Annotated in this window: 119 protein-coding genes, 2 tRNA genes, 1 other RNA gene and 1 other annotated feature (1 of these 123 running past the window's edge); of the genes, 16 read left to right on the top strand and 106 right to left on the bottom strand. The window is 46.6% G+C overall.

What is annotated here, in order from left to right; genetic code table 11:
- On the top strand, positions 1–521 hold the 3' portion of the coding sequence (locus FC96_RS06740) for a 3'-5' exonuclease (protein ID WP_056942466.1). The gene continues 19 nt to the left of window position 1, outside the view; only the last 521 of its 540 coding nucleotides appear in the window; its start codon lies beyond the left edge, outside the window; it ends in the stop codon at positions 519–521.
- 110 nt (positions 522–631) lie between these two features.
- Here FC96_RS06740 and FC96_RS06735 read toward each other — a convergent pair whose 3' ends face one another.
- The 4 genes from FC96_RS06735 to FC96_RS06720 all read right to left on the bottom strand — a co-directional run bounded on the left by FC96_RS06735 (position 632) and on the right by FC96_RS06720 (position 3,420).
- Complete coding sequence (locus FC96_RS06735) at positions 632–1,135, bottom strand: GNAT family N-acetyltransferase (protein WP_056942465.1); 504 nt, start codon at positions 1,133–1,135, stop codon at positions 632–634.
- Complete coding sequence (gene tsaE / locus FC96_RS06730; RefSeq protein WP_054660659.1) at positions 1,125–1,610, bottom strand: tRNA (adenosine(37)-N6)-threonylcarbamoyltransferase complex ATPase subunit type 1 TsaE; 486 nt, start codon at positions 1,608–1,610, stop codon at positions 1,125–1,127. The genes FC96_RS06735 and tsaE overlap by 11 nt, the downstream gene beginning before the upstream one ends.
- 66 nt (positions 1,611–1,676) lie before the next feature.
- On the bottom strand, positions 1,677–2,660 hold the full coding sequence (pta, locus tag FC96_RS06725; RefSeq protein ID WP_056942464.1) for a phosphate acetyltransferase: 984 nt from the start codon (positions 2,658–2,660) through the stop codon (positions 1,677–1,679).
- A gap of 55 nt (positions 2,661–2,715) precedes the next feature.
- A complete protein-coding gene (locus FC96_RS06720) occupies positions 2,716–3,420 on the bottom strand; it encodes a uracil-DNA glycosylase (RefSeq protein ID WP_054660657.1) in 705 nt (234 codons plus the stop codon).
- Between the two features lie 133 nt (positions 3,421–3,553).
- On the opposite strand from FC96_RS06720, the gene FC96_RS06715 reads away from it, so the two are divergent.
- On the top strand, positions 3,554–4,132 hold the full coding sequence (locus FC96_RS06715) for an LURP-one-related/scramblase family protein (protein WP_056942463.1): 579 nt from the start codon (positions 3,554–3,556) through the stop codon (positions 4,130–4,132).
- 61 nt (positions 4,133–4,193) lie between these two features.
- On the opposite strand, the gene smpB is transcribed toward FC96_RS06715, so the two are convergent.
- From smpB to FC96_RS06660, 11 genes are all read right to left on the bottom strand, one after another.
- Positions 4,194–4,664, bottom strand: a complete 471-nt coding sequence (smpB, locus tag FC96_RS06710) for an SsrA-binding protein SmpB (protein WP_056942462.1) — start codon at positions 4,662–4,664, stop codon at positions 4,194–4,196.
- A gap of 17 nt (positions 4,665–4,681) precedes the next feature.
- Positions 4,682–7,045 carry a ribonuclease R gene (gene rnr, locus FC96_RS06705; protein WP_056942461.1) on the bottom strand — a complete coding sequence of 788 codons (2,364 nt, stop codon included), beginning with the start codon at positions 7,043–7,045 and terminating at the stop codon, positions 4,682–4,684.
- An 18-nt stretch (positions 7,046–7,063) separates the two neighbouring features.
- Positions 7,064–7,810 (bottom strand): alpha/beta hydrolase, encoded by a 747-nt coding sequence (locus tag FC96_RS06700; RefSeq protein WP_054660653.1) that lies wholly within the window; start codon positions 7,808–7,810, stop codon positions 7,064–7,066.
- 73 nt (positions 7,811–7,883) lie between these two features.
- Positions 7,884–8,120, bottom strand: coding sequence for a preprotein translocase subunit SecG (secG, locus tag FC96_RS06695; RefSeq protein WP_054660651.1), 237 nt, complete (start codon positions 8,118–8,120; stop codon positions 7,884–7,886).
- A gap of 89 nt (positions 8,121–8,209) precedes the next feature.
- Positions 8,210–9,754 (bottom strand): ClC family H(+)/Cl(-) exchange transporter, encoded by a 1,545-nt coding sequence (locus FC96_RS06690; RefSeq protein WP_056942460.1) that lies wholly within the window; start codon positions 9,752–9,754, stop codon positions 8,210–8,212.
- Between the two features lie 48 nt (positions 9,755–9,802).
- The gene (locus FC96_RS13000) at positions 9,803–10,939 is read right to left on the bottom strand and encodes an LPXTG cell wall anchor domain-containing protein (RefSeq protein ID WP_056942459.1); all 1,137 of its coding nucleotides are present in this window, start codon (positions 10,937–10,939) and stop codon (positions 9,803–9,805) included.
- A 144-nt stretch (positions 10,940–11,083) separates the two neighbouring features.
- Positions 11,084–12,403, bottom strand: a complete 1,320-nt coding sequence (eno, locus tag FC96_RS06680) for a phosphopyruvate hydratase (RefSeq protein WP_054660645.1) — start codon at positions 12,401–12,403, stop codon at positions 11,084–11,086.
- An 88-nt stretch (positions 12,404–12,491) separates the two neighbouring features.
- Positions 12,492–13,250, bottom strand: coding sequence for a triose-phosphate isomerase (tpiA, locus tag FC96_RS06675; protein WP_056942458.1), 759 nt, complete (start codon positions 13,248–13,250; stop codon positions 12,492–12,494).
- 144 nt (positions 13,251–13,394) lie between these two features.
- Positions 13,395–14,597 (bottom strand): phosphoglycerate kinase, encoded by a 1,203-nt coding sequence (locus FC96_RS06670; protein WP_056942457.1) that lies wholly within the window; start codon positions 14,595–14,597, stop codon positions 13,395–13,397.
- A 157-nt stretch (positions 14,598–14,754) separates the two neighbouring features.
- Entirely contained in the window at positions 14,755–15,765 is a 1,011-nt protein-coding gene (gene gap, locus FC96_RS06665) for a type I glyceraldehyde-3-phosphate dehydrogenase (RefSeq protein ID WP_056942456.1), read from the bottom strand.
- A gap of 63 nt (positions 15,766–15,828) precedes the next feature.
- Complete coding sequence (locus FC96_RS06660) at positions 15,829–16,836, bottom strand: sugar-binding transcriptional regulator (protein WP_235804734.1); 1,008 nt, start codon at positions 16,834–16,836, stop codon at positions 15,829–15,831.
- Positions 16,837–17,126: 290 nt separating this feature from the next.
- On the opposite strand from FC96_RS06660, the gene FC96_RS06655 reads away from it, so the two are divergent.
- Positions 17,127–17,198 (top strand) — tRNA-Arg (locus tag FC96_RS06655).
- Between the two features lie 147 nt (positions 17,199–17,345).
- Here the strand turns inward: FC96_RS06655 and FC96_RS06650 are convergent.
- Positions 17,346–18,230 (bottom strand): serine hydrolase, encoded by an 885-nt coding sequence (locus tag FC96_RS06650; RefSeq protein ID WP_054660637.1) that lies wholly within the window; start codon positions 18,228–18,230, stop codon positions 17,346–17,348.
- 206 nt (positions 18,231–18,436) lie between these two features.
- Positions 18,437–18,919 (bottom strand): hypothetical protein, encoded by a 483-nt coding sequence (locus FC96_RS06645; RefSeq protein WP_056942454.1) that lies wholly within the window; start codon positions 18,917–18,919, stop codon positions 18,437–18,439.
- 254 nt (positions 18,920–19,173) lie between these two features.
- On the opposite strand from FC96_RS06645, the gene clpP reads away from it, so the two are divergent.
- Positions 19,174–19,767, top strand: coding sequence for an ATP-dependent Clp endopeptidase proteolytic subunit ClpP (gene clpP / locus FC96_RS06640; protein ID WP_054660633.1), 594 nt, complete (start codon positions 19,174–19,176; stop codon positions 19,765–19,767).
- Between the two features lie 37 nt (positions 19,768–19,804).
- Here clpP and whiA read toward each other — a convergent pair whose 3' ends face one another.
- From whiA to FC96_RS06615, 5 genes are all read right to left on the bottom strand, one after another.
- Positions 19,805–20,743, bottom strand: a complete 939-nt coding sequence (whiA, locus tag FC96_RS06635) for a DNA-binding protein WhiA (protein WP_056942453.1) — start codon at positions 20,741–20,743, stop codon at positions 19,805–19,807.
- A gap of 11 nt (positions 20,744–20,754) precedes the next feature.
- Positions 20,755–21,762 carry a gluconeogenesis factor YvcK family protein gene (locus FC96_RS06630; protein ID WP_054660631.1) on the bottom strand — a complete coding sequence of 336 codons (1,008 nt, stop codon included), beginning with the start codon at positions 21,760–21,762 and terminating at the stop codon, positions 20,755–20,757.
- Positions 21,759–22,646, bottom strand: coding sequence for an RNase adapter RapZ (gene rapZ, locus FC96_RS06625; protein ID WP_056942452.1), 888 nt, complete (start codon positions 22,644–22,646; stop codon positions 21,759–21,761). Before rapZ ends, FC96_RS06630 begins: the two co-directional genes overlap by 4 nt.
- A gap of 117 nt (positions 22,647–22,763) precedes the next feature.
- Positions 22,764–23,300 (bottom strand): HdeD family acid-resistance protein, encoded by a 537-nt coding sequence (locus tag FC96_RS06620; protein ID WP_054660629.1) that lies wholly within the window; start codon positions 23,298–23,300, stop codon positions 22,764–22,766.
- A 71-nt stretch (positions 23,301–23,371) separates the two neighbouring features.
- Complete coding sequence (locus FC96_RS06615; protein ID WP_056942451.1) at positions 23,372–24,196, bottom strand: LysR family transcriptional regulator; 825 nt, start codon at positions 24,194–24,196, stop codon at positions 23,372–23,374.
- 135 nt (positions 24,197–24,331) lie between these two features.
- On the opposite strand from FC96_RS06615, the gene FC96_RS06610 reads away from it, so the two are divergent.
- Positions 24,332–25,357 (top strand): YeiH family protein, encoded by a 1,026-nt coding sequence (locus FC96_RS06610; RefSeq protein WP_056942450.1) that lies wholly within the window; start codon positions 24,332–24,334, stop codon positions 25,355–25,357.
- A 79-nt stretch (positions 25,358–25,436) separates the two neighbouring features.
- Here the strand turns inward: FC96_RS06610 and uvrA are convergent, their stop codons facing one another.
- From uvrA to FC96_RS06485, 25 genes are all read right to left on the bottom strand, one after another.
- Positions 25,437–28,292, bottom strand: coding sequence for an excinuclease ABC subunit UvrA (gene uvrA / locus FC96_RS06605; protein ID WP_056942449.1), 2,856 nt, complete (start codon positions 28,290–28,292; stop codon positions 25,437–25,439).
- An 18-nt stretch (positions 28,293–28,310) separates the two neighbouring features.
- Positions 28,311–30,317, bottom strand: a complete 2,007-nt coding sequence (gene uvrB, locus FC96_RS06600; RefSeq protein ID WP_056942448.1) for an excinuclease ABC subunit UvrB — start codon at positions 30,315–30,317, stop codon at positions 28,311–28,313.
- A 95-nt stretch (positions 30,318–30,412) separates the two neighbouring features.
- Positions 30,413–30,946, bottom strand: a complete 534-nt coding sequence (locus FC96_RS06595; RefSeq protein WP_056942447.1) for a GNAT family protein — start codon at positions 30,944–30,946, stop codon at positions 30,413–30,415.
- Complete coding sequence (locus FC96_RS06590) at positions 30,930–31,586, bottom strand: HD domain-containing protein (protein WP_054660619.1); 657 nt, start codon at positions 31,584–31,586, stop codon at positions 30,930–30,932. The genes FC96_RS06595 and FC96_RS06590 overlap by 17 nt, the downstream gene beginning before the upstream one ends.
- A gap of 112 nt (positions 31,587–31,698) precedes the next feature.
- Positions 31,699–32,643 (bottom strand): thioredoxin-disulfide reductase, encoded by a 945-nt coding sequence (gene trxB, locus FC96_RS06585; protein WP_054660617.1) that lies wholly within the window; start codon positions 32,641–32,643, stop codon positions 31,699–31,701.
- Between the two features lie 95 nt (positions 32,644–32,738).
- Positions 32,739–33,635 (bottom strand): UTP--glucose-1-phosphate uridylyltransferase GalU, encoded by an 897-nt coding sequence (gene galU / locus FC96_RS06580; RefSeq protein WP_056942446.1) that lies wholly within the window; start codon positions 33,633–33,635, stop codon positions 32,739–32,741.
- Positions 33,636–33,654: 19 nt separating this feature from the next.
- Positions 33,655–34,668, bottom strand: a complete 1,014-nt coding sequence (locus FC96_RS06575; protein ID WP_056942445.1) for an NAD(P)H-dependent glycerol-3-phosphate dehydrogenase — start codon at positions 34,666–34,668, stop codon at positions 33,655–33,657.
- A gap of 12 nt (positions 34,669–34,680) precedes the next feature.
- The gene (gene lgt / locus FC96_RS06570) at positions 34,681–35,535 is read right to left on the bottom strand and encodes a prolipoprotein diacylglyceryl transferase (protein ID WP_056942444.1); all 855 of its coding nucleotides are present in this window, start codon (positions 35,533–35,535) and stop codon (positions 34,681–34,683) included.
- A gap of 29 nt (positions 35,536–35,564) precedes the next feature.
- Positions 35,565–36,518 (bottom strand): HPr(Ser) kinase/phosphatase, encoded by a 954-nt coding sequence (gene hprK / locus FC96_RS06565; protein WP_056942443.1) that lies wholly within the window; start codon positions 36,516–36,518, stop codon positions 35,565–35,567.
- 76 nt (positions 36,519–36,594) lie between these two features.
- The gene (locus tag FC96_RS06560; RefSeq protein ID WP_056942442.1) at positions 36,595–36,954 is read right to left on the bottom strand and encodes a phage holin family protein; all 360 of its coding nucleotides are present in this window, start codon (positions 36,952–36,954) and stop codon (positions 36,595–36,597) included.
- Between the two features lie 3 nt (positions 36,955–36,957).
- Complete coding sequence (locus FC96_RS06555; RefSeq protein ID WP_054660615.1) at positions 36,958–37,251, bottom strand: PspC domain-containing protein; 294 nt, start codon at positions 37,249–37,251, stop codon at positions 36,958–36,960.
- Between the two features lie 91 nt (positions 37,252–37,342).
- Positions 37,343–38,005 (bottom strand): phosphate signaling complex protein PhoU, encoded by a 663-nt coding sequence (gene phoU, locus FC96_RS06550; RefSeq protein ID WP_054660613.1) that lies wholly within the window; start codon positions 38,003–38,005, stop codon positions 37,343–37,345.
- A gap of 14 nt (positions 38,006–38,019) precedes the next feature.
- Entirely contained in the window at positions 38,020–38,775 is a 756-nt protein-coding gene (gene pstB, locus FC96_RS06545; protein ID WP_056942441.1) for a phosphate ABC transporter ATP-binding protein PstB, read from the bottom strand.
- A 12-nt stretch (positions 38,776–38,787) separates the two neighbouring features.
- Positions 38,788–39,615, bottom strand: coding sequence for a phosphate ABC transporter ATP-binding protein PstB (gene pstB / locus FC96_RS06540; RefSeq protein WP_056942440.1), 828 nt, complete (start codon positions 39,613–39,615; stop codon positions 38,788–38,790).
- A gap of 10 nt (positions 39,616–39,625) precedes the next feature.
- Complete coding sequence (gene pstA, locus FC96_RS06535; protein WP_054660611.1) at positions 39,626–40,513, bottom strand: phosphate ABC transporter permease PstA; 888 nt, start codon at positions 40,511–40,513, stop codon at positions 39,626–39,628.
- Positions 40,510–41,436: a phosphate ABC transporter permease subunit PstC gene (gene pstC / locus FC96_RS06530; RefSeq protein ID WP_056942439.1), complete on the bottom strand. Its 927-nt coding sequence runs from the start codon at positions 41,434–41,436 to the stop codon at positions 40,510–40,512. Before pstC ends, pstA begins: the two co-directional genes overlap by 4 nt.
- Entirely contained in the window at positions 41,436–42,308 is an 873-nt protein-coding gene (locus tag FC96_RS06525) for a phosphate ABC transporter substrate-binding protein PstS family protein (protein WP_054660609.1), read from the bottom strand. The genes pstC and FC96_RS06525 overlap by 1 nt, the downstream gene beginning before the upstream one ends.
- Positions 42,309–42,574: 266 nt before the next feature.
- Positions 42,575–43,969: a sensor histidine kinase gene (locus tag FC96_RS06520; RefSeq protein WP_056942438.1), complete on the bottom strand. Its 1,395-nt coding sequence runs from the start codon at positions 43,967–43,969 to the stop codon at positions 42,575–42,577.
- The gene (locus tag FC96_RS06515) at positions 43,962–44,678 is read right to left on the bottom strand and encodes a response regulator transcription factor (RefSeq protein ID WP_056942437.1); all 717 of its coding nucleotides are present in this window, start codon (positions 44,676–44,678) and stop codon (positions 43,962–43,964) included. The genes FC96_RS06520 and FC96_RS06515 overlap by 8 nt, the downstream gene beginning before the upstream one ends.
- A gap of 9 nt (positions 44,679–44,687) precedes the next feature.
- Positions 44,688–45,839 carry a PDZ domain-containing protein gene (locus FC96_RS06510; protein ID WP_054660603.1) on the bottom strand — a complete coding sequence of 384 codons (1,152 nt, stop codon included), beginning with the start codon at positions 45,837–45,839 and terminating at the stop codon, positions 44,688–44,690.
- A gap of 135 nt (positions 45,840–45,974) precedes the next feature.
- Positions 45,975–47,094, bottom strand: a protein-coding gene (prfB, locus tag FC96_RS06505) for a peptide chain release factor 2 (RefSeq protein ID WP_156403175.1) whose coding sequence is annotated in 2 segments (ribosomal slippage) — positions 45,975–47,021 and positions 47,023–47,094 — 1,119 coding nt in all. Because the reading frame shifts where the segments join, the coding sequence is not laid out codon by codon here.
- 89 nt (positions 47,095–47,183) lie between these two features.
- Positions 47,184–49,547, bottom strand: a complete 2,364-nt coding sequence (secA, locus tag FC96_RS06500; RefSeq protein ID WP_056942435.1) for a preprotein translocase subunit SecA — start codon at positions 49,545–49,547, stop codon at positions 47,184–47,186.
- A gap of 204 nt (positions 49,548–49,751) precedes the next feature.
- On the bottom strand, positions 49,752–50,318 hold the full coding sequence (gene hpf, locus FC96_RS06495; protein ID WP_054660601.1) for a ribosome hibernation-promoting factor, HPF/YfiA family: 567 nt from the start codon (positions 50,316–50,318) through the stop codon (positions 49,752–49,754).
- 141 nt (positions 50,319–50,459) lie between these two features.
- Positions 50,460–51,146 (bottom strand): ComF family protein, encoded by a 687-nt coding sequence (locus FC96_RS12735; RefSeq protein WP_082593402.1) that lies wholly within the window; start codon positions 51,144–51,146, stop codon positions 50,460–50,462.
- Positions 51,124–52,461 carry an ATP-dependent helicase ComFA gene (locus FC96_RS06485; RefSeq protein ID WP_056942572.1) on the bottom strand — a complete coding sequence of 446 codons (1,338 nt, stop codon included), beginning with the start codon at positions 52,459–52,461 and terminating at the stop codon, positions 51,124–51,126. Before FC96_RS06485 ends, FC96_RS12735 begins: the two co-directional genes overlap by 23 nt.
- A gap of 41 nt (positions 52,462–52,502) precedes the next feature.
- On the opposite strand from FC96_RS06485, the gene FC96_RS06480 reads away from it, so the two are divergent.
- The gene (locus FC96_RS06480; RefSeq protein ID WP_056942433.1) at positions 52,503–53,171 is read left to right on the top strand and encodes a YigZ family protein; all 669 of its coding nucleotides are present in this window, start codon (positions 52,503–52,505) and stop codon (positions 53,169–53,171) included.
- A 74-nt stretch (positions 53,172–53,245) separates the two neighbouring features.
- Here the strand turns inward: FC96_RS06480 and FC96_RS06475 are convergent, their stop codons facing one another.
- Positions 53,246–54,340, bottom strand: coding sequence for a glycosyltransferase family 4 protein (locus FC96_RS06475; protein ID WP_056942432.1), 1,095 nt, complete (start codon positions 54,338–54,340; stop codon positions 53,246–53,248).
- Between the two features lie 274 nt (positions 54,341–54,614).
- Between FC96_RS06475 and FC96_RS06470 the strand changes: the two genes are divergently transcribed.
- The gene (locus FC96_RS06470) at positions 54,615–55,061 is read left to right on the top strand and encodes a CidA/LrgA family protein (RefSeq protein ID WP_054660595.1); all 447 of its coding nucleotides are present in this window, start codon (positions 54,615–54,617) and stop codon (positions 55,059–55,061) included.
- A 38-nt stretch (positions 55,062–55,099) separates the two neighbouring features.
- Positions 55,100–55,864, top strand: coding sequence for an antiholin-like protein LrgB (gene lrgB / locus FC96_RS06465; RefSeq protein ID WP_056942431.1), 765 nt, complete (start codon positions 55,100–55,102; stop codon positions 55,862–55,864).
- Positions 55,865–56,116: 252 nt separating this feature from the next.
- On the opposite strand, the gene FC96_RS06460 is transcribed toward lrgB, so the two are convergent.
- The 4 genes from FC96_RS06460 to FC96_RS06445 all read right to left on the bottom strand — a co-directional run bounded on the left by FC96_RS06460 (position 56,117) and on the right by FC96_RS06445 (position 60,962).
- Positions 56,117–57,955 carry an APC family permease gene (locus tag FC96_RS06460; protein ID WP_054660593.1) on the bottom strand — a complete coding sequence of 613 codons (1,839 nt, stop codon included), beginning with the start codon at positions 57,953–57,955 and terminating at the stop codon, positions 56,117–56,119.
- 234 nt (positions 57,956–58,189) lie between these two features.
- Entirely contained in the window at positions 58,190–59,812 is a 1,623-nt protein-coding gene (gene groL, locus FC96_RS06455) for a chaperonin GroEL (protein WP_054660591.1), read from the bottom strand.
- A 58-nt stretch (positions 59,813–59,870) separates the two neighbouring features.
- Complete coding sequence (gene groES / locus FC96_RS06450; protein WP_054660589.1) at positions 59,871–60,155, bottom strand: co-chaperone GroES; 285 nt, start codon at positions 60,153–60,155, stop codon at positions 59,871–59,873.
- A gap of 165 nt (positions 60,156–60,320) precedes the next feature.
- A complete protein-coding gene (locus FC96_RS06445; protein ID WP_054660587.1) occupies positions 60,321–60,962 on the bottom strand; it encodes a redox-sensing transcriptional repressor Rex in 642 nt (213 codons plus the stop codon).
- A gap of 229 nt (positions 60,963–61,191) precedes the next feature.
- Here FC96_RS06445 and FC96_RS06440 point away from each other — a divergent pair, with 229 nt between their 5' ends.
- Positions 61,192–63,141 carry an ABC-F family ATP-binding cassette domain-containing protein gene (locus tag FC96_RS06440; RefSeq protein ID WP_056942430.1) on the top strand — a complete coding sequence of 650 codons (1,950 nt, stop codon included), beginning with the start codon at positions 61,192–61,194 and terminating at the stop codon, positions 63,139–63,141.
- Positions 63,142–63,281: 140 nt separating this feature from the next.
- Here the strand turns inward: FC96_RS06440 and tsaD are convergent, their stop codons facing one another.
- From tsaD to tadA, 16 genes are all read right to left on the bottom strand, one after another.
- A complete protein-coding gene (gene tsaD / locus FC96_RS06435) occupies positions 63,282–64,304 on the bottom strand; it encodes a tRNA (adenosine(37)-N6)-threonylcarbamoyltransferase complex transferase subunit TsaD (RefSeq protein ID WP_056942429.1) in 1,023 nt (340 codons plus the stop codon).
- A gap of 15 nt (positions 64,305–64,319) precedes the next feature.
- On the bottom strand, positions 64,320–64,784 hold the full coding sequence (gene rimI, locus FC96_RS06430) for a ribosomal protein S18-alanine N-acetyltransferase (RefSeq protein ID WP_056942428.1): 465 nt from the start codon (positions 64,782–64,784) through the stop codon (positions 64,320–64,322).
- Between the two features lie 2 nt (positions 64,785–64,786).
- On the bottom strand, positions 64,787–65,359 hold the full coding sequence (rimI, locus tag FC96_RS06425; protein ID WP_056942427.1) for a ribosomal protein S18-alanine N-acetyltransferase: 573 nt from the start codon (positions 65,357–65,359) through the stop codon (positions 64,787–64,789).
- The gene (tsaB, locus tag FC96_RS06420; RefSeq protein WP_056942426.1) at positions 65,343–66,065 is read right to left on the bottom strand and encodes a tRNA (adenosine(37)-N6)-threonylcarbamoyltransferase complex dimerization subunit type 1 TsaB; all 723 of its coding nucleotides are present in this window, start codon (positions 66,063–66,065) and stop codon (positions 65,343–65,345) included. The genes rimI (FC96_RS06425) and tsaB overlap by 17 nt, the downstream gene beginning before the upstream one ends.
- An 87-nt stretch (positions 66,066–66,152) precedes the next feature.
- Complete coding sequence (locus tag FC96_RS06415; RefSeq protein WP_056942425.1) at positions 66,153–66,920, bottom strand: acyl-[acyl-carrier-protein] thioesterase; 768 nt, start codon at positions 66,918–66,920, stop codon at positions 66,153–66,155.
- A gap of 11 nt (positions 66,921–66,931) precedes the next feature.
- Positions 66,932–67,813: a 16S rRNA (cytidine(1402)-2'-O)-methyltransferase gene (gene rsmI, locus FC96_RS06410; RefSeq protein WP_056942424.1), complete on the bottom strand. Its 882-nt coding sequence runs from the start codon at positions 67,811–67,813 to the stop codon at positions 66,932–66,934.
- A 16-nt stretch (positions 67,814–67,829) separates the two neighbouring features.
- Entirely contained in the window at positions 67,830–68,153 is a 324-nt protein-coding gene (locus tag FC96_RS06405) for a DNA replication initiation control protein YabA (protein ID WP_056942423.1), read from the bottom strand.
- 27 nt (positions 68,154–68,180) lie between these two features.
- Positions 68,181–69,188, bottom strand: coding sequence for a DNA polymerase III subunit delta' (gene holB, locus FC96_RS06400; RefSeq protein WP_056942422.1), 1,008 nt, complete (start codon positions 69,186–69,188; stop codon positions 68,181–68,183).
- An 11-nt stretch (positions 69,189–69,199) separates the two neighbouring features.
- Positions 69,200–69,529, bottom strand: coding sequence for a cyclic-di-AMP receptor (locus FC96_RS06395; protein ID WP_054660577.1), 330 nt, complete (start codon positions 69,527–69,529; stop codon positions 69,200–69,202).
- Between the two features lie 13 nt (positions 69,530–69,542).
- Entirely contained in the window at positions 69,543–70,172 is a 630-nt protein-coding gene (gene tmk / locus FC96_RS06390) for a dTMP kinase (protein ID WP_056942421.1), read from the bottom strand.
- Between the two features lie 195 nt (positions 70,173–70,367).
- Positions 70,368–70,610, bottom strand: a complete 243-nt coding sequence (locus FC96_RS06385) for a YaaL family protein (protein ID WP_056942420.1) — start codon at positions 70,608–70,610, stop codon at positions 70,368–70,370.
- 12 nt (positions 70,611–70,622) lie between these two features.
- Positions 70,623–71,222, bottom strand: a complete 600-nt coding sequence (gene recR, locus FC96_RS06380; protein WP_056942419.1) for a recombination mediator RecR — start codon at positions 71,220–71,222, stop codon at positions 70,623–70,625.
- A 24-nt stretch (positions 71,223–71,246) separates the two neighbouring features.
- Positions 71,247–71,579 carry a YbaB/EbfC family nucleoid-associated protein gene (locus tag FC96_RS06375; RefSeq protein ID WP_054660575.1) on the bottom strand — a complete coding sequence of 111 codons (333 nt, stop codon included), beginning with the start codon at positions 71,577–71,579 and terminating at the stop codon, positions 71,247–71,249.
- Positions 71,580–71,591: 12 nt separating this feature from the next.
- Positions 71,592–73,334 carry a DNA polymerase III subunit gamma/tau gene (gene dnaX / locus FC96_RS06370; RefSeq protein ID WP_056942418.1) on the bottom strand — a complete coding sequence of 581 codons (1,743 nt, stop codon included), beginning with the start codon at positions 73,332–73,334 and terminating at the stop codon, positions 71,592–71,594.
- 138 nt (positions 73,335–73,472) lie between these two features.
- Positions 73,473–73,559: signal recognition particle sRNA small type (gene ffs, locus FC96_RS12730), an RNA gene on the bottom strand.
- A 41-nt stretch (positions 73,560–73,600) separates the two neighbouring features.
- Complete coding sequence (gene tadA, locus FC96_RS06365; RefSeq protein WP_056942417.1) at positions 73,601–74,095, bottom strand: tRNA adenosine(34) deaminase TadA; 495 nt, start codon at positions 74,093–74,095, stop codon at positions 73,601–73,603.
- 264 nt (positions 74,096–74,359) lie between these two features.
- Here tadA and nrdH point away from each other — a divergent pair, with 264 nt between their 5' ends.
- The 4 genes from nrdH (at position 74,360) to FC96_RS06345 (ending at position 78,628) form a co-directional block, all read left to right on the top strand.
- Positions 74,360–74,587: a glutaredoxin-like protein NrdH gene (gene nrdH, locus FC96_RS06360; protein ID WP_056942416.1), complete on the top strand. Its 228-nt coding sequence runs from the start codon at positions 74,360–74,362 to the stop codon at positions 74,585–74,587.
- A gap of 99 nt (positions 74,588–74,686) precedes the next feature.
- On the top strand, positions 74,687–76,858 hold the full coding sequence (gene nrdE, locus FC96_RS06355) for a class 1b ribonucleoside-diphosphate reductase subunit alpha (protein ID WP_056942415.1): 2,172 nt from the start codon (positions 74,687–74,689) through the stop codon (positions 76,856–76,858).
- A gap of 93 nt (positions 76,859–76,951) precedes the next feature.
- Positions 76,952–77,911, top strand: coding sequence for a class 1b ribonucleoside-diphosphate reductase subunit beta (gene nrdF / locus FC96_RS06350; protein WP_056942414.1), 960 nt, complete (start codon positions 76,952–76,954; stop codon positions 77,909–77,911).
- 141 nt (positions 77,912–78,052) lie between these two features.
- Positions 78,053–78,628 (top strand): LOG family protein, encoded by a 576-nt coding sequence (locus FC96_RS06345; protein ID WP_056942413.1) that lies wholly within the window; start codon positions 78,053–78,055, stop codon positions 78,626–78,628.
- 9 nt (positions 78,629–78,637) lie between these two features.
- Here the strand turns inward: FC96_RS06345 and FC96_RS06340 are convergent, their stop codons facing one another.
- The 17 genes from FC96_RS06340 to FC96_RS06265 form a co-directional block, all read right to left on the bottom strand.
- Positions 78,638–79,630, bottom strand: a complete 993-nt coding sequence (locus tag FC96_RS06340; RefSeq protein ID WP_056942412.1) for an NAD(P)-dependent oxidoreductase — start codon at positions 79,628–79,630, stop codon at positions 78,638–78,640.
- 131 nt (positions 79,631–79,761) lie between these two features.
- Complete coding sequence (rplL, locus tag FC96_RS06335; RefSeq protein WP_054660571.1) at positions 79,762–80,127, bottom strand: 50S ribosomal protein L7/L12; 366 nt, start codon at positions 80,125–80,127, stop codon at positions 79,762–79,764.
- A 43-nt stretch (positions 80,128–80,170) separates the two neighbouring features.
- Entirely contained in the window at positions 80,171–80,674 is a 504-nt protein-coding gene (gene rplJ, locus FC96_RS06330) for a 50S ribosomal protein L10 (protein ID WP_054660569.1), read from the bottom strand.
- Between the two features lie 23 nt (positions 80,675–80,697).
- Positions 80,698–80,823: a sequence feature (ribosomal protein L10 leader region), on the bottom strand.
- 54 nt (positions 80,824–80,877) lie between these two features.
- Positions 80,878–81,570 carry a 50S ribosomal protein L1 gene (gene rplA, locus FC96_RS06325; protein WP_054660567.1) on the bottom strand — a complete coding sequence of 231 codons (693 nt, stop codon included), beginning with the start codon at positions 81,568–81,570 and terminating at the stop codon, positions 80,878–80,880.
- 93 nt (positions 81,571–81,663) lie between these two features.
- Positions 81,664–82,089 (bottom strand): 50S ribosomal protein L11, encoded by a 426-nt coding sequence (gene rplK / locus FC96_RS06320; RefSeq protein WP_056942411.1) that lies wholly within the window; start codon positions 82,087–82,089, stop codon positions 81,664–81,666.
- Positions 82,090–82,226: 137 nt separating this feature from the next.
- The gene (gene nusG, locus FC96_RS06315; RefSeq protein WP_054660565.1) at positions 82,227–82,775 is read right to left on the bottom strand and encodes a transcription termination/antitermination protein NusG; all 549 of its coding nucleotides are present in this window, start codon (positions 82,773–82,775) and stop codon (positions 82,227–82,229) included.
- Between the two features lie 103 nt (positions 82,776–82,878).
- Positions 82,879–83,061, bottom strand: a complete 183-nt coding sequence (secE, locus tag FC96_RS06310) for a preprotein translocase subunit SecE (protein WP_056942410.1) — start codon at positions 83,059–83,061, stop codon at positions 82,879–82,881.
- 27 nt (positions 83,062–83,088) lie between these two features.
- Positions 83,089–83,238: a 50S ribosomal protein L33 gene (gene rpmG / locus FC96_RS12725; RefSeq protein ID WP_082593399.1), complete on the bottom strand. Its 150-nt coding sequence runs from the start codon at positions 83,236–83,238 to the stop codon at positions 83,089–83,091.
- Between the two features lie 72 nt (positions 83,239–83,310).
- Positions 83,311–83,883, bottom strand: a complete 573-nt coding sequence (locus FC96_RS06305; RefSeq protein ID WP_054660561.1) for a sigma-70 family RNA polymerase sigma factor — start codon at positions 83,881–83,883, stop codon at positions 83,311–83,313.
- Positions 83,884–84,088: 205 nt separating this feature from the next.
- On the bottom strand, positions 84,089–84,619 hold the full coding sequence (locus FC96_RS06300) for an NYN domain-containing protein (protein ID WP_056942409.1): 531 nt from the start codon (positions 84,617–84,619) through the stop codon (positions 84,089–84,091).
- Positions 84,620–84,638: 19 nt separating this feature from the next.
- Positions 84,639–85,412 carry a 23S rRNA (guanosine(2251)-2'-O)-methyltransferase RlmB gene (rlmB, locus tag FC96_RS06295; RefSeq protein ID WP_054660559.1) on the bottom strand — a complete coding sequence of 258 codons (774 nt, stop codon included), beginning with the start codon at positions 85,410–85,412 and terminating at the stop codon, positions 84,639–84,641.
- A complete protein-coding gene (locus tag FC96_RS06290) occupies positions 85,402–85,818 on the bottom strand; it encodes a Mini-ribonuclease 3 (RefSeq protein WP_056942408.1) in 417 nt (138 codons plus the stop codon). Before FC96_RS06290 ends, rlmB begins: the two co-directional genes overlap by 11 nt.
- A gap of 11 nt (positions 85,819–85,829) precedes the next feature.
- Positions 85,830–87,239, bottom strand: a complete 1,410-nt coding sequence (gene cysS, locus FC96_RS06285; protein WP_056942407.1) for a cysteine--tRNA ligase — start codon at positions 87,237–87,239, stop codon at positions 85,830–85,832.
- A 157-nt stretch (positions 87,240–87,396) separates the two neighbouring features.
- Positions 87,397–88,890: a glutamate--tRNA ligase gene (gene gltX, locus FC96_RS06280; protein WP_056942406.1), complete on the bottom strand. Its 1,494-nt coding sequence runs from the start codon at positions 88,888–88,890 to the stop codon at positions 87,397–87,399.
- Positions 88,891–88,990: 100 nt separating this feature from the next.
- Complete coding sequence (locus FC96_RS06275) at positions 88,991–90,148, bottom strand: PIN/TRAM domain-containing protein (RefSeq protein ID WP_054660557.1); 1,158 nt, start codon at positions 90,146–90,148, stop codon at positions 88,991–88,993.
- Positions 90,149–90,170: 22 nt separating this feature from the next.
- Positions 90,171–91,541: a DNA repair protein RadA gene (radA, locus tag FC96_RS06270; protein WP_054660555.1), complete on the bottom strand. Its 1,371-nt coding sequence runs from the start codon at positions 91,539–91,541 to the stop codon at positions 90,171–90,173.
- Between the two features lie 114 nt (positions 91,542–91,655).
- Positions 91,656–92,192, bottom strand: coding sequence for a dCTP deaminase/dUTPase family protein (locus FC96_RS06265; protein ID WP_056942405.1), 537 nt, complete (start codon positions 92,190–92,192; stop codon positions 91,656–91,658).
- A 160-nt stretch (positions 92,193–92,352) separates the two neighbouring features.
- Between FC96_RS06265 and FC96_RS06260 the strand changes: the two genes are divergently transcribed.
- Positions 92,353–93,678, top strand: coding sequence for a C1 family peptidase (locus FC96_RS06260; protein WP_235804736.1), 1,326 nt, complete (start codon positions 92,353–92,355; stop codon positions 93,676–93,678).
- 84 nt (positions 93,679–93,762) lie between these two features.
- On the opposite strand, the gene FC96_RS06255 is transcribed toward FC96_RS06260, so the two are convergent.
- On the bottom strand, positions 93,763–94,434 hold the full coding sequence (locus FC96_RS06255) for a 2,3-bisphosphoglycerate-dependent phosphoglycerate mutase (protein ID WP_054660553.1): 672 nt from the start codon (positions 94,432–94,434) through the stop codon (positions 93,763–93,765).
- A gap of 94 nt (positions 94,435–94,528) precedes the next feature.
- Complete coding sequence (locus tag FC96_RS06250) at positions 94,529–95,482, bottom strand: AEC family transporter (protein ID WP_056942403.1); 954 nt, start codon at positions 95,480–95,482, stop codon at positions 94,529–94,531.
- A gap of 257 nt (positions 95,483–95,739) precedes the next feature.
- Between FC96_RS06250 and FC96_RS06245 the strand changes: the two genes are divergently transcribed.
- On the top strand, positions 95,740–96,816 hold the full coding sequence (locus tag FC96_RS06245; RefSeq protein WP_056942402.1) for an LCP family protein: 1,077 nt from the start codon (positions 95,740–95,742) through the stop codon (positions 96,814–96,816).
- 39 nt (positions 96,817–96,855) lie between these two features.
- Here the strand turns inward: FC96_RS06245 and FC96_RS06240 are convergent, their stop codons facing one another.
- From FC96_RS06240 to FC96_RS06165, 16 genes are all read right to left on the bottom strand, one after another.
- A complete protein-coding gene (locus FC96_RS06240; RefSeq protein WP_054660551.1) occupies positions 96,856–97,203 on the bottom strand; it encodes a DUF956 family protein in 348 nt (115 codons plus the stop codon).
- 9 nt (positions 97,204–97,212) lie between these two features.
- Positions 97,213–97,593, bottom strand: coding sequence for a DUF956 family protein (locus FC96_RS06235; protein ID WP_056942401.1), 381 nt, complete (start codon positions 97,591–97,593; stop codon positions 97,213–97,215).
- Positions 97,594–97,719: 126 nt separating this feature from the next.
- The gene (locus tag FC96_RS06230; RefSeq protein ID WP_054660549.1) at positions 97,720–98,637 is read right to left on the bottom strand and encodes a PTS system mannose/fructose/sorbose family transporter subunit IID; all 918 of its coding nucleotides are present in this window, start codon (positions 98,635–98,637) and stop codon (positions 97,720–97,722) included.
- An 18-nt stretch (positions 98,638–98,655) separates the two neighbouring features.
- Complete coding sequence (locus FC96_RS06225; RefSeq protein ID WP_054660547.1) at positions 98,656–99,471, bottom strand: PTS mannose/fructose/sorbose transporter subunit IIC; 816 nt, start codon at positions 99,469–99,471, stop codon at positions 98,656–98,658.
- 29 nt (positions 99,472–99,500) lie between these two features.
- Positions 99,501–100,496: a PTS sugar transporter subunit IIB gene (locus FC96_RS06220; RefSeq protein ID WP_056942400.1), complete on the bottom strand. Its 996-nt coding sequence runs from the start codon at positions 100,494–100,496 to the stop codon at positions 99,501–99,503.
- 445 nt (positions 100,497–100,941) lie between these two features.
- Positions 100,942–101,583, bottom strand: coding sequence for an HAD family hydrolase (locus tag FC96_RS06210; RefSeq protein WP_054660545.1), 642 nt, complete (start codon positions 101,581–101,583; stop codon positions 100,942–100,944).
- A 122-nt stretch (positions 101,584–101,705) separates the two neighbouring features.
- A tRNA-Leu gene (locus FC96_RS06205) sits at positions 101,706–101,790 on the bottom strand.
- Between the two features lie 84 nt (positions 101,791–101,874).
- Entirely contained in the window at positions 101,875–102,753 is an 879-nt protein-coding gene (gene thrB / locus FC96_RS06200) for a homoserine kinase (RefSeq protein ID WP_056942398.1), read from the bottom strand.
- Positions 102,746–103,003, bottom strand: a complete 258-nt coding sequence (locus FC96_RS06195) for a hypothetical protein (protein WP_054660543.1) — start codon at positions 103,001–103,003, stop codon at positions 102,746–102,748. Before FC96_RS06195 ends, thrB begins: the two co-directional genes overlap by 8 nt.
- A gap of 86 nt (positions 103,004–103,089) precedes the next feature.
- Positions 103,090–103,236: a hypothetical protein gene (locus FC96_RS12870; RefSeq protein WP_156403173.1), complete on the bottom strand. Its 147-nt coding sequence runs from the start codon at positions 103,234–103,236 to the stop codon at positions 103,090–103,092.
- Positions 103,237–103,713: a SprT family protein gene (locus FC96_RS06190; RefSeq protein WP_054660541.1), complete on the bottom strand. Its 477-nt coding sequence runs from the start codon at positions 103,711–103,713 to the stop codon at positions 103,237–103,239.
- Positions 103,706–105,871 carry a Tex family protein gene (locus FC96_RS06185; RefSeq protein ID WP_056942397.1) on the bottom strand — a complete coding sequence of 722 codons (2,166 nt, stop codon included), beginning with the start codon at positions 105,869–105,871 and terminating at the stop codon, positions 103,706–103,708. Before FC96_RS06185 ends, FC96_RS06190 begins: the two co-directional genes overlap by 8 nt.
- 164 nt (positions 105,872–106,035) lie before the next feature.
- The gene (locus FC96_RS06180) at positions 106,036–106,470 is read right to left on the bottom strand and encodes a hypothetical protein (RefSeq protein ID WP_056942396.1); all 435 of its coding nucleotides are present in this window, start codon (positions 106,468–106,470) and stop codon (positions 106,036–106,038) included.
- A 12-nt stretch (positions 106,471–106,482) separates the two neighbouring features.
- Positions 106,483–109,140, bottom strand: coding sequence for a cation-translocating P-type ATPase (locus FC96_RS06175; protein WP_056942395.1), 2,658 nt, complete (start codon positions 109,138–109,140; stop codon positions 106,483–106,485).
- Positions 109,141–109,280: 140 nt separating this feature from the next.
- A complete protein-coding gene (gene nadE, locus FC96_RS06170) occupies positions 109,281–110,105 on the bottom strand; it encodes an ammonia-dependent NAD(+) synthetase (RefSeq protein WP_056942394.1) in 825 nt (274 codons plus the stop codon).
- Positions 110,106–110,118: 13 nt separating this feature from the next.
- Positions 110,119–111,588 carry a nicotinate phosphoribosyltransferase gene (locus tag FC96_RS06165; RefSeq protein ID WP_056942393.1) on the bottom strand — a complete coding sequence of 490 codons (1,470 nt, stop codon included), beginning with the start codon at positions 111,586–111,588 and terminating at the stop codon, positions 110,119–110,121.
- A gap of 113 nt (positions 111,589–111,701) precedes the next feature.
- Between FC96_RS06165 and FC96_RS06160 the strand changes: the two genes are divergently transcribed.
- Positions 111,702–112,424: a WecB/TagA/CpsF family glycosyltransferase gene (locus tag FC96_RS06160; protein ID WP_056942392.1), complete on the top strand. Its 723-nt coding sequence runs from the start codon at positions 111,702–111,704 to the stop codon at positions 112,422–112,424.
- Positions 112,425–112,482: 58 nt separating this feature from the next.
- Here FC96_RS06160 and FC96_RS06155 read toward each other — a convergent pair whose 3' ends face one another.
- From FC96_RS06155 to proC, 3 genes are all read right to left on the bottom strand, one after another.
- Complete coding sequence (locus tag FC96_RS06155; protein ID WP_056942391.1) at positions 112,483–113,184, bottom strand: GntR family transcriptional regulator; 702 nt, start codon at positions 113,182–113,184, stop codon at positions 112,483–112,485.
- Between the two features lie 34 nt (positions 113,185–113,218).
- Positions 113,219–114,346, bottom strand: coding sequence for an N-acetylglucosamine-6-phosphate deacetylase (nagA, locus tag FC96_RS06150; RefSeq protein WP_056942390.1), 1,128 nt, complete (start codon positions 114,344–114,346; stop codon positions 113,219–113,221).
- Positions 114,347–114,423: 77 nt separating this feature from the next.
- Positions 114,424–115,221 (bottom strand): pyrroline-5-carboxylate reductase, encoded by a 798-nt coding sequence (gene proC / locus FC96_RS06145; RefSeq protein WP_056942389.1) that lies wholly within the window; start codon positions 115,219–115,221, stop codon positions 114,424–114,426.
- Between the last annotated feature and the right edge of the window lie 122 nt (positions 115,222–115,343).

The raw sequence follows: 115,343 nt of genomic DNA, 5'->3' as shown, positions 1-115,343 counted from the left end.
ATTTTGAAACAGCAAGCGGCAAGCGGTATTCTGCTTGTTCACTTGCCCTAACAATCGTTCGTAACAACCAAGTGGCCGACGAATTTTACACGTTGATCAATCCCCAGACACCCTTTTTCTGGCGAAACGTTGAAATTCATGGTATCCACGAGCGCGATGTTGCTGACGCCCCGACCTTTCCAGAAGTCTGGCCGCACATCCGGTCGTTTTTCACGGACAACCAACTTGTTGTGGCTCACAATGCGACGTTTGATAATAGCGTGTTAAAAAATACGCTGACTCATTATGATATTGTGGCGCCTAACTATCTCACGTTGGACACGCTTAAAACAAGCCGCCAATTTTTCCCAACATTACCAAATCACAAACTAAACACGCTCTGTGATTCGCTTGGCATTCCGCTTGAGCACCATCATAACGCAATGGACGACGCCCTGGCATGTGCAAATATTTTACTCGCTGAGGCGACGACGTTTGGTCCTGATTCGCTGAAACCATTCGTCAAAACAATCGCATCATAATGGCAAAAATCGGCAAGTTCTGACTCTCCTCAGAGGTCAGAACTTGCCGATTTTTATTTTCAGCTAAGGTGCTTTGTTAAACATCCCAACTGATTGCGATCCGTTCTCGTTCACTTCACTCGAATCTGCATTTCCATCGCTGGAACTGAGCGGCCAGACGCATCGGTCACTTGACTGTGAGCCACCGTTGTAAACCCAATTTTTTCGTAAATGTGAATTGCCGCTTTATTTTTTAATTGGACTGTCAGCGTCACAATTTCGTAAGGACTGCTTAAAGCAGCCCAATCCAAACTAGCCATCACCATCGCCGTCCCAAGGCCTTGATTCCAGGCCATTTTTAAAACTGCAACACCTAATTCTGCAACCGGTGCTTCAGTCGTTGGACTCAAACTGGCAATCGCCACAAGTTGATCTCCTACGCCAGCGACAAACAGTGCATGATGACTGGAGTCCGCAAGCTGTGCCAACACTTGAGCTTGTTCGGCCAGGGCTTGGCCTGACTCTCCAACGATAGTGAACGTCGTTGTCTCCTGTGATAACCGGCTAAGCAGTGTTGCTAAGTGAGCAGCATCGCGACGATCAGCTTCGCGAATGGTCACGTCGTTATTTTGCATGATTAAGTCGCTCCATTAAGGTCATTAGTACTTGTTCAAAATGATCGCCATGGGCCTCAAAATGCAGTTGGCGAATCGTCGAGCCCTCGTTATCAAGTCGCTTAAATGAAATTTTTAAATAATCGTCAGGCAACTCATCGGCCACAAATGTCGACCACTCAACCACACTAACACCATCGCCATTGAAATATTCTTCAAGGCCCAGCTCATCACCGCCACCCTCTTCAAGCCGGTAAACATCCATGTGATACAGTGGAAGGCGTCCCTCCTGATATTCACGAATGATCGTAAACGTTGGACTTTTAATGTTGCGATGAATCCCCAGACCGAGGGCTAACCCCTTCGTAAATGTCGTTTTACCAGCCCCTAAATCTCCATCTAATAACAACAGATCGTTGGCTTGCAGGAGATCAGCTAATGTTTGACCAATGGTCATCGTTTCTTCGGGAGTTGAGACAGTTATTGTTTCACTCATACTTTCGCCTCACTAATGAACACAAAAGTCGACAACGATAACCGATGCCGACCCTTCCGCTATTTATTAATCAATTCCTAACGCCTGAGCCGCAGTGATAATCGCCACTTTGTAGACGTCTTCTTCGTTGGCCCCACGAGATAAATCAGAGACCGGCTTGTTCAGACCTTGTAAGATTGGCCCAATCGCTTCAAACCCGCCGAAGCGTTGCGCAATTTTATAGCCAATATTGCCAGATTGAAGTTCAGGGAAAACAAAGACATTCGCGTGTCCTGCCACCTTAGAACCCGGTGCCTTCAACTCGCCGACTTCAGAAACAAATGCAGCGTCAAATTGTAGTTCTCCGTCAATTGGCAGGTCTGGTGCAGCCTCCTGAGCCAACTTTGTGGCATCTGCCACCTTGGTGACCATCTCGCCTTTTGCCGACCCCTTAGTGCTGAAGCTTAACAAAGCGACCTTCGGATCGATGTCGAAAACCTTTGCGGTATGCGCACTTTCAACAGCTACTTCTGCCATACCCTCGGCATCTAATTCAATATTGATGGCACAATCGGCAAAAACGTACCGTTGGTCGCCTTTTTGCATGATGAATGCGCCACTGATTCGTTTAACCCCAGGTTTGGTCTTAATAATCTGTAAAGCTGGGCGGACCGTATCCCCAGTCGGATGAATGGCTCCGGAAACCATGCCGTCTGCTTCGTCTAAGAAGACCAGCATCGTACCCCAGTAATTTGGATCCTTTAACATTTCAGCAGCCTGTTCGGGAGTGTTTTTCCCCTTGCGACGGGCAACGAGCGCATCCAGTAATTTTTGTTTTTCATCTTCTGGCACCGTTAACGGGTTACTAATAGAAAGTGTTGAAATATCGATTTGATGCTCGGCAGCAACCTGCTTAATCTTATCTTGGTCACCCAGAAGAATTGGTTTAACCAGCCCATCAGCGGCAAGCCGACTGGCCGCGCCAATAATTCGGACATCTTCACCTTCGGGGAAAACGATTGTCTTGTTTTGACCACTAATTTTCTGCTTTAAACTCTCAAATAGTTCCAAATTCCTGACCTCCAGCTATATTGAATTTCCCTCTCTTCAATTCTCTAACCACAAACTAATGCTTGGGATCTGGTTCAACCGATACCTGTTCTGGCAGTTGCCAGTCAATCGGTGTCTCTCCTATGGATTCTAATGCGATGTTGGTCTTGGAAAACGGCTTTGACCCAAAGAACCCACGGTAAGCTGATAACGGACTTGGATGGGCTGACTGAATCACAATATTGGTCTGCGTATCAATCAACTTGATTTTGGCCTGCGCTGACCGCCCCCATAAAATGAAAACAACAGGCTCCGGTCGCGCGGACAGCTTTTGAATCGCCACATCCGTGAGCGCTTCCCAGCCCTTTCCCTTATGCGAAAAGGCTTGCCCATTACGAACCGTCAAGACTGAATTCAGTAGCAAGACCCCCTGCTTTGCCCACTTTTCCAAGTAACCATGCGCTACGGGTTTAATTCCGAGATCGCTATTAAGTTCCTTGTAAATGTTTTGTAGGCTTGGCGGAATTTGCACACCGGGCAGTACCGAAAAACTCAATCCATGCGCCTGGTTAGGCTCGTGGTACGGATCCTGACCTAAAATGACCACTTTAACCTTTGAAAATGGCGTCCATTCAAAAGCTTCATAAATGTGGTACATATCAGGATGAATCAGCTTTGTTTGATACTCATTCACCAGAAATTTGTGAAGATCTTGATAGTAAGCTTTCTCAAACTCAGGCTCTAAGACCTCCCACCAATCATTGTGGATAAACGGTTTCATTCCCAACACCTCAAAGGTTATTCTAACATATCTTTTATTCATTAACATTAGCGAAAATTTAGCGGTTTCATGATAAAATGATTGTGTGTTGGAACATTTCAGAAACTTTGTGACGAAATAGGAGGCACCTATTATGCGCACGCTTTACATTGGGCAACATAGTTTAGCGGCTAAGGGCGCCAGCGTCATCCGTGACGCTGATCACCGCTCCGTTTATTTACTAATTGGAAAATGGGGCCGACGTCAAGACGCGCTGTCGTTATATCAAATTAGCGGCGATTTATTAGCTGAACTCAGACAAACAACCTTGGGGCTTAGGCCTCAATTCGACATTTATTTCCATAATCAAAAAGTCGGAACCCTCTCCCGACACGTTGGTTTTTTAAACGAAATGATCTACGTGTCCTCCTTACGGTGGCTCGTAGTGGGTAATTTTAACAGTGGGAACTACCGGATCTACCACGGCACATCGCTCATCATGGAATCCCATCCCGCCGGCGATCAGCGCTTATTATCGGTCACCCGTCAAGAAGATGAACCGGTCTGCATCTGCGTTGCGGCTACCCTGGATCACTGGGCCCACCGCCGAAACCTGGTCAAAACCCTGTTTCCAAACCGTTGGCGACTCGCCCCAGGTGGCGGAACAGCCGATTTTAAGGGGTTACGGGCCCATTTTGTTTGGGATCGTATTTCGGACCGAATCAAACATTAAAAAACGTCATAACCTTGCTCCGGGAATTAATCGGTTCCCAGAGGTTGGTTATGACGCTTTTTTAATAGTGTTTCAAAGCTCGCGCTATTTGACGATCCTGATCCCGTTTCTTAATGGTTTCACGCTTATCGTATTCGTGCTTCCCTTTAGCAACCCCCAAAAGCACCTTTGCAACCCCGTTTTTAATGTACACCCTTAACGGGACAATGGTGATTCCTTTGTCTTGGGTGGCCCCAACGAGTTTGCCAATTTCTTTTTTGTGGAGCAAGAGTTTCCGATTTCTTAACGGATCGTGGTTGAACTGATTCCCTTGGGCATATTCGCTAATATGCACGTTCATCAGCCATGCCTCGCCGTTTCGAATTTGGGCAAAACCGTCCTGCAGGTTAATTCGCCGATCCCGAATTGATTTAATTTCGGTCCCGGTCAGAACTAACCCAGCCTCATAAGTTTCAAGAATTTGATAATCGTGGCGCGCCTTTTTGTTTTGAGCCATAACGTTGGCATCATTTGGTGCTTTTCTTTTGGCCATGGCCGCCTCACCCCTTCTTACTTGTGGCGTGATTGTTGGTTGCGATTATTGCTTGACCGGTGGTTATTACTGTTACTACCACTCCGGCTGTTACTTGGTCGATGACTGTTGTTTCCCTGATTGCGATGACCACCGCCATTACCGTTGCGGTTCCGACCACCCTGATTCCGATTACCGCCACGACTCTGGCGATCCCGTTTGGGTAACAAGTCAGACACGGGTGCTTCTTCTGGATTCACAAGATCAAAATCCACTTGGCTTTGTTCTTTATCCACATTGATAACTTTCACTTTAACGGCCTGGCCGATGCGATACGTCCGGTGAGTATTGGCACCCACGAGCGCCAAATACTTTTCAACGTATTCGTAATAGTCATCCTTCATCCGGCTAATATGAATCAGTCCTTCAACCGTGTTAGGGAGTTCGATAAACATCCCAAACTTCATCACTGAACTAACAGCGGCTTCAAACTCCTCACCAATGTGGTCAGCCATGTACTCGGCCTTCTTCATCGCATCGGTATCACGTTCCGCATCAATTGCTCGACGTTCCATCTCAGACGAGTGAACGGCAATTTCTTCAAGTCTATCAGCGTAATGAGCCTTGCTGTCAGTCGTAATGCCGTTGTCTTCGTAAAAGTGAATTAACCGGTGAACCATCGTATCAGGATAACGCCGGATTGGCGAGGTAAAGTGGGTATAATACTTAGCCCCTAACCCGAAGTGCCCTAACGACTGGTCCGTGTATTTAGCCTGTTTCAAGCTCCGAAGCATCATCACTGACACCACGGCTTCTTCCGGCTTACCAGCAACCTGTTTTAACACGTTTTGGAGCATTTTTGGTCGTAAGTGGGCCGGATCACCCTTGACGTTAACCCCGAAGGCTGTCAGAAATTCGAAGAAGCTCTTAACCCGTTCCGCATCAGGTGTTTCGTGGACCCGGTAAATGAACGGCGCCTTTTCGTCGTAGTAGTTTTTAGCAACTGTCTCATTGGCAGCCAGCATAAATGATTCAATCATCCGCTCGGCTAACCCGCGAACTCGCAATTGAATGTCAATCGCATGGCCACTATCATCAACGATAATTTCTGCCTCACGGTCGTCAAAGTCAATCGCACCACGCCGCTTGCGACTCTTGTACAAAATTTTATGAAGCTCTGCCATCTCTTCAAACATCGGTACTAATTCGTCATATTGTTGACGGGTTGCGTCATCATGGGCTTCCAAGATCTTATTGACGTTGGTATATGTCATTCGAGCCTTAGACTTCATCACGCTTGGGTGGATACGGTGTTTAACAACATTACCTTCCGCGTCAATTTCCATCTCACAGCTCATGCAAAGGCGCAAGACCCCTTCGTTGAGTGAACAAATACCATTGGATAACCGTCGCGGCAACATTGGGATAACCCGGTCTGTCAGATAGACACTGGTCCCGCGTTTGAACGCCTCTTGGTCGATTAATGAGCCTTCACGGACGTAGTGGGAAACATCCGCAATGTGAACGCCAAGGTGATAGTTACCGTTTGGCAATTTCCAAACGGTAACAGCATCGTCCAAGTCCTTTGAGGATTCGCCATCAATCGTCACTAGATTTTGATCAGTGATGTCTTCACGACCTGCCATTTCGGGTTCTGTCACGTGATCTGGGATGGCATCTGCCTCTTGCATCACATCTTCCGGGAATTCTGCCGGAATATCGTGCGCATAGACAATTTGTAAAATATCAATACCTGGGTCGTCAACGCTACCGATGACTTGCTTGGCAATCCCAACCATTGCTAGTGGGTGATCCGCACTCGGGAATTCGGTAATTTCAGCCGTCACAACTTCACCCGGCGTTGGATTCAAACCAACGTTTGTTACGTAAAACTTGTAACGAGACAACTTCTTATCCGTTAATCGGACCTGACCAAGGTAGCCGTGGTCATCGTCCGTTTGTAAAAATTCCCCAACAACTTGGTGATAGTGATGTTCGGCAATTTTAGTGACCTTTCCCTCAGGGCCCTTATCAGACCTAGGATCAGCGGGACGGACGATTTCAATTTCAACTTCATCCAGATTCAAAGCCATCATCGTGTTATCCGGTGCAATGTAAGCGTCTGGCAATTCGTCATCGTAGGCTACGAAGCCAAATCCCTTATCGTTACTGTGAAAAACACCAGTTAGCACACGAGCCTTAGGGTCCAAATGAAACTGACCTTCGCCGGTAACTGACACAATTTTTTCGCGCTCTAATCGAGCGAGTTCTTGAACGATCAGCTTAAAGGCGGCCGATCCATGGTAATGCAAAGCATCCGAGATGTCTTCAACTCGGTACGTCGTGTCGGGATTAGCACGAAGCAAATCCGCTATTTGTTGTTTTAAATTATTGTCTTCCAAATTAATATCCTCAATTGTTTAGTGATAAAGTGTCGGTAAAAATGTTGCTAAATCTGCTTCAAGTTGCTTTTTGGCACTGTTAACCGTAATCACATGACCAGCGCCCTCGTAATAGTGAAACGAAACCGAACGGCCAAATAACCGTTCTCGAAGTAGGTTGGCATCTTGAGCATCGATTAAATCATCATCGCCACCTTGGGCGATGAAAAACGGCGTTTGAACCTGATCTAATTCTTGGGCAACTACTGTTGAATAGTCTCTGATTGCCTCAATTTGGCTGAGAACCCGCTGATTAATCCAGGACAAATTAGCCGTAATTTCGGTGTCGCTTACCTTTTCTGCTTTGTAGGTTAACTTGGCTAACCGAAGAAACTCAGGAATTAAATTATTCGCCCGTTTAGCCACGACTGGCGAACTAAAAGTACCACCGCCTAACAGCTGTGGATCAACTTCTAAAGCCCGGGTCGCGAACACACCACCTAATGATAACCCAAAAATACTGATTTGCGCGTAGCCACGCTCGCGAAGGTGGGCAATTGCCGCTTGGGTATCCTCCCACCACCGTTCAGGCGATCCCTTTGTCAAAATATCTTTTGGCTCGCCAGTTGCATGACCAGTGAACATCGGGGCATAAACAGTATATCCAAGCTTTTGAAGATTGCGGCCAAGGAGCCTCACATCATTGGAACTCCCCGCGTAAGCATGTAGCAAAATCACGGCATGTGGCCCCGCTTCAAAAAGAAATGGTTCCGGTCTGCGAATCATCGGTTAACCTCCTGTTCGTTTGCCTTATTTAAGCAGAAAAATCCTCCTGCAGGTTCACAGGAGGATCCAATTGCTAGTGTGAAGATAAGTAGGCTAACGCCAACGCTAGTACAAAGAAAATAACCCCCAAAACAACCGTTGCTTTTTGCATGAAAGCTTCAAAGCCGCGGGCTTTTTGTTTTGAGAACAAATCGGTCTGGCCACCACTTAGAGCAGACATCGCGTCATCTTGTTTAGCAGGTTGCATTAACACAGCAATGATAATCAATACGCTGTCAATTAAAAGTCCTGTAATGAGTAAATTATACAAGAAATTGCCTCCTATTGTTTCAAGTCTCTGACAATACCTCTATACAATCTATCATAAAATAAGCTGAAATGCTACCCACACGAAAAACTTTACGACTGAGCTAAAAGTTGTAAGTGACGGTACACATCTGCCCGTTGACTTCGGTCAACCGTCACAACAATCAAATCGCCCGCATGAAGAATCGTATCACCATTAGGCACCCAGACTTTACCGCCCCGGCGAACACCAGTCAGTAATGAATGTTTTGGCCAGTTCACCTGGCGAACCTGAAGGCCATCAATCGAAGACCCTTCAAAGACGGCCATTTCAACTTGGTCGGTCGCCCCTAACAAACCCGGAATGCTTGGACGAACTTTTCGGTCCAGTAGTGCTTCGTAGATCGGTGCACCGCCTAACCCATCAACGGTCAAGTAGGCCACCAACGACACCACCGCTAACGGCATCAAATGTTGCAACGTTCCGACCATTTCGGTAATGAGTAAAATGGCAGTAAATGGCGCCTTACTGATTCCCGCAAAGTACCCTGCCATTGCAACAATAATAAAGTCTGGTAAATAACTTGGTGCTATCAGATGAAGTGACACCATCACCTGACCAAAAAGACCACCTAAAATGGCTCCCAACGTTAAAATTGGCAGAAAGATACCTCCAGGTAACCCAGTCCCATACGATACCATTGAAAAAACAAAGCGTAAAACAAACAATCCTAGCAGGGACAAGGCCCCTGGCATGAGGTGGTTAAAGCCCACAATGATGGCATTTCCGCCACCTAAGGTCTGGGGCAACCACCACGCAATGGGCATCATTAGTAAAAAGGCCACAATGGCGTGGTACTGACTTGGCAAACCTGGTATTTTCGCATACCAGTCACCTACTCGAAGTAAAACAACTTGATAGAGTCGCCCGAGCACACCAAGAAACAATCCCAACAAAATTAAAACCCAGTAGCTCTTCATGCCAAACATATGGCCATAGGGCATGTACAAAACGGGTTTTAATCCAAATAAAACAGTTGAGACAAAATTGGAACAGACTGCACTGGTCAACGCTGTAATCCAAACCATCGTTGAAAAATTGTGGTAAACCTCCTCCAAGACAAACAACGAGCTTGCAATGGGGGCGTTGAAAGCGGCTGCCAATCCAGCGGCCGCTCCACTTGCAATCATAAGTCGGCGATCTGTGCCAGCCAGTCGCTGACTGGCAGCAAACCCTTGACCAATCGTAGCCCCCAACTGAATCGAGGGACCTTCACGACCCAAAAATAGGCCGCTGCCGATACCCAGAATACCACCGGCAAATTTTCGCCATAAGACAGGCCACCATTTGTAATCTAAGGCACCCATCAGCTGACCTTCAACTTCCGGTATTCCTGATCCTTTAATTTCAGGAACCTGCTTCATCCAGCGGCCGACAATGAGCGTAATGACCACCCCGACTACCATCCAAACAAGCAACAACCATGGTCTTTGGTGTGCCAGGCCAAAAAAATACTGAACCTGTGATAGTCCAAGTTGAATCACGAACCGAAAGCAGCCAACAACACCACCAGCTAAAATGCCGACCCCAGCTGCTCGGGCCACCGCAATTGGCCTTGACCAATCGTGTTGTCTCAGTTGTTCTTGTTTCATCTTCATCGATCCCTTACTAAACGTCTATTTACCAGTTTAGCATAGGCCGCTGGACTACGAGTGCTTAAAAATGCGAAATAAGCTCAAAATCAGCCCGGTTAACCCAACCATGACAAAATACGTAGAATTGGTCTCATCCGTTTGAGGTAATATCTTCTGGTTACCAGTTTTGACAGTTCGCTTTTGGTCCTCAGTCGGATTATCATCAGCCTCATTTTCGGTTGACTCATAATCTACCTCCCGCTTTATTGCCTTCCCACGAGCTGATGACTGCCCTTTTTCAACCAAGTCGTGCGGCCCTACACGAGATGGCGCCGTCGCCTGTGACTTGTCCCGACCTTGACCTAAAATTGACGTCTCAGCGTCGGCCGTAACCGGCTGACGATTTGTCGTTGAGTTCCCATCCGGACTTGGCTTTATCTCTAACTTCGGTTTCTCCTCTGGCTTGGGTTTCTCCTCCGGCTTGGGCTTCTCCTCCGGTTTCGGTTTTTCCTCTGGCTTGGGTTTTTCCTCTGGCTTGGGCTTCTCCTCTGGTTTCGGTTTCTCCTCTGGCACAGGTTTTTCTTCATGAGGCAACTTCTTCAAATTCAATGTTAGGTCACTGATTCCGCGAGTAGCTTTACTGCCACGTTTCGCTTGGATGGCGTCAACTTCGAATCCGGCCACCTTCAAATCACTGACAAACTTTTGATACCCGGCCATCACTTCATCGAAATTACCAACCAACTTTGTCTTAAAAGATCCTGGCAAATCCGCTTGGCCCTGGCACTGAATCGTCGTTTCAAACTTCAGTGGCGTGATGGCCATCATCACCGAGGATTCAGTGCCTGGCACCGAAAAAATGGTTTGAGCACTTCGAATTTCAAACTGCGTTGGGTCGGTGGAAAAGGTCACCATTTCCCCCTGACTTAACTTGATATTTTCGGTACTCACGGGAGTAGCCGGTCCAGCGTCAGGGAAAATGATTTGGGTTGAAAAGTGGTAAACTTGCCCCTCATCATCACTTGATGTTGGCTTACCAGAGACGTGCCAGGCAGCAAAAGAAACCGCATGGTAATCGGTAGTTCTGTCGCTTTTCGGTGCTACGCTCACCCGTATCTGGCTGTCAGCCGCCTCTTTCGCGTGAACAGGGACGCTTCCCAGTATCAGTGTTGCGCCTAGTGAAACAAGAAATAAGCCCTTGTGGGTCATAATCGTAACCTCGCTTTTTAGAATATAAATCTAACTACGAACCCCAGCGTCAAATCAACGAAATAACGGCACAAAAAAAACACCGACTAACCTGTTGGCTAATCGGTGTTTTATTTGGGTTACCACGAAGGCAATACCTTTAAATTACTTGTTACGGATAGCGTCTTGAGCTTGATCCGACAAGTTGTAGAATGACTTGATTCCATTGTATGCAGAAACTGAACCGAGTTGGTCTTCGATCCGCATCAACTGGTTGTACTTGGCAATCCGTTCGCCACGGCTCATTGAACCAGTCTTGATTTGACCAGCGTTCAATGCGACAACCAAGTCGGCAATAGTCGTATCTTCAGTTTCACCAGAACGGTGAGAGATAACGGCCGTGTAACCAGCTTCTTTGGCCATTTCAACGGCGTTGACCGTTTCAGTCAAAGTTCCAATTTGGTTAAGCTTGATTAAGATTGAGTTGGCAACACCCATCTTGATACCCTTTGAAAGGTAGTCGGTGTTGGTAACAAATAAGTCATCCCCAACGATTTGAACTTTTTTGCCCAAACGTGAAGTGGCCATTTGCCAGTCTTCCCATTCGTTTTCATCCAATGGGTCTTCGATTGAAACGATTGGGTACTTGTCGACGATGCTTTCAAGCAATGAAACGAATTCGTCGGCGTTGTATGACTTGCCGTCACCAACCAAGTCGTATGTCTTAGTTTCGGTGTTGTAGAATTCAGAAGCAGCACAGTCAAAGGCGATTGCAACGTCTTGACCTGGCTTGTAGCCGGCTTTTTCGATGGCTTCAACCAAGATTTCAAATGGTTCTTCGTTGTTCTTGAGGTCAGGTGCAAACCCACCTTCATCACCAACGGCAGTTGAGTAACCGCGGTCGTTTAAGATGCTCTTCAAGGCGTGGAAAGTTTCAGCACCCATCCGGATAGCTTCTTTAACAGAAGGCGCACCAACTGGCATAATCATAAATTCTTGGAAATCAACCTTGTTGTTAGCGTGTTTCCCACCGTTGATAACGTTCATCATTGGAGTTGGGAGAACGTGGCCATTGAAGCCGCCCAAGTAGTTGTAAAGCGGTACTTCAAGTTCGTCAGCTGCAGCGCGAGCAACAGCTAAAGAAACACCCAAAATCGCATTGGCACCCAACTTACCCTTGTTTGGTGTACCGTCTAATTCGATCATAGCCTTGTCGACAGCGATTTGATCCGTAACATCGTAACCAACAATTTCCTTGGCGATTAAGTTGTTGACGTTATCAACAGCCTTGGTAACACCTTTGCCACCAAAACGGCTCTTGTCACCATCCCGGAGTTCAACGGCTTCGTGTTCACCGGTAGAAGCACCGGAAGGCACGATTCCGCGTCCAACGGCACCTGCTTCAGTGTATACTTCAACTTCAACAGTTGGGTTACCACGTGAGTCTAAGACTTCGCGTGCGTAAATATCAGAAATAATTGACATTTTATTCTCTCCTTATGAAAGTTTGACCTAGCGGGAAGACATCCCTTGTCTATTTTATTAGTTTGCTCTTGAACTTGCAATTACTATTTCAGTTATTTTGGTAATGCGTGAGTTGTAAAAACGTTTCTGCGTCCAAACTCGCACCGCCAGCTAAGACACCATCAATATCTCGCTTCGTCATTAGCTCTGCAATGTTGTCCGGCTTGACACTGCCGCCATATAACACACGCATGTCGTCAGCCACCGGATCACCATACAAATCGGCCACGGTTTGACGAATCAGATAACAACCTTCTTCGGCCTGATCCGCAGAGGCTGACGTGCCGCTACCAATTGCCCAGCTTGGTTCATAAGCAATGACCAGTTGGCGAGCCTGCTGTTCTGAGACCCCCTTCAAGGCCCCGGTGACCTGACTCACCACCCAGTGAATTTTTTCGCCTGACTCACGCCGGCCCATCGTTTCGTCACAGCAGACAATCGGTGTCATTTGATTGCGAAAGACGGCATGAACTTTTCGGTTAATCAAATCATCCGTTTCATTGAAGTACAACCGCCGCTCAGAGTGGCCAACGATCACGTACCGCATCCCCATCTCCGCCAGCGTCTTAGGGCTTGTTTCACCGGTATAGGCACCAGCGTCTTCATAGTAGCAATTTTCCGCCGCCAGCCGTAGCCGGTCTGGGGCGTTATTTTGAGCCATCGTCGTTAAAACAACCGCCGGGGCCGCAATTGCCGTTTCTACCTGGTCTGGATCCGGAACCTGATCAGCAACGACAGTCATAAAGGCGTCAGCTTCCGCTGGATTCTTGTTCATTTTCCAATTACCAGCAATTAATGGTATTCGCACAGTCGAACGCTCCTTTTTGATTCCACTTCACAACTCTCAATAACCTCATTGCATTCATTTTACCCAAATGACAGCGCTTTAGCCAGCAAACACCATTTAAAGATTTCTAAAACTAGCAAAAAAGGGCCAACAGGCCCTTTTAAATTACTTGTCGCTAATTGCAGCGATCCCTGGTAAGGTCTTACCTTCCAAGTATTCAAGTGACGCCCCACCACCAGTAGAGATGTGGGTCAACTTGTCAGCAACGCCTAATTGTTGAACGGCAGCCGTTGAATCGCCACCACCAACAATGGTTGTTGCATCGCTTAACGTGCCAAGGAACTTCCCAATTTCAAGGGTTCCTTCAGCGTAATTACTCATTTCAAACACGCCCATTGGGCCGTTCCAAACAACTAATTTGGCCGTCTTTAAAACGTCCTTAAACTCAGCAACTGACTTTGGTCCAATATCTAAGGCCATGTAGCCATCAGGGATGTCGCCTTCAACAACTTTGTGTGGTGCATCATTGTCGAACTTTTCAGCAACAACGGAATCAACTGGTAAGACCAACTTGTCGCCAGCCTTGTCCATGATTTCCTTAGCTAAATCGATCTTATCTTCTTCAACCAGTGAGTTCCCAATCTTCATCCCTTTAGCGGCATAGAAGGTGTAGGTCATCCCACCACCAATAATGACTTTGTCAGCTTTGTCCAACAAGTTATCGATAACACCGATTTTGTCGGAAACCTTAGCACCACCCAAAATGGCAACAAACGGGTGAGCCGGGTTTGAGACAGCCCCACCAATAAACTTGATTTCCTTTTCCATCAAGAAACCAGCAGCGGTTTGGCTCATGTTAGAGGCAATCCCAACGTTTGAAGCGTGTGAACGGTGAGCCGTTCCAAAGGCATCGTTAACAAAAACGTCGCCTAATGAAGCCCAGTACTTACCCAATTCTGGGTCGTTACCAGATTCGCGCTTCACGTATTCGCCGTCTTTAACGTCTTCGTAACGGGTGTTTTCCATAACTAAAACGTCGCCGTCTTGCATCTTATCGATGGCTTCTTCCAATTGGGTCCCTTCAGTTGCAGGCACAAAGGTGACCGGTTTGTTCAACAAGTTCGAAAGTCGTTCAGCAACTGGACGCATTGACAAGCCTGGCTTGTCATCTTCCGTCTTGATCCGACCAAGGTGGGACAGCAAAATTGCTTTACCACCATGTTCGCTGACGTATTTGATCGTTGGTAATGCAGCAACCACCCGGTTGTCATTGCCAATCACACCGTCTTTAATTGGGACGTTAAAGTCGACCCGCATCAAGACTTTTTTACCTTGTAAGTCTAAATCTGAAACAGTTAATTTAGCCAATTCAGAATGCCTCCTACTGATACAATTTAAAGATTCATTTCACAATATACTGCATTTCCGGCGAAAATCAAAGTCTAAAGTCACCCAATTTTGCCATCGCTAGTAAAAAGACGGGAGAAGTCTCCCTCCCCCGCCTTTAATTGTTCAATTGATTCAATTAAAGCGTAGCGAACTTCAATAAAGTCCGTACCATGTTGCAAGTGAAGCCCCATTCGTTGTCGTACCAAGCAACGGTCTTAACGAGTTGGGTGTCACCGGCAGTGGTTACTTCAGTTTGAGTTGGGTCAAAGACTGAGCCATGAGGGTCGTCAATGATGTCGGTTGAAACGATTTCGTCATCGTTGTAACCAAATGCATCGTTACCTTCAGTGTGCTTCTTGATTGCTGCGTTAATTTCGTCAGCAGTAACCTTCTTATCCAAAACAGTGACTAATTCAGTCAAAGAACCATCAACAACGGCAACCCGTTGTGCGTGGCCTTGTAACTTACCGTTTAATTCTGGGATAACTAAGCCGATAGCCTTAGCAGCACCAGTTGAGTGAGGAATCGTGTTAATGCTTGCAGTCCGGTTGTTACGCATCTTCTTACCGCGAGGCCCATCAAGAATTTGTTGGGTTGCAGTGAAGGCGTGAACAGTCGTCATAGTACCGGCCTTAACACCAAATTCTTCGTTTAAGAAGTAAGCTAATGGTGCCAAGCAGTTAGTGGTACATGAACCAGCTGAAACGATCTTGTCGGTTGCTTCCAAAGTATCCAAGTTAACACCGGGAACGACAGTCCGAACGTTACCAGCAGGTGCTGAAACCAACACACGCTTTACGCCGGCGTCCAAGTGAGCTTGTGACTTTTCTTCAGAAGTGTAAAAACCAGTACATTCAAGAACGAAGTCAACACCGTCGTTCTTAACCCAAGGAATGTCTTGAGCCTTAGGTTCAGCGTATACAGGAATCTCCTTACCATCAACCACGATACCCTTGTCCGTAGCTGAAACTTCGCCAGGGAAACGGCCGTGAGTTGAATCATACTTCAATAAGTATGCCAACATTGAAGGGGTAGTCAAATCGTTGATTGCTGCCACTTCGATATCACTTGAGTTTAATTCGTGAATCCGCTTGAATGCTAAACGACCAATTCGGCCGAAACCATTAATACCAATTTTTACAGTCATAACTGTGATTTCCTCCTTTAGGAAGTAAAAAAATTATTTTAAACAGTGACATCAATTATAATATCACTTCTTTAAAATCATGTCAGCCGCCCCTTCGTCAGTAATTAAATAAGTGGCTTTAGGGGGGATTTTAAAATAAGCGTCAATTGCAGCGGCTTTGGTGTGACCACCCGCTACTGCAACCACCAAATCCATCGCATCTAGATCACTAATGGATAGTCCTAATTTTGGGACGCGATAAACGATTTGACCACTAGCGTCAAAAAAATCGCCAAATGCTTCACCGACAACGTGCTGCTTTTCTAGTGAAGCCACAACATCAGCTGGCATTTGCCGCCGTTTTGCCATGGCGACAGCATCGCCGACACAGTGAATCACAACATTTGCCCGTTCGATCGTGGCTAATGTGTTAGCAATCATCGGTTCATAACGCAGCGTATCATACGTCGCATTGGACGTTAACTCTGGTAAATACAATGGCTGCGACTCGCCGTGGGTCGCTAAAGCCATCCGAGCCGCTATCGTATTGGCTTGGATAGCTGGCGACTCACCCATGCCACCGCGGGCCGGCACAAAGGTTAAGTGGCGGTCAACAGACACTGACTCCGTCAACGTTTCTGATACGATTGCCATGGTCGTACCGCCCATAACGGCTACAATGCTATCTCCCGGAGGCATCTCATCTAAGAGAACCTGATTGGTCAGACGCCCCATCAAGGCCTTGACTTCCGGTTGGTCATCGGAATCGCCCGGCACAATGTGGCAACCGGCCAAACCAAGCTTGTCTTGAAGCAACCGTTCTTTTTTAGAGACCCCTGTGAGGGTTTCCAGCAGTGGCCGTAACTCGATGACCGCCTCTTGCCCGGCTTTCGTTAGCGTCACGCCACTGGTTGCCATAGCCAGCAACCCACTTTCAGCCAAAACCTCAAGGTCGGAGCGGACCACCCGTTCAGTGGCCTGTAACTTCGCAGCTAATGAGCGGCGACCAACCGGTTGCATGACGTCAACGGCCGTCAATAAAGCGTAGCGATTAACTAGCTTTTGGGTCATCTTGGGAACAACCGCGTTCACCCATTTCCACTCCTGGTTCATTGTGCTTCCCACTCTCTCTTATACCTGTTGGGACATAAAATGACCCAGCCCAACAATTTTCGACCCACCAGGACCAAAAAAACACGGGGCTTACCTATCACCCACAACAAAAATTATAACAGCGTCCCCAAAAGTTTGCAAATGCTCCGGTAAATTCTTACGAAGTCCTCATGGCAGAAATAAAACTCAGAGAATTTTTGGCTTTAACCTTGTATTTTTATCCAAATTCAGTTATAGTAATTTAGTGGTTTTGAGACAAACCGATGTTTGCGCCCGTAGTGTAATGGATCGCACGTAAGATTCCGGTTCTTGAAATGGGGGTTCGATTCCCTCCGGGCGCATCTTAACGGTCAAGGTAATCCTTGGCCTTTTTTTGAGTCAAAAATAAGGTGCATCTAGGTCTGCGACCCCGGTCAGGGAGTGCGGACATGGATGTCCCTTTTTTACTTTCTGCTTATTGTAGCCCGATTCGGCTAGATTAAACTATTCTATCGAAGATTCTTCAATTTCAATGTATTCCCAGTAGCCGAAGCAAACTGCTCAACATACTTAATCCCCCGTTTAAGGTCTGTATGCCGGTCAGTCAGAACTGCAATCGTACAACTCCGCTTGCCCTTACCAATGTGACCAATAGAATTGACCATCCAACGGCCACCTCTAAGCCGCCAACCATTCTTCAATTGAAAGTGATTTGACCCCGCCGAAACGCCCCAGTTTTGATCTTTTGCGACGTGATTCATCAAGCCTTGCATATAAGATTTTGAGGCGCGGTTTAAATAGCAAGTAGAATAGAAAATTTGATCCAATAACTTGAGCTGGTCGAACGCTGTCGTGCGGGTAAATGCCCAGCCATAGCCACGGTCGGCAGTATGCGCCATTCTGAGATGCGAGAAAGCCTTGTTCATACCCGTACGGCCACCAGCAACAGCATATAATGCTGTTGCATCCTCATTATTGCTATGAATCATTGCGCCTGCAGCTTCAGCGCGTTGTGTTTTCGTTAGCTTAGTCCTCTTTGCTTGATGATCATGGAGCACTTTCGCTAAAAAGGCCGTCTTAATAATACTGGCCGCTTTGTAAGCCGTGTGTCGGTTATTGTTGTACTTTACCGTCATGCCATACTCTTTCGAATACACTGCAATTGAAACTGGATGACCGGGATAATTTGCGGCAATCTTTCGATATTTAGCCAGCAGGTTTGATTTAATTATTGCCTTTGTTGACTTCTGAGAAATTGACGTAGGTTGATCATTGGTCCAGTTCTTTGCTGAGACAATTGTTCCTGACATCTCTAACATAAATGCGACAGTAATCAGAGTTAAAAGAATCGATACCATAATGCTGCCCAGAAGGAGAGCGTTGCGTTTCGTCATATTTCTTCCTCCGTTACTTTTTTATTTTAAATGAGGTCACTTTTCATGACCAATGCGTATCCTTTTCTAATTCAAAAACCGTTAGCCTCAACAAATCAGAGAAAGGACAATTTCAGAATGGTTCATCATTCAGATTGCCTTCTAGCCAATTCCTAAATTTAACAATTTGATTTGATTTCAAGCAATTGCCCCCTTAAATGAATCGGCTAAAATCCAAAGGAACCATAGACCGTAATCTTTTTACCGAACAATGACGCACTCGATTTGTACGGCGTCCAGACTAACCAAACAAACGGTTGATCTACCTTCGTCCATTGGGCTAATTCCAGCAGAACGTGGCGATACTTGCCTGCAATTTTCATTTTAGTCGGAACCAGGATAACTTTATAGAGCCTTTTATCAGTGTACAGCCCGGTAATTATTACTGGTTGTTTCTTGATATGGGTACCTTTAATTTTGATCTTAATGTTTCTTACTATGTCAACCCGCTTACCTCGCACACTATGCTCACCAATAACTAGCTTCGATTGTTTGCCGGTTTTAGTTTTATGATACCAAGTGTTTCTTGAGTTAGTAGGTATCTCATTTTTTGCACTAGCTGACGAAATCGTAACAGTCGTCACAAACCCAGCGACAGCAAAGATTAGCCCCAAACTCAAACTAACTTTCTTTAATATGTTTCTTTTCATAAAATAATTTCCTCCTTAATTTTGTTGATTCTAGCAAAAGGCAACAAACGATTCAAGCAAAATCTTATCTTTATATCATATATACACGTCATGATTACCACCATAGTAAAAATAATGTAATACTTGCCAACTTGTAAATCATTTATCAAAAATTAAGACGTTTGGTTTGACCTATTTTGACCTTTGAGGTAAACTACAATTCAGTTAGTAAATGCTAACCAAATACAGACGAATTAAAGGAGGCTGCAAAGCTTATGAACTTAGTCCCAACAGTTATCGAACAGTCGTCTCGTGGCGAACGTGCTTACGATATCTACTCACGACTTTTAAAGGACAGAATCATCATGCTTTCCGGTCCAATTGAAGACGATATGGCCAACGCCATTATCGCCCAACTATTATTCTTGGACGCGCAAGATTCTACAAAGGACATTTACCTGTACATCAACTCGCCAGGTGGCGTTGTGTCTTCCGGGTTAGCCATCTACGATACGATGAACTTTATTTCAGCTGATGTTCAAACTATCACTATGGGGATGGCGGCATCAATGGCCAGCGTTTTGGCTTCTTCCGGTGCCAAGGGCAAGCGGTTTGCTTTGCCACACTCCCAGATCATGATTCACCAACCTTCAGGTGGTGCTCAAGGTCAACAAACTGAAATCGAAATCGCTGCTCGCGAAATTTTGAAGACCCGTGAACTGATCAACCAATTATTGGCTGACAACTCAGGTCAACCAATCGAACGCATTAACCAAGATACTGAGCGTGACAACTACTTGTCAGCTCAAGACGCGGTTGACTACGGCTTGATTGATGGCATTATGACCAGCAGCAAAGATCGTAAATAGTAAAAAAGCATGCCTTGCTTGGCATGCTTTTTTTGTGCTATACAGCAGTTGCACCTCGTAATTCAGCCGCAAACTCACTGATTTTTCGGAGTCGATGATTAATTCCCGATTTGGAAATTGGCCCACTGGCGATTAAATCACCAAGTTCTTTTAGACTCACTTCTCGATTCGCTAAGCGGGCTTCTGCAACTTCTCGCAGCTTTGGGGGTAACTGACCCAGTCCCACGGTGGATTGAATGTACTCAATGTTTTCAATCTGCTTACTTGATGCCGAAGCTACCTTATCCATGTTGGCATTTTCGCAGTTGACCAACCGGTTAACTGAGTTCCGCATATCGCGCATGATTCGCACATCTTCGAACTTGAGCATCGCATTTGTCGCCCCGACTAAGGACAGAAAATCGGCGATTCGCTCGCCTTCCTTGAGATACGTAATGAAACCACCCCGGCGATTAGTCGTCCGGGCGTTCAGTTCATATTTGTTAATCATATCCGCAATCATTTGGTTATGATCTTCGTAAACCGAATAAATCTCTAGGTGGTAGCGGGACGTTTCTGGATTGTTCACTGATCCCCCTGCTAAAAAGGCACCACGGAGGTATGATCTCACTTGCGCGTCACTTTGTAACAATTGGTCGGGTGCCACTTCAATCAGTTGACCATCCTTGAAAATCCCCAAGTCGGATAATACTTTCTCCGAGCCTGCGGTCAACCGAACAATGTACAAGTTGTTCTTTTTTAATTTCATCTTCCGACGAACCAATAATTCACTATCCACATCGTAAAACTGCTTCAGTAATTGATAGATGCGTCGGGCAATCGCGGGATTTTCCGTTTGGATATTTAATATAAAATGATGGTTAGAAAGTCCCAACGACCCGTTCATCCGAATCAACGCAATGAGCTCTGCTTTCGCGTTTTCCCTGTGAACCGTTAACGTTGTTAATTCCTTTTTCACTTCACTGGCAAACGACACTTTAACCCCTCCTACATATACCGCGTGCCACATTGGCCGAGTAAGTTCATTAATTCATCAACCACCAACTGACCATTATGAAAGGCACCGTTATCCCGGAGTTCCAAGAAATCGGCCGAAATGACTCGACAATGCTGATCTCGTAAGCCTTTGAAATCATGCTTAACCTGAGTCGACATCTCGTTCCATCGTTGATAATCAATGTATTCATCTGGTACTTTTTGGGTGTTGACGAGCACCGTATTAATCACGTTTTGTTGTAAATGGTCGTTCAGGACCCGAACGTGATCAGCATCTGTAAACTGTTCTGTTTCGCCTTTTTGCGTCATGATGTTGCAAATATAAATAATTTCAGCCTGCGTCGTTCGCAGGGCGTTGGCCACGTTTTCAATCATCAAATTCGGCAAAATACTCGTAAATAAGGACCCAGGGCCCAAAACAATTTGATCAGCATCCATAATGGCGTTGATCACTTTATCAACGGCCGCTGGCTTTTTGTTTTCATCATTACTATCCGTTACCCACACGTGCTTAACCAGTTTATGGGCGGCCGTAATCTCGGATTCACCCTTCAGAACGGTGCCATCCGAGAACTCCGCATTGAGGGTTAGTGGTTCGTTGGCTGCCGGATAAATGTGACCGTCAACTCGCATAATCTCAGATAACTCTTGGACGGCTCCGAATATGCCGTGTTTCATTTCGGATAATGCAGCGATAATTAAATTGCCGATGGCATGTCCCGCCAAAAATTGATCGGAACTATTGAACCGGTACTGAAAAAGCTCCAACTCAATGGGTGGTAATTGTGACAGTGACACAACGACGTTTCGAATATCACCAGGTGGCACCACGTTGACATAGTCACGAATAATTCCCGATGAGCCGCCGTCATCAGCTACCGTGACCACCGCCGTGATGTCGACGTCGTGGCCCTTCAGGTTCCGTAAAATAACGGGCAACCCGGTACCACCACCCATCACGACAATCTTCGGCCGTCGGTGTTGTGATTCAGTTGTCATGAACGATTCACCGTTTCCTTTCTCCGCTCAATATCGCGGTGGGTAATATGAACGGGATACGTATCCCCTAGCGCATTACCAATTCGCTCAACAAGCGCAACAGAGCGGTGTTGGCCGCCGGTACAGCCAATGGCAATGGTCAGGTTGGTTTTCCCCTCCCGCTTATAGCCAGGCATAATTGACTCCAGCAATCCCAAAAATTGATCATAAAATTTAGTGGTTTCAGGCTGTGACATCACGTAATCACTAACCGCTTGATCCAGACCCGTCAGCTTTTTGAGTTCTGGAATATAGTATGGATTTGGTAGGAACCGAACATCCATCACGATATCGGCATCAATTGGTAATCCGTACTTGAACCCAAAGGACATCATTTCAATATGGAAGGATTGTGCGTCGCCTGATTCAAAATGCCGGAAAATTTCTTCTCTTAAGCTGCGCGGCGACATCGTGGTTGTGTTGATCACCAACCGAGCTGCCCGCTTTACCGGGGCCAATAACGACCGTTCATCTTGGATACCGTCGACAATTCGACCGTTTCGAGCAAGCGGATGCGAGCGTCGGGTTTCCTTATAACGCGAGACCAATTCCTCGTCATCTGCGTCTAAAAAGACAATCTGAGCTTGGTCTTCCTGATTTAAGGCCGATAGTTCCGAAGTCATTTGCCGAATCTCGTCATAAAACCCTTTAGACCTCAAATCAATCACAACGGCCACTTTTTTAATTTTGCCAGATTCTTGCACTAACTCCCAGAACTTGGTCATTAACGAAGGTGGCATGTTATCGATGCAAAAGTAACCGAGGTCCTCAAACGCCTGCATTGCAACCGTCTTCCCCGCGCCACTCATGCCAGAAATAATCACTAATTGGACACTATTTGCCATAAGCTACTTCCTCTCATTGTCACTAATGTACCAGTCTAGCATACCTGGCGTTTCATTTCCACAAACAGCCTGGCGTTTCAACAAAAAAAGCCGCGGTTATCCGCGACTTTGTCGTCCTTATCGTCTAGCAAAAGCTAATAAAATAGCGTTAATTCCGAAGATAACCAGATAAATAGCAATTAAGTAAGTCAGTGAAATAACCGCCACGACTGGGTTGATCAATAACATCACCCCGACTAATAGGGTGACGATATCTAAAATCACCGAGACCCAGTAGTAACCCCGGCCAAATTCGCGTAAGTGGCCAGCCACCAATAAGCGTTCAATTGAATCCATGATGAACCAAAACGCAAATAGATAACCAATCGTGACAACGCCGATACCTGGACTAAATAAAAATAATAAGCCCACCAGAATATCTAAAATGGCAATCACAAGTGCAATAACTGCGGCATTCCCAACTAAGTCACGCAATTTTGTGTAGCCTGAAATCGTGGTTAACCCACTCACGATGGCGATAAAACCAAATATCACAGCCAGTGCCACCAAGCTCACACCCGGTTTGAATAACACAACATAGGCGGCAACTAAAAACAGTACCCCCGTGATGAATTCGTGCCAATCAAACCCCCATTGTGGACGCATACTAAACATGCCCTCACCTCAATCATTAAATTATAAATCCACCCTCATCATACCCATCTTAACCAGATTACACAAGCCAACTAACTTCTTTTCACAGCGGCCGTTTCAATCATTTCCCACAGTGCCCGAAATTGTGGATTTGATTGGTCACTACGTCCAACTAGGTAAAAATGCCGTTTAAAGGCGGCACCTAAAGGGGCAACAGGCAGCTCGGCAGGAACCAAACTCTCCGCAATAATGGTTTTCCCAACCCCCGCTTTCAAAAGCCCAACAATGGTCTGATTACTATCCACTGTGAGCGTTTTTTCCGGGTGAATTTTCATCTCCCTAAAGTAGGCTTCGGTATAATGCCGCACGCCGGAGCCCGGTTCACGAACCAGCCACAGTGGGGCCTCCAAGTCTCCCGCTAGAACTAGCTGATCACCAGGTAACGTCGTTTGAACCAAGCCATCGACCACCATTGGCTTTTCAATGACCCCATACACAAGCGACTGATTCAACACCCCTTGGAGGATTGCTTCAGAGTTCATCGTGTGCAAACTGAGCTCGAAGTTGCCTAGCTTCAGTAAACTCGGCATGACCTGTGGCAATAATTCCACCGAAGCCGTTTGTGAAAACCCTAGTGCTACCTGCCAGGTTGGATGCTGATCCAACTGTTGGAGATCATTTACCAGCGATTTCCACTGGGCCGTGAGGGGTTGACTAGCCTCATAGAGGCGTTTTGCAGCCTGGGTGGGTTCTATTTGTCGCCGGCCATTTCGGTTAAACAACGTGACTCCCAGCCGGCTCTCTAACTGGTTAATTTGCACTGATACGCTGGGCTGAGAAATAAATAGCTGCCTTGCCGCGACCGAAAAATTTCGGGTCTCGTAAACCACTAAAAATGTTGCGATTAATTTATCCACTATAAGTCGCTTCCTTCGTTCCGTTTTCATTAATATTATTAATGAAAGGTATTATAATTAAATATTTTATTAATTGCAACAAGTTGCCTATACTACACTTATCACCTAAATTTTTATTCATTAAGGAGTGTCATTATGCGACCAGAACGTGCCGTCCTACCAGGGATTGGAATCAGTCTTGTTATCGCAATTATTAGCCAATGGATTAATGCTTCGGTTATTAAAGGAATTGGGGCCCCAACAGTCGCCCTTCTAATCGGGATGTTGCTAGGGAATACCGTAGTACGTCAGCCGTTGTGGTACAGTGGTACCGCTTGGGCCGAAAAACGATTGCTTGAATACTCGGTCACCCTGTTAGGAGCAACCATTACTTTCCAAACAATTATGGCCCTAAAAATTAGTGGTTTGGGCTTCATTCTGATTCAAATGGCGGTTACTATTCTTTGTGCCATTTGGATTGGCAAACGGCTCCATTTTTCAGAAGGGATGACCCTGTTGATGGCTGGTGGTAATGCCGTTTGTGGGTCCTCAGCAATTGCTGCAATCACTCCTGCCATCGAAGCCAAGGACGAGGATAAGCGCCTGTCAATCACCCTCGTTAATCTAATGGGGACCATTTTAATGCTAACGTTACCCTTAATTGGTTACGCGGCGTTTGGTGCTAACAATTTACTGCGCGGGGCGTTAATTGGTGGAACCGTTCAATCTGTTGGCCAAGTCATTGCCAGTGCAACAATGGTTAATCAAGCGACTACCACCTATGCGACCCTCTTTAAGATTTTACGAATCATTATGTTGATTGTCGTGGTCTTAGTCTTCAGCCAACTTCACCAACGGCACCAGCAACAACTCAGCGCCACAGGGGCAACTGAAGTGACACCAATCAGCTGGACTAGCAATTTGAAACGCGCCTTACCTTGGTACGTTATCGGCTTTTTCATTCTCTGTATCTGGAATTCTTGGTTCACCTTCCCACCCGTTGTCGTTAACCTCGCACACCTGCTCAGTAATTGGTGCGAAGTGACCGCACTAGCGGCCATTGGACTACGCCTTAACTTCGCGGCCTTCATCAAAGCAGGCAAGAAATTGGCCCTCTATGGGGGCGGGCTCATGATTGTTCAAGTTGTTTGCGCCCTTTTGCTAATTAAATTTTTACTCTAAATCTAACAAAAACGGTCGTCCGCTAAACTATAGCGGACGGCCGTTTTCAGGTGTTATTACTGATCCCATGATGCATTGATTACTTTTTTTCGCTGTGCTCTTGTCTCGTTCGGATTGTGTCCCGTTCCAAAACCGGCTTAAGGTACTGTCCCGTATAGCTCTCTGTCACTTGGGCCAATTCTTCTGGCGTGCCGGTTGCGACAACTTGACCACCACCATCGCCACCTTCTGGACCGAGATCAATCAAATAATCGGCCGTTTTAATAACGTCTAAGTTATGTTCAATAATCAAAACTGTATTGCCGTTATCCACCAATCGGTGTAAAACACCTAATAACCGATTAATATCGTCAACGTGCAATCCGGTCGTCGGTTCATCAAGAATGTAAAAGTTTTGACCATTGGCCTTTTTTTGAAGCTCTGACGCCAACTTCATCCGTTGGGCTTCCCCACCAGAAAGAGTGGTTGCCGACTGGCCAAGCGTCACATAACCTAGTCCAACGTCATGAATGGTTTGCAGCTTTCGCGTGATCTTTGGAATGGCACTGAAGAAGGCTAGCGCCTGATCAACTGTCATGTCCAAAATGTTAGCAATATTTTTACCTTTGTACTCGACTTCTAACGTTTCGGAATTGTATCTTGAGCCATGACAGACTTCACAAGGGACATAAACATCTGGTAAAAAGTTCATTTCGATCTTTAAAATACCATCACCATGACACGCCTCACAACGGCCGCCCTTGACGTTAAAACTAAACCGCCCGGCTTGATAACCCCGTAGCTTAGCCTCACTTGTCTGAGCAAACAGCGTCCGAATATCCCCGAAAACACCCGTGTACGTTGCTGGGTTACTCCGTGGCGTCCGACCAATTGGACTTTGATCGATATCAATAATCTTTTCAATATTCTTAATGCCACTAACCGACTTATACCGGCCTGGCTTTTCAGAATTATGATTCAATTTTTGTGCAAGAACGCGCTTCAAAATAGTGTTCACTAAGGTTGACTTGCCAGACCCTGACACACCAGTGACCACCACAAATTCACCTAGCGGAAAATCGACGGTGATCTCTTTTAGGTTGTTTTCAGCTGCTCCGGTGATGCGAATCTTTTTACCGGTACCGCTACGTCGTTCTAGTGGGACTTCGACGAATTTTTTTCCGGCTAAATACTGGCCGGTCAATGATTTCTTCACTTTTTCGACCTGAGCAGGCGTGCCGGCCGCCATCACGTGGCCACCCTTTTCGCCGGCACCAGGGCCAATATCAACCAGATAATCCGCTGCCCGCATAGTGTCTTCGTCATGTTCAACGATGATTAACGTATTACCTAGATCCCGCATTTTTTTAAGCGAATCAATCAACCGGTCATTATCTCGTTGATGAAGTCCAATGGATGGTTCATCTAAAATATAAAGGACGCCAGACAGGTTTGAGCCAATCTGGGTAGCCAATCGAATTCGTTGGGCTTCCCCACCCGATAATGTCCGGGCAGCCCGACTTAACGTTAGGTAGTCTAGACCGACGTTTTCCAGGAACGTGAGGCGGTCATGAATTTCCTTCAAAATCGGCTTGGCAATCGCTTCATCCTGCTCACTGAACGTCAATTGATCAAAGAAAGGCACTTCTTTGCCAATCGCTAAGTCTGATACTTCCCCAATGTGCTGACCGCCAATTTTAACCGCTAAGGCTTTTCGATTTAGCCGATACCCGTGACACGTCTGGCAAGTCAGCTCCCGAAAATATTGCTGCATCTGGCCTTGGGTAAAGTCAGAACCATTATGAAAGCGGCGATCAACGTTATTGATAACTCCTTCAAACGGCCGATCAGTTTCACGCACGCCACCAAAATCACTGTCTAACTCAAAGTGAAGGACCTTTGGCGACCCGTATAGCACAAAATCCTGGTCCTTTTGACTGAGTTCTTTGAATGGGACGTCCATGTCCACCCCAGCTTGTTGACAGGCTTGGGCAAGCATTTCGGGATAATACTTCGAGCTGCTAGGATTCCAAGGAGCCAAAGCCCCTTCCCTCAGCGTTTTACTATCATCTGGTACCACCAGATCGGGATCCACTTCCATTTTCATCCCAAGCCCATCACAATCCGGACAAGCACCAAACGGCGCGTTAAATGAGAATAGCCGGGGTTCAAGCTCCCCCACTGTGAACCCGCAGACCGGACAGGCATAATGTTCTGAAAACAGCATCGGTTCGTCACCAATGACGTCGGCAACTGCGTAGCCGCCACTCAAGCGTAAAGCAGCTTCAAACGAGTCAAATAATCGTGAGCGAATACCGTCTTTGACAACTATTCGGTCAACCACGATATCAATTGAATGCATCTGATTCTTATTAAGGTCCAGCTCTTCTTCAACATCGTGGGTCTCCCCATCAATGCGGACCCGAACGAACCCTTCACGCTTGATTTTTTCGAATACCTTTTTATGTTGACCCTTTTTTTCCCGGACAATCGGCGACAGAATTTGTAAACGAGTCTTTTCTGGTAATGCCAAGACCTGATCGACCATCTGTTCAACGGATTGACTCGTAATGACCGTCCCATCGTTAGGACAAATTGGCGTGCCCACGCGGGCCCAAAGTAACCGAAGATAATCGTTGATTTCCGTGACCGTCCCCACAGTTGAACGGGGGTTTTTTGAGGTCGTTTTTTGGTCAATTGAAATTGCGGGTGAAAGACCCTCGATACTGTCCACATCAGGTTTATCCATCTGCCCCAAAAACTGGCGAGCGTACGCCGATAAACTTTGAACGTATCGGCGCTGACCTTCTGCATACAGTGTGTCAAACGCCAGCGAACTCTTTCCAGACCCCGACAGACCGGTGACAACCACCATTTTATTTTTGGGAATCGTCACGTCAATGTCCTTTAAATTATGGGCCCGTGCGCCGTGAATGACAATTTTGTCGTTTATCAAAAAATGCTCCCCCTATTCCTATGAATCCATTTCTGCTTTTAATTCTAAGACGGTGTCACGCAACGTTGCGGCGTGTTCGAAATCTAAGTCCTTAGCCGCTGCTCTCATTTCATTTTCAAGCCGATCAATCATTTGCTTTTGATCAGCCTTCGACATAGCTTCAAAGTCGCTTTCAACGAAGTCGTCTTTTTCACCGGAATCAGCGCTGGCCTTTGTCACACTGATCAGATCCCGGATCGGCTTAATAATGGTCTTGGGTGTGATGCCATGCTCTTTGTTATAAGCTTCTTGAATCTCACGCCGCCGAGCCGTTTCGTCCATCGCACGTTGCATCGAGTCCGTAATGGTGTCCGCATACATAATAACCGAGCCATGTTCGTTTCGGGCAGCCCGTCCCATTGTTTGGATCAATGACCGTTCATTCCGCAAAAATCCCTCTTTGTCAGCATCCAAAATAGCAACTAGTGACACTTCGGGAATATCAATTCCTTCCCGTAATAGGTTGATGCCAACGAGGACATCGTATTTGCCTAACCGGACGTCGCGCAAAATTTCCGTTCGTTCAAGGGTCTTGATATCACTATGCAAATAGGCCACTTTGATACCGAGATCTTTCAAATAATCCGTTAAGTCTTCCGCCATTTTTTTGGTTAATGTCGTCACGAAGACCCGTTCATCCGCATCAATCCGCTTATTGATTTCACCAACTAAATCGTCCATCTGTCCCATGATTGGGCGGACTTCAACAGTTGGGTCCAACAGCCCCGTTGGCCGAATAATTTGTTCAACAACGTCTTTAGTCTGGGCCAATTCATAGTCTCCGGGCGTCGCTGACATGTAAATCACCTGATTCACATGCTTTTCAAACTCTGGTAATTGAAGTGGTCGATTATCAAGGGCACTTGGCAACCGGAACCCGTAATCCACCAACTGCTGCTTTCGCGACCGGTCACCGTTATACATACCGCGCACCTGTGGCATCGTCACGTGAGATTCATCCACCACTAATAAGAAATCTTTCGGGAAGAAATCCAGTAACGTGTAAGGTGGTTCTCCCGGCTGACGGCCATCCATGAAGCGGGAATAGTTTTCAATACCGTTGGTGTAGCCCATTTCCTTAAGCATTTCAATATCATATTCCGTCCGTTGCTTTAAGCGCTGGGCCTCCAATAATTTACCTTCGCCCTCAAAATACTTCAACTGGGTCGCTAATTCAGCCTGAATCCCATCAATCGCGTGAGCCATAATATCGTCATTTGTCATAAAGTGGGTTGCCGGGAAAATAGCCACGTGATCCCGATCACCGATAATTTCTCCGGTCAGCGCATCAACCTCCCGAATCCGGTCGATTTCGTCCCCAAAAAATTCTACCCGTAATGCCCGTTCGTCCCGCGAAGCCGGGAAAATTTCCACAACATCACCGTGAACTCTAAAACGGCCACGTTGAAAGTCGATGTCATTTCGCTCAAACTGAATATCCACTAGTTTTCGCATGAGATCGTTTCGCTCGATCTCTTGGCCAACACGTAACGAAACAACGTGGTTCCGATACTCGGTTGGATCCCCTAACCCAAAAATTGACGACACAGAGGCCACAACAATCACGTCGTTTCGTTCCAATAATGAACTTGTTGCCGAGTGACGCAGCTTATCGATTTCGTCATTGATTGACGAGTCTTTTTCGATGTACGTATCACTGGATGGCACGTAGGCTTCTGGTTGGTAGTAATCATAGTAACTCACAAAGTATTCCACCGCATTGTTCGGGAAGAATTCTTTGAATTCACCATATAACTGACCCACCAGCGTTTTATTATGTGAGAGCACAAGCGTTGGCTTATTAACGTTTTTGATCACATTTGAGATGGTAAAGGTCTTGCCAGTACCAGTCGCCCCCAATAAAATTTGAGCCTTTTTGCCAGCTTCGACACCCGCCGTTAATTGCTCAATTGCCTTTGGTTGATCACCAGTTGGCTGGTACTTTGACACCAAATCAAACGTTTGATTTTCTTTACGTTCAATCACGTTAACCCCTCCTCGTTCACTCAAAAAATGGGAAGCCGATGTCTTCCCATAAAGCTTAATCATTCTAACACACCGAACATATTTTCGCCACTGTGCTACCTGAGCATATTCAACTGGTAAATTGTCGCCGAAATCGGCTGCTCCATCACCATTGTTTGGGTCTTTTGCACAGCACTAAACCCCAGTGCTGGCCAGAATTTTTGCGCTTTGACATCACGGTCTAAGACGAGTAGTTGGACTTGTACCGTTTCTAGTTCGCGGAGCGTTTCAAGGACCGCCGCCAGCCAGCGTTTGGCCGTCGTACTTGACACGGTTTGGGGGCGCCACATAAATTGACCAATCCATGCCACTTGGGGTAATGGATAATCGACCACCAAGTCAAGGGTAGCTACTAACGTTTCACCGTCAAAAATACCTAGATAGTGCTTTTGACCAGCCGCTGAATTCATTGGTTTTTCGTCCAAATCATTGACGGCCTCGCGTTTTGTTAGGTGATGGTCTAAGAACAAGTCGTAGAAATCTTGATTGGCCCTTTGTAAGCTGTAAAGCGCGTCGTCATCTTGATGCGTTAACGGCCGAACCGTTTTTTGGATCCTTTTTTCAATCACTGTTTCAATTGTTTGCCCCATTTAAATGCTCCTGTCCAATAATTGTTTGGGTAATATCGCGAAGATGGTCCTGACCTGTGAATTTTTCAGCCAATAGTTCCGGTAGGATTTGCTTTAGAAAGTACTGGACACTGGCCATTTGACGAAACGCCGATATTGTTTGTAAACTTTCCCGGTAAATATCAACGTAGACCCCCTCTGGATTTCCCTTTTCAATCTCACCAAAGGATTCATATAATAGGTCGATTTTATCCGCCACCGACAAAATTTGCCCCTCCAACGTTTCATCTTTCGGTTCGGATAAGCGCCGCCGATAGGCTGATTGAAATTCGGTTGGAATTTCATTTTGAATGAAGTTTTCCGTGAGCGAAGCCTCTACGCTTGCTAGCATCGTTCGCAGTTCCGGTGTGGCGTACTTCACCGGCGTTTTAATATCGCCAATAAACCGCTCCGTGTAATCGTGATTCAACGCTTTTTCGTACAAGCGTTGCCAGTCAACTGACTGCCCGGATTGGGCCTCCACGTCGCCTAAAAACTGAGCAATTTGAGTGACCTTAAACGAATGCGCCGCTACGGAATGCTCGGAAAACTTAAAGTAGCCTGGTGCGCGATGAATGGTCTCTAGGTCACTTAAACTCTGAAAATACTGATGCATACCCATCTGATCTGCCTCCATATCGTAAGTCTTTTCTCCATTATACCGGTTAGGTCAAGCTGCGGCCGACCAAAAAACCGGCCCTGAGAAAACACTCAGAGACCGGTTATCGCTTCATTTAATTTGTTTTTGCGAGGTCGCTGTTTAACGCTTCGATGTACTTGAAGACCTGTTGGCCTGCAACCCCACCGTCGCCAACGGCTGTTGTAATCTGCCGAAGGTCCTTCGCACGAACATCACCAATCGCATAAATGCCAGGAACGCTGGTTTCCATCTGATCGTTCGTTTCAATCCAGCCGTCTTCGTTAGTGATTCCCAGACCACTAAACTGTTCCGTCTTTGGCAGAATTCCGACGTAAATAAACACCCCACTGGCTTCGATTGTTTGCTCTTCACCAGTTTGATTATTTAATACTCGAACGCCGGTGACCTTCATATCGTCACCCAGCACTTCTTGCACGTTACTATTCCAGACAAAATTCATCTTGTCGTTTGCAAAGGCCCGGTCTTGAATGATCTTTTGCGCCCGTAATTGATCACGCCGGTGAATGACCGTCACTTTTGAAGCCAATTGGGTCAGGTATAATCCCTCTTCAATTGCTGAATCACCGCCGCCCACAACGACAACTTCACGGCCTTTGAAAAAGGCGCCATCACATACCGCACAGTAGGAAACACCCCGGCCACCATAACTATCCTCGCCAGGAACACCTAGCTTTCGGTATTCTGAACCAGTTGCAACGACCACCGCTTTTGTCTCATAGGTTTCGGTATCCGTCGTCACGATTTTAACGGTTCCCTTGTCCTCAACCTTTTCTACGCTACCATACGCATATTCGGCCCCAAATTGAGTGGCGCCCTTATACATATTTTCCGCAAGGTCTGGACCTAGAATTGACGAAAACCCCGGGTAGTTTTCAATCGCTGCCGTATTATTCATTTGCCCGCCATAAATCCCGCGATCAAGCAATAAAACGGAGAGGTTTGCGCGTGACGCATACAAGGCAGCTGTCATCCCACCTGGCCCAGCGCCAATTACAATAACATCATATTGTTTTGCCATAAATGGTCTCCTTCCAACTGCAATCTCTTAAACGAGCCTGCCTCAATTTAAGCATGACTCTACTATCTTTTTGTAAGTTTGTCCAGTTATTTAAACTAACTCTTTTTCTTGTCTTCTTCAACCAGTTTTTGACCGAGGGCTTCAATGTAAGCTCGTAAGTGGTCCTTAACCTCTGGATGATTCAAGCCATATTCAATATTGGTTTGAATCCACCCAAACTTATTGCCAACATCGTGCCGATCGCCCTTAAATTCATGGGCAAAGACGCGCTGGGTCCGGTTTAACAAATCAATGGCATCCGTTAATTGGATTTCGTTTCCCTTACCTGGTGCCGTGTGTTCTAGCGCATCAAAAATCTCCGGCGTAAACAAGTAGCGGCCAATAATTGCTAAATCAGAAGGCGCCTCATCCGGATTAGGCTTTTCGACAAAGCTATTAACGTTATAAAGGCCAGGTTTAATTTCCTCGGTTGGGTCAATCACCCCGTACTTCGCAGTGTCTTCGTGAGGGACCCGCATAACCGCCAGGGTCGACGCACCCGTGTCCTGGTAACTATTGATTAACTGCTGAGTTAACGGCACTTTATCTTCCATCATGTCATCGCCAAGCATGACCACAAATGGTTCGTCGCCAATAAATGCTTTGGCTGTTAGGACTGCATCACCAAGGCCTCGGGGATGCGATTGCCGAATGAAATATAAATTAATATCCGTAGTTTCTTCCACTAATTTCAACATATCATCTTTATGCTTGGCTTTTAAATTTTCTTCAAGCTCCGGGTTTGAATCAAAGTGGTCTTCAATCGAGCGCTTGCTCTTACCACTGACAATCACAATGTCTTCGATACCAGATTTCCGCGCTTCTTCAACGATAAATTGGATTGTTGGCTTATCAACAATTGGCAGCATCTCTTTAGCTAAAGCTTTAGTGGCGGGTAAAAAACGGGTTCCCAAACCGGCTGCTGGAATAATGGCTTTACGCACTTTCTTCATAACGATAACTCTCCTAGTTTTAAAATTCAGACCGACCTTCACGCTGCATTAAGTCGGAAATGGCCTGTCGAATCTCTTTACCATCGTACAAAACTTGGTAAATGGCTTCGGTAATTGGCATATCAACACCACGTTGTTGGGCTAATTCATAGGCGGCTTTTGTTGTCGCCACCCCTTCAATCACCATGCCCATATGGTCAACGACATCTTGCAAACTTTGGCCTTGCCCCAGTTCGTTTCCCGCCCGGAAATTACGCGAGTTCTGACTGGTTCCAGTGACAATAATGTCCCCAACGCCGGCGAGGCCGACAAAGGTCTGTGGGTTAGCCCCAAACGATGTCCCTAGCCGTGAAATCTCAGCAAGCCCCCGGGTCATCAACGCGGCCTTAGCATTGTCGCCATAACCCAGTCCAGTTAGGGCACCAGTGCCCAAAGCAATAATATTTTTCAATGCGGCGGCAATTTCGACACCAATCACATCCGGATTAGTGTAGACCCGGAAATAATGATTCATAAACAAGTTTTGAACGTGCTTAGCCGCCAAAAAATCGGAACTCGCGGCCGTGACCAGCGTGATGTCTTTGCGGGCAACATCTTCTGCATGGCTTGGACCTGACAATACCGTAATGGCCCGCCTTGACTGAGTGGGAATCTCCTCAGCCAAAACTTCTGAAATTCGCTTATAGGTCCCCTGCTCAATTCCTTTGCTAGCATGGATCAACGTGGGCTTTAACTGTGTCTTTTCGAGAATTTTAGCCACGTTGCCAGCAACTTCTCGGACCGCTTTGGTTGGCACAACAAACAAAATTGTGGTTGCGCCCGCCAATGCCTCTTCAAGATTTGCAAAAGCCTTCAAACTGTCAGAATACGTAAAATTTTGAATGTATCGGGTATTGGTATGTCTCGTGTTAAGCTCTTCAACTTGGTCCGCATTATAGGACCACAACGCAACATCGTGGCCATTTTCATCTAATAAGTTAGCCAGAATACTTCCCCAAGAACCGGCACCTAACACTGCAATTTTTTCCACCATTGTGAGTTCTCCTTACTTATTCGGCTCAGTGGCCTGTTTCCTGAACGGACTACCATCTAAATACATCGGGACCATTGGCCGCCTTTTGCGACGGTAAATGATTAACGCAATGGCGCCCACAAAAAGGACAATCGATAAGATCTGGGATACTCGAACTAACCCGAAGACCATCAGGCTGTCCGTTCTCATTCCTTCAACAAAGAACCGGCCGAAAGAATACCAAATCACATAACTCAAAAAGACTTCGCCTTGTTTGAACAATCCTTCGCGGTGCCGTAGAGCCATTAGGAACACAAACCCCAAGATATCCCACGAGGATTCATAGAGAAAGGTTGGTTGGCGATAGGCGCCATTAATCATCATCTGATTAATAATCCAATTTGGTAAATGAAGACCCTGTAAAAAGCTTAAACTGGTCACTTGGCCAAAAGCTTCTTGATTCATAAAGTTTCCCCAACGACCAATGCCCTGGGCCATAATGACAGTTGGTGCAGCCACATCAAGCATCAACCAAACCGGAATAAATCGGGACCGGCAAAAAAAGTAAACAACTAAGCCCGCCCCAATGAGCGATCCGTAAATGGCGATACCGCCATCCCAAACCCGGATAATTTCAGCCGGATGTTGACTGTAATAAGGCCACTCAAAAGCGACGTAATAGGCCCGCGCTGCAATAATGGCCGCCGGTAGTGCCCAGAGAATCATATCGTAAATATCGTCAGGCTCAATGCCTCGCCGACGGCCTTCCCGCACGGAAAGGACCACGGCGATGACAACCGCACTAGCGATAATGATGCCGTACCAGTGAACCTGAAGTCCGCCTAATCGAAAGGCAATCGGGTTCAATGCTGCTACTATGCCACTCAAAGCGGCGCCTCCTTTAATCGGAAATCCCACTAATCTTGCTTATTGGGACCCTTTTTTGAATTTTCACTAATTAATCGGTTTAAATTGGCATCAAAGACCTTCGTTGCATCGTATCCCATCGATTCTGCGCGGAAATTCATGGCCGCGGCTTCGATGATAATGGCCAGGTTCCGACCCGTTCGAACTGGGATAGAAATTTTAGGCACAATCACGTCAAAAATTTTGCTTGATTCATCAGCGTTACCAAGCCGGTCAAACTTTTTTTCCGGCGACCAAGCTTCCAAGTGCACGATTAAATCAATATCAGTCTCACTCCGGACCGCACCCGCACCAAAGAGATTCATGACATCAATAATTCCGATTCCCCGAATTTCAAGTAGGTGGGCCAAGATTTTAGGGGCTTGTCCCACCAATGTTTGTTCGTCTTGTTGATAAACTTCAACCCGGTCGTCTGCAATCAACCGGTGACCACGCTTGACAAGTTCCAAAGCCGTTTCACTCTTCCCAACTCCAGAATCACCAGTAATCATCACACCAACGCCGTAAATATCAACCAACACGCCGTGGATCGATTGTCGTTCGGCCAATTTTCCTTCAAGGTAATTGGTCATGTTACTTAAAATTCGCGACGTGGTCATCTTGGTACCAAGCAGTGGAATGTTTGCTTCCTTAGCCGCTTGATAAAGTTCATCAGAAGGCTCCAACTGCGTCGAAATGACAAAGGCTGGCGTTTCTGGTTGGCACATATGCCGCATCACATCTAGTAATTTGGCGTGATCCATCCCCTTTGCAAAAGAGGTTTCAGTGATGCCTAATAATTGCACGCGCTTTGCTGGATAGTAGTTAAAAAAACCAGTTAATTCCAATCCTGGTCGGGAAATATCACTTGTCGTGATTTCCCGCTCTGAGAGAAACTCCTCACCAGATAAAACGTCTAACCGGGTATTTTCAACTAAATCAGCTACGGTAACCCGTTCTGCCAATATAATCCCTCCTCGAACCTACTTTTGTACTAGTTTATCACTTTTTAGGGTCAAATTGAAAACGCCAACAACTGTTTTATGGCGCGGGGTGATTCCGGCCCAGTTGATTAGAGATCACCGCATTGACAAGCGACATCAAAATTGCAATCAACATGGTCGCGCCAAACGATGAGAAATGAAAATCGCTGCCAACGACTGCTGACGTCAGCGCCAGCATCGCCCCGTTAATCACAATACTAAAAAGCCCTAGTGTCAAAATGGTTATGGGCAATGACAACAGGGCTAAGACTGGTTTGACCAAGGCGTTTAAAACCGCCAAAACAACGCTTGCGATTAGTGCAATCCACACGTTAGCGACGTAGAAACTATCACGAAAAAAGCCCGCTAAAGCAATAAATAAAATGGTGTTTAATAATATTCGCTGCCAAAATCTCATAAATTAATGATTATCCTCTCGGTGATCTTCTTCGGTAACGTCATGCAAAGTTTTGCGGCCACCTTCAGTCGGCTTTGTGCCTGATGAACGGGGGCGGTTTGTGGCGTCATCAGGAATCACGACCATTAAGACCAAGTATACCAGCACCCCAGCAATCAAATGACCAGGAAAAATGGAAAGGCCAGCAAACAAGATTCGAACTAGTGTGGCGTCAATTCCAAAATAGTCCGCAAGGCCACCTAAAACACCTACGATTATCCGGTTTGGCGACCGGGTCAACTTTCGTTTTCGTTGCATTTAATCACCCCACATACAGAATTATTCTCTATATAAGAATAGATAAAACAAGGGTCGAAAGCAAGCTTTCAACCCTAATCACAAGAGACTTTTAATTTAAAAATTTAAGTTCAACGATTTTACCCGTCTTGAGGTAAATAATCCATTCACCAACGTTTGTCATGTAGTCTGCGATTCGTAAAAGATCACCGGCAACGATGTTGTAGTTTGTGGCCGCCTTCAAAACGTCCGGATTTTGAATAATTTGTTGGTACGAGGCATCGGTAATCACTTTTTGATGCTCTTGAAGCTGGTTATCAAATGTCACTAAAGCTTTAGCGGCTTCGGCGTCCTTATCAACGTAGGCTTGAATTGCGCTTTGAACCATTTTAGTAGTCAAATGGCCCATCTCTGCAATTTGAGCCTCGATTTCAGCGACCCGCGTATTGCCCTTCACTGCAATCGTCGCGATTGCAATGTTTCGCGCGTGGTCCCCAGCTCGTTCAAGATCGGAAACGGCTTTAAGAATGGTCACCACTTCGCGTAAATCCATGGTGACAGGCTGGTACAAGGCAATAATCTCAAACGACTTCGCTTCAAGTTGAATCTCACGTTCGTTAATGTCATGATCATGGTCGATAATTGCCTGAGCCGATTGCCGATCATGGTTAATAAAAGCATCAACAGCACGTTGGGTGACGTCACTGACCAACATGCCCATCTCTGTGAACCCGTTATCCAAATCCGCCAATTCATCGTCAAATTGTCTTCTCATTAGCAATTCCCCCTCTACCCGAACCGGCCGCTGATATAGTCCTCTGTTTCTTTTTTGGCCGGATTCATAAATATTTTCTTTGTATCATCCACTTCAACTACTTCGCCATTCATAAAAAAGGCGGTTCGATCAGCAATTCGTGACGCCTGTTGTAAATTATGAGTGACTGTAATAATGGTATAGTCTTTGCGTAATTGTAGCAAAGTTGATTCAATTTGACTACTAGAAATCGGATCTAACGCACTGGTGGGTTCATCCAATAAAATAATCTTGGGCGATACCGCCAGAACTCTGGCGATGCAGACCCGTTGCTGCTGACCACCAGACAGCGCCAGCGCACTATCGTGTAAGTGGTCCTTGACCTCATCCCAAACGGCCGCTTGGCGCAACGCATTTTCAACCACCGCGTCTAATGCTTCCCGGTTTTTCTGACCCGCAATGCGAAGCCCGAAGGCCACGTTATCATAAACCGAAAACGGAAATGGATTGGGTTGCTGAAACACCATTCCAATTTGTTTTCGCAAGGCGACTAAATCAGTTTGAGGGGCGTAAATATCATTTCCCTGAAACGCAATATTTCCCGTCACCGTAACACCTGGAATCATATCGTTCATCCGGTTCAAGGTTCGCAAGTAGGTTGACTTGCTTGATCCTGACGGGCCAATCAGCGCCGTAATCCCTTTCTCTTCAAAATCAAGACTAATGCCTTTTAACGCTTCATGGTTGCCGTAATAAACGTGTACATCACGAGAAGTCAATATGGTTGCCAATAAAAGGTCCCCCTATCCAAAGTCACCAGCCACGTAATTGTTCGTTAACGCTACCTTTGGCCGGGTAAAAATTTTTGAAGTGACGTCGTATTCAAGGGCGGTCCCTTGGTTGAAAAAAGCTGTATAATCACTAATTCTGGCCGCTTGTTGCATGTTATGGGTCACGATAATGATGGTGTAATTATCTTTGAGCCGGAGTAGGGTATCCTCAAGCTTACTGGTTGATACCGGGTCCAGCGCACTTGCTGGCTCATCTAACAGTAAAATATCCGGTTTAATCGCAATGGCTCGAGCAATGCAAAGTCGCTGTTGTTGACCACCCGACAAGGCCAAGGCACTCTTATTGAGATCGTCTTTAACTTCGTCCCAGATTGCCGCCTGCTTCAAGCTGGTTTCGACAATTTCATCTAAAACTGCCTTCTTGGTTACCCCGCGGCGCTTCAGGGCAAAAGTAATGTTGTCGTAAATTGACTTTGCAAAGGGGTTGGGCCGCTGAAAAACCATCCCGATTCGACGGCGCATTTCATAAACGTCAATTTCGGACCGGTTCACGTCAACACCACGATACAAAATCTGCCCTTTGACCGTCGCAACATCGTCATTCATTCGATTTAACGATCGCAGGTACGTGGATTTCCCCGAACCACTAGGACCAATCAACGCCGTGATCTGGTGCTCACCAAACTGTAAGTCGCCCTCATGGAGGGCCTCGTGATCGCCATAGAGCACCCGCAACCCCTTCGTTTCAAGGATAATATTGGCGCCAAATTTTTGTTTGATATCAACCACGTTACGCTCAAGCCATGTGGTGGTTTGCTGACTCGTTGGATTAACAAACATGGGCTTCCTCCTACTTTGCCGACGTCAATTTTTGGTAAAGTCGCTTACCAATAAACCGCGCCAAAATATTAAAGACCAAGACCGAAATAACAAGCACAGCCGAGGCTCCCGACGAAACGGCTTTAGCATCTGGCATAATTCCCTCGGAGTTAATCTTCCAAATGTGAACCGCCAGCGTTTCTGCGGGCCGCATTGGGTTTAACGGACTGGAAATGTTAAACGGATTCCAATCGGTGAAATCCAGTGCCGGCGCGCTTTGACCCGCCGTAAAAATCAGGGCCGCTGCTTCCCCAAAAATTCGTCCAGCACTCAGAATCACACCGGTCAAAATGCTTGGTAGCGCAGCGGGTAAAATGATTCGAGTGACCGTTTCCCATTTCGATAATCCGAGTGCCAGCCCCCCTTCCCGTTGGGTGTTTGAAATAGCGGCTAAGGATTCTTCAATACTCCGGGTCAGGAGTGGTAAGTTGAAGAACGTTAACGCAAAAGCGCCCGATAAAATCGAAAACCCAAAGTCAAATTGGACAACAAAGATTAAAAACCCGAACAACCCAACAACTACGGATGGTAGTGAACTTAAGATTTCAATGGCAGTTCGAACCACGTTAGTCACCCAGTTATTCGGCGCATACTCATTCAAATAGATCCCCGCACCTAAAGCGATTGGAAACGAAATCAAAAGCGTCAGTAGCAACAAGTAAAACGAATTAAACAACTGAATTCCGATTCCGCCACCGGCCGTAAAGGCCCGAGCAGGCGTGGTTAGAAAATGCCAGTTTAGCATCGGCAAGCCCGTGATAATGATGTAGCCCAACAACGCAGCCAAGATCAAAACAATGAAACCGGCGATTCCATATAACGCGCCGTTAGCAATTTTATTACTTAACTTTGGGTTCATTTAGGCATGGCTCCCTTCCGACCAATCAGTCTAATCACCAGGTTGAAAATGAGTGACATCACAAGTAAAACGAGGGCCAACGACCACAATGCATTATTTTGCATTGAGCCCATAACGGTGTTGCCAATTCCCGTGGTTAAGACCGACGTTAGCGTTGACGCAGGGGCAAACAAGCTGGTTGGCACTAACGCAGCATTCCCAATCACCATCTGCACTGCAAGGGCCTCACCAAACGCGCGGGCCATCCCAAACACGATAGCGGTTAAAATGCCCGGGGTGGCAGCGCGCAATACAACCTTGTAAATCATCTGCCAGCGCGTAGCTCCCAGTGCCAACGCGGCTTCACGATAATAACGCGGGACCGTTTTTAATGCGTCGACCGTCATTGAAGTCACCGTTGGCAAAATCATCACAAACAGGACAAAGGTCCCAGAGAAGATGCCAAAGCCACTACCTCCAAAAACGGTCCGAACTGCCGGCACAACAACCGTCAATCCAATGAAACCATAGACAACCGACGGGATCCCCACCAGCAATTCAGTCACCGGTTGCAAAATGGCCGCCCCTCGCCGCGGCGATATTTCGGTCATAAAGATGGCCGTCCCAATTGCAAAGGGCGTCGCGATAATCGCCGATAGGATGGTTACGATAAAGGACCCTAAAATCATGGGTAAAGCGCCAACCTCAGGCTGACCATGTGAATTAGTCACACTTGGATTCCAACTTTTTCCCGATAAAAAATCCCAAAAATTAACGTGGTTTGAAAAGAAGGTCGATAATCCCTTCGACGCCACAAAAAGAATAATGGCAAACACAGTCAACGTAATGAGCAATAGGGCTGAAAAACTAACGCCCCGGCCTAACCTTTCCAATTTGGCGGCTTTTGATTTTTTTAGTAATTGTTCCTGCAGTTTTTTATCCATTATTTTTCCCCCACTCGGCCGCTCACATCGCGACTTACGTGCATGTCAGCCACACTAATGTAGCCAAGTTGTTTCACTAATGTTCGTTGAATATGAGCCGACTGAATGTAACGAATAAACCGTTGAGTTAACGGGCCAGGGGTCCGACTCGTATACATGTGTTCGTATGACCAAATTGGCCACCGGTTGGTTTTGACATTTTCATCAGTTGGCGAAACACCATTAAGGGTAATGGCTTGAACCGATTGGTCTGCGTATGAAAACCCAACGTAGCTGATTGCCCCCGGCGTTGTTGCCACAATCTGACGAACCATCCCAGAAGAATCCTGTTCTTGAGCTGGTTTACTACGGGCGCCTTTAAGTGCCCAACGTTCAAACGTCATGCGGGTCCCACTTCCCTGAGCCCGGTTTAGTAAAACAATGGGTTGATGCCGCCCCCCTAATTGTGACCAGTTCGTCACACGACCGGTAAATATTTTGATCAGTTGTGCCGTTGTTAGTCGCTTCACCCCAACTTTCTTGTTGACAATAGGCGTGATGCCAACAACGGCTACCCGATGGTCCACTAGTCGGTTCGCCTTGATACCCTTTTGTTCCTCGGCAAACACGTCGGAGTTGCCGATGTCAACGGCACCCTCTTGAATTTGGCTTAACCCGGTACCAGAGCCACCTCCCTGAACATTGATAAACGTTCCTAAATGCTGCCCTGAATACTCTTCCCCAGCAGCCTCAACAAGGGGTTGTAGCGCTGTTGATCCGACTGCTGTAATCGTCATATCAGCGTGCGTTGTTTTTCGGGTCACGTAACCAGCTGTGCCTAAAACGACAATAACCAGCACAATGACAAGTTGAATCCAGCGCGATTTACGCATTTCGACTCCTCCAATCCCACTTTTCAATTTTTAAGTGTACAGAACGAATGTAAATGTCAGCGCAATTCTATGTAAAGGTTTTGTAAAGGTGACAAAAACTGAGCCTCGTTTATTTGAACGGGCTATGCCCCAACTTGACTTCTTCCCACCCAGTCTTGGTTGAAAAACCCAAATAACTCCGGTTCCGGGGAATCGTTCACCGGAATCGGAGTTATTTGAGGTTGATTGTGGCATTTTCCGAGTTTTATCGCCCACTCTTGCAACAATCATCTATCTGGAGTAGCGTGGCTTTGCGGAATTGTCACTGCGACGCTGGTTCCAACCCCGCGTTGACTCTCCAAGTGGATTTGGCCCTTCATAGCCGCCACTAATTCAGCGACAATCGCCAATCCGAGCCCGGTACCAGTCACGACCTGCTTATTGCGCGAACTATCGACCCGGTAGAATCGTTCGAAAACCCGTGTCTGATCAGCTTGCGAAATTCCAATGCCGGTATCAGCTACCGTTAAGGTCCATTGAGCCGCTGTCTGTTGATAACTTACTCGGACCTGACCATTTGGCTGATTATACTTAATGGCATTTGAAATTAAATTCTTCAAAATTTCAATCAACTTGTCGCGATCGGCTAAAATAACGGCGTGCTGATCAACCGCATTGACCAATTCAATCGATTGGCCAGCAGCCGACTGTTGCATCACTTCAAATTGTTCATCAACCAAATCGGCCAACAGAACCTTCGTTAACTTGGGGGCCGCAACCGTCTGTGATTCAATCCGTGAAATTGACAAGACGTCAGTAATGAGGTCCGTCAACCGCGCGCCTTCACGTTGAATAATCCCCAAAAACTTCGTTAACGTTTCCGGATCGTCCTTAGCACCCGCTAACAGCGTCTCCGCAAAACCCGTAATGGCTGTGACGGGTGTCTTCAATTCATGCGACGCATTAGTCAAAAAATCCCGCTGCATTTTTTCGATTGCGGCAATTTCGGTAATGTCATACAACAACACAATCGCAAAAAAATCATTGTGGGGACTGGGAGCATATAATACCGTCGCCTCGACCGTTCGCGGTGTTGGAACCGCCATCAGCGTCACCGTCGCTTGCTGCGTCGCCCTAGCCTCAATGGCCTGACTGATTAAGGTTGCTAGTTCGTAGTTTTTAATATCCTGAGTGTATGGATGGCGCTGCTCGTCAATGGTTGTTTCCAGAAACGCCCCCATTGCGCGATTGGCCAGTTCCACTTTTCGGTAGCGATCAATCACCATCACGCCGACTGGCAGTGACGTCAGCAACAAACTCATTTCCGCATCTTGATGCCGTTGTGTCTCCAAAAGCTTGCGCTGGTGGGTTTGCAGGTTATTGATGGCCATTGCCAGCTGATATAAATCGTCGTCGGGCCGTAACAGCACGTGGGTTGGTGGGGCCGCATTTTGAATGCCCTCAATTTTCCCCTTTAAAACCGCTATCTTGCGTAACTGTGGCTGTCGGATTAACCAGACTATACCGGTCTCAACACCTGAGGCCACTAAGTTCAATCCCATCAACTCGCCAATTTGAAACACAGACAGTTGGATGGCCGGACTCACCGCCAACAATATCAGTAATACCACCAGGTTAACAACGTATACAAAGCTGAAAACACTGGCCAATTTTTTAACCATGATCCGGCACCTCAAATCGATAACCAAAACCACGAACAGTCTGGACATACTGCGGGTGCTTGGGATCGGTTTCAATCTTGTCACGAAGATGTGAAATGTGAATATCTACCATTCGCGTCTCGCCACCGTAATCATACCCCCACACTCCCGTTAACAGCTGGTCGCGACTGAGAACCTGACCCGGCCGCTTAACGAGGTAAACGAGTAATTCAAATTCCTTTGGGGTAAGGTTGACGAGCTCGCCATCCAAATAAACCGCCACCCGTTTTAGATCAATATTAAGGGCCCCGACTCGAATCTGATCATTGGCACCTTGATCGCTGGCCTTTGTTTCTGGTAATGCGTCGTTATACCGGCGTAACACGGCCTTAAGCCGAGCCATGACCTCTCGTGGACTGAATGGCTTTGTAATATAATCATCTGCACCTATTTCTAACCCGAAAATTTTATCAAACTCGTCCGTTTTCGCCGTAATCATAATGATTGGCGTGAGAACACGCTCTTGTCTTAACCGCTTTGTCACTTCAACGCCGTCAAAACCCGGTAGCATGACATCAAGTAAAATAGCGTCAAACGGCTTTTTTAGAGCCAGTTTAACGGCATCTGGACCAGACGTCGCCGTCACCACTTCGTAGTTCGCTGTTTCTAAATTATAAGTCAGTAACGTGACAATTGCAGGTTCATCATCGACAACAAGTATTCGTTGCATAGGGGCCTCCTATTGTTGAAATAGCACAACACCAATCTCGTGGGGCGCATTTGCAAAAATGGCCGTTTCACTGACCTTCAATTCGCCATCTGGCTCTTGAATTCGCAAATGACAGTATGTTGCATCTTGCAACAGTGCCCGGTAAAAGTCAGCTTCATTATTAACGGGAACGTGGTTACATTCAAGAATAATGTCACCAATATTGAGCGCCATTTTAGCAGCTGGGGTTCTGGGTTGAATCCCAATCACTCGAACCCCGCGATTAACATCCGAGAACCAAAAGTCTCGGTGCTGATCACGCAACCGCTCAGACCCTAAAACAAGCCCATACCCAATGACCAATCCGCCTAATAGCCATGGCGTCGAAACTGGGACAAATCTGCTGATCACCGTTAAAACGAGGCCAACAATACCCAAAACAAGGACCTTTCGCGCCAATTGAACCAGCGCTACTCTGGGCACTTGTTTCAAAATAGTCCAACGAAGGCCAATCACCAGCGGCAAAAACAGGAGCGTCATCCGATGCTGTCCCACCATCAGGGTTGGCCAAAAGCTAATGTGGCTAACAAACCAGTCCCCGGGAACAAGCACCAGCATTGGAATCACTGTCAATTCATTGAACCGGTACTCGGCGACTTTTTGCCCCCGTTGCTTAGTTAACACCTGGGGCGCATTATACCGCCCCCCAATGCGATAGAGCCAGATACTGACTAAAAGTAACGCAATGGTCGCCACAGCAACAAAATTCGGGTTAGCTGGCAGCCAATCTGAGAATCCAAGTTGCGTCAGAGTTGTCTCATCCGGTTGCCAAAAGCCGTAAACTTGGTTTGCAAAATATCCCGCAATACTGATTACTAAAACAATAAGCGGGCCACCCGCAGGTAAAGCCATCATCCCCAGTAACGCAAGTACGGTATACATGATCCACCAAGTGATTGGCACAGTGACGCCCACTAAAATACTCAACGAAGACGCCAGAACACCAAGCACCAAACTCTGACTGAGGTAGTGCCGTAATTCATACTGGTCCTGGTAAACTGCGCTACCAAACGTGCGCCGCTCAGCTCGGATTCGGTGGTTTGACGTTCGCCATTCGCGAATGAGGCCCATCCACCAAACAGGCTGCAGGACTAACGAAGCAAAGAGTAATCCGATTGTCATAATTCTTCCTCAAATCTTTTAAACTACCCAAAGTATAGCATAATCCCCGATTCTACGACGTAGGACAAAGCAATGACGGCAAAAATAAAAAGGCCGGGCAGATTATGAAGTCTGCCCGGCACGTTAAAAGAATGATCATTGGGGATTTTTTTGTTCCAATTGCCACTGGAGATAAGCGTTAATGAAGGGATCTAACTCACCATCCATGACAGCTTGACCGTTTCCAGTTTCGTAATTTGTCCGATGATCCTTCACCATCGTATACGGATGAAAGACGTACGATCGAATCTGAGAACCCCAACCAATCTCGAGTTGATCGCCCTCCAAAGCGGCTTTTTCCTTCGCCTTCTTTTCTTCTTCCAACTCGTACAGTTTGGCTTTCAACATATTCATGGCCGTTTGGCGGTTTTGAAGCTGGGATCGTTGGGCCTGACTCGCAACAACGATGCCCGTCGGTTCATGAGTAATCCGAACGGCCGAACTCGTCTTGTTAACGTGTTGGCCCCCTGCCCCGCTAGCCCGATAAACGTCCACTTTAAGGTCGGCTGGATTAATGTCGACTTCGACAGAGTCATCTAACTCTGGTAAGACGTCAACTGAGGCAAAGGACGTATGACGACGGCCAGCCGAATCAAAAGGTGATATTCTGACAAGCCGGTGGACGCCCTTTTCTGAACGCAAGTACCCGTAGGCATTTTGCCCAGCAATCAAAAGGGTCACACTGCTGATTCCTGCGACGTCGCCGGGCTGATAATCTAAAGTGGTCACTTTAAAATCATGTTGCTCAGCCCACCGCGAATACATCCGCAGCAGCATGGCGCCCCAGTCTTGCGATTCGGTGCCACCGGCCCCCGGATGAATTTCCAAAATCGCATTATTGTGATCATACGGCCCACTTAGCAACAGGTTAAGCCGGTACTTGTTCAACGCTTCTTGAAGCGTATGCAAGGCTAATTCAGTCTCGCTGGCAAGATCGGCATCCGTGGGTTCTTCCGCTAATAATTCCGTTGATACTTCAAGATCATCCAAATCGTCTCTAAGTTGCTTATAATCGTCAAGTTTGGCCTTTAGCTGATTATTTTCATCAATCAACTTCTGGGCAGCTAGCCGATTATCCCAAAAACCCGGTTCAGCCATCTTTGACTCGTTAATTGAGACACTCTCACTCAGGGCATCAAAGTCAAAGTGACCTCCCAAAGCCTGCAATTTCATCTGCCATGGCTTTTATTTGATGTTTAATTTCGCTTAATTCCATGTTTTTCCTCCGTTTAGTGCCTGATAATTCGGCAAATAACACCCAAAATGGCCGGCGAATAGGTATTCACCAGCCATTTAAAGGACAATTTAACGCGTAATATTTTGCCGAATTTCTGATTTCATAAATAATCGCGTTGCATCGTAATCAATGTCTGCAATCATTTCTTCAAACATCCGGTACCCGTCTTGTTGGTATTCAACAAGTGGGTTCAATTGGCCGTAGCCCCGCAGACCGATTGACGTTCTCAATTGATCCATCACGTCGATGTGGTCTGTCCAGTGAGAATCAACGACCCGTAAGATCACAACTTTTTCAAACTCCAGCATTTGTGAGGCTTCGTAAAGTTGGTCTTGTTTTTCCTTGTAAACTTGTTCAGCCAAGTCCATCAAGAATTGCTTAATTTCGTCGGCTGACTTGCCCTTTAAGTCGTCTAACTTAATTTGATCTGGGCTGACCAGCACCGAAATGGCGAAGTCCAACAGCGTCCCAAGATCCCAATCTTTTTGCTCACCTTGAGTGTGCAAGTTAACGACCCGGTCAACGGTCCGCTTGACCATTGGCATCAGCACCCACTTAAGCGTGTCGTTTTCTTCAATGATCTGTTTGCGTTGGCCGTAAATAACTTCACGTTGTTCACGCATCACATCATCGTATTGCAACACGTTTTTCCGAGAGTCATAGTTGTTTCCTTCAACCCGCTTTTGGGCTGATTCCACTTGACGTGAAATCATCCGACTACGGATCACGGCGTTCTCGCCTTCAACGTTCATGTGTTCCAAGAACGTCTTGACACGGTCAGTCCCAAACCGCCGCATCAGGTCATCTTCAAGCGATAGGTAGAATTGAGTCAAACCAGGGTCACCTTGCCGCCCTGATCGGCCACGAAGTTGGTTGTCAATCCGTCGAGATTCGTGTCGCTCAGTCCCTAATACGACCAATCCGCCGAGTTCACGAACGCCCGGTCCAAGCTTGATATCCGTCCCACGACCAGCCATGTTGGTGGCAATCGTGACGGCCCCACGTTGACCAGCATTCATGATAATATCCGCTTCCTTCGCGTGATTCTTGGCATTCAAGACCACGTGCGGGATTTGAGCGGCGTCAAGTTGTTCAGATAAATACTCTGACGTTTCAACGGCAACTGTCCCAATTAGAATCGGTTGGCCCTTTTCATGTAATTCCTTGACCCGGTCAACCACGGCCTCAAACTTCGCTTCAAGCGTTGGATACAAAACGTCAGCTTCGTCCAAACGGACAACTGGCTTGTTCGTCGGTACCGAAATAACTTCCATACTGTAAATTTCACGGAATTCTTCGATTTCGGTCCGCGCCGTCCCTGTCATCCCAGCTAACTTGTTGTACATCCGGAACATGTTTTGGTACGTAATGTTGGCCATCGTCTTGGCTTCTTCTTGAATCTCAACGCCTTCTTTAGCTTCGATAGCTTGGTGCAAACCATCGGAGTAACGACGACCCTCCATCACCCGACCCGTAAATGAATCAACGATTTTAACCTCACCGTCATCCACCACGTAATCCTTATCGCGAAGCATAATAAAGTTGGCCCGTAGCGCTTGATCCATATGGTGGGTCAATGCTGTGTTATCGGGATCGTAAAGGTTATGCAAGTTGAAGTACTTTTCGGCCTTAGCAATTCCCTCTTCCGTTAACGACACACTCTTTGATTCCAAATCAATCTTAAAGTCGGTATCTTCATGGAGAGTCTTCGCAAACCGGTCCGTCCGTTCATAAAGTTGTGACGTCCCTTCGGCCTGACCTGAAATAATCAACGGTGTCCGAGCTTCATCAATCAAGATGGAGTCCACTTCATCGACAATGGCGAAGTTCAATGGTCGTTGAACCATATCAGCCTTGTAGAGCACCATGTTGTCCCGGAGATAATCAAACCCAATTTCGGAGTTTGTTGAATACGTAATGTCAGCGTTGTAAGCTTCCCGCTTTTCATCAGCAGATTTCTCGGTCAGGTTCAACCCAACGCTTAAACCAAGCCAGTTGTATAGTTCACCCATTTCAGTCGCATCACGTTCTGACAAGTACTCGTTAACCGTCACCACGTGAACCCCGTCACCTGAAAGAGCGTTCAAATAAACTGGCATCGTCGCAGTCAAGGTTTTCCCTTCACCGGTTTTCATTTCAGCGATGTTACCTTCATGAAGGACAATCCCCCCCATGATTTGAACGTGGAATGGATAGAGACCCAAGACACGTTTAGCCCCTTCACGAGCGACTGCAAACGCTTCTGGAAGCAAGTCATCTAATGATTCTCCGTTTTTGTAACGTTGTTGGAATTCGGGTGTTTTAGCCTGTAAATCGGCATCTGATAGTTGTTCGTATTCTTTCGAATAGCTATTGACTTTGTCAGCAATTTTGCTGATCCGTCGAAGCTCGCGCTTATCGCTTTCGACCCATTTTCGTAAAATGTTAGCCATATTAATTCCCTTCTGTGTTTACTAAATTGCAAAGGTGTTAATGCTCTTTTGTTAACTTCGATTGCATACCAATAATCAGTTTAACATTTATGACCATGATTGAAAACTGATGTTTATTGCAAAACAAATTAAATTTTAATGACGAATATGACGCCAATCAAAAAGACTGGGGTCATGACCCCAGTCTTAATGTGACCTGTTTTGTTATTCGTCGCTGGCTTCAATCAAGCCATAGCGGCCGTCGTTACGGCGGTACACAATGCTAATCCCATTTGTGTCAGCATCTTCATAGATGAAGAAGTCGTGACCTAGCATGTCCATTTGAAGGATTGCTTCTTCGTTGTCCATTGGCTTTAGCGAAATCCGCTTCGTCCGAACAACGTCTAAGTCTGATTCGTTTGAGTCAGGAGCCGCTGCAGCTTCATTGACATCCTCAGAAGTAAATTCCAGGTTCTTAAGTCCCTTTTCACGCGACTTGCGGTTAATCTTGGTTTTGTACTTCCGAATTTGACGTTCAAGCTTATCAGTAACCAAATCAATACTTGCGTAAAGATCTGGTGAAGTTTCTTCAGCTCTTAAGGTCAGGTATGGTAGTGGAATGGTCACTTCCACTTTGGCATCCTTATTAGGATAGACCTTCAGGTTAACGTGTGCGGTAGCAGTCACGCTATTTTCAAAATACTTTTCAAGTTTGCTAATCCGTTTTTCGACGTAGTCCCGAATAGCCTGAGTAACCTCAATGTTTTCTCCACGAATATTGAATGTGAGCATAAAACTTCTCTCCCTTCCATACACAAACAAAAGCGACTTTAAGGCGGTTAACTAACAAAGTGTTGGGTGCCGCGCTCACTGTTGTTTTGTTTAACTATATTATAATAGAAAGCGCTTCAATACACAATGAATTGGTTAAACTTATCCGTGAGCTAGGGTTAATCCTTGAACCCAAGACGCTCCTGCTGCCCGCGCTAGACTAGCAGCATGCCGAATCGTTCGCCCCGTTGTGTAAACATCGTCAATAATTAAAACCCGCTTTCCCGCAATTAAACTCGTGGCTGGTGGTGTTAATCGAAACGGCTGCGGTGCGGTCATTCGGTCGTGCCGGTTACGCTCGGACTGTCGCTTACCCTTGTTTGTCGTTTGCGTTTCAAATAGCGCAACTACGGGATAGTCACCAACGAGCCCCACGACTTGGTTAAATCCTCGCGTCTGTAGCGTTTGCTCATCAACCGGAATGATGGTCACCACGTCGGCATGACTAACGTTAATTGCCCGCTTCATGTCCGCTTCAAACGCCTTTCTAAGACGAAAATCGCCACGGAACTTATAGTCCGAAAAAAACGTCTTCATCGCCTCGTTATACTCATAAAGCGCCCGGTTGATAAATGGCTCATCAATTCCCCACTGCGTACAATCTGGACAAATTGTTGTTATCTCCTGATGCCGCCCACACTTCGGACAAGACTGATCAGGCGGGATGGCCACGAACCGGCCTTGACAGATCTGACACAATTGGGGAACGGTTAGTGGTGAAAAATCAAGGAGCTTCTTTAAATCTATTACCGGAGCCACTACCCGCTCACATAGGACGCACTGAGTCATGTTGAATCCTCCGAGCTTTTCGATTAACAAACTTGATTTGCTGTTGCGCCGTTTTGATGACTTCGGTTAATTGGTTCGCATAAAAGCGTACCGCACCATCTGGATCACTTGCACTTCGTCCCGCCCGGCCGGCTATCTGCACAAGGGCTGCCGTTGAAAAAACTTGATCCTCTGCGCCAAGCACAAACACGTCAATTTCTGGAAAGGTGACGCCCCGCTCCAAAATGGTCGTCGTGACCAAAAAGTTAAGCTCACGACTTCTCATCCGACTAACTTTGGCGTGCCGCTCAGGATCCGTGGCATGGACCGTCACCACAGTTTCCCCTGGGAAAGTCAGCTCCAAGGCCCGCTTTAAGGCGGGCAAATCAGCAACGTGGGGTGCAAATAATAGAAACCGTCGCCGGTGAGTGAAGTTTTCTCGCATCTGCCGTACGAGCCGATCTGGAAGCCGTCCTTGGTGCATCTTCGCCCGCCAATCTCGGGTTCGCACCACTTTGATTTCTGGTAACAAGTGACCATGGTAGCGGATTGGCAGATAAGTCATCACCAGCTCGCCCTTTCTAGCGGCCCTTTGCAACCAATCACTAGGGGTGGCTGTTAGGTACAAGAGCGCCCCATTTGGTTTCTTGGCTTGCTCACTTGCATACTTCAATCCAGGATCGGAGGCAAAGGGAAAAGCATCGACTTCATCGACGACTAACACGTCAAAAGCATGGTAAAATCGAAGTAGTTGGTGAGTGGTACAAATTGTCAGCTGACAGTATTGGTACGCCCCCTTCATATCGCCGTATAAGACAGCTTGATCAACGGCGTTAAAGGCTGCCTGCAACCGCGGGGCTAATTCGAGACACACGTCGACTCTAGGCGATGCGACTGCCACCCGCAGCCCCGCCTCCAAGGCCCAAGCGATGCCCGGAAACAGCATTTCAGTCTTACCAGCCCCAGTGACTGCCCAGAGAAGGGTATCTTGACGCTGCTCAAAAGCGGCCTGAATTCGGTGGCTACATGCAGCCTGCAACGTAGTAAGAACGCCGGTCCACGTTAAAGCTGGCAGTCGTGAGGTAAACTGGTTCGGTTCGGCTATGGTACACAATTCATCGTTTGATGTGAGTCGGCCCATCTGAATACAGTGTGGGCAATAGATGGCCCCGTTGGGCAGGGTTGTCGACCGCCGATCAGCCGATTGGCCACACCGCTGACAGTATGCCCCGTCAAACGCTGGCCGGCGACAAACAGCGGAATCGTTCAACAATGATGGGGAAACGTCCCGGCTGGGAATTTGCCGACCGTATAGTTCACTTAATTGTTCAATCATCATCAGACCAACTTTCAATTCAATCCTTTGGGGGAATTTTTTTGTCAGAAAACTACGTCACGATTAAAGAAAATGGGCAGCACGAACTCCTCATTAAAAAGTCTCAGTTCATCTGCACCCTCACCCGAGTCACTTCTAAAGAAGCAGCCGACAACTTTATTGCCGCGACAAAAAAAGCCAATCCAAAAGCCAATCATAACTGTTTCGCCTATCTAATCGGTCAAAACGACCAGATCCAACGAGAAAGCGATGATGGCGAACCATCTGGAACAGCCGGAGTGCCCATCCTCGAAGTGTTAAAGCGTGTTGGTGTTCACAACGTTGCGGCGGTTGTCACCCGTTACTTCGGCGGTATTAAGCTGGGCGCTGGGGGCCTAATTCGGGCCTATAGCAACGCCACTTCCACCGCACTTGAATCGGTTGGCCTAGTGAACCGGGTCATGCAGACTGCGATTCTGACAACCATCAACTACGCAAACTTTGAGAAACTCAGTTATTTTTTGCAGCAACAACAGATTCCAGTCGCTGATACCGCCTATGCCGAATCTGTAACCGTCACCCTTATGGTTAGCGAAACGGCCATTGAACAAACGCAGGCCCTGATTACCGACTTTTTAAGCGGCCAGGTCACCTTTAAGCTAGGCGATCAACAATATAATGACGTGCCAATCACGTTTGAAGCCGCCAAGAAGCTGACGTCAATGCCGTAACAGGCCTTACAAAAAAACACCGGACCCGCTTATTAGCGAATCCGGTGTTTTTGGCATTTAACCACCCAATAACCCTAGTGAGAGTTTTTAGATGTCATTCCTTTAACCATATGATTAATCCAATTTAAGAGCGGTTGGCGACCCTTTCCGACTAGCCCAATCACTTCCACGAATAATTCAAGGCCAATCAGACTCGCAACGGTTAACAGTGCCGCTCCCCACATTGGAGAAATGGGGTAGAGCAGCGAAATAAACGCAAAAATCAACGCAATTCCGTAGATAACCAGGACCGTCTGCCGGTGAGTTAACCCCATTTGCATCAAGCGATGGTGGAGATGATGCTTATCAGCGTGAGAGATGGGTTGCTTGTTTAAGATTCGGCGCAAAATGGCGTATACCGTATCGGTGATAGGAACCCCTAAAATAATCACGGGAATAATCACGGAGATAATGGTCACGTTCTTCAATCCATAGAGCGAAAAAACCGAAATCATGAACCCGATGAACAAGGCGCCAGTATCACCAAGGTAAATTCGGGCCGGAAAGAAATTATAGGGCAAAAACCCAATCATTGCGGCAACTAACGCAAAAATGGCAACGCCCACAAACGTATTAGCCACGTTTAAGAAGAATAAGCCCGTCACACCCATCGTTGAGAGTGAAATAATGCCGACCCCGGTGGCTAACCCATCCAGACCATCAATCAAGTTGACGGCATTAGTGATAGCTAAAATCCACAACCACGTGACGGGTAAACTCAACCACCCCAAATCCACCATTCCCACGAACGGTAACGTCAAGTGGGCCATTTTCAAACCGGCCACAAAATAAACTTCTAAAGCGGCAAGGGAGATACCAAGCACTTTTTGGCGGGGCTTCAAAACAAATATGTCATCTATAATCCCTGTCACAATGATGATCACTTCACCACCGAAGACGCCCCATAACTGGACCGTCGGAATTTGTTCACGCAGTAAAAAAACGGTCGCAAACGTATAAGCCAAAAAGATCGCTAAGCCACCCATTGTGGGCATCGGAACCTTATTGACGCGTCGTGCATTCGGGTTGTCAATGGCCCCAACTCGAAACGCCAGCTTGCGAACGAAGGGTGTCAGCACCGCTGACAGGATCATGGTCGCAAATAAACTGACGATGATTTCGAACTTCATAGCGTCTCCTCTCTTCATGTCAATTGAACCCATTATACAAACTGTCGCGGTGAAACTCAATTCCCGCTGAATAAAAATTCTTGTGTAATTGGCTCGATTGTGAGCAATATAATCGCCCGATTTGTGATTTTCACTAATTTTTAATCTAGAATTCAATGGTGCCAAACTTTAAAGCCTTGCCTTTTTAAAGAAATATTATTATAATCTATTTGTGAAGTGAAAACGCTTTGCAAGTTTGTGAAATGGTTACATATATTTGAAAGGAGTGTTTAGTATGGCTAGCAACGCAACGCAAGCCAAAAATCAGGCACCGGAGCACGAACCAGCACCGATTTTGCAACAGATGGCTATTTTTGCATCAGTTCTTTTCGTTTCATCTTTGATTTCGCCATTATTCCCAAAATCGTTCCCAGTTCCGACGCCAGTTATTGGTTTGGTTTTGATGTACCTTTTATTGGCAACCCACATCATCAAGTTATACCAGATTGAAAAGATGGCTGACTTTTTGATTAGTCTGATTGCTTTCTTGTTTGTTCCTTCTGGAGTCCAAATGGCGGCTTCCCTGAACGTGTTTACCGAACACGGTCCAATGGATGGTGTCATGATGATTGTGACCATCATTTTAGCCACCATCATCTTACTTGTTGTCATTGCCTACACTACGGCTTGCTTCATGTGGGTTTCACGAAAACTCTTCCACAAGAGCACGGATGTCGAGTAAGCATTACCTTCAGAGTCAAAAAGAAAGGATTGAGATAAATGACATGGGTTACGTTTTTAGGTAACGCAACCGACCCGAAAATCGGTGGGATTGCCTTCTTCGGTATTTTCCTATCGTTGGTCGTGTTCTTGATTGGTCAATGGTTATTTAAGATTTCAAATGGTTTCTTCCTATTCCAACCACTGTTCGTCGGGATGGTTCTTGGGATCTTCATTTTATGGCTATTATCAAAATGGTTTGGCGTTGCTTTGCCAACCTTCTATACCGCAGCATACAAACCAGGTGGCGACATCTTATTCTGGTTCTTGAACCCAGCAACCATCGCCTTCGCCGTCCCACTTTACCGACGGAACGACGTTTTCAAAAAATTCTGGTTAGAAATTATTCTATCGTTAGTTGTTGGAATGGTCATCTCCCTCTTTGCAATCTACTACATTTCAAAGGGTCTTGGCTTAAACAACGACGTTATTTCATCAATGTTACCTCAAGCTGCAACGACTGCCATTGCGATGCCAATTTCTGGTGCCATTGGCGGGACGCCAGCTGTTACCGCAATGGCCTGCATCTTGAACGCCGTGCTGATTTACGCATTGGCTGACATCTTGATCAAGGTCTTCCGCTTAAACAGCGATCCAGTTGGAGCCGGTCTGGGTCTTGGGACTGCCGGTCACACGGTGGGTTCAGCTAAAGCCGTTCAATTAGGTTCTGTTCAAGGGGCCATGGCTTCAATCGCCGTTGTTGTTATTTCAATCGTGGTTGACGTTGTTGTGCCACCATTTGCTCACATGATGGGATTGTTCTAAACGATTCTGCATTGAAAAAGCTAGAACGCATCAGCGTTCTAGCTTTTTATTTAGCTTTCTGACTAACAGGGAGTTTAACCCCGGCTAAGCCACCTTATAAACCTCCCGGGGTCACTTTCCCTAAACTATCACTTTCGCGCTTATTAGACCTTAAAAAGCCCACCAGTCGACAATCAATCGTCGACTGGTGGGCTTTCGTTTAATGACTCAAATATACGCTAAATCCGCTTTTCAAAACCCAGTAACCACAAATTAACGCTTTAAGTGGTAGCTGTAGGTTGAAACAATGATGTTTTCCCGCGTATTTAAGGCAGTTCGGAGACGAAGCGCTGTCTGATTATGCAAAACGTTTTGCCATGGATGACGCGGCACGAATTGTGGAACTAGAACCGTTGTGGTGAAATTCCGTTCCGTCGCCCGTTTTGCAATCACATCACAAAACCGTAACGTTGGCGTGATGATTGACCGGTATGAAGAGTGAATATCAACAAACCGAACATCCGGAAATTCTGCTTTGAATTTCTGAGCAGTCTTGTGTTCCTTCGTCGGATTTTCATCGAACGAAACGTGCATGGCAATGACGTAGTCCCCGACAGATCGGGCGTAACTAATCGCGTTTGCGGTCACCCGCGTGACGTTAGAAACCAGCACGATAACCGTCGAACCGTCATAACGGTGATCAACTTGCTTGGCGTCAGCCTCGCTGACCCGGAGTTGACGCGCGACATTGGCATAGTGCGTGTGAATTCGGTAGAACAGGTAAATCAATGCGGGCATCACAATTAAGTAAGGCCAGACATTTTCAAACCGCAAGAAGAACAAAATGACCACTAAGGTAGCTGAGATAACAGCACCCAAAAGGTTGATTGTGGCTTTAAGCGGCCAAAGACCACCCCGTTCTCGAATCCAGTGACGAATCATCCCGGATTGCGACAATGTGAATGGGACGAATACCCCAATCGCATATAGCGGAATGAGCCGACTCGTTTGCCCCTGGAAGATAATGATCAAAATAATTGCCCCTAACGCCAGGGAGATAATCCCGTTAGAGTACCCTAACCGATCGCCTCGATCAAGATAAGCGTGGGGTAAAAATTTGTCTTTGGCTAAGTTGTAAGCCAAGATAGGAAAGGCCGAGAAACCCGTGTTCGCAGCCACCGCCAAAATGGCCGCCGTCGCTAATTGTAAAATATAATAAAGGACGCCGTGACCAAAGACCGCAGTCCCAATTTGGGAAAGAACGGTATTATCCGCCAGCGGTCGAATGCCCAGGTAGTAACTCAAAAACGTGATACCAGCAAAGAAGATTGCCAGAATCGTCGCCATAATTCCAAGCGTTGCCGAAGCATTATGGCTTTTGGGATTATGAAAGTTTGGCACCGCATTACTGATGGCCTCAACCCCAGTTAATGACGATGACCCACTTGAAAATGCCCGCAGGAACAATAGAACCGTCATTCCGCTAACGGACGAATTGATGCTGGCTGCCGCATGGTATTCAACTTTCCCCGTCATAATGTTGTACAAGCCAACGCCAATCATCAAGATGATCATCGTGATAAACAAGTAAACTGGAAAGGTCAAAAACGACGCCGAATCACGTAATCCCCGTAAGTTCAGCCCCATGATCAAAATAACGATTAGAACGGCCAATAAGACCTGATGGTGGGCCAAGGACGGCACCGCAGAAACGATTGCATCCGTACCAGACGTCACCGAAACGGCCACCGTCAACATGTAATCGACCAGAAGTGAACCACCAGCAACTAGTCCAGCGTTAGTCCCCCAGTTCTTCGTTGCAACGAGGTAGGCCCCACCACCGGAAGGATACGCATGAATAATTTGCTGATAGGACAACGTAATGGCAAACAGCAAAATTAAAACTAAAACGGCAACCCAGATTTGGTACATCAGAGCCGCTGCTGAAACTGTAATCAGGACAGCTGTAATTTGCTCGGTCCCATAAGCCACTGATGACAACGCATCTGATGATAAAAGTGCCAGCGCCTTAAACTTCGATAGCGCTTGGCCGCCTTCTTCTGTGGTCTTCAACGGTTTCCCAATTAAAAACCGCTTCAAATAACGCCACATACTTCTTAACCCCTTTTGCATGAAGAAGTGCCACCAACCTAGCATCACCTGCTATCGTTGGCGGCTCCCTTCATGATCTACTTTTTCTCTTACCTGCCGACTCGCGACAGCGAAATCAATTGGTATTGTACACCAATCGTCGGGGAAATACTATATTACTTTCGCCGCCATTGCAATTAAAGCGCTTAGTCAAAAAAAGCACCCCATAACGGAGTGCTTCAAAAAATCAATTAATTACATCATGCCGCCCATACCTGGTTGTGCAGGTGCAGCTGGCGCAGCATCGTCCTTTGGTTCATCAGCAACAACGGCTTCAGTCGTTAGCAGTAAAGCTGAAACAGAGGCTGCATTTTGAAGTGCTGAGCGAGTAACCTTGGTTGGATCAACAATCCCAGCACCGACCATATCAACGTATGCATCAGTGGCAGCGTTGTAACCAACACCGGCCTTTTCACCCTTCAAGTGTTCAACAATAACAGAACCTTCAAGACCGGCGTTCTCAGCGATTTGACGAACTGGTTCCTCAAGGGCGCGACGAACGATGGCAACACCAGTTGCTTCATCGCCTTCTGCCTTGACCTTGTCCACATCACCGATAACGTTGATTAATGCAGTTCCACCGCCAGGTACAAATCCTTCTTCAACAGCGGCACGAGTAGCGTTTAAGGCGTCTTCGATTCGGTACTTACGTTCCTTTAATTCGGTTTCGGTAGCAGCCCCAACCCGAACCACAGCAACACCGCCAGCCATCTTGGCTAAGCGTTCCTTCAACTTGTCACGGTCAAAGTCAGAAGTCGTTGCATCGATCTGCGTCTTGATTTCGTTGACCCGTTCATCGATTTGTTCCTTTGAACCGGCACCTTCAACGACCGTTGTGTTGTCTTTTGTCACGTTAACCTTATTAGCTTGGCCCAATTGATCAATGGTTGCATCTTTCAAGTTCAAGCCTAAGTCATCAGTAATCACCGTTCCACCAGTCAAAACAGCGATATCTTGCAATTGAGCTTTACGACGATCGCCAAAGCCTGGTGCCTTGACAGCAACAACGTTAAACGTCCCGCGCATCTTGTTTAAGACCAAGGTTGGCAAAGCTTCGCCGGTAATGTCATCAGCAATAATCAAGAGTGAACGGCTTTGTTCAACAACTGATTGCAACAATGGCAAGATGTCTTGAATGTTTGAAATCTTCTTGTCAGTAATTAAAATGTACGGGTTGTCAAGGTTAGCTTCCATCTTGTCGTTATCTGTTACCATGTATTGTGACATGTAACCACGATCGAATTGCATCCCTTCAACAACGTCCAGACTCGTATCAACACCACGTGATTCTTCAATGGTGATCACACCGTCATTGCCAACCTTTTCCATTGCGTCAGCGATTAACTTCCCGGTTTCCTCGCTAGCTGATGAAATAGCAGCGATTTGAGCAATATCATCCTTCGTAGCAACCTTGTGGCTCATCTTGTGAAGTGCTTCAACCGCTGCATTCGTGGCCTTTTCAATCCCGCGACGAATCCCAACTGGGTTCGCACCGGCTGTCACATTCTTCATCCCTTCGTTAACGATGGCTTGAGTCAAAACAGTCGCAGTGGTAGTACCATCACCAGCGATATCATTCGTCTTAGAAGCCACTTCAGCGACCAACTTAGCGCCCAAATTTTCAAAATGATCAGAAAGTTCGATGGCCTTAGCAATGGTTACCCCATCGTTAGTGATAGTTGGGCTACCATATGATTGTTCCAAAACTACGTTACGACCCTTTGGTCCGATGGTTGTTTTTACAGTATCTGCTAATTGATCAACCCCGCGAAGCATTGCGGCCCGGGCGTCTTCAGAAAACTTCAATTCCTTTGCCATTCTATCGTTCACCTCATAGTAAGTTTATTTAATACTGAATAATGGGTCTTCACGATCCTTAGTCCACGATGGCGACTAAGTCCTTTTCGTGTACCACTAGATAGGTTGCACCGTCGTATTCAACTTCAGTCCCGGCGTACTTGTCAAACAATACCGTTTGGCCTTCCTTAACTGCTGGTGCAACGGTGTCACCGTTATCCAACGTTCTACCGGTACCAACTGCAATAACCTTTGCAGTTTGAGGCTTTTCTTGCGCGTTGCTAGCTAAAACGATGCCACCAACCGTTTGTTCCTCGTCTTCTTGTGCTTGTAAAATAACACGGTCTCCTAATGGTTTTAACACTTGAATCCCTCCAGTTAAACAATTATTTAGCACTGTTAGCACTCATCTAACATAAGTGCTAATCACAAGTCTTAATATAAGATTTTTCTCCCTGAAATGCAAGTCATTTAACCAAAAATAATAAAAAAAGCCGCTACCACGTTTAGCGCGTGTAGCGACCAAGTATTATTTATCTTCTTCGTTATAGTGTTCCAGAAAGTAAATTAACGTCTGTAATTCATTGGTGAGGTCCACGTTTTGAACCCGAACGTTTGATGGGACCGATACTCGAATTGGCGTAAAATTCAAGATTCCTCGGATGCCACCTTCAACCGCTTCGGTTGTGACTTCTTGAGCCACACTAGCAGGAACTGTCAGAATGGCCACTTTAATCTGTTGGTCGCGCAATTGTTGGCGCAATTGGGCCATCGGATAGATTGGTACCCCACTCAACACTGTATTAGCAAGGTCTGGGTTCACATCAAAAGCCGCGCTAATGCGAACGTTACTATTTTGATGGAAGTTAAAGTTCAACAGCGCGTTGCCCAGGTTCCCAACACCAATCAAGGCAGCATTAGTTAACCGGTCCTGATTTAAAATCTTCTTGAAGAACTTGAGCAAACTGTCAACGTCATACCCATAGCCTCGTTTACCAAGGGCCCCAAAGTAGGAGAAATCTCGACGAATAGTCGCTGAATCGACCTTTACGGCATCGGATAGTTCAGTAGAACTCACCCGTGTTTTGTCAGCGTCCTTTAGGATGTTTAAATAGCGATAGTAGATGGGTAACCGTTTAGCGGTTGCTCTTGGAATTTTTGTTTCTGTCACGGTGGCTCCTCCTTGTGAATTGTATGTAGTGATGAGACTAGCTAATTCCGATTTCTCGATAATTGAGCTCCATTTCAACTTGTGAAATTTTCATCTGAACCCATTGTAGCATACTTGAATTGTTTGTGAAAATTATTTCAATAGAAAACTAACAAAGGCCCTTTTCCGACACGCCGAAAACACGACAAATATGGTAAAATAAACGGGCAGAAGAAAGGTAGTTGATAACATGCTATTGCAAGTCCAACAGGTGACCCGACGATTTGGGGCAGACGTTTTATTTGAAAACGTTAATATGGATATACCCGAAAACGGTCGGGTTGCGCTCGTCGGGCGAAACGGTGCGGGAAAATCAACGTTAATTCGTATGATCGCGGGCATTGACGCCCCAGACGAGGGGCAAATTGTCACCAAAAAAGGCCTCACCGTAGGCTATCTTGCTCAAGATGCAGGATTGGACACCACTAATACCATTTGGAATGAAATGGCCAGCGTATTTAAGGATCTTCAAGATCAAGAGCAACGCCTTCACGACCTTGAATCTGAAATGAGTGATCCAGCAGTTATTGCTGATACCGAAAAATTGGCCAAAGTCAGTGATGCTTATGATCAATTGCAAACTGACTTTAAAGCTCGCAACGGGTATGGATACCGAGCCGAAATTCGCGGCGTGCTCCACGGCTTTGAATTTGGCGAGACCGATTACGATCGGCCGGTGACCGAGCTTTCTGGTGGTCAAAAAACCCAGTTAGCCCTGGCAAAATTGTTGCTTGAAAAACGAGACCTCCTTATTCTTGATGAGCCGACCAACCACTTGGATGTCGAAACACTCACCTGGTTAGAAGGCTATATTCAATCCTATAAAGGGGCCCTGCTGATTGTCTCCCATGACCGGTATTTTTTGGATCGAATTGTCTCTGAGGTCTACGATATGGCCGCTGGCACCCTCACTCAATACCACGGTAATTACTCCCAATTCGTTGACCAAAAGGCCGCCCAGTTAAGACGGGAGTGGAAGGAATACGAAAAACAACAGGACAAAATTTCAAAGTTGGAAGACTTTGTTAACCGTAATATCGTTCGCGCCTCAACGACAAAGCGGGCCCAAGCGCGGCGGAAACAACTCGAAAAAATGGACCGGATTGAACGACCGGAAAACGACGATCGCGTGGCCCGGTTCGAGTTTACTCCGCACCGCCAAAGCGGCAACATTGTGTTAGAAGCAGACCAACTCGCCATCGGTTACACTGCCGATCATGTGTTGGCTGAACCCGTCAACCTTGACGTTAAGAAGCATCAAGCTATTGCCATTGTTGGGCCTAACGGGGTCGGTAAATCAACCTTGCTGAAGACCCTTTTAGGCAAAATTCCAGCTATTCGAGGTCAATTTCGGTTTGGAACCGGCGTTGATACTGGGTACTACGATCAAGAACAAGCTTCATTACACAACAAAAAAACCGTCTTAGCAGAACTATGGGACGATCATCCGACAACTCCTGAGGGCGATATCCGGACTATTTTGGGAAGTTTTTTATTTACTGGAGAAGACGTGGACAAGCTCGTTCACAGCCTCAGTGGCGGTGAAAAAGCCCGATTACTACTCACCAAGCTCGCAATGAAACACGACAATTTCTTGATTCTTGATGAGCCAACGAACCACTTAGATATCGACAGTCGGCAGGTGCTCGAAAACACACTGAATGATTTCGATGGCACCATTTTGTTCGTCTCTCACGACCGGTACTTTATCAACCAAGTGGCCACTTCGGTGGTCGAACTCAGCGCTGACGGGACCACGTTATACATGGGTGATTACGATTATTACGTTGATAAAAAAGACGAGCAAGAAGCCCTCAAGGCGCAAGCTGAAGCGGCGACTAATCCGATCATCGCAGCCCCCAGTGATAGTTCAAAACAGCAGTATCAGCAGTCTAAGGACCGCCAAAAGCAAGTGCGTAAGTTGCAACGACAAGTGGACGCGTTAGAGGCTCAGGTGACGACGCTAGGAGAACAAAAAGCGGCATTGGAAGCTGAAATGAGCAAACCGGAAGTCTTTTCTGACCGGGACCAACTCGCTAAAATTCAGGTTCAGTTCGGTACCGTTAGTGACGACTTAGATCAGGCTGAAGCGGCCTGGGAAGAAGCAGCAACTGAACTTGAGACCTTTTCCGAATCCTAAGAGCGACCATTCTTAACTCACGGTTCTCACATGCTAAAAAAGCTGCGGTAGACTTGATTATGATCAAGTTTACCGCAGCTTTTGTCTTTTCTGCGCACTGAATTGTTTAACCTCACCTTTTAAAGAACGATCTGCTTTGATTAACGTTCGAGGTAATCAAAGTCCAGGCTAGGATCAGCGTTTAAGGTTGCGTCTCCCAGCTGACCTTGTTCGAATGCGACCGCAGCGGCCGCCCCCACCATCGCGGCATTATCCCCGCAAAGAGCTAATGGCGCTTTAACAAGGTGGGTCGTCTCAATGCCCGCAACCTCACTTGCTAGCCGTTCTCGCAGCCCTTGATTAGCGGCAACACCACCCGCTAAGATCAACTGATGAACAGGATAATCGTGCAATGCACGGACCGTCTTGTCAGCTAGCACGTCAACCACCGCCTGCTGGAAGCTAGCAGCTAAATTAGACCGGTCCAGAGTTTCTCCAATTTGATCGGCATGGTGCACGGTATTAATGAACGCACTCTTAAGACCGCTGAAACTAAAATCATAGCTATCGTCATGATCCATTGCTCGCGGAAAATCGAAGACGTCTTGCCCCTGATGAGCTAGCTGGTCGACTTCCTTTCCCGCCGGATAGTTAATCCCCAGCACTCGGCCAATTTTGTCATAAGCTTCACCCGCCGCATCATCCCGTGTTTCACCGATGATTTTAAATTCACCGATGCGTGGCATATAAACGAGTTCGGTGTGGCCGCCAGAAACCAACAGTGCTAACGCCGGAAACTCAATCGGTTCAACAAACCGTGCCGCATAAATGTGGCCCGCCATGTGGTTAATTGGTAATAACGGTAAATTATGGGCAAAAGCAACCGTCTTAGCAGCTGTTACCCCAATTAATAAGGCGCCCACCAACCCCGGTCCATAGGTAACGGCAACGGCTGATAAGTCGTCATAAGTCACACCCGCTTGTTCTAACGCAAGGTTGAGACAGTCAGTAATCTGTTCAATATGATGGCGACTGGCAACTTCTGGTACCACACCACCAAATCGCTGATGACTTTTAATTTGGGTGGCAACGACATTCGACAAAATAGTATGACCGTCTTCAACCACCGCCACACTCGTTTCATCACAACTCGTTTCAAATGCTAATATCAGGGTTCTGGCCACGTTTTTAACTTCCTTTCAAAGTGTCTTCTTCATCAATAACGCATCCTCTTGAGGGTCTCGATAGTATTGGTGACGCCGTCCAATCGTCGAAAACCCCAGTTTTTTATACAACGTTTGGGCTTTTTGGTTGTGGGCCCGTACTTCCAAAAACAGACTCACCGGTGACGGCATTTGCGAAAACAACTGCCGAAATAAGGCAGTTGCAATCCCCTGGTGCTGATGACTTGGGTGAACAGCAACAATGGTCACGTCGACTTGATCAAGCACCTGAACAACACCGACAAACCCGATAATCGCGTCGTCTGCGCGGGCCACAACATAACGACTTTGGGGCATCTTTTGATCGGCTAAAAACGTTGCTTCAGACCACGGCGAGCCCGTGGGGTACGCAGCTTCGGCAATCTGATAACAAGCTTTGGCCAAAGCCGGCTGAGCTTGACTTAGCCGTTGACCTTGATAGTCTTCGACTTGCAGATTCATCGTTAAGACTCCTTTACTAACGGCAATACCATGTCGACGGCATCCTCGTGATCCCCAAAATAATACCCTTTTTTGAGTCCGACCTGTTCGAAGCCCAGATCGCGGTATAGTTGTTGGGCCCGAACGTTGCTACGCCGCACCTCTAGTGAAACCTGACGCAACTCCAAGTCGCGGGCTTTTTTTATCATCACTGCAATCAAGAAGTGCCCTAGTCCCCGGCTTTGATAATCCGGTACCACTGCAATATTGGTAATGTGGGCATCCCGCTTAGCATCTGAAAACGAACACCCGATAAAAGCCAACAATCGGTCGTTGCGGCGAAGCACCAAGTATAATCGATCACGAGTGCGTTTTAATTCCGATGCAAAAGCTGACGAATCCCACGGCGTTTTCCCACCATACACTGCACGTTCGATGCCCAGCATTTCCGGAACATCAGTAAATTGTGCTTTAGCCAGAAAATAGTTAACATCGTCGATGATCACTTGATGATTTTTTATGTCTAATGCATCTTCAAATCGCGTATCACGAATTTGGAAAAGCTGCTGATACCAGCCTTTAAATTTTTTCAACATACGAGTGTCCATCCTCTTTTGGGTGTTGCGCTTGCCAATCTGCTTCGGCTTTCGTTAAGCGTAAATAGCGGGGAACAAAACCGTCCACGTCTTTAATAGCGGGAAGCTGTTGCGCAATCCGGGCTACTTGAGTGGCTTGGGGTAAACTAAAAACGGGGTTCAACACAGTCACCCGATCCCCTAGCTGAGCTACCAATCGGTCCTCAAAATGAGCAGTATCTCCTAACACAATTAGCGACTCGTGAGCCTTATCTAACGTTTCCAAAAACTGGTCAAATGGCTGGTGAGCATCTGCTGTCACCTCAGTTGGAACCCCTTGATGAATTCGATAGACCCCCGCAAAAACATTATCATTCCGACCATCAAACAAGACAGCCACTAGCTGATTTTCATGGCTGATATTAGCGGCAAGCGTCTGAAGACTGGAAACCCCTACCAACTCAATATTGAGCGTAGCAGCAAGCGTCTTGGCCGTTGTGACACCAATCCGTAAACCCGTGTATGACCCGGGGCCATCAGCAACAACGACACGGTCCAAATCAGCGGGTTTAACACCGCTGGTTGCCATTAATCGCTCAATGATTGGTGCCAAATAAGCCGCGTGTTTTTGTTCAACCGTTACCGTTTCAGTTGCTAAGACTCTTGAGTCTTCCAGAACCGCCACGCTAAGCGGTTGATTCGACGTGTCCATTGCTAATATCTTCATTCCATTTGATCCCCTCTACCTGAATTCCAGCAACTATCATAACACCCACTTGTTACAGACGCAAAAAAGGCGGTTAACAAACCGCCCCTATATCTGTTTTGCAACTGGCTGCCAATGACATTCGGCCTCCGTTGCGACTTCGCCATCAGGCATCTTAATTCGGTGCTTGGTGATAATTGGCTCTTGGTTGTCCGTGACCAAGGCTGCTTGGCTGATAACGTCATTGTGATACTGGACTTCGTTTTCAAAACGAATATTTAAAGCAACCAACCGGTGTCGGCTTAAAAAGCTCATCGGCAGCGCATCCAGTAACCAGTCGAAATAGTGGGCATTATTGACGTGCCCATTTTGATCAATGTCAAAATACCGGACGCGGTACTGTTTTTCCATCAGCTGTTCGTCGGCGGCCAACCGCATTGGCCGGCCCAACCGAGGGATCATTTTGACCACTTCCGCGTCGAACGGCGCAATCACGTCTTCGGGAATCGAAATCATCTTGCGCGTATTTCGGTCCATCACGACCCAGATACTATCCACGTGCACGCATTCCTTCCCAGTCGCGTCGGTTAACCAAAACTCACGAAATGCAAAGTATCGATTATACGACGTCGCACGAGTGGCAACCGTCACCTTCTCACCAACTTTAGGCATCCGGTCAATGGCCATCTTATACTGGGTCACGACCCAACCTAACGACTGCTTGGCTAGGTATTCTTCACCAACGCCCAAGGCTTCTGTTTGGCCCTCTGACACCATTAAAACAACGTTCATTAACATTGCGGGCGTCAAATTGCTTGTAACATCGACCTCATAGTGCGTAATTATATGTTCTTGTTTATAGACAGATGCTCCCATCAGTGACTCCCCTAATCTTTTTCTATATGGTGAAATATTTGATAGACTTCTTGTTTCTTTAACCCGTGTAAATGGGCGACATTTTTAATTGCTTCCGTTGGTTTTTGCCCAGCATCAATCAGCGCTTGAACATGTTGCTCCAAAGGTAACTGACTAAAATTATCGTCAGGTGTGGTTTCTGGATGATCATTTCCACTGACAATCATCACGAATTCACCACGTACCTGGTCTGTTTTCGCCCACTGACTGACTTCGCCTAACGTCCCCCGGATGAATTCCTCGTGTTTTTTAGTAAGTTCTCGACCAAGAACAACCCGGCGTGACTCACCAAAAACGCTGACCAGACTTTGAAGGGTTTTAGCTAATCGATGAGGCGCTTCGTAAAAAATCAACGTCTCCGGCCGATCAACTAATTTAGCGAGCGCCTCTTTTTGGCGACTTGGCTTACGATCTAAAAAACCGTAAAAGTAAAAGGGTTGAGGGGCAATGCCAGACGCAATGAGCGCCGATATTCCCGCGTTAGCCCCAGGTAATGGCACAACTGGGAGATGTTGCTCAACACAAGCCGCTACCAACTCTTTTCCGGGATCACTAATTGATGGCGTCCCGGCATCGCTTACCTGAGCAATCGAATCGCCACTTTGAAGTCGAGCAATCAGTTGGGGAATCCGTTCCTGAGTGTTATGTTCGTGAAAACTAATTTGTGGCGTTTCAATTTCAAAATGATTGAGTAATTTTTGGGTATTCCGCGTATCCTCAGCTGCAATCACGGCAACTTCTTTTAACACCGCAACGCTACGGTAAGTCATATCGCCCAAATTGCCAATTGGCGTCGGCACAAGGTACAACGCCCCCGTGGTGGTCTCCTTTGAAAAACTACTTTGACGTTGCATCCCAAACTCCTCCTGATTATCGTTCACCATAGATCACATCTAAGCAAAACGCGCACGACTCGCCCTTGTCCAGTCGAGTCCCATAGTCCCGATTGCAAACGTGGTAACCTTGCTCGTAAAGTTTTTCTAGTGTTTGCCGGGACTTTGATAATTGAGTCGACTGACCGCCACCTTCATCTTCAGCCAACAGTTCACGTAAATGTTGATTTTCAATCGTCAACTCAGCGTTTTCTTCCAACTTGGCTGTTACGGTTTTTTGCAGGTTATTAAATTTTTCTCGGACGGTCTCAAGGTCAGTTTCCAGGGCCTTTAACGCTTCAAAAATATCTTGATTATCCAACTGTTTTCCTTTCTGACCATACCAGAGCTATTTAAGTAGATCCAATCCGGCCAATGTCATAGTTTCTATAATGTTTTGAAAGTTCATATTACTGGCCAAGGCTGACTTCGTTTGTAGCGCAGTTTCAACTAATCGAAGAAGCGTTACTTCGTCAACCTGACTGGCCGTTTGAACCATCACGTCTCTGAGTTTCGGAAAGGCGATGGTTTGATTATCGAGGTATTTCAGATTTAGCGTTTCCTGCCACAAAATCACAACGACATCAAGCAAGATGGCTTGTCGAGATCGATCACTTGCCAGTGGCATCAAGCCCGTCTGAACCGTCACAAAGGCCGTTGCATCCCCCTTAACCAATTGAGTGTACCACCGGCCAACTTCAGCCTGAACCCGGGCCACCCAGTCGTCTTCCGTCATGGCCGTTGCATCCTCAACACTATTCGTTAACGCCCCTATCAGTGCCGCCTGATTGGCTGAGATACCCGCCCCAGTCAGCACCTCTTGAAAGGCTTTAGGGGCTAACGGACTAAATTCAACAAGTTGCGCCCGCGAAATAATGGTTGGTAAAATTAAACTTTTATTAGTCGTCAATAAAAAAATAACGCGGTTATCGGCCGGTTCTTCAATGAATTTTAGCAACCCGTTGGCTGCGTTTGGCGTTAACGTTTCAGCGCCTTCAATGATAAAAATCTTTGTTTTTCCCTCCACGGCACTCTTGGAAAATTCATCTTTTATGTGCCGAACTTGATCCACTTTGATTCGCTGACCTTCCGGTGCTTCCACCACGACGTCAGGATTATCGCCGGCCAAAATTCGCCGACATTCCGCGCAGTGCCCACATGGTAATCCATCAACCGTTGGCGTCTCACAGAAAAGACGCATCGCAACGCTCAACGCCAGCGCCTTTTTTCCGCACCCGGTCATTCCAGAAAACAGATAAGCATGACTCAACCGGGTTTCCCGAGCTAACGTCATAAAGTGGCGAGTCAGCGTCGGCTGCTTATCAAGGGCTTCTTCAATTGCCGATGTTGTCTGCACAGCGAGCCTCCTTAAAATTGGTGAAATGAATCAACCGGCATTACAAACACGGTGGCCCCGCCGACTTGAACTTCAACTGGGTACCCCGAAGTGCTATCCATCTGAGCATCCAAGTTAACAGGTGGGGTCATAAATTGTTGTCGGGTTCGCGATGTTTCGTTGATTAAGGCTAAGACCTCATCGACCCGGTCATCTTCGACCCCAATCATATAGGTCGTATTACCCGATTTCAGAAAGCCACCTGTCGTGGATAACCGAGTTGCCCGAATATTGGCCTCGACAAATTTTGTTCGTAAGTTATTGGCGTCTTTATCTTGAACAATTGCAATCACAAGTTTCATAGGAGTTCTCCTCTCAATCTCTAATAATGCGGTTCAACGTGGTCAAGGTTTCTTCAATAACCTGGTCGAGCGGCTGAGTGGCGTCAATTTTGATAATTCGCTCTGGAAAGCGCGCCAATAACCGAAGATATGCTGCTCGGACCCGTTGGTGAAACGCTAACGTTTCCGCATCGAGTCGGTCAACCGTTTCACGGTGCGCTTTAATTCTAGCCAAACCGACTTCAGATGGGACATCAAAGTATAGCGTTTTTTCTGGCATCAATCCGTTAGTCGCAAACATATTCATATCGTAAACCGCTTGCTCCCCGATTTGACGGCCAGCACCTTGATAAGCCACGGAACTATCGACAAACCGATCACAAATCACGACCTTGCCTGCCGCCATCGCCGGTTGGATGGTTTTTTTGACATTTTGTCGCCGGGAAGCAGCGTATAACAACGCTTCAGTCCGGTCATCCATCTCTGTATTTCGAGGGTCCAAAATAACCTGTCGAATGGCCTCAGCAATCTGGTTACCGCCCGGCTCTCTGGTGATTAGAATCCGCTGGTTATGGGCCCGTTGTAACCGGTCAGTAATCGCCGTTAAAACCGACGTTTTTCCAGCACCGTCTGGACCTTCAAAGCTAATAAATTGTCCTGTCACGCTCACTCTTCCTCACCTTGACTAAATTATTTTAATTGTACTTTAGAATCTCTGGGTTGTCTATCGGCCGACAACTAAAACGCGTCTTAGACGTTTTCAAGCCATAAAAGACCCGGCCAATTTGACGATTCGCCAAACTAACCGAGTCCTTTGTTGCGCTACGAGTTGTTCACACCCCGGGAACTGAACCAGTGTTCAATAATCGAAAACCGATGCTTGAATGTGCTTGCCCCGAACTTGGCGCCGACGCGCCTCCCGGTACAAAAAAAGGTACTTTTGACGAGCCAAGGCCGTCTGTGACGTCATTTCAACGTCGACATCCGCAACAGCAATTTCGGTCTCTTTTGCTTGATCCCACTCCTGTTTTGCCCGTTCGATGGCGTCTAGCAATTTGTCATCGAACTCGTGGCGTAACCGTTGTTTCTTTGATCCAAACATCGCGTTGACCTCCTACATTTCTGTTCGGCCCTCAACGGCTTTAAACAACGTCATTTCATCTGCATATTCGATATCGCTCCCCACAGACAACCCGTGAGCTAATCGTGTCACCTTAATCCCTGAAGGCTTAATCAACCGCGATAAATACATGGCAGTCGCTTCTCCTTCCGGCGTCGCGTTAGTAGCCACAATCACTTCTTTAATGGCGTCGTTTTGCTGTAACCGTTTCAGTAGACTGGCAATGTTCAAGTCTTCTGGGCCCTTGCCCTCAATTGGCGATAAAACCCCGTTTAACACGTGATACAGCCCGTGATATTCCCGCATATTTTCCATAATCATAATGTCTTTCGCCTGTTCAACGACCAACACTTGACTCTGATCACGAGTCTTATCCCGGCAAATGTCACACGGATCTTCCTCGGTGATGTTACCGCAGATCGAGCAAAATCGTAAATCTTGTTTGGCAGAGATTAGTGACTTTGCGAACCGAGTCACGTCATCACCTTGCATATCAATGGTAAAAAAAGCCAGCCGGGTCGCTGTTTTTTGGCCAATCCCGGGTAACTTCATATAACTATCAATCAGTTGTGCAATCGGTTCTGGATACTGCATCGCTGTCCTCTTCTTTTCTTTGAACTAAAGACCAAGCCCACTGGTGTACTTGCCCATTGTGTCTTGCGTGGCTTTTTCCACCTTAGCTAAGCCATCATTAACTGCTGCCATGACCAGGTCGTTTAACATATCTGGATCATCTGGGTCAATTGCTTTGGGATCAATATCAACGTCCGTTAACCGACGATCGCCGGAAAAAGTTGCCCGAACCAGTTCCTCTGGTGATTCACCAACGAAAGTCTGTGAATTTAACGCCTGTTGTTCCTCAGCCATTTTCTTTTGCATTTGCTTCATTTGCTTCATCATATTGCCCATATTCATGTTACCCATACCCATGTTTCCCATACCTCTTGCCATTATAAAACCACCTTAATCCTTTTTAATTTCAATCACGTCGTCACCAAATAAATCCTGCGCCTTTGTTACAACCGGGTCTTCAGCTGAATCATCCGCTGTTTCATCAGACTCACCTGACGAATTCTGGCCCGGTTCAGAAAGCTGGCCAGCCTTATATTGTTGAATAAAGGTTTGCCGAATTTGAGGCCATTCATCAGCTGGCACAAACACGATATCAGACACCTTGCCCATTAACCGATCCAAGCCATTTTGAAGCGCGTCAATGAGCTCTTGGTCACCGTTTGCCCGTTGCAGTAAAAAGGCGTAGTCAAAGGCCACAATCACACCTTCAGGGCTGGCTGCAACCGGTTTTGACACATGCATCATTGCCCGTTGAGTGACGGACAAGAATTGCATCAGATCGCCCCAGTTTTGTTGAATCTCCACCAGCGCTTCCTTAGTGGCTTGTTGCAAGATCGGATAAATTTTCTGTAAATTCACGCGAACCTTAGCAGCCGGCTTCGGTGCTGGTTTGGGTGCCGGTGTTGCTTCTGGTTGCCGCTGCGGCGACTGGTCAGCTTGTTTCTTGAGTGATGCTAACTGATCGGTCAGCGTCTTGACTTGGGCTGTTAATTGCTTGACGGCCGAACTATCTGCCACAGGTCCAGCCGATACTGGTGGCTCTTCAACCGTTTTGACGCCAGCTAATTTAACCGTTAAAACTTCCAAATACACATCTTCATGAGTTGAGAACCGCATTTGTTTTTGAATGTCATTTAACTCATCGATCATTTTGTACAAGCGTTGTTCAGAGACCCCATCAGCCAACTTCTTGAACTGGTCATCCACTTGATCCAGTTCAATATCTTCAACCATTTCTGGGGCTTGTTGATACAACAACAAATCTCGCGTGACGTTAATTAAATCCTCAATAAACCGCTCGGGGTCTTTGCCATCCGCTAAAATCTTATGGACAGCCACCAACCCTTCTTTAGTCTGATCTTGAGTTACAGCACTCAGATAATCGACCAGTAAGGTCTGCCGAACAGCCCCCGTTACCAGCAATGCATTCTCTAGTGTGACCTTGTCATCACCAAACGAAATAGCTTGATCCAAGATACTAAGCGCATCCCGCATCCCGCCTTCAGAAGCCTTAGCAATCACTTTTAGCGCCTCTGGATCATAATCGAGTTGTTTGTCCTTTAAAATGGTGACCATCCGATCCAGACTATCCCTGGTTTGAATTTGTTTGAAATCAAACCGTTGCGTTCTTGAAATAATCGTCGCTGGAATCTTGTGTGGTTCGGTGGTTGCTAAAATAAAAATTACATTTGTGGGCGGCTCTTCTAGTGTCTTAAGCAACGCATTAAAAGCACCGGTTGACAACATGTGAACTTCATCAATGATGTAAACTTTATAATCAGCCTCGGTTGGCGCATATTTAACTTTATCGCGGATGTCTCGGATTTCTTCGACACCGTTGTTTGAAGCCGCATCAATTTCGATGACATCATTGAGGGTCCCCGCCGTGATTGCCCGACAAGTATCACACTCGTTGCATGGTTCACCGTTCTTTTGAAACCGGCAATTAACTGCCTTGGCAAAGATCTTAGCCATGGAAGTTTTCCCAGTTCCCCGGGGACCAGCAAACAAATAGGCATGACTAATTTGGTTTGTCTTAATGGCATTTTTTAGAGTTCTTGTAATGAGCGGCTGGCCAATCACTTCATCAAATCGTTGTGGCCGCCAAACCCGATATAGCGCTTGATAACTCATGGCTAAGCTCCTTCATCTCTTTGCTTCGATATCTAATATTACATTATATAGTGTTTCGAACGGAATTGCCAAGAAGCTCTAACACCTCATAACATCAATAAAAAAGGTCGAGACCAAGTCCCGACCGGTTAAATTCATAATAACTTGAAGCACAAAGCAGATCAGACTTAGTGCTGCTTCCTTCCGGACCTGACACGATTCGTAAGCCCGCTCTTGCTTCAAGGCCTTTCGGCAAGTACTACTTTAGCACATCTCCCAAAAAATTACTAGTTTGAATCCTGAGCAATTTTCTTGGCTGCCTTACGTCGATTACGAGCCGCCCGAAAAAACGTCTTTAATAACTGACTGGCCTCATCCGCCAAAACGCCTTCGGTCACGTCAACCTGATGATTCAACCGATTGTCAGATAGAATCTCATAAAGTGTTTTAGTCCCACCGGCCTTGGGATCACGCGCACCGAAAACGACCCGGTCTAGTCGCGCATTCACAATGGCCCCGCTACACATCACACACGGCTCTAACGTGACATATAGTTGGCAGCCCGTTAGTCGCCAACTGTGTAAAACAGCGTTGGCCTCCTCAATCGCCACCATTTCTGCATGCAACAAGGCGTTTTGACTGTGTTCGCGCAAGTTGTGTCCCCGGCCGATAATCTCACCTTCATAAACAATCACCGCACCAATGGGCACTTCACCCACCAAGGCGGCTTTTTGAGCTTCTTCAATCGCCGCCCACATATAGTGGTCATCACGACCTAACATTTTGTTAGCCACCCTTCTTCATTTTAGCTGAATCCTAAGGGTATCACTTTACCCCAATTGAGCGTATAATAAACTGAAAAGTAACTCACGTCAAAGACCAGTAAAAATTAAGGGGCGGCCAAGGCCTGCCGTCGCACAATTCAAGCACCATATTTAGTGTTTTAAGTAAAAATAAAACACTAAATATGGTGTATTTTAGTTGAATTTTTCCATATCTGGTGTAAACTCTACTTATCAAGAATTAGTAAATGGAGTGTGGTACATATGGCAAAAGTAACCGTTTATTCAAAAAACAACTGCATGCAATGCAAGATGACGAAACGTTTTTTAACCGAACACCACGTTGACTTTGTTGAACGCAACATTAACGATGAACCACAATATATTGATTACTTGAAAGAACGCGGATTCCAATCTTTGCCGGTAGTTGAAGCCGACGGTTTTGAAATCAACGGCTTTCGACCGAATGAGCTGAGCAAGTTAGCGATCTAATCAACCTAAAATTTGAGCAACAACGGGTGGCGAGCCTTCGGTAACGAAATCGCCACCTTTCTTTTTCAGACTAGTGGAGTAAGAAAGACGGGGAATAAAATGTCACTAAAAAACTTGGAAAATGTCACTTATTATGATTTAAATAACAAGATTAACATTCCGGAAAACGGCCAGATTCCATTAAATAAAGACCAGGAAGCTTTGGCTGCTTTCCTAAACCAAAACGTGATTGAAAATACGATGGTCTTTCGTTCATTACGTGACCGGTTCAACTACTTGTTAGCCAACGACTACATCGAATCAGAATTTTTTAAAAAATATGATTTCGGCTTTATTCAGAAACTATACGACTACTTAAACGACCAAAACTTTCACTTTAAATCCTTTATGGCCGCTTATAAGTTTTACGCTCAATATGCTTTGAAGACTAACGACGGCAACTACTACCTTGAAAATTTCGTTGATCGGGTGGCACTTAATGCCCTTTACTTCGCGGATGGTGATGAAGAATTGGCCATGGCATTAGCTGATGAAATCATCCACCAGCGTTACCAACCAGCTACACCGAGCTTTTTAAATGCTGGCCGGAAGCGCCGCGGTGAACTTGTATCTTGTTTCTTGATTCAATCAACCGACGATATGAATACAATTGGCCGAACCATCAATTCCGCCCTTCAACTGTCTCGAATCGGTGGTGGTGTTGGTATCAACCTCTCTAATTTACGAGGCGCTGGTGATCCCATTAAGCATATTGATGGGGCAGCAAGCGGCGTTGTCCCTGTCATGAAGTTGTTAGAGGATAGTTTCTCATACTCTAACCAACTGGGCCAACGACAAGGCGCCGGTGTGGTTTACCTAAGCGTTTTCCACCCCGATATCATCGCCTTCTTAGCAGCAAAAAAGGAAAATGCCGACGAGAAGTACCGGCTTAAGACGCTGTCACTCGGCGTTACTGTTCCTGATAAGTTCTACGAACTGGCTGAGGCTGACGAGGATATGTATCTGTTTAGTCCATACGACGTTGAACGCATTTACGGTGAACCTTTTTCATACGTGGATATCACTAAGGAATACGACAACATGGTTGCAAACGACGATATTCGAAAAAAGAAACTTTCCGCACGGGAACTCGAAACCGAGATCGGCAAGTTACAACAAGAATCAGGTTACCCATACATTGTTAACATCGATACCGCTAATAACCAAAACCCAATTGATGGTCGAATCGTCATGAGCAACCTTTGCTCGGAAATTCTTCAGGTTCAAACACCCTCTCGCGTTAACAACAAGCAAGAGTACGAGGAACTTGGCCGTGATATCTCTTGCAACCTTGGGTCAACCAACATCGTTAACCTTATGGCCGCCAAAAACTTTGGTCACTCGGTTGAAACAATGGTCCGTGCCTTGACATTTGTCACCGATCACTCCGAAGTTGATGTGGTCCCTTCCATTCAACATGGTAATGATTTGGGTCACACCATTGCACTTGGGGCCATGGGTCTCCACAGCTACTTCGCTAAGAACCATATGGAATATGGCTCACCTGAGTCCATCGACTTTACTAACATCTACTTCCTACTATTAAATTACTGGACGTTAAAGGCTTCTAACGAGATTGCTAAGGAACGCCACGAAACATTCTACAATTTTGACAAGAGTCAATATGCTAACGGCTCATACTTCGATAAATACATCAAGCAAAACGATGAGTTCCAGCCTAAGTTCGATAAGGTTAAGGCCCTTTTCGATGGCATTGCAATTCCAACTAAAAAGGATTGGCAAGATCTCAAGGAAGCCGTTATGAAGGATGGCCTGTACCACCAAAACCGGTTAGCAGTTGCGCCAAATGGCTCAATTTCTTACATTAACGACACAACGGCAAGTCTTCACCCCATCATTAATCGGATCGAAGAACGCCAAGAAAAGAAAATTGGTAAGATTTACTACCCGGCGCCATACCTATCAAACGATACCTTGCCATACTACAAATCAGCCTATGATACGGATATGCGTAAAGTCATCGATGTTTACGCTGCCGCTCAACAACATGTTGACCAAGGAATGAGCTTGACCCTGTTTATGCGCTCAACCATTCCAGAAGGCTTATACGAATGGAAAGATGGTCGGACAAACAAAATGACGACTCGGGATTTGACGATTTTGCGGAACTATGCGCATAAAAAAGGCATCAAATCAATTTACTACGTCCGAACATTTACGGACGACGAAGGCGAAGTTGGCGCTAACCAATGTGAGAGTTGCGTCATCTAGCATGTAAGTAGCCCGAAACCATCGAAAAAAGATTGGCAACGGGCTATTTTTCTGGCACAATACAAACAGTAACGCTTATAAAGGAGCATATCTATGACTGATTCGTACAAAGCAATCAATTGGGACGCAATTGACGATCAAATTGATAAAGCAACGTGGGAGAAACTCACTGAGCAATTCTGGTTGGACACCCGGATTCCCGTGTCTAATGATACTGATGATTGGCGGACACTAGACACCGATCACCAATGGGTTGTTGGCCACGTTTTTGGTGGTCTAACCCTTCTGGATACGCTTCAATCCCAAGACGGCATGGCCTCACTTCGCAAGGATACCCGAACCCAACATGAGACGGCTGTTTTGAACAACATTCAATTTATGGAATCGGTTCACGCCAAAAGCTACTCAACAATTTTCTCAACACTGAATACGCCAGATGAGATTGATGAGATTTTTGAGTGGAGTGACACTGAAGAATTCCTTCAAAAAAAGGCTTTACGTATCCGTAACCTGTACCATGATGATGGTAATCCACTCAAGAAAAAAGTGGCCAACGTCTTTCTTGAAACGTTCCTGTTTTATTCTGGGTTCTTTACCCCACTCTATTACCTCGGCCATAACAAGCTCGCCAACGTCGCCGAAATTATTAAACTGATTTTGCGCGACGAGTCGGTCCACGGAACCTACATTGGTTACAAATTCCAGATTGGCTTTAACCAGTTGGGCGCTAATGCCCAAAAAGAGCTGCACGATTGGATGTACGACTTCATGTATGAATTGTACGCCAACGAAGAAAAGTACACCCATTTGGTCTATGACCAAGTGGGTTGGACTGACGAAGTTCTCACCTTTATTCGCTATAACGCTAATAAAGCGCTGATGAACTTAGGACAAGATCCGCTCTTTGCCGACACGGCCGACAGTGTTAACCCGATCGTGATGAACGGGATCTCAACGTCAACGGCTAACCATGACTTCTTCTCACAAGTTGGTAATGGTTACCTGCTTGGAAACGTCGAAGCCATGTCTGACGACGATTACAAACTCTACTAAAACAACAGGACGGTTAAATTTAAGGACACCTTGTCAATTGGTGTCTCTAAATTTAACCGTCCTTTTTTGAGAGGTCAACCGCCTTTTCTCACCGTTTAATTTGCGCTAACGTAGAAAAAAACACCTTAGGAGGAACTCAATATGGAACTTAAGACAATTTGCGTGTTTTGCGGCTCCAATCACGGCCTTGATCCGGCCTTTATCACTCAGACTGAAGCACTGGGTCGTTACCTGGCCAGCCATCAGCAAAAACTCGTCTACGGTGGTGGTAAAGAGGGCCTGATGGGGACCATTGCGACGAGCACCCTAAACGCGGGCGGTCAGGTTCTTGGCATTATCCCGTCGTTTCTAAAAAACATGGGGTTAGCGCTTGACGGCCTCACTGAAACCATTGAAACAACCAACATGGACGAACGAAAAGAAGAAATGCTCCGTCAAAGTGACGCCTTTATTGTTTTGCCTGGCGGCTTTGGAACCTACGAGGAGTTTACGACGATGCTGTCGTGGAGCCAGATTAATATTCATCAAAAACCCATTGCGCTTTTCAACATTAACGGCTACTACGATGATCTCGTCGCAATGTTACAAAAGACAATTGACGCTGGTTTCGCACCAGCTGAAAACCTCTCTTTATTCATTAATGCCACCTCAATTGAGGGCATTTTTGACGGTTTCGACCACTTTCACCACGAACTTCCTTATAAATACGTCAACTAATTTAAACTGCTAGTACCGTAACTCAAATTCTGCTTGATTTTCTTGATTAAAAGCCATTAGACTCATGAGCGACCCGTTCACCATGTTTGTGACTGCTGTCTCCGTGTGAAACGCCATATGGGGCGACAGTAACACATTATCACGTTTGGCGAGATCCGCTAGTAGTGGCTCATTAAATGGCGCGTGACTATTAATTTGTTGCATCTCAGCCGTTTCATCTTCAAATGCATCCAGGGCTGCCCCCGCAATTTGATGGGTGTCTAACGCTCTTTTTAGGGCGTTTAGGTCGACTAGCGAGCCACGAGCAGTGTTAATCACAATAGTCGTTGGCTTCATCAGGGCAAATGCTTCAGCATTTAAAAGATGGTCATTCTCGGGCCGGCCAGGCGCGTGAAGGGTCACAATGTCGGCCTGCTTTAGTAGGATTTCCAAATTTGAAACGTAAGTGATCCCGGCGTCACTCCCCTGCCGACTGGGGTCAAACGCAATCACTGTCGCCCCCAATCCGGTATACAGCGCAATTGCTTGACGCCCAATTTTGCCGACGCCAACCACCCCGACCGTTTGATGGCGCATTTCAGTTCCCATAAAATCAGGTGACCAATGAAATTCACCATGAAGCTGTTGGTTGGCAATTGCCTTCGTTCGACGGCGTAAATTCATGGCCTGAAGCACACCAAATTCAGCAATTGCGTAAGGTGAATAAGCCGGGACGTTGCTGAGTTTAACACCATGAGTCTCAGCAGCAGCCAAGTCGACATTATCAATCCCAACGTTACGTAAGGCAAGATACGGTAGGTTTAACCGCCCCATTTTGGCAAAGAGGGCTGCGTCATACGGAATTGTTTGAAGCGCTGAAATACCATTATAATCGGCTGCACGGATCACCGTATCAGCCGTTAAGAAATCACTCGTTAACGTCACCTCAATATCGTGTTCCGCTTGCCACTTTTCAAAATAGGGTGCCTCGTCTGGACGAACGTTGTAGGCGAAAAATTTCATGAGCTAAATTCCTTTCCATCTAATTTCGTCCATTTTACCTGAAACCGGTTACGCTGCACATTAAAGTGCACTAAAATCAAAATGAGCGCACAAAAAAAGGACTGACAATTGTCAGTCCCTTTTCGCAGCAATTACTTAAGGGTAACCGTTGCGCCAACTTCTTCAAGCTTAGCCTTGATGTCGTTAGCTTCGTCTTCTGAAACGCCTTCCTTGACGATTGAAGGGGCGCCGTCAACAAGACCCTTAGCATCCTTCAAGCCAAGACCAGTGATTTCACGAACGGCCTTAATAGCCTTAACCTTTTGGTCACCTGATTCAGTGATTTCAACATCGTAAGAATCCTTAGCGGCACCAGCGTCGCCACCAGCAGCAGCAACTGCAACTGGAGCAGCAGCTGAAACGTCAAATTCTTCTTCGATTGCCTTAACAAGGTCGTTTAAATCTGAGATTGATGCTTCTTTTAATGAAGCAATGATTGAATCTTTATCAAAAGCCATTTTTGTATCCTCCATTTATAGTGAGTTTTAAATTGGTTGTGGGTTAGGCAGCGTCGCCTTCACCCTTATCAGCAACAGCCTTAACGGCACGTGCGATCTTACGCATTGGATCAGACAATGCGCTAGCAAGCATTGACAACAAGTCTTCACGACTTGGCAACGTTGCAAAGGTGTTGATTTCTTCGATTGAAGCGGTCTTGCCTTCGACCATCCCACCCTTAATTTCAAGGGCATCGTGTGCATCGGCAAACTTCTTCAAAATCTTAGCTGGAGCAATGGCATCCTCGTCAGAGAAGGCAACAGCTGTAGGACCGTTAAAGATGTCTTTAAGGTCTTCGTAACCTGCCTTGTCAGCAGCCCGCGTCAAGATTTTGTTCTTGATAACAGACATTGACACACCGGCATCACGTAATTGCTTACGTAAGTCAGTCACTTCTGCAACGGTTAAACCACGGTAGTCAACAACGATAGCTGAAGTAGCGTTTTGCAAACGTTCAGCAACATCATCAACAATCTTAGCTTTGGTTGCGATTGTTTCTTTACTCATTATGATTTCACCTCCTGCGAAATGATGGGAATAAAAAATCCCTACGCCCACCAAGACATAGAGAGAAATGTAAAACTTTCACATCTTCCTCGGCAGGCAAACATTAAGGCTTTCGCCACCTGAGTCTTGGGCAGAACAATATCAACCTGTAAAGAATACCATTGGCAGTTCTTCGAGTCAATACGGGATTTTTATTTTATTAATTAAAGACTTGCAACGTCAACGTTGACACCAGGGCCAAAGGTTGAAGTAATTGAAACGTGTTGTACGTAAGTCCCCTTAACGGCGGCTGGACGTGCAGTAATCACAACGTTTGCAATTGTCTTCAAGTTTTCAACCAACTTGTCAGCATCGAATGAGACTTTCCCAACAGGGACAGCCACGTTACCGTCACGGTCAGTCCGGTAAGTCACCTTACCCGCTTTTGATTCGGAAACGGCTTTACCGACTTCCATTGTGACCGTGCCAGTCTTAGGGTTAGGCATTAAGCCTTTAGGTCCAAGAACCCGGCCCAAACGACCTACTTGGGCCATCATGTCAGGCGTCGCAATGGCAACGTCGAAATCTAACCAACCGTCAGAAATCTTAGCAACCAAATCGTCGTCACCGACAAAGTCGGCACCGGCTTCTTGAGCTTCTTTAGCTTTGTCACCCTTAGCGAAGACAACAACCGTCTGATCTTTACCAGTCCCGTTAGGCAAAACGACTGCCCCACGGAGTTGTTGATCAGCTTGTTTTGTATCAACGTTTAGGTTAAATGCAATTTCAATTGTTGAATCGAATTTAGCAAAATCAATCTTCTTAACAAGATCAACCGCTTCTTCGATTGAGTAAAGCTTGTCTTGATCGACTTGCTTTAATGCGTCTTGGTACTTCTTACCTCTTTTACGAGCCATTGTGTTTTCCTCCTTGCAATTGTGGTCTAACGGATTGTCCTCCCACTTGATACATCTGCTTTTACAGAGTATCCGTAACTGTCATAGCTTTAATTAACCTTCAACAGTGAAGCCCATGCTACGAGCTGTACCTTCAACCATGCGCATTGCTGCTTCGACGTCAGCGGCGTTTAGGTCTTGCATTTTTGATTCGGCGATTTCCCGTACTTGATCCTTGGTTACAGAAGCAACCTTGTTCGTGTTTGGTTCGCCAGAACCCTTTTCAACACCAGCGGCCTTCTTCAAAAGAACGGCTGCAGGCGGAGTCTTTGTGATGAAGTCGAATGAACGATCTTCGTACACAGTAATCACGACTGGAATAATCATCCCAGCTTGATCAGCAGTACGGGCGTTGAAATCCTTGGTAAAGCCCATGATGTTGATCCCAGCTTGGCCCAATGCAGGCCCAACTGGAGGAGCTGGAGTTGCTTTTCCGGCAGGAATTTGTAATTTAACGATGTTAGCTACTTTTTTAGCCACGAAACATACCTCCTTGAAGTCCGTGTTGTGGTAAATGGAGATGCTGTTTTCTCCTCCCACATGTACATGTCTAACACATACTTATATAAACTACCATAAAAGGCCGACGTTGCCAAGGCCTGTTGGCATAAAATTAATTAAACAACTGGATCAACTTGGTCAAAATCAAGTTCAGCGCTGGTTTCACGACCAAACATGTCAATATTCACTTTCAACTTCATCTTATCGTGATCAAGCTCCGTAATCTTTCCTTCCATACCGGAAAAGGCGCCGTCCACAATTTTGATTGTGTCGCCAACTGCGACGTCTAGGTCTTCGTGACGACTACTCATTCCGAGTCGTTTCAAGATTCGTTCAATCTCGTCAGGCAGTAGCGGTGTGGGCTTTGACCCCCCACCATGAGACCCAATAAACCCGGTCACACCTGGGGTGTTCCGAACGATGTACCAAGCTTGGTCTGTCATGACCATTTCAACTAAGACGTACCCGGGGAAGGTTTTATCCATCTTAATCTTTTCCTTGCCGTTTTTAACTTCGTGTTCCTCTTCTTCCGGTACCACGACACGGAAAATAAAATCTTGCATCCCCATTGATTGGGCCCGGCTCTCCAAGTTCATCTTGACCTTGTTTTCGTAACCAGAATACGTGTGTAGTACGTACCATTGTTTCTCAACTGATTCAACCATGTTGTCCATCCTTTCACTCAAGGTGATTCTAAAAAACCAAAATAAAAAAACCTCGCACCGCGAAGTTTTTCTCCAAGACCAAGTATAGCATATTTAACCGGTTTTACAAACTGGCTAAAACCTGCAAGCCGTATTGAACAGCCCAGTCTACTGCCCCTAAAAAGACAGCAAATGCAACGGCCATCCCGACAACACTAGCCGTATCCTTACGGGTCTGCTTAGCCGATGGCCATGAAACTTGTTTCATTTCATCTTTTACAGCACGTAAAAATCTAAAAAATCGCATGTTGCTCCTCCTGATCACACCCTGAAATTAACGCGTTTCACGGTGTAGCGTATGTTTACCGCAATACTTACAAAACTTATTCACTTCAAGTCGAGTCTTACGAGTCGGACTAGCTGGAATCGTGTAGTTTCGCGATCCGCAAACGGAACAGGCTAACGCAACTTTCTTTTGAGCCACGCTAACACCTCCTCATAGCAAGTTTCAGTCTAGCATTATATCACGTGAGCGTCAATCTGCAGCGAACAATGTTTACCGAAATTCGTTACGGAGCTTCTTTTTGATTCTCGCCAATGCATTCTTGACTTGCTTTCCATCAGCATTGAGCGAAGCCGCTATTTCAACGATACTCAAGCCACTACAAGCATATTCGTGAACTAGCCGCTCAAAATTGGAAAACTGCGTCGCTTGACACTGAGAGACCGTGTCACGAACAATCACCACCTGATCTGGTGTAGCCAACCATGTATCGACCAGCAAATTACTCAACAATTCAGGATTAGCGTCAATTTCGACGTGACCACTACTCGTTGAACGTTTCTTGGCATGGGCACGCCGAGCGAGGTCCCGCCGGCGGTTTAGTAGCGCCGTTTTATAATACGAACCAAACGCCTTTTCTCGCGTCACATTAAAGTGCTGAACCGCCTTCCACAACACGATTCGGGCTTCCTGTTGCCACTCATCTCGATCCATGTCTGGTAAGTAGAATTCTCCTTGCAGATGGTTCACTAATGGCTGGTATCGCCGCAATATTTCTTCAAAAGCAGTATCTTCTCCCCGCTTTGCTAACGCCACCAGGTTCCAATCGGTCAAATCAGTATACACACGGATACAACTCCTTTTCTATCTGGAATAGCAAAAGGATAACAAGCCCGTCAATCAAATAAAGCGAACGACCCACCAGACCAAAAGCAGGTGGTCTATTCCATTCTAGATAAAACCGCTACTCGCTTTTAATACCACCAATTTCGCGCTTAAACCAATAAAAAAAGCGCAGATGCGCTCTCATTAGACTATTAGATGATTGTCACTATTTTTTCGGTTTCCCCAAGTCGTCTCGTAACTTCTCTAACGCCAATAACTGGCGTTGACTCCACGGTGACTTTCTCACTTGACCCAAGTCCCGGTATTTAGCAGCCTGGGAGTTGACTTCTTTTTTAGTCCGTTGAATATCACGTAGTAGCTCTCCAGCAGGGATCCGTAAAGCCCCTTCAGAAAAAATCATCCATTGTTCGGCCTGATCACTTGTTGCCACCGTGACATGGGTAAACCGGGTTTGTTTTTCTTTAGCTAACGCCTCAATGTAGGCATCCGCTGTCTGGTCTTGACCCGTCCACACCACGTCCAGCCCGTATTTCGTGTACCTTTTGGAAATTCCGGGCACAAACATGGCATCAAACACCACAATAATTTGAATCTGTTGATACTTTCGGTATTCGCTTAACATATCTAACAACCGATCCCGAGCTTCTTCCAACCGGTTGGTCAGCTTCAGGTGGTTTAAATCAGGCCAGTTGCCGATCATGTTATAGGCATCCACAATTAAAATATCGTTTTTCATGGCTCCATCTCCGATTCCATTAAGCTAATGGATGGCGAGACTGGAAAGCCTGATACATAAGCAAACTTGCCGCAACACTGGCATTCAAACTTTGAACTTCACCAACCATGGGAATCGTCAACATTTCGTCCACCGATTTTTTCAGGAGAGGAGCGATCCCCTTGCCCTCGTTACCGATGATAATACCCACTGGCCCCGTCGCGTCAAACCGGCGATAATCTGTTCCATTCATATCGGTGCCGAAAATCCAAAGGCCCCGGTCTTTTAGCGCTTTAACCGTATTGACGAGATTGGTCACCCGCACTACGGGGACCCGCTCAATAGCCCCAGTTGATGTTTTAGCCACCACTGAAGTTAGCCCAACGGCGTGACGCTTGGGGATAATGATCCCGTGTGCGCCCACTGCATCGGCCGTTCGCATAATAGAGCCTAAATTGTGAGGGTCGTTCAAACTGTCCAAGATTAAAAAGAATGGGGCTTCGTCACGTTCCTCGGCAACCTTAAACAAGTCGTCCAATTCGGCGTATTTAAACGCCGCAACAGCTAAGACAACACCTTGGTGATTTTCGTGACTCACAAGCCGGTCTAACTTTGTCTTAGGCACCGTTTGAACCACCAGCCCCCGCTTCTTAGCAAGGGTTAAAATTTGAGCAATAGCCTCGTGTTTTAAGCCCTCCTGTAAAAAGACTTTGTTGATTTCCTGATCACTCTTCAATGCAGCAACCGCTGGATGCCGACCAATGACAAAATCAGAGTCCTCAGCAGCGGGTTTCACTTCATTTTTATCGCTCATTTGGTAGCCTCCCTGCCTCAACTTGTTCAATACACCAGTTTGCTAGCTCACCGACTCGCTCCGTTTGCCCGCTTAAGTACAAATACCCAAACAGCGCCTCAAACCCGGTCGAAATCCGGTAAGTGACCACACTTGTATTTTTTGCGTGGGTGTAACTCTTCGCATTGCGGCCCCGTCGGAAATAATCCTGTTCCGTTTCGGATAGTTTTTCCTGTTCAAGCATCAGGTCAATTAAGGCCGCTTGAGCCTTAGCCGACACATACATCGTTGCTTTGTGGTGCAGTTTCGTCGGCTTTGTTAACCCCGCTTGTATCAAGTGGCGGCGGATGTAAACCTCGTAGATAGCATCGCCCATGTAAGCCAAGGCGATACCATTAAGTTGCTCAAAATCTTGCGTTTCTGTCATAGTGTTCCTTTCTAATTGGCGTGATGCCAACGGGTCCCCTGAGGGGTATCCTCTAAAATAATCCCCTGCGCTTTGAGTTGCTCCCGGATTTCATCACTGCGGGCGAAATCTCGATTTTTGCGAGCTTCCAGACGTTCGTCGATCAACGCCTGAATATCTGTATCTGCTAGGCTTTCAGCGACTAATTCAATACCAAAAACTCCAACCAATTCAGTTAGTGTCTTCAGCAAAAACGCCAGACTGTCCGCGAAAACAACGTCCCGCTCAGCATACACGTTTCCGAGCTTGGCCAGTTCGTAAACTTGGGCAATCCCATTTTGAACATTGAAGTCATCGTCCATAGCGTCGACAAAGCTGGCCTCAATTTGGCGCACCTCTTGATCTAACTTAGGGTCGTTGCCGGCCTCAGCATCCTGGGTTCGATAGTTCAAGTTATTAAATGCCGTCTGCAGGCGACGCACGTTATTAGCGGCGTCATCCAAGTTACCTTGGGTGTATTGAATAGGGCGCCGATACTGTGTCGTGGCCATAAAGAACCGTAATGTTTGAGGATCGACTTTTTGCAAAAGATCGTGCACGGACACGTTATTTCCGAGCGATTTGCTCATTTTTTCGTTGTCGTCCCCAATCGTCACAAAACCGTTGTGGAGCCAGTAATGTGCAAATGGCTTGCCAGTTTTGGCTTCGCTTTGAGCGATTTCATTTTCGTGATGTGGGAACGTTAAATCCTGACCACCACCATGGATATCAAACGTATCACCCAGGTACTTTGTGGACATCACAGAACACTCGATATGCCAGCCGGGCCGACCACTTCCCCACGGGGATTCCCAAGCGATTTCGTCGCCCTTGGCACCCTTCCACAAGGCAAAATCAATCGGGTCTTCTTTTCGCTTGGCCTCTTCTTCGTCCACGTGCTGACTTGCGCCAACTTCCAACTCATCAATGTTTTGATGGGAAAGTTCACCGTAATGGGCAAACCGCCGAGCCCGATAATAGACGTCGCCATCGGATTCATAAGCAAACCCTTTGCCAATCAAATCCTGGATAAAATCAATAATTTCCTTGATGTTTTCTGTCGCCCGCGGATGTTTCGTTGCCGGCTCAACATTTAAGGCTGTCGTATCTTCCATAAAGGCGTTAATGTACTTATCCGCGATTGCGGGAACGGTGGTGCCCGCTTCTTTAGCGGCCTTGATCATCTTATCGTCAACGTCCGTAAAATTGGACACGTAGTTCACGTGATAACCCTTGTATTCAAAATAGCGCCGAATCGTATCAAATGCGATAACACTTCGCGCATTACCAATATGGATGTAGTTGTAGACAGTCGGACCACAGACGTACATGTTAACAATTCCTGAGGTCATTGGGGTAAAGATTTCTTTTTTTCTGGTAAGCGTGTTGTAAACTTCTAGCATCTGCGTGCTCCTTCCGGAATGGTTGGTGAGTTCATTCTAGCATAATCCAGCTTAATTTTACCGCGAAATACAGAACAGTCTCAACTGTCTCAACCTGAAGCCATCAAAAAAGGCGGCCGAAAATTTCGACTGCCAATTTACGAACTCCAAAATTGGATTACGCCTGTTCAAGTTGGGCGAGCGTTTGATTAACGTGTTCTAACGTCTTTTCCCGTCCGACTAATTCAATGGACTCAGGTAGTTCTGGTCCGTGCATTTCGTGAGTCACAGCAATTCGGATTGGCATCCAGAGTTGCCGGCCTTTAATTCCCGTATCCTTTTGAATTGCCTTAATCGTCGCTAAAATCTTAACGGTGTCAAAAATTGGCAACTCGTTAATTCGTTTGGCAAACTCTTTTAAGACAACTGGGGCAGTTTCGTTTGAAATTTCTGCCAACGCCTCACCCGTCACTTGGTCGGGTTCGTTGAAGAAAACGTCAGCCATCTCATTGATCTGCGCCATGTAACTCATCTGTTGCTTGTAAACGCTGATTAACTTCCGGGCCCACTCAACCGTTTTGGCATCCGGATTTTCCGGCAAGTTTCCGGCCTTAATTAGTTGTTGCAACGCTAAGTCAACGATGGTGTCTTCATCAGCTGATTTCACGTACTGATTGTTGATCCATTCCAGCTTTTTTTGATCAAAGGTGGCAGGTGACTTGCTTAGACGCTTTTCATCATACATCTTGACGAAATCCTTTAAGCTGAAGATCTCCTCTTCACCAACCGGTGACCACCCCAGCAAAATAATGAAGTTCAGCATGGCATCCGGTAAGTAGCCCAAATTACGGTACTGTTCAATAAATTGCAGAATCGTTTCATCCCGCTTCGACAGTTTCTTTCCCGTATCCTTGCTGATAATCAAACTCATGTGACCAAATTTAGGTGCTTCCCAACCGAAAGCCTCATAGATCATCAATTGCTTAGGCGTGTTGGCCACGTGGTCATCGCCACGGAAAACATGGCTAATTTTCATCAAATGGTCATCTAATACCACCGCAAAGTTGTAGGTTGGGACGCCGTCAGCCTTGACGATGACGAAGTCGCCACCGATCGTATCGGATTCAAAGGATACCTTCCCTTTAACCATGTCATCCCACTCGTACGTTGTATGTTCTGGTACCCGGAACCGGATGACTGGCTTTAAGCCTTGCGCCTTAGATTCAGCGATTTTAGCTTGAATCTCATCATCGGACATTCCAGCGTATTCGTATTCGTAGTGTGGCATCTCATGCCGTGCACGTTGCGCTTCACGATCTGCTTCTAATTCATCTTCAGTCTTATATGACTCGTAAGCTTTCCCCTCATCCAACAACTGTTGAATATATGGTTTGTAAATCTCGAGTCGTTCTGACTGCCGGTATGGCCCAACGTCACCTGGTTTATCTGGACCTTCATCCCAGTCCATACCTAACCATTTGAGGTTGTCGAGCTGACTTTTTTCACCGTCAGCCACGTTGCGTTTTGTATCAGTATCTTCGATTCGGATGATGAACTTACCTTTGTAATGTCGCGCAAAAAGGTAGTTAAAAAGCGCCGTTCGCGCATTTCCAATATGCAGATGCCCAGTAGGACTCGGAGCATAACGAACGCGAATAGAATCATTTGCCAATGTCTTGTCCGCCTCTTTCTTGAATTCGGTTGGTCTGCAGACCAATCCACTTTACCTATCAGTGTACAATGGAACGCCCCAAAAGAAAAGGTGCGTTCCGTTACTTCCTAGACTTCTTGCCAGTCTTGTCACTACCCGTTCGCTCGGTAATTTCCGTTTGGGAGTGAGCTGGTTTCGCAAAAATCATGCGCCCAGCATCCGTTTGAATTGCTGAAGTCACCACGACATCAAGTTGTTTGTTGAGATAGAATTTACCATCCTCAACGACCACCATCGTGCCATCATCCAAGTACGCCACCCCTTGTTGGCGCTCGGTCCCGTTTTTCACGACCATCACATTCAAATGTTCGCCAGGGATGACGCGTGGCTTAATCGCATTAGCCAGAGCATTGATGTTTAAGACCGACACATTTTGAAATTCAATGACCTTATTGAGATTATAATCATTGGTCATAATAACGCCGTTCACTTCTTTAGCTAACTGAATGAGCTTGCTGTCCACTTCGGGAATATCTTCAAAGTCGCCTTCGTACATCTCGACGGGAGCCAAATGCTCATTTTGCAGCTTATTTAAAATATCCAACCCCCGGCGGCCACGAACCCGCTTAATACTGTCACTTGAATCAGCAATGTATTGCAACTCATACAACACAAAGTTTGGTACTAGCAGGGTCCCTTCAATGAAGCCGGTTTTGACGAGATCATAAATTCGACCGTCAATGAGAATGTTGGTATCTAAAATCTTGTAGTGGTGGTAGTTTTCATCAACGGGTCGGTCAATAATATCGTTACTAGCGCTATCGGTCGCCCCTTTGCGGGAGCGAAATTGAAATAGCTTGCGCCATTCATCTCGCCTAGTCGTCCCTAACCGAAACCCCAAATACCCCAATACAATCATCAAGACAATCGGCAAAACACCGCTTAGCAACGGCGAATCCAGTCGCATCAAGGGGGTTGAAATCAACAGTGCAAGAACTAAGCCCACAATGGTCGACAAACTACCAAACAGTAAATAAGCCGGACTCTTTGACGATAGGCTCACTTCAATTCGGTTGATCAAGCGTTCAATAATCGGTGAAACCAATAGGGATAATAGCCAAAACAAGAACGCCCCCACAACCGCATTTGACAAGCCGTTATTATACCAAGTCTGCTGCTTAGTCCCGATTAGATACCACAAAATGGGTAAATAAGCGACACCGAGTCCCAGACCGACAACCGAGAAAATCGTTTGAATCATTATTCGTTTTCGTTTCATTCCGTCAACTCCCTTCAAGTCGTTACCCTAGAATTAGTTTAAGGGCCTGACGAATTGTGGCAACCCCGATCACTTCAATATTCGTCGGTGGCGTCCAATCCTTCAAATTATTCTTAGGAATATAGATGCGCTTAAATCCAAGTTTGGCCGCCTCGTTCACCCGACTCTCAATCCGGTTAACGCGTCGGATCTCACCGGTCAGGCCGATTTCGCCGACGTAACACTCAGCCGGATCCGTGCCCTTGTCCCGATAGGAACTCGCAATACTGATTGCGAGTGCTAAATCGACAGCCGGTTCATCTAGTTTAACCCCACCGGCCGCTTTTAAATACGCATCCTGATTTTGCAACATCAAGTTGGCCCGTTTTTCCAAAACAGCCATAATCAGTGACACCCGATTACGATCAATCCCTGATGCAGTTCGTTGCGCGTTACCAAAAACTGATGGTGTCAGCAAAGCTTGAATTTCAACTAGGATTGGCCGAGTCCCCTCCATTGAGACAACAATTGCGGACCCGGTCGCGTCATCAAGTCGTTCTTCCAGAAAAATTTCTGACGGGTTTTGAACTTCGGCCAATCCCGTTTCTTGCATTTCAAAAATTCCCAACTCATTGGTCGAACCAAACCGGTTTTTAACAGCTCGCAAGATTCGGTAGGTGTGATGCAGATCGCCTTCAAAATACAATACCGTATCCACCATGTGCTCCAATATTTTTGGCCCCGCAATAGCGCCGCCCTTAGTCACGTGACCCACCACAAAGATGGTGATACCGCGTGTCTTAGCGATCCGCATGAGTTCCGCTGTCACCTCTCGAATTTGAGCCACCGAGCCAACGGCTGATTGAATATCTGGTTGTGACATTGTTTGAACTGAATCAATCACAACATAGTCTGGCTTTAGTTCATCAATATTTTCACGAATCCGCCCCATGTCAGTTTCAGGGTACAAATACAAATTATCACTCGCGACGGATAACCGGTTCGCCCGCATTTTGATTTGGGTGGCACTTTCTTCTCCAGAAACATACAGCACTTGGCCACCCGTTTGACTCAACTGACCGGAAACCTGAAGGAGTAAGGTGGATTTGCCAATGCCGGGATCGCCCCCAATGAGGACTAACGAGCCCGGAACGACGCCACCACCCAATACTCGGTTCAATTCTCCCAATTGGGTTTTCACACGAGGTTCTTTTTCGGTCGTGACTTCTGCCAGCTTTTCTGGCTTAGCCACCACCCCGCCCACGGCCCGCCGACTAGGCTTAGCGGTCGAGGCAGTTTCAATGACTTCTTCAACAAACGTATTCCATTTGCCACAGTTGGGACAGCGCCCCAAAAACCGGGGTGCTTGATACCCACATTCCTGACATACATACTGGGTTTTTGCCTTGGCCAATAGGGGCCCTCCTTTTTAAATTAAAAATGTTTGACTATTATTAACCAATCACTATTCTAGCATAGTTAGCGGACGAATCTAACGCAAAACAATCACCTTTATGGCTTCTTAAAGTTATTGTCCAGAAGACCCAAAACCACCTTGACGCTCTTGTTTTGGCGTCACGTCATTATCGGCCGCCAAGTAGTTCAAAAAGAGGCCTTGACCAATCCGCTCCCCCTTTTTAATCACCGCATCCGTTAAGCCGAAATTCAGCACCTGAATAAAGATCTCGCCTTCATTACTCTCGTTATTGTAGTAATCCGCATCGATGACCCCAATCCCGTTTGGAATGACTAATCCCCGTTTCAATGGATTGCTGGACCGGTTGGCCAGAATTAACACCTCGTCATCTTGCATATAGCTCTTAATTCCCGTAGGCACTAAAAACGGCTTCAAAATCCGCTTTGCGCGATCCGCATCAGCCGGCGCTATCGTTTGTTCGTGCCGAATCGCCCACAATACTTTTAGAAAATCTAGTTTCCAAATCGACGGAACAGTGAAATCCACCGCACTTTCGAAGTCGTACCCAGCCGCCTGCTTGGTCGTTCGATATGGTAAATGAAGCCCTTGTCCGTCGTACTTTGAGACGATTTGAAATCCTCGTTTCATTTTCATTCCTCCCTGCATTGTTATTATCTTACACTACGGGTAATGAGGCGACAAACCGAATGATAAAATATGGCCGATTTCCGGTCAAATGGAGTACAATGTAACCATTTACTAAAGGAGTGTGACTAATTTGAGTCAATCAAACGAACAAACGGCTGCGATTACAGCCAAGCAAATTTCACGCTATCAAGATACTTTTAACGCTCGCAAAGATGCCAAAGTGGTCGAGCGTGCTGTCACCCATCAAGGTATTCTGGCAACGAGTGCTGATTTTGCCTCAGACGTCGATATGACCCCCGTTTTCTCAATTGACTTAGAGACCGGGAAAGTGGCCAACCAAAAGCAAAGTGGCCGATGCTGGATGTTCGCAGCTCTGAACACGATGCGCCACGAATTAGCTGACTTATTTAAGCTTGATGATTTCGAGCTCTCCCAAAACTACACCTTCTTCTGGGATAAATTCGAAAAAGCTAACTACTTCTACCAAAATGTTTTGGACACAGCTGTTAACCCCATTACCGACCGTAAAGTGGCCTTTTTAATGGCGACTCCGCAACAGGATGGTGGCCAGTGGGATATGTTATGCGCCATCATCGAAAAATACGGGATTGTTCCTAAGTCAGCAATGCCCGAAACCTACAGCAGCTCAAAATCAAGTGAGCTCAACACGACGCTTAACAAGAAGCTACGTAAAGACGCCACAATCTTACGTCAAATGGTGACCGACAATCAGTCTGACGAGGCCATTGCCAAAACGCGCGATCAAATGTTGAGCGATGTTTACCGGTTATTATGCTACACACTTGGCGAACCAGTTCAGACTTTTGACTTTGAATATCGCGATAAAGACCACAATTACCACGTTGACCGTGACTTAACGCCCAAGGCCTTCTACGACAAGTACGTTGGTTGGAACCTGGACGACTACGTCTCCATCATCAACGCCCCAACTAGCGACAAGCCTTACAATCAGACTTACACCATTGAGATGTTGGGTAACGTGCTCGGTGGCCGTCCTGTAAAGCACTTAAACGTTGATATGCCAACCTTTAAGCAACTGGCAATTGCTCAACTTCAAGCGGGCCAAAGTGTTTGGTTTGGCTGTGATGTGGGTCAAAGCTCTGACCGTCAAAAGGGGATCATGGACCTTAACGCTTACAACAAGAACGACTTACTTGATATTGACCTGTCAATGACTAAGGCAGAACGCTTAGACTACGGCGAGAGTTTGATGACTCATGCCATGGTCATTACCGGCGTTGATCTCAAAGAAGGTCAACCAACTAAGTGGAAAGTCGAAAATTCTTGGGGTGAAAAGGTCGGCCATAAAGGTTACTTCGTCATGAGTGACCGTTGGATGGACGAATATTGCTATCAAGTTGTTGTCAACAAGAAGTTTTTGAATCCTGAGCTGCAAACGGCTCAAGCGGCTGAACCAAAAGTTTTGGCACCATGGGATCCAATGGGCGCCCTAGCAAGCCACTAATTAATCTTAAAAACCACCGATTCGGTGACTGGACACTAAGCTGCCAGACCGAAAACGGTGGTTTTTTCTAGCCTCATTTAGCCGTTAATCGAGTACCCGCTTGGCTACAATCTCGAAATCCGAGTCAATTTGATACCAAATTGGCTTACCATTCGGCACTTCAACCTGATCAATTGCGTCGTCACTGATTCTCTCCAAGTACTTAATCAGTGCCCGTAGCGTACTCCCGTGAGCGACCACTAATTGATTGTGTCCCGCTCTTAGTCCCGGTGCGATATGGTCTTGCCAATAGGGCATTAATCGATCATAAGCCATCTTAAGACTTTCGCCACGAGGTTCGGTGACGCCAATCTGGGCATAACGCCGGGCCACATCTGGTTTGGCCAAAAGCGGTGGGACCGTCGTAAAACTGCGTCGCCATTCATGCAGTTGGGCTGCGCCAACCCTTTGTTTGACGACGTCTTTATTCTGCCCCCGTAACGCGCCGTAGTGCCGTTCGTTTAGCCGCCACGTTTTGATCATTGGCAGGTCATTTTGACCAATCTCGTCCAGCACGATGTTTGCCGTCATGATAGCCCGTTTCAACATCGACGTATGAACCTGTTGAAAGGTCAGTCCAGTTGCGGCAATTCGGCTCCCCGCTTCGTGAGCCTGCGTTAGTCCGGTCGCAGTTAACGCTACATCGCTCCAACCCGTGAATAAATGTTGTTGGTTGGCTAAACTCTGACCGTGTCTCATGATGACCAGTTCAACCATGTTTTGTCCCCTCCTACTTTTCTTGTTCAGGGTAGCACATAATCCCCTAAAAAATAAACAAGAAGTTTCATGAACTCCTTGTTTATTGTACTCACTAAATGACGGCATTCAACAACATCATCAAAATTGGGATCACAATCAAACTCATTAATGTGGTCTCGGTGACCATGACCGCAGCAAAACTGGCATCCGCCCCATACAGTTTGGAAACAACCGGCGCGTTCGTCATGACCGGCATTGCAGATTGAATGATAAACACCTGTTTCATCATCACTGGTAGCCCAGTCGGTAACACCAACGCCGCCATTAAAGCTGGTGCCAAAACAAATCGGCCCAAGAGAATCCCAATATTACCCCGGTTTAAGGTCAAATCATGGACGCTGACGTTCGCAATGGCGATCCCAATAAAGATCATCGACAGTGGCACGGTTAACCCACCAACATAGCTGAGATCAGCCATAATAAAAGCTGGTAACTGAATTTTCAAGAGCACCAAGACGACCCCCACCATAAAACCTAACAACGGTGGTGAAAAAACTTTTTTCAAGGTTTGGCCTAAGCTGAATTTGTAGTCCCCTAGTCCGTCCCGCTGAATTAAGTACACGCCCAGTGTCCAAAAGATGGTGGTATTTGCCATATAGTAAACCAACACGTAAGGTAGGCTTTTGGCCTCACCAAATAAAGCGACGTTAACTGGGAGACCGACAAACACCGTATTTGAGTTAAAAAACATGGACTCAAAAAGACCCAGATGGCTCTTCTTAATATGTAAAAAATGCGCAACGATGATTGAAATAACAAAAAGAATCATCATCGAGATAACGGGAAACCGCAAATCAGGCAACGTACTAACTAAACTGTGAAACGAGAATTTGTCGACAATGGTGTAAGCCATGTACGCCGGCAACGCAATTTGAGTCACCAACCGAGCAATCAACTTGCTTGCTGATTCGTTGAACCATCCCATTTGCGTCAAAACATAGCCTAGCGCGATCATGATTAAGATCTCAACGACCCCGGCCACGCTTTTTGCAAATAACAAAAGCATGACAAATCACCTCCTAATTTCATTTTACAAATTGGTTTTTATTATAGCACACGAACCCGGTCAATCACTGCTTCCATTTGACTTGATTATTTAAGAACTGGCCGTTGCCGTTTACGTCGCGGGATTTTTATGGTGTAATAATAAAGACTGAGGGGTGACAAAAGTCTTAAGTTCTACTTAAGCTTGCAAAAAATTGAAAAGATTGTAATATTTCTGTCATACAATACACAAAGATTTGAACTAGGGTGAGGAATAATATGGCTTCCAAAAATTCGAATAATGACAATCAAACGCGTCGGCGCAGTTCGCAGGCTCATTTCAAGCAACCAAAGAAACACCGGGGATTAAAATGGACGATTTTTATCGTTTTGCTGATTTTAATTACGGGTGGCGCAGCATATGGTATTCATGCCTACTTTGCGGCTCGGGATGCCTTTCAGGCTACCTATCAAAAAGGCGACACCAACAAATTACGAAACGTCAATCAAGTCATCAAGGACGGTAAGCCGTTGTCCATTCTGTTACTAGGAACTGACACTGGCGCCCTTGGCCGCCATGACACCGGCCGAACTGATACCATCATCGTTGCGACCGTCAATGCGCAAAAAAAGACCGCTTATTTGACGAGTATCCCACGTGACACCAACGTCACCTTACAAGGCGGAACGCAAAAAATTAACGCTGCCTATACGCTCGGTGGGGCGCCAATGGCAGTCGACACCGTTCAAAACCTGTTAGATGTACCCATTGATTTTTACGCATTAGTCAACATGGGCGGCCTTGAAAAAATGGTTAACGCCGTGGGTGGTGTGGATCTGAAACCCCTCCTCACCTTCTCTTATGGGCATGCCCACGTTGTCAAAGGGCGACAAACGCACCTGAACGGAAAACAGGCGTTGGACTACTCCCGCATGCGTGAAACGGATCCGCTAGGCGACTATGGTCGTCAAAAGCGTCAACGCCAAGTCATTCAAAAGCTCTTGATCAAGGCAATGGGCATTGGGTCTATTCCCCGGTACCAATCAATTTTAACTTCTCTCAAAGGAAACCTAAAAACCGATTTAACCTTTGATGATTTAATTGCCATTCGTGGTAAGTATGGTGACGCGACTCACCATATTAAGTCCCAAACCCTGCAAGGTCAGGATGCAATGATTGATAACCTGTCCTATCAGGTCCCAACCGCAACTGAAATTGCTCGGGTTTCGACGAATATTCGTCGATCACTTGGATTAGCAAAATCCACAAAGTTGACTGGAAACGCCGCGCAAAGCGGTAATGCCAATTCTGCAACACCAGCTAACGCAACGACCGAAACAACGACTGGCTACTAACTAAAAAGATGCTAAACGATTATCCGTTTAGCATCTTTTTTAATGGCCTCTGAAAATCGCCAGGACGCCGCGGGCTCGAACCAGTTGCTCCGGCTTCAGATAAGTTCGAATGGCGCGCAACACCGCCTTAGCATCCTTTGCAGCAAATGGATATTGATTACCGGTTTGACTAATAACGGTAAACCGCGAGATTTTCTTTCTCATTGATACCGATGCAACAACCTGATTAACCTCACCCCAAGCTAGCATCACTGAAAGCCGCTCAGCATGATCATTCGTAAACTGGATTCCCGTTGGGCTAATCGTCAATTTGCCAAACTGAGGGGCTCCTGCAAAGTACGTCGCAGCCATTTTCAGCGTTATCTGCTCGTCTTGTTCATTATCCAATTTTGCCTCCTAGCGTTTACCGCGGCCAATTAGCCGCAAAAAACTGCGTTTAACAACGTCGAAAAATGAAAGGGCTCGAACTAAATGGTCTGGATCGACGTGTCGCCGAACCTCACGCAGCAGTTCGTGCGTTTTTTTGGACGAGAACGTAAACGTTCCACTCGACTTAGTTCGAATTGCAAACCGGGGGATCCACCGTCCACCAAACATAACGGAGGCCAGTACATAATCAATTTCTTCCCATGGAATCTGAATATAATCCCGTTTGTTTCGATCATCAAAAAATTCAAACCCCTTGTCGCCAACCATGATTTTTCCATAACTTCCTAGCCCTAAAAATGATGTAGCATTCACCACTAAATCCGCTCTTGTATTGATTGACTGAACCACTGAACTAACCTCCATCATGAGTCTTAGTTTCATTATAATCAAGCTAACCCTTGAAATCAAAAAACCGAATGCCATAACCGCGCATTCGGTTTTCTAGACTGTCACTCATTAATCATAGGTTCAATCCTACATGACATGAAGGACGTGTAAAACAACCCCGACAACGAACAATCCTAAAATAATGATAATTGGTGATACCTTCTTCTTCAGTAACCACATGCACAAGAACGTGAGCAATAGGCCCGCTAAACCAGGTACCAGTAAGTCCAAATTATCTTGAAGCGTCGTCACCTTGTATTCGTCTAACGAACGGCCAGCTGCTTGTTGGACCAAAGCTTCTTTGATCCCCGCAGCCCCATGAGGTAAGTTTGCCCAGTCAATGAACGCCCCTTTAGCCTGCTTAATGGTTGAAACAACCGGTGTAAACTTCACAACAACCCAACGGTTAATCAACGCACCCAAGATGAACATACCTAAGATGGTTGCCCCTTTAGTCACCTTTTGAAGCAAACCGCCTGACATATCTTCACTAATTCGGGAACCTGCACGGTATCCAAACTCTTGTGAGTACCAAGTGAAGCCCATCCGAATTAAATTCCAGAAAATAAAGTAGATGAGCGGCCCCATAATGTTGCCACCGATGGCCAAACTGGCTGCTAAGGCCCCAAGAATTGGCTTAACAGTGAACCAGAACACTGGATCACCGACCCCAGCTAGAGGACCCATCATCCCAACTTTAACCCCTTGAATGGCAACGTCATCGATTGGCGCACCATTTGCACGGTCTTCTTCTAGTGACAACGTAACGCCTAAAATTGGTGAAGCCAAGTACGGGTGGGTGTTAAAGAACTCCAGGTGCCGTTTTAAAGCAGCTGATCGGTCTTCCTTTGTCTTATACAACTTTTTCAAAGCTGGGATCATACTGTAAGCCCAACCACCGTTTTGCATCCGTTCATAGTTCCATGAACCTTGGATGAAGGTTGACCGCCACCATACGGAAACTCGGTCGCGTTTTGTTAGCGTAATTTTCTTGTTATCTGCCATTGTTTTCGTCTCCCTTCATCAATAATTGTCTATGATGTCGCCAAGCGGGTCACCCGAATTAGCGACACCGCCTTGTGAACTACCTGAACCACTCTTGTCAGACAAGTTCAAGTAAATCAAGGCAAGGCCAATTCCAATGGTTCCAAGGGCGATCAACGTCAACTGTTGAACGGTAGCGAGCACAAATCCGATAGCAAAGAATGGCCAAACTTCACCGGTTGCCATCATGTTGATCACCATCGCGTACCCAACGGCAACGACCATCCCACCACCAATGGCTAATCCTTCCGACAGCCAAGTTGGCATAGCATTCAGCAAGCTACGAACGGGACCCGCTCCAACCGCTAAGATCAAAGCGGCTGGGATAGCAATCCGCAGTCCTTGCATGGTAATGGCAATCCATTGCCAAATGTCAATTTTTCTAAAATTACCTTCTTCGGCTGCGCGGTCCATAATGTGAACAATCCCAGTTGCCAACGTCCGGGCTAAGATGGTGAGTAGCAAACCAGCAACTGCCAGCGGAACAGCAACCGCAATAGCGCTTGCTTGACCCTTGGCGCCAAAATCACCACTTAAGACAAGAATAATTGCTGAGGCAACGGCAGCCAAGGCAGCATCTGGGGCAACTGCGGCCCCAACGTTAGCCCAACCTAGAGCGATCATTTGGAGCGATCCCCCTAAAATCATGCAGGGTACCAAATGCCCTGTTACTAATCCAATTAACGTGCACGCAATCACTGGTTGGTGGAAGTGAAATTCATCCAAAATACCTTCCATCCCAGCCAGAAACGCAACGAGCACCACTAAAATTTGTTGAATAAAGTTCAATTCCATGGCGATTCTTCCTCCGTTTCAAAACAGGATTATGCTTTTTGCGCCTGTAACTCGCTTTCTGCTTTTTTCAAAATGTTATCCATATTTTCGCCACCATCACCCGGTACTTTCCGAACATCAAATTGAAGGCCCTTTTCTTTGAGTTTTTTGAAAGTATCGACGTCGGTTTGGTCAAAAGCTAATACCTTGTTAGGTTGCACTTTCCCAACCGAGTGAGCCATTGAACCCACATTGATCGTCTTCAATGGGACGCCGCCTTCTACAGCCCTTAAAACATCTTCAGGGTTTTCGAACAGCAATAGGACCCGTTGGCCGCCAAAGTGTTCTTTATCCTTAGCCAATTCAATCATGTGATCGACTGGTACAACATGGGCTTTAACCCCAATCGGTGCGGCTTGTTGAATCAAGTTCTTCCGCAAATCATCCTTGGCAACCGCATCAGAAACAACAATAATCCGGTTAGGTGAAACCGACTTTGTCCAAGCCGTTGCCACTTGACCGTGCAACAACCGTGAATCAATCCGGGTTAAAACATAGTCCATATCACCCGGCTTGCCGACAGTGCCGTTTGTGGCTACTGGTTGCGCCTGAGCTGGGCTAGTCGCCGAAGCTGGTTCCTTAGGAGCCAATTCTTCTGGCTTCACCTTGACGCCATCCTTGGCCACTTCAAGAATGTGGCTGGCAATTTCTTGGGCAGTTGTCTCACCCATCCGAGCGCCATATGCTTCAATTAGCATGGGCAGATTTAACCCCGTCACAATTGCCCACTTATCTTTATGATCCGTCAGCAAATTGTTAATTTGGTTAAACGGTGTGCCACCCCAGAGATCGACCAAGAACAAAACGTCTTCTGGATCACTCAGGGATGCCACGGCTTCTTGCACGTGTGCCCGAAAATCATCTGGGCCTTCGCTGGGTTTGAGGGTCACAGCCTTAACATCTTGCTGTTCGCCAAAAATCATGGAACCCGATTGTTGGATTCCTTCCGCGAATTGTCCGTGACTTGCAATGACAATTCCGACCATCTTCATACCTCCCGTTACGTAAAATAACAACAATAATAGCAATACCGTAAAGCTGAATTACGCACGATTCAATAAGTTGAACCAACCGTCAGTCGGAGCTGACGGGCGTAAAAACACCTCCTATCACCAGTGTTAACCATTAAGGTGAAAGTCTTAAGGTCGTAACTTTCACGTTTTTAAAAAGCCAAGAAAGCGTCAATCAAATTACAGATAAATTAAGCGCTTTCTTTTCTCCTATGACAGTAATGGTCACGCTTACGAACTTAATAATATCACATCCCCTTTTAACCTGCCACAAGTCCAGCTTGTTTTTTTGAAAAAATATTAGACCATTTTTCATATGGGTCACGAAAAAGAAACTATTTATCAGTGATTTACACAAAATTTTCATATGCACCAATTTTAAAGAAAACAAAAAATCACCGCTCACCGGTGATTTCAACGCCTAAGACTCATTTAACTCGCTTGCGAGTGGCACAATTTCTTCTGGAAATGCAAAAACATAATCGGACGCTGCCACTCCCGGTTGGTTTTTAGCCCCCCAAGCAACTAACCCAAACTTAATGCCGGCTGCGTGAGCCGCCTGAAGATCATACTGTGTATCGCCAATGTATACCGTTTCTTCTGGCTCGGCTTTTAACCGCGCCATTGCCACCAAGATTGGGTCTGGGGCTGGTTTCCCACGCTTGGCATCTTCCGCGACTACGAATTCACTGAAGTAGCGTTGCAGCCCAAATGGCGCCATATCACGCTTTAATTCGTATTTTTGCTTAGACGTCATGACAGCCACCGACACCCCTGCCAAGTCATTCAAAGCAGCTAGCATCTTTGTCACGTCCGGGTACACCCGAACCTCTTGTTGAAAATGGGGAATCATGTCTCGCCAGGCTGCCATAATGGTCTCAATGTCGGCTTCGGGCACCGCCAATGCGACGAGCGCATCGCGACTTGGAATGCCAAAAGTTTGGGTTAACGCCTCGTATGGACGGTCGATCCCCCGTGCCGTCAAAACCTTTTGTAAGGATTTCATATACATGGCCTCGGTATCCAATAACGTGCCATCAATATCAAAAATAAAGTTCTTCATGCTTTTCCCTGCACCCTTTCAAATTACTTCTCCTAGCGTACCGAAAACGCCTGACAAGTGCAATCATTCCAACAAAAAACCCGTCCATTGGCAACTACCAAATGGACGGGTCACTTATCTTATGCGGCCAAGAGGACTCGAACCTCCACCGGGAAAACCCCGACAAGATCCTTAATCTTGCGCGTCTGCCAGTTCCGCCATGGCCGCATCAACAAGAAATAGTATATCTAAAATACTACTCCTTTTCAATAGAAATTTGTATTTTCATTCAACTTTTTTAATTTTTTCGCACTACTCAGCGTTCACTGTTGCACCTTGACGGTCAATTCCTAAAATCCGCATACTCCCAACCAGTCCCAAATCCGTCAGTTTTTGGCGCAGAATGGTCAACTGCGGTTCAGTGCCAAAAGTCGCAATTGTTGGCCCGGCACCACTTAGGTACGTGCCATGGAGACCGAGTTTGCTGGCAACGTCGCGGATTTGCGGTAGTTCGGGAACCAACTTAGTTCTGGCCTTCTCGTGGAATTCGTCTTTTTCCATCATTTTGGAGGCCGTTTGCCAGTCTCCCGAAGCCAAAGCGGCCACAAAAACATTGGCAACACTACTCCCCTCAACTGCTTGTTGCCGGGATAATTCGTCGGCCAACACGTTTCGACTATCTTTCGTCAGTAATTTTTCGTTTTTAATAAACGCCAGCACCTTTAAATCTGGCATTTGAAGTTTGACCGAGGTCGTTTGATCACCATCAAAGTTTGCCACAACGACGTCGCCTAGCAAAGCCGGTGCCACGTTATCAGGATGGCCTTCCATCTGGCTAGCAAGGGTGACTTGATCATCAAGGCTCAGGTCCATTTCGCCGAGGTAATTTGCAATTTTTATCCCTGCCACAATGGCCGTCGATGAACTTCCAAGCCCCCGGGCAACCGGAATATCTGACATGACTGTCAGCTGATGAGGCGCTAATTTAGGGTCCGCCTTCAATGCCGCCTGAACGATCAGATTATTCTCATCCGTTGGAACGTCACTGCCCAGTGCGTGATTAACGCGCCAAACCTCTGTTTTTTCTTCAATAATCACCGTCAAATAAACTTGGAATGCGACTCCTACAGAATCAAATCCGGGGCCCATATTTGCTGACGTTGCTGGTACTCGAATCACAACTTTACTCATCTAAAAGATCCCTCCAATATTGGATACACCGCACGCACGGTCCCACTTTTTGGGCGCGCGACATCATTTTTGCTACCATTTCGAAGTCTGTCAGTCGACCAACCAAACTCATCAGCGGTTGGTCGGTCACCAATCCGCGCAGAACTGTGGCCTGTGCAATTTTAACACCCTTAAAAGTAAGCGCGACATTGGCCTCAATCGGCACTACTGTGTCACCTTCAAACAGCACCCAACAATCATGATACCCCATAACTAAACCATCCGTCTCGCAAAGCGGCTTCAACGCAAACGGCCGCACGAGTTGCTGGTATGTCGATGAGGTCTGTGACGACACTGTTAGCAGTCGGCAACAACGGGCGTCACCACTTCAAACGTTAGACTGGTCTGCACTTTAAGTTGTCTTGCGGCACTTGTCAAAATTTCGCAAGCGCCGGTGCCAACCGTCCCTAATCCGACTAGTCCAATTTTATGCGAGTCAATCACTCACCCCACTTCTGAATTAATGGTACGCTCACCAATCAGACTTAACCGGCCACGGCACCGACTGCAGACATACTTTTCAACGTTAATATGCCGACGGCGGACGTACACCTGCCCACAAGTCTGGCACTGGTATTCGTACGCATGGGCCAATTGACCGCTCGACTTTAACCGGGGGGCATAACGTAACCCGCCTACCGCTGCCAATAGCTGTTTAAAGGCTTTTGTCGCATGCTTACCAGAAAGCCCCGCTAGGTGTAGATGATAGTGAACCAATTCATGTTTAATAATGCCTTCTAGCGTCTCAGTACCGAAATTCGTCAACATTTTCGGATTAATGTCGATATGATGATCCGTTAAATGGTACCGGCCACCCGTCGTTTTTAACCGAGAATTAAAGATCGCCTGATGCTTAAAGGCTTTCCCAAAGTCTCGCAACGAAATGTGTTTAACCAGCGCTTGTAATTCCTGATCAGTCATTAGGCGCCACCATACTGAGCTGAATGCGCTGCCGCTTTTCATCAATTTCCGTGACCCAGACCGTCACAATATCTCCTACTGAGACGATATCGGCCGGGTTTTTAACAAATTTTTGAGCAAGTTGTGACACGTGAACCAATCCATCTTGCTTCACCCCAATATCGACAAACACCCCGAAGTCCACAACGTTTCGCACAGCCCCTTGGAGCTGCATGCCCGGCTTTAAATCGGCCATGTTTAACACATCTTGACGCAAAATGGGAGCCGGCATTGAATCACGAGGATCTCGACCAGGCTTTTGCAGGCCCGTCACAATGTCATCAAAGGTCGCCTTACCCACATTAAGCTCAGTTCGAATCGTGTCTAAATTTGCTTGCTGAACTGCTTCGCTAACTGCTGGGGTCCCGACATCCGTTAGCTTAAGGTGTAGGACCGTTAATAGTTGCTTAGCTACCGGGTAACTTTCAGGATGAATATCGGTCCGATCAAGCACGTTTTGACCATCCAAGATTCGTAAAAAGCCAACCGCTTGTTCGTATGCTTTGGGTCCCAACCGGGGGACTTTTTTTAATTCTGGTCGACTTGTTAATCCGCCGGCCGCTTCACGATAAGTCACAATATTTTGGGCCGTCGTGGCTGTTAATCCCGAAATATGACTTAAAAGGGTCGGACTAGCCCGGTTAACATCCACACCGACCTGATTGACCGCCGTTTCGATGACCCGAGCCAACTGGTCGTCTAGCGCTGAAACCGCAACGTCATGTTGATACTGGCCAACCCCAACTGATTTAGGGTCAATTTTCACGAGTTCAGCTAACGGATCTTGCAAGCGCCGGCCAATGCTAATAGCCGACCGTTCTTCAACATGTAATTCAGGAAATTCCTGTCGAGCTAATGGGCTTGCCGAATAAACAGAAGCCCCAGCCTCATTCACAATCGTATATTGGACCGGATGGTCGGCTTCTTTGATGGTATCCGCCACAAATTGTTCTGATTCCCGACTCGCTGTTCCGTTTCCAATGGCAATTGTGTCAACGTGATACTGATCAAGCAACGCCACAAACGCCGGACCTGCTGCTTGGCGCTTAGCTTGTGGCGCCGGTTTATGGGGATAAATCACTTGCTTGGTTAAAAACCGGCCATTTCCATCTACGACTGCCAACTTACACCCCGTCCGATAGGCGGGATCAAAGCCCATAACCACTTGGTTCTTTAACGGGGCCTGCATGAGTAAGTGGTATAAATTCTCACCAAATACTCGAATTGCGTGCGCTTGAGCCTTATCTGTTAAATTGGACCTTAACTCACGTTCAATGGCTGGCTTAATGAACCGTTGATAGGCATCTCGATAAGCCGCTTCAATAATTGCGACGGCCGGCCCAGAATGATCGCCGATTAATTGAAACCGTAAATACCGCAAAAGGGGCGCTTCGTCCACGTCGATTTTAACGGTTAAAATCCCCGCCTTTTCGCCCCGATTAATGGCAAGAACCTGGTAGGAACTCACAGTATTTAACCCGCTTGAAAACGCATAATACGTCTCATAAACGCCATTTTCGTCGAGCTCTTTTCCACCACGCTTAGGTTTGCTAACCAGTTGACCACTACGTTGTGTCTGCTGTCGAATCCAAAACCGAAATGCCGCCCGCTCGCCAATCGCCTCAGCCAGAATCTCATGGACCCCGGCCAAAACAGCGGCTTCGTCTGGAACTTGATCGTTCGTGGCAGCCATTACGTGGGCTGAGAGTCCTGTTTCAGGAAACCCTAATAGCCACTTAGCAAGTGGTTCCAAACCGGCTTCTTTGGCAATGGTCGCCTTAGTCCGGCGCTTTTTCTTATAGGGTAAATATAAATCCTCGACAGCCTGCAGTGTGGTTGCTTGATCGAGCTGAGAAGCAAGTTGCTGAGTTAATTTTCCCTGCGCCTCAATTTGATTTTTAACCTCGGTTCTCCGGGTCAACAATTTATCAATTTGACTTGCGGTATCCGCAACTTCCCGAATTTGAACCTCATCCAGATTCCCCGTTCGTTCCTTTCGATATCGGGCAATAAACGGCACTGTGTTACCATCCTCAATCAAAGCTAACGTTGCTTCAATCTGGTGACCACGATAACTTGGCAGTGCTTGTTTCACTAATTTAATAACTTCTTCATTCATCGAATTGACACCCCACACTTTAGTGCATTCATTATAACACGCTTGAAAATCCAACTTCACTAAAAACTAACCTACGTTAAAAAAGCGTTTTGCTCACTTAATTTGTGACAAAAAAAGGATAATTGAGCGCCATCAATGGCCCCTCAATTATCCCATTATCTCTGTTACATGACTGTCGCCATAATTCGTTGCGTGGTACTGGTCACCTTAGTCATCATATTTTCTTGTTCGCGCTCTGATTCGTTAAAAACGTCAACATTCACGCTCACACCATCTGCGTCAATGGCATCAACCATGGCTTGGCAGGCTTGTTGATAGTTCCGGTAGGCCGCCACCAACTGCTTATGCCGACCGAGCAGGCGAACGGGAACGGGTGCCTGTTGCAACTCATTCAAGTTCGATAAATACACGTCTGTTCCCCGCTGAAAGGTCGTTTTAATCTCAGTCAAAGTTGCTTGACCAAGGGCCGCCACTGAGTCGTTATCAATAGCGGTGCGTAGTTTTTCAAAGTCGGTGTTCATCTCGCCACCGGTATCTTCTGTTTTTTGAATCACTTCTGTTAATTTTGGTAAATAGTGGTTCATATCATTTTGCTTCATATCCGATTTCTCCTATTCTTTGCCAGCTGCTCGTTGAACGGCTTTTACAATTTCAACAATGATAATCATTGAAACACCAGCTCCCAAAACAACGGCCCATTGGCTCATGGCAAGTTCCGTTACATGAAACATGCTGTTGAACCCAGGGATCACAATCGTGGCCCCCAGTAGAATAAAGGCGACCAGAATCGCCCAATTAAACGCCTTATTTCTAAATAGTCCAACTTTAAACAAGGATTGATGAATTGTCTTTGAGTTGAACGCGTGGAACAGTTGAATCAACCCAAGTGTCGCAAACGCCATCGTCAGGGCATCTGCATGGGCCAGTTCGGTTGCTGGGTGGACGGGATACGTAATTGCAAACCAGTACACACCCAGTGTCATTAGCCCTTCTAACAGTCCCTGATACATCACATTGCTAAATACGCCACCCGAGAAAAAGTTCGAGCTTCTGCCCCGCGGTTTTCGATCCATAATATCAGGTTCTGCAGGTTCTAACCCCAGCGCAATGGCTGGGAAGGTATCCGTCACTAAGTTGATCCATAAGATCTGAACCGGCGCCAGAATCTGCCACCCTAATAAGGTCATGATAAACAACGTGAGCACTTCGCCAATGTTAGCCGATAACAAGTATTGAAGCGACTTTTGAATGTTTGCAAAAACCTTTCGTCCCTCTTCAACCGCAACCACGATCGTTGAAAAATTATCGTCAGCCAACACCATGTCACTGGCGCCCTTTGAGACTTCCGTTCCCGTAATTCCCATGCCGACCCCAATATCAGCCGCTTTAAGGGCTGGCGCATCATTAACACCATCCCCGGTCATTGCCACAACTTTTCCGTGTTTTTGCCAGGCGTGAACGATGCGTACTTTGTGCTCCGGGGCCACCCGCGCATAAACTGAAAAGTCGCCGACCCGTTGTTCAAATTCTGCATCAGAAAGTGCATCTAACTCAGCGCCGGTAATCACCCGACCATCGTTATCAGCCGTGGGATCTAATATGCCTAACCGGCCTGCAATGGCCGTTGCCGTGTCTCGGTGGTCACCGGTGATCATTAGTGGTCGAATGCCAGCCCCTTTAGCTTCGATAACCGCCTGTTCTACTTCAGGCCGTTCTGGATCAATCATCCCAATTAAGCCAATGAACGTTAGTCCTTGCTCATCAACCTCTGAACTAAGCGATGCTGGTAACTCGCTCACATTGCGCTTAGCAAACGCCAAAACCCTTAGCGCTTGGGTTGCGAGTTGATGATTGACGCTCAATAGTTGCTGGCGATCCTCATCCGTCATCGGCCGAACGGTCCCGTTATCCAAAATGGCCGTTACCCGCTTAAGTAACTGGTCTGGTGCCCCTTTAACGTACTGAACAATGTCACCATCATTGGTTTCATTAAAAGTCGACATTAGTTTTCGTTCTGAATCAAACGGAATCTCCGCAACCCGCTTATTACTGCTGATACTGGCAGCAACTGGCTCGTCACGGTTCAAATAGTATTGAATGAGGGCAGTTTCAGTCGGGTCCCCAGCCAGCCCATCGTCGGTGAATTTACTATCGTTATTTAAAATCATAGCGAGTGCTAACGGATCAGAAAGCCGGACTTCAGCCTCTGCGCCCCCAACAAGTTGCTGATTAACGTATAGTTGTTCAACCGTCATTTTATTTTGCGTTAACGTCCCCGTTTTATCCGAGGCAATGATGTCTGTACTTCCTAGGGTTTCCACCGCTGGCAATTTACGGATGAGCGCATTTTGTTTAGCCATGCGTTGCGTGCCAAGGGCTAATGTAATCGTGACAATCGCTGGTAAGCCCTCTGGAATGGCCGCCACCGCTAGCGAGATCGCAGTTAATAACATATCCACAACCGTTTCTTGCCCTCGAAGGAGCCCGATGACAAAGACCAACACCGCAATGGCCAGGATCAAAATTGTTAACCAACGGCCTAATTGAGCTAAGTTTTCTTGCAACGGAGTCTTAGTTTCAACCGCGTTGTCAATCATCCTTGCAATCTTACCAACCTCGGTGTGCATGCCTGTCTCAACAACGACCCCGCTACCACGGCCTGCCGTAATGTTGCTACTCATAAAGGCCATATTACTCCGGTCACCCAAGGCAAGATTAGCTTCTTTTAGCACGCCACTTTGCTTATCAACCGGAACTGATTCACCCGTTAGCGCGGACTCTTCCACCTTCATCGCATTGGCAACCGCCAACCTCAGGTCCGCCGGCACGATATCTCCCGCTTCGAGATGCACAATATCCCCAGGGACGAGTTCCGAACTTTTGACGGTCTGAACCTGCCCATTTCGCTCCACATGGGCAATTGGAGCGGCCATCTCTTTTAATGAATTAATGGCTTCTTCCGCTTTGGATTCTTGAAAGACACCAAAAATAGCGTTTAAAATCACCACGGCCAAAATGATAACGGCGTCCACAATTTCACCAGTCAAACCAGCAATAACTGCTGCGATAATCAAAACAATGATCATGAGGTCTTTAAACTGGGCCACAAACTTCTCAAATAATGACGATTGTTTTTTGGCTGCTAATTCATTGGCCCCATATTTTTCACGACGTTCTTTAACCGATGCTTCAGAAAGACCTGATTCCTGTGTTTCTAGTCGGACGAATACTTCATCCGATGTTTGCTGGTACCAAGGTTTGTCTGCCATATTGACCTCCATAGTCTGAACGGTATTTGTTGATATTTTCGTATAAGTCTCACCGTTTAAGGCCGCCCCGGAATCGTGCGATTCTTGTTGACGGGTTGGCCGCAGAGGATTCTGCTGGTTACTCCCTCACGTGCCACAAATTAAACTTGCCAAAAAGTATCATAAACATTGATGGGTAGGTGCCGCTTATGAGCCGTTTTAACGTACCAATTTTCGATCGTTTCAGCCGCCTTGCTGGTCACTTCGCGACCTTCTAGGTAGGCGTCAATATCGTCATAACGAACGCCCAAAGCTACTTCATCTGGCAGCGCCGGCCGATCATCTTCTAAATCGGCAGTGGGTACTTTCTCATACAGGGCCTTTGGCGCCCCCAGGGCTGACAGCAACTGCTTGCCCTGACGCTTATCCAACCGCCAAAGGGGGGTGATGTCAGCGGCACCATCCCCAAATTTCGTGTAAAAACCAGTAACGGCTTCAGCAGCGTGGTCGGTGCCAACCACCGCATAACCACGGGCTCTGGCAATCGCATACTGAGCAATCATTCGCTGCCGTGCCTTGATATTTCCCTTGTTAAAATCGGTCACTTGGAGGCCATTATCGGCCACAGCAGCAACGGCAGCATCCGTTGCCGGTTTAATGTCAACACGCATCGTCACGTCCGGTTTCATAAAATCAATGGCCGCCATCGCGTCTTGTTCGTCGGCCTGGACGCCGTAAGGAAGCCGAACCGCAATAAACTGAAAATCCTGGCCCGTCGCCGTTCGTAATTCGGCCACAGCTTGTTGGCTTAACGCCCCGGCAAGCGTGGAATCCTGCCCACCGGAAATGCCAAGAACCAGCCCTTTCAGTCCCGTGGTCGTCAGATACTGTTTTAGAAAATCCACGCTTCGTCGAATTTCTACCGCCGGATCAATCTCTGGCTTCACTTTCAATGCTTCAATGATTTCCCTTTGTAATGCTCTCACATCTGCCATCTCCTTACTCAAACGACAAGTTTTGAACGTACTCATGAATCTCTTTAATCAGATTCATCTTGTTGTCCCAGCAACGTTGCGACAGGTCAATTGGGTACTTTTGAGGGTTAAGGTCACGCTTGTATTCTGGCCACAGACTCTCTTGGTTATCCATGCATAGCTGTCGGATATCAGCCAATTCAGGTTGTTGGTACACCAGCCGTCCATCCGAATAAATCGTCTGTAAAATTGGCCGAGCATTGAAGTCAGTCACCGTCTTATTGATATAGGTGTAACTTGGATGGAACATGTACAGAGATGACTGTTCCCGAGGGTCCTCATCAAACAGTGCAACGTAGTCTCCCTCCGACTTGCCATCGGCCTTTTTTGTAATTCGCCAAACTTGTTTCCGGCCAGGGGTCGACACCTTTTCCGCATTATTCGAGAGTTTGATAGTGTCTTTTAACTGACCGTTATCGTCAGCAATGGCAACCATTTTGTAAACCGCGCCTAATGCCGGTTGGTCGAAAGCGGTAATCAACTTAGTGCCGACGCCCCAAACGTCAATTTTTGCATTTTGCATTTTTAACGACATAATGGTCTTTTCGTCCAAATCATTGGAGGCATAAATTTTTGCTGCTTTAAAGCCAGCTTCATCAAGTTGTTCACGGACTCGCTTTGAGAGATAGGCCATGTCACCAGAATCAATCCGGACACCCTGGAAATTAATTTTGTCACCCATTTCCTTAGCCACTCGAATCGCGCTTGGAACCCCGCTTTTAATGGTATCGTAAGTATCGACCAGAAAAACACAATCCCGGTGAGTTTCTGCGTAGGCTTTAAATGCCTCATAATCGTTGCCATAAGTTTGAACGAGAGCGTGGGCGTGAGTACCACTAATCGGAATTCCAAATAATTTACCTGCCCGAACATTGGACGTTGCGTCAAAACCACCAATGTAAGCGGCCCGTGTTCCCCAGATGGCGGCGTCAAATTCTTGAGCTCGCCGTGTGCCGAACTCCATGATGGCATCCGTACCGGCTACTGACCGAATTCGAGCAGCCTTGGTCGCAATTAACGTCTGAAAATTCACAATGTTTAAAATGGCCGTTTCAACCAATTGACAATCAGCTAATGGCCCCTCAACCTGTAAAATCGGTTCTTGATTGTAAACCAACTCCCCCTCAACTGCGGAGCGAATAGTCCCTTTAAACTGAAAATTTTCCAAGTAATTCAAAAATTCCGGTGAAAAATGCTCAGTTTCCTTTAAATACGAAATATCTGTTTCGGAAAAGTGGAGGTTTTCGATATAATGTATGATGTGTTGAAGACCCGCAAAAACGGCGAATCCATTTTTAAATGGCATATCGCGAAAAAACACTTCAAAAATCGCGCGTTTGTTTTGAATACCCTTTTCAAAGTAGGTTTGAATCATACTCAATTCATAAGCATCAGTATGCAGCGTTGTGCTGTCATCTGGATATTGCCTAGCCATGTCCGTATCCCCTTTTATGGTGATTTAGTTAACCAATATTTTATCATTAATCGACAACTACGTCATTTAATCAAGATAATTATGTCAATTTCATACGAGGAGGCATTCCCAAAATGCCATTATTTAAAACCGTGAACGTTTTAGACGTTCCCTTCATCAACGCAACCGAGGCCGATTTTTTGACGGTTCTAAAGGAGCGAATTTCAGGGCATCAAAATACGTTCGTTGTCACCGCTAACCCTGAAATTGTGATGTATGCTCAGACTCATCCTGAATACCTCAGCCTTTTGCAACAAGCCGATTTTGTGACACCTGATGGAATCGGCATCATTAAGGGGGCCGAGATGCTTCACACGCCACTACCGGAACGAATCACAGGATACGATACCATGACCCACTTACTCCAGTGGGGAAATGCCCAACACAAATCAGTTTACATGGTGGGCGCTAAACCTGAAGTCATCGCCGACGTCGCCGATCAGCTGGCCGTCCAATTTCCCAACCTTACTGTTCTTGGTATCCATGACGGTTACTTCAATGACTTTGCACCAATTGCGGCTGACATCCGTGATAAGCAGCCTGACATGGTCTTTTTAGCTGTGGGGTTCCCAAAACAAGAACAGTTGATCGACCAGTACCGTCAGGCTTCAAATGGCCTGTGGATGGGGGTTGGTGGCAGTTTTGACGTTCTTGGTCAACACGTCAAACGGGCGCCAGAATTCTTTCAAAAACACCATCTTGAATGGTTCTACCGCCTGGTCACCAACCCGAGCCGTCTCAAACGAATGATGGTCCTTCCCAAGTACCTCTTAGAAGTCCGAAAACACCGCCACTAAGCCTAATTTAAACCGCCCCTGACAGCTCTTACACGAGTCGTCAGGGGCGGTTTAGCGTTTATTTTTCTAAATAAAATTCGAAACGTTCGCCCACATACTGGGTCCGAACATACTCGAACGGCTGACCATCCTGCAAATATGAAACCTGGCGAAGCCGTAAAATGGCATCTCCGCGCTTGATATCAAGCAATTCAGCGACCCGCTCCGAGGCCAGCGACGCCGACACGTTTTGCTTGGCGCGTCCTGGTTGGAGATTCCTTTTTGTCTCCAACGCCCGGTAAAGCGAATCGGTCACTTCTGGTTTTGACAGGCCTTCAATAATGCTAGCTGGAATGGTAGCAACTTCAAAACTAATTGGCACATCGTCGCCGTAGCGGACCCGCTCCATTCGTAACACCTGATCCCCATCTTTTAGCTTCAACTTTTCGGCCTCGCTAAGTGACGGGCTCATCATGTGGTACGAAATAGTCTTACTTGAGGGTTGCTTTCCCTGAGCTAACATGACGTCACTAAAACCAGTGACACCAGACATTTTTTCTTGGACCTTCTGGTTAGCCACAAACGTCCCAGAGCCGACAAATCGCTCCAAAATACCTTCGTCAACCAAGGTTTGAATCGCTTGTCTAAGCGTCATCCGACTCACATTAAACTGCACCGCTAGCTCGCGCTCGGACGGAATCCGATCACCAACGGCCCACTTTCCAGCCTCAATCTTGCGCTTAATTTCGTTATGAATCTGAATATAAACGGGTGATCCCATTGTCCTCCGACCTTTCTTTTTACAGGTAATGAAACTAGGCTTGGTGCCCAAAGCTATAGGTTGCTTCGAGGTTCAACGCCCGGTCAAAAACGTTTAAGTCGGCATCTTTACCAACGGTTAAAGTGCCCTTTCGAGTCAACCCAAATTCAACGGCCTGATTCACAGAGCTCATCAGGACTGCTTCTTCAATCCCACAGCCCGTAAAGTCAATCACGTTTCGGAACGCATCATCAAACCGCAACACAGAGCCTGCTAAGTTACCACTTTCAAGCCGCGCTTGCTTATCTTTAACGATCACTTTTTGACCGCCAAGTTCACTTTCACCTTCGGGCATCCCCTTTGCCCGCATGGAGTCTGTCACCAATTCAATCCGGTGGGGACCCTTTTGTTCATAAGCTAATTTGATCATATCAGGCACAATATGGAATCCATCACAGATAAGCTCCGCATACATGTTATCTTCAAGCATCGCGTGGCCCGTAACGCCGGGCTCACGGTGTTTAAATTCGCGCTGTGCGTTGTACAAATGAGTCACGTGAGTTGCTCGACTGGCCAACATCTGTTCACGGGTTGCATTAGAGTGCCCCACTGAGGGCACGATGTTGTGTGCTAAACAGTAGTCTTCAAACTTAGCAGCGCCCTTATCCTCAGGGGCATAGGTAATTAACCGGACTCGGCCGCCAGATAAGCTGTTCCAGTGGTCCAATAGTTCAACATCTGGATCCTTAATGTACTTTTCGGGTTGAGCGCCCTTATAAATCGCTGCAATAAACGGCCCTTCTAAGTGAACGCCTTGAATCACAGGATTTTTTGCGGCTGCCTCAGCAATGCCGGTCATTGCGTGGTTAATGTTTTCCGTTGACTGGGTCATGGTAGTCGGGAAAATGGTCGTGACACCCTCGTGCACCATATCATTGACCATTTCGTTGATTTGATCAGGGTCGCCATCCATCGAGTCAAAGCCGTAGCCACCGTGACTATGAACATCAATAAAGCCCGGCACAACAACCTTACCAGAGACGAAATGAACGTCATCATCTGGTTGGGCCCGATACTCGCTGACCGGACCCACCGCCTCAATCTGACTGCCAAATCGCAAATAGCCGTCCGAAATCACTTCTTCACCAGTATAGATTGTTGCGTGCTTTAAAACGGTACTCATATAAAGGTTCCTCCTAATTAAAGATCAGGTTACGCTCAAAGTATATACCGGTATAGACCAAATGTCTAGTCTTTTGCTTATTCTTCGTTATTTCGTTGAATTGTGGCATCAATTCCTTTAACAACCGCGGTCATAAACCCGTTTTCCTCCATTGCCAACAAGCCAGCAACCGTACTACCACCTGGTGATGACACGTGGTCAATCAATTCAAATGGCACCTCTGTTGACTGCATGACCATCTTGGCTGATCCCAAAACAGCTTGGGCCGCAATCTGCGTGGCCTGCTGCTTGTTGAGACCATGCTTCACACCTGCTCGTGCTAGACTGTCAATGAAGAAATAGACGTATGCTGGAGATGACCCCGCCAATGCTGAAAATGTTGCAAAGTCGGTCTCGGGTAGATCGGTCGTACTCCCAACGGCCTCAAAAAGTGAAATGAGTTGTTGTTTTTGATCCCCGACCAAATTCTCGTTGGCATGAACAGCTGTCATTCCTTCGAGAATTGCAACGTTTAGGTTTGGCAACGTCCGCAGGATTGGTAGGTCATAACCGGCAATTTCTTCCATTTCGGTTAACGCTAAGCCGGCCACAATTGAAACTAAGGCGTGGGGTTTCGCATTTAAATCATCCCGAACCTCCTTCAAGACAGTTTTTGCGACATTAGGCGTTACCGCCAACACAACCACGTCACTTTGTTGCACCAATTCCCGATTAGTCGTAGCTGGTCTCGTCCCAGTTTTTTTGGCAAATGACTCATAAGACTGCGCATGTGCACTGTGCACAATAATGTCACCAGCGTTAACTTGGCCGCTCTTAACGAGGCCAGTGATGATGGCCTGCGCCATGCCCCCAACACCAATAAATCCAATTGTCATAGTCATGGTCTCCTTTTTTGAGGATCTGATTTCACCTAATTATACCAAAAAAGCGTAAAAAAAATCAGTCACACACCGTGACTGATCAAAGTTGGGCTAGCTGGGTTCGAACCAGCGCATCA

The sequence above is a fragment of the Secundilactobacillus kimchicus JCM 15530 genome (genome assembly GCF_001433995.1).
Classification (GTDB): domain Bacteria; phylum Bacillota; class Bacilli; order Lactobacillales; family Lactobacillaceae; genus Secundilactobacillus; species Secundilactobacillus kimchicus.
The sequence above is the reverse complement of the archived record's forward strand: the minus strand, read 5'-3'. Positions and strand labels throughout refer to the sequence as shown.

What these genes read in the sequence shown, in the direction of transcription:
- FC96_RS06520 (WP_056942438.1), bottom strand. Translation starts at nt 43,969, where the DNA reads ATGGTTAAAAAATTGGCCAGTGTTTTCAGCTTTGTATACGTTGTTAAC.
- nusG (WP_054660565.1), bottom strand. Translation starts at nt 82,775, where the DNA reads ATGGTTGAATCAGTTGAGAAACAATGGTACGTACTACACACGTATTCT.
- FC96_RS06440 (WP_056942430.1), top strand. Translation starts at nt 61,192, where the DNA reads ATGCTATTGCAAGTCCAACAGGTGACCCGACGATTTGGGGCAGACGTT.
- FC96_RS06415 (WP_056942425.1), bottom strand. Translation starts at nt 66,920, where the DNA reads ATGGGAGCATCTGTCTATAAACAAGAACATATAATTACGCACTATGAG.
- FC96_RS06230 (WP_054660549.1), bottom strand. Translation starts at nt 98,637, where the DNA reads ATGGCAGATAACAAGAAAATTACGCTAACAAAACGCGACCGAGTTTCC.
- FC96_RS06510 (WP_054660603.1), bottom strand. Translation starts at nt 45,839, where the DNA reads ATGACAATCGGATTACTCTTTGCTTCGTTAGTCCTGCAGCCTGTTTGG.
- FC96_RS06225 (WP_054660547.1), bottom strand. Translation starts at nt 99,471, where the DNA reads ATGGAATTGAACTTTATTCAACAAATTTTAGTGGTGCTCGTTGCGTTT.
- FC96_RS06515 (WP_056942437.1), bottom strand. Translation starts at nt 44,678, where the DNA reads ATGCAACGAATACTTGTTGTCGATGATGAACCTGCAATTGTCACGTTA.
- secA (WP_056942435.1), bottom strand. Translation starts at nt 49,547, where the DNA reads ATGGCTAACATTTTACGAAAATGGGTCGAAAGCGATAAGCGCGAGCTT.
- trxB (WP_054660617.1), bottom strand. Translation starts at nt 32,643, where the DNA reads ATGGCAAAACAATATGATGTTATTGTAATTGGCGCTGGGCCAGGTGGG.
- FC96_RS06340 (WP_056942412.1), bottom strand. Translation starts at nt 79,630, where the DNA reads ATGAAATTTTTCGCCTACAACGTTCGTCCAGACGAGGCACCCTATTTT.
- FC96_RS06630 (WP_054660631.1), bottom strand. Translation starts at nt 21,762, where the DNA reads ATGACAACTGAATCACAACACCGACGGCCGAAGATTGTCGTGATGGGT.
- FC96_RS06275 (WP_054660557.1), bottom strand. Translation starts at nt 90,148, where the DNA reads ATGAAACGAAAACGAATAATGATTCAAACGATTTTCTCGGTTGTCGGT.
- FC96_RS06555 (WP_054660615.1), bottom strand. Translation starts at nt 37,251, where the DNA reads ATGCAACGAAAACGAAAGTTGACCCGGTCGCCAAACCGGATAATCGTA.
- FC96_RS06290 (WP_056942408.1), bottom strand. Translation starts at nt 85,818, where the DNA reads ATGACAGAAACGCAAGATTTTGAGCAACTTAATGGTATCGCCTTGGCT.
- FC96_RS06720 (WP_054660657.1), bottom strand. Translation starts at nt 3,420, where the DNA reads ATGAAACCGTTTATCCACAATGATTGGTGGGAGGTCTTAGAGCCTGAG.
- recR (WP_056942419.1), bottom strand. Translation starts at nt 71,222, where the DNA reads ATGCAGTATCCAGAACCGATTGCACAACTGATTGATAGTTATATGAAG.
- FC96_RS06160 (WP_056942392.1), top strand. Translation starts at nt 111,702, where the DNA reads ATGCCATTATTTAAAACCGTGAACGTTTTAGACGTTCCCTTCATCAAC.
- cysS (WP_056942407.1), bottom strand. Translation starts at nt 87,239, where the DNA reads ATGCTAGAAGTTTACAACACGCTTACCAGAAAAAAAGAAATCTTTACC.
- FC96_RS06525 (WP_054660609.1), bottom strand. Translation starts at nt 42,308, where the DNA reads ATGCGTAAATCGCGCTGGATTCAACTTGTCATTGTGCTGGTTATTGTC.
- pstC (WP_056942439.1), bottom strand. Translation starts at nt 41,436, where the DNA reads ATGGATAAAAAACTGCAGGAACAATTACTAAAAAAATCAAAAGCCGCC.
- FC96_RS06165 (WP_056942393.1), bottom strand. Translation starts at nt 111,588, where the DNA reads ATGGCTAGGCAATATCCAGATGACAGCACAACGCTGCATACTGATGCT.
- FC96_RS06220 (WP_056942400.1), bottom strand. Translation starts at nt 100,496, where the DNA reads ATGGTCGGAATTGTCATTGCAAGTCACGGACAATTCGCGGAAGGAATC.
- FC96_RS06155 (WP_056942391.1), bottom strand. Translation starts at nt 113,184, where the DNA reads ATGGGATCACCCGTTTATATTCAGATTCATAACGAAATTAAGCGCAAG.
- FC96_RS06300 (WP_056942409.1), bottom strand. Translation starts at nt 84,619, where the DNA reads ATGAAAAACGATATTTTAATTGTGGATGCCTATAACATGATCGGCAAC.
- FC96_RS06250 (WP_056942403.1), bottom strand. Translation starts at nt 95,482, where the DNA reads ATGCTTTTGTTATTTGCAAAAAGCGTGGCCGGGGTCGTTGAGATCTTA.
- FC96_RS06700 (WP_054660653.1), bottom strand. Translation starts at nt 7,810, where the DNA reads ATGATTCGCAGACCGGAACCATTTCTTTTTGAAGCGGGGCCACATGCC.
- clpP (WP_054660633.1), top strand. Translation starts at nt 19,174, where the DNA reads ATGAACTTAGTCCCAACAGTTATCGAACAGTCGTCTCGTGGCGAACGT.
- smpB (WP_056942462.1), bottom strand. Translation starts at nt 4,664, where the DNA reads ATGGCCAAAAGAAAAGCACCAAATGATGCCAACGTTATGGCTCAAAAC.
- FC96_RS06245 (WP_056942402.1), top strand. Translation starts at nt 95,740, where the DNA reads ATGGCTTCCAAAAATTCGAATAATGACAATCAAACGCGTCGGCGCAGT.
- FC96_RS06195 (WP_054660543.1), bottom strand. Translation starts at nt 103,003, where the DNA reads ATGGGGTATCATGATTGTTGGGTGCTGTTTGAAGGTGACACAGTAGTG.
- tsaB (WP_056942426.1), bottom strand. Translation starts at nt 66,065, where the DNA reads ATGAAGATATTAGCAATGGACACGTCGAATCAACCGCTTAGCGTGGCG.
- FC96_RS06180 (WP_056942396.1), bottom strand. Translation starts at nt 106,470, where the DNA reads ATGAAGCAAAATGATATGAACCACTATTTACCAAAATTAACAGAAGTG.
- FC96_RS06190 (WP_054660541.1), bottom strand. Translation starts at nt 103,713, where the DNA reads ATGACTGATCAGGAATTACAAGCGCTGGTTAAACACATTTCGTTGCGA.
- FC96_RS12735 (WP_082593402.1), bottom strand. Translation starts at nt 51,146, where the DNA reads ATGACTCAGTGCGTCCTATGTGAGCGGGTAGTGGCTCCGGTAATAGAT.
- FC96_RS06255 (WP_054660553.1), bottom strand. Translation starts at nt 94,434, where the DNA reads ATGGTTGAACTGGTCATCATGAGACACGGTCAGAGTTTAGCCAACCAA.
- FC96_RS06575 (WP_056942445.1), bottom strand. Translation starts at nt 34,668, where the DNA reads ATGGTGGAAAAAATTGCAGTGTTAGGTGCCGGTTCTTGGGGAAGTATT.
- dnaX (WP_056942418.1), bottom strand. Translation starts at nt 73,334, where the DNA reads ATGAGTTATCAAGCGCTATATCGGGTTTGGCGGCCACAACGATTTGAT.
- rapZ (WP_056942452.1), bottom strand. Translation starts at nt 22,646, where the DNA reads ATGGCAAATAGTGTCCAATTAGTGATTATTTCTGGCATGAGTGGCGCG.
- FC96_RS06590 (WP_054660619.1), bottom strand. Translation starts at nt 31,586, where the DNA reads ATGGGTATGCATCAGTATTTTCAGAGTTTAAGTGACCTAGAGACCATT.
- rplJ (WP_054660569.1), bottom strand. Translation starts at nt 80,674, where the DNA reads ATGAGTAAAGAAACAATCGCAACCAAAGCTAAGATTGTTGATGATGTT.
- nrdH (WP_056942416.1), top strand. Translation starts at nt 74,360, where the DNA reads ATGGCAAAAGTAACCGTTTATTCAAAAAACAACTGCATGCAATGCAAG.
- rplA (WP_054660567.1), bottom strand. Translation starts at nt 81,570, where the DNA reads ATGGCTCGTAAAAGAGGTAAGAAGTACCAAGACGCATTAAAGCAAGTC.
- hpf (WP_054660601.1), bottom strand. Translation starts at nt 50,318, where the DNA reads ATGCTCACATTCAATATTCGTGGAGAAAACATTGAGGTTACTCAGGCT.
- pstB (WP_056942440.1), bottom strand. Translation starts at nt 39,615, where the DNA reads ATGTTTGTTAATCCAACGAGTCAGCAAACCACCACATGGCTTGAGCGT.
- FC96_RS06385 (WP_056942420.1), bottom strand. Translation starts at nt 70,610, where the DNA reads ATGTTTGGATCAAAGAAACAACGGTTACGCCACGAGTTCGATGACAAA.
- FC96_RS06395 (WP_054660577.1), bottom strand. Translation starts at nt 69,529, where the DNA reads ATGAAACTTGTGATTGCAATTGTTCAAGATAAAGACGCCAATAACTTA.
- rplL (WP_054660571.1), bottom strand. Translation starts at nt 80,127, where the DNA reads ATGGCTTTTGATAAAGATTCAATCATTGCTTCATTAAAAGAAGCATCA.
- FC96_RS13000 (WP_056942459.1), bottom strand. Translation starts at nt 10,939, where the DNA reads ATGACCCACAAGGGCTTATTTCTTGTTTCACTAGGCGCAACACTGATA.
- nagA (WP_056942390.1), bottom strand. Translation starts at nt 114,346, where the DNA reads ATGAGTACCGTTTTAAAGCACGCAACAATCTATACTGGTGAAGAAGTG.
- FC96_RS06375 (WP_054660575.1), bottom strand. Translation starts at nt 71,579, where the DNA reads ATGGCAAGAGGTATGGGAAACATGGGTATGGGTAACATGAATATGGGC.
- FC96_RS06595 (WP_056942447.1), bottom strand. Translation starts at nt 30,946, where the DNA reads ATGGGGCAAACAATTGAAACAGTGATTGAAAAAAGGATCCAAAAAACG.
- FC96_RS06645 (WP_056942454.1), bottom strand. Translation starts at nt 18,919, where the DNA reads ATGAAAAGAAACATATTAAAGAAAGTTAGTTTGAGTTTGGGGCTAATC.
- FC96_RS06610 (WP_056942450.1), top strand. Translation starts at nt 24,332, where the DNA reads ATGCGACCAGAACGTGCCGTCCTACCAGGGATTGGAATCAGTCTTGTT.
- FC96_RS06265 (WP_056942405.1), bottom strand. Translation starts at nt 92,192, where the DNA reads ATGAAACGAGGATTTCAAATCGTCTCAAAGTACGACGGACAAGGGCTT.
- groL (WP_054660591.1), bottom strand. Translation starts at nt 59,812, where the DNA reads ATGGCAAAGGAATTGAAGTTTTCTGAAGACGCCCGGGCCGCAATGCTT.
- FC96_RS06620 (WP_054660629.1), bottom strand. Translation starts at nt 23,300, where the DNA reads ATGTTTAGTATGCGTCCACAATGGGGGTTTGATTGGCACGAATTCATC.
- nrdF (WP_056942414.1), top strand. Translation starts at nt 76,952, where the DNA reads ATGACTGATTCGTACAAAGCAATCAATTGGGACGCAATTGACGATCAA.
- FC96_RS06485 (WP_056942572.1), bottom strand. Translation starts at nt 52,461, where the DNA reads ATGATTGAACAATTAAGTGAACTATACGGTCGGCAAATTCCCAGCCGG.
- rimI (WP_056942427.1), bottom strand. Translation starts at nt 65,359, where the DNA reads ATGTTGAAAAAATTTAAAGGCTGGTATCAGCAGCTTTTCCAAATTCGT.
- FC96_RS06650 (WP_054660637.1), bottom strand. Translation starts at nt 18,230, where the DNA reads ATGACGAAACGCAACGCTCTCCTTCTGGGCAGCATTATGGTATCGATT.
- rimI (WP_056942428.1), bottom strand. Translation starts at nt 64,784, where the DNA reads ATGAATCTGCAAGTCGAAGACTATCAAGGTCAACGGCTAAGTCAAGCT.
- tsaE (WP_054660659.1), bottom strand. Translation starts at nt 1,610, where the DNA reads ATGAGTGAAACAATAACTGTCTCAACTCCCGAAGAAACGATGACCATT.
- FC96_RS06460 (WP_054660593.1), bottom strand. Translation starts at nt 57,955, where the DNA reads ATGTGGCGTTATTTGAAGCGGTTTTTAATTGGGAAACCGTTGAAGACC.
- FC96_RS06210 (WP_054660545.1), bottom strand. Translation starts at nt 101,583, where the DNA reads ATGAAGAACTTTATTTTTGATATTGATGGCACGTTATTGGATACCGAG.
- rlmB (WP_054660559.1), bottom strand. Translation starts at nt 85,412, where the DNA reads ATGAGCGATAAAAATGAAGTGAAACCCGCTGCTGAGGACTCTGATTTT.
- lrgB (WP_056942431.1), top strand. Translation starts at nt 55,100, where the DNA reads ATGACATGGGTTACGTTTTTAGGTAACGCAACCGACCCGAAAATCGGT.
- proC (WP_056942389.1), bottom strand. Translation starts at nt 115,221, where the DNA reads ATGACAATTGGATTTATTGGTGTTGGGGGCATGGCGCAGGCCATCATC.
- FC96_RS06690 (WP_056942460.1), bottom strand. Translation starts at nt 9,754, where the DNA reads ATGAAGATGAAACAAGAACAACTGAGACAACACGATTGGTCAAGGCCA.
- thrB (WP_056942398.1), bottom strand. Translation starts at nt 102,753, where the DNA reads ATGAGTAAAGTTGTGATTCGAGTACCAGCAACGTCAGCAAATATGGGC.
- FC96_RS06175 (WP_056942395.1), bottom strand. Translation starts at nt 109,140, where the DNA reads ATGGCAGACAAACCTTGGTACCAGCAAACATCGGATGAAGTATTCGTC.
- nrdE (WP_056942415.1), top strand. Translation starts at nt 74,687, where the DNA reads ATGTCACTAAAAAACTTGGAAAATGTCACTTATTATGATTTAAATAAC.
- tadA (WP_056942417.1), bottom strand. Translation starts at nt 74,095, where the DNA reads ATGTTAGGTCGTGATGACCACTATATGTGGGCGGCGATTGAAGAAGCT.
- FC96_RS06345 (WP_056942413.1), top strand. Translation starts at nt 78,053, where the DNA reads ATGGAACTTAAGACAATTTGCGTGTTTTGCGGCTCCAATCACGGCCTT.
- galU (WP_056942446.1), bottom strand. Translation starts at nt 33,635, where the DNA reads ATGAAGAAAGTGCGTAAAGCCATTATTCCAGCAGCCGGTTTGGGAACC.
- FC96_RS06560 (WP_056942442.1), bottom strand. Translation starts at nt 36,954, where the DNA reads ATGAGATTTTGGCAGCGAATATTATTAAACACCATTTTATTTATTGCT.
- phoU (WP_054660613.1), bottom strand. Translation starts at nt 38,005, where the DNA reads ATGAGAAGACAATTTGACGATGAATTGGCGGATTTGGATAACGGGTTC.
- rsmI (WP_056942424.1), bottom strand. Translation starts at nt 67,813, where the DNA reads ATGCAACGTCAAAGTAGTTTTTCAAAGGAGACCACCACGGGGGCGTTG.
- pstA (WP_054660611.1), bottom strand. Translation starts at nt 40,513, where the DNA reads ATGAACCCAAAGTTAAGTAATAAAATTGCTAACGGCGCGTTATATGGA.
- FC96_RS06715 (WP_056942463.1), top strand. Translation starts at nt 3,554, where the DNA reads ATGCGCACGCTTTACATTGGGCAACATAGTTTAGCGGCTAAGGGCGCC.
- secE (WP_056942410.1), bottom strand. Translation starts at nt 83,061, where the DNA reads ATGCGATTTTTTAGATTTTTACGTGCTGTAAAAGATGAAATGAAACAA.
- FC96_RS06470 (WP_054660595.1), top strand. Translation starts at nt 54,615, where the DNA reads ATGGCTAGCAACGCAACGCAAGCCAAAAATCAGGCACCGGAGCACGAA.
- FC96_RS06185 (WP_056942397.1), bottom strand. Translation starts at nt 105,871, where the DNA reads ATGAATGAAGAAGTTATTAAATTAGTGAAACAAGCACTGCCAAGTTAT.
- gap (WP_056942456.1), bottom strand. Translation starts at nt 15,765, where the DNA reads ATGACTGTAAAAATTGGTATTAATGGTTTCGGCCGAATTGGTCGTTTA.
- eno (WP_054660645.1), bottom strand. Translation starts at nt 12,403, where the DNA reads ATGTCAATTATTTCTGATATTTACGCACGCGAAGTCTTAGACTCACGT.
- FC96_RS06475 (WP_056942432.1), bottom strand. Translation starts at nt 54,340, where the DNA reads ATGAAGTTCGAAATCATCGTCAGTTTATTTGCGACCATGATCCTGTCA.
- FC96_RS06735 (WP_056942465.1), bottom strand. Translation starts at nt 1,135, where the DNA reads ATGCAAAATAACGACGTGACCATTCGCGAAGCTGATCGTCGCGATGCT.